Origin of the sequence: Marivita cryptomonadis, assembly GCF_002115725.1 — a bacterium.
Taxonomy (GTDB): Bacteria; Pseudomonadota; Alphaproteobacteria; order Rhodobacterales; family Rhodobacteraceae; genus Marivita; species Marivita cryptomonadis.
Window position 1 is genome coordinate 1 of the sequence record NZ_JFKD01000013.1, and the last position, 109,076, is coordinate 109,076.

The window sequence follows — 109,076 nt, forward strand, 5'->3', positions numbered from 1 at the left end:
CCGGCTCGTTGGGATCATCGGGTTCGAAGATGATCGCGGTCTGGTCACCGCGGGTCGCCAGATGCCGGTCGACACAGTTGGCCGCCACGTTCAGCGTGCCATCGGCGAACCAGTTGATCTTGACCTGACCCAGCGTGAAATCCACGTCCTTGATCTGCGTCGGTGCCTTCATCCAGTCCAGACGCTGCGCCGCCTCCGCCCAAAACCCCTCAGGATCAGACACCGACCGCGCATACATCTCCTCGTAACGAGACGCATCAATATGCGCGTTTTCGACCATCTCTTTGGACGGGGGATAGGTTGTATCAGTCATGGGTGTCCTCCTCTTTGGTCAAACAAAACCGCCCCCGCCGGGAAATGGCAAGGGCGGCAAAAGTCGCAGACGGCTTGGCCTTGCTCAGATCGCGAGGTATTCGGCCCGCAGTTGGGCATTTTCCAGAACCTCTGCCGCCGAGCCATCAAACACGATAGAGCCAGTGTCGAGGATGATTGCCCGATCCGCCAATTGCAGCGCGCGTACAGCATTCTGTTCGACAAGGATCGTCGTCATCCCTTGTTCCTTGATCACGCGCAGGGTCTTTTCGATCTCGTCAACGATCACCGGCGCCAAACCTTCGTAAGGCTCGTCCAGCAGCAGCACCTTGAGGTCACGGGCGAGGGCGCGGGCAATCGATAGCATTTGCTGTTCGCCGCCCGACAGTGTCACGCCTTCTTGACTGCGGCGTTCACCCAAGCGCGGGAAGAGGTCGTAAATGCGTTCGATCGACCAGCCGACGGGCGGTGCGATTTGCGCCAGTTGCAGGTTCTCCTCAACGGTAAGGCCGGGGATGATCCGGCGGTCTTCGGGTACAAGACCCAGACCGACTGATGCGGCTTCGTACGAAGACATCTTGTGCAACGGTTGATGATCAAGCCAGATTTCACCGTGATTGACCTGCGGGCTGTCCATCCGCGCGATGGCGCGCAGCGTGGTGGTCTTGCCTGCACCGTTACGTCCCAAAAGAGCGAGAATCTCGCCTTCGTGGACGTTGAACGAGATGCCCTGCACGATATAGCTTTCGCCGTAGTAGGCGTGCATGTCCCAGACGGACAGGAAAGCCGGGGCTGTTTGTGCGTGATTGGCGTTTTTCGAAAAGTCGGGTTTGACGTTCATAATTCTGTCCTCGCTGTGGGAGGGGTGGCGGGGAGACCCCGCCAAATGGGGTTACGCGGCTTCGCCGAGATAGGCTTCCTTGACTTTCGGATGCCCTTTGATGTTCTCGGGAGTGTCCTCGACCAAAGGCGTGCCCTGCGCCAGAACGGTGATCCGTTCGGCCAGTGAGAACACCACATGCATATCATGTTCGATGATCGCGATGGTGATGTTGCGTTTTTCCTTGATCTCTTTGAGCAGGTCGATCGTGTTGTTCGTGTCGGCCCGCGCCATGCCCGCTGTAGGTTCATCGAGCAGCAGCAATTTGGGATTTTGAACAAGGCACATTGCCATTTCGAGACGGCGTTTGTCCCCGCGTGACATCGAGGCGGAGTGCATGTTCCGCTTGTCGAGCATGTTGACCTCTTCCAGCATCTGTTCGGCTTGGTCGCGCAGTTCGCCTTCGCTAAAGACCGACCGGATGCCGTGCAGGGCGAAAGAGCCGTCACGCCGCGCAAAGCACGGGATCAGCATGTTTTCCATCACCGTCAGATCGCCGAAGATCTCGGGCGTCTGGAAAACACGGGAAATGCCCATCTGGTTGATTTCAAACGGGGTACGGCCCAGCACGCTCTGTCCGTCGAACATGACCGACCCGGTATCCGGGATCAGCTTGCCCACCAGACAGTTGAGCAAGGTAGACTTGCCCGCACCGTTGGGTCCGATGATCGCGTGGCAGGTGTTCTCCGCCACGCTGAGGTTCACATTGCCAAGTGCTTGCAGGCCACCGAACCGTTTGTTCACGTCTTTGACTTCGAGAATTCCCATCTGTCCGTCTCCTTATTCCGCAGGTTCGGTGGTTGCGTTCTTAGGTTCTTTGGCCTTTTTGCGACCAAAGAGTGCAGCGATCTTTTGGCCCCCCTGAACAAGGCCACCGGGCAGGAAGATCACGACCAGCATGAACACGATCCCCAGTGTCAGGTGCCAGCCCTTGCCGATGAACGGGTAGATCAGGGTGACGACCACATCTTCGAGCCCGTCGGGCAGGAAGGCGAACCAGCTGTGCAGGATGTCCGAGTTGATCTTGGAAATGATGTTTTCCATGTACTTGATCAGGCCAGCCCCCAGAACCGGGCCGATGAGCGTGCCGACACCACCAAGAATGGTCATCAGGACAACCTCGCCCGACGCGGTCCAGAACATACGTTCGGCACCTGCCAGAGGGTCCATCGACGCCATCAGGCCACCTGCGAGACCGGCGTACATACCCGAGATCACGAAGGCCGCCAGCGTATAGGGACGCGGGTTAAGGCCGGTGTAATTCAGGCGCTGCTGGTTCGATTTGATAGCGCGTAGCATCATGCCGAACGGCGACCGGAAGATGCGGATCGACAGGTAGAACGAGATCAGCATGATAATGGCGGCAAAGTAGTAGCCGACATTGAAGGTGAACACCCAGTTGCCGAACACCAGTTCGGTGCTGTCGCGCATCTCAAGGCCGAAAAAGCCAGGAACCGGAATGTTGCCTTCTGCCGTGGTGGCCGCGCCAAAGATGCGCGGATCGTCCAACGCCAGTTGCAGGCCTGTTTCACCACCGGTGATCGGGGTCAGAACCGAGTATGCCAGGGCAAAGGACATCTGCGCAAAGGCCAGCGTCAGGATTGAGAAGTAGATGCCCGAGCGACGCAGGCTGACATAGCCGATGATCAGGGCGAACACGCCTGCGGTGATGACCGCAAGGACGATTGCGGGGACGACGTTCATGCTGAGCAGCTTGAACATCCAGACCGCGGCGTAGGACCCCACTCCGAGGAAGGCGGCGTGACCGAAGCTCAGGTATCCGGTCAGGCCGAATAGGATGTTGAAGCCGATGGCAAAGATGCCGAAGATCACGAAGCGCTGCATCAAATCAGGGTAGCCCGCGTTGAATTGTGCCATCGCCGACCCCTCGGGGAAGGGGTTCAGGAAGAAGGGGGCAAAGGCCACCAACACTGCCACGATCAGCAGGAGGGATGCGTCTTTTTTGTCCAGTCCGAACATGGATCAGTCCTCCATCACGCCCTTGCGACCCATCAGGCCACGCGGACGCGTCAGTAGAATAATGATGGCGACAAGGTAGATGATCACCTGGTTGATGCCGGGAATGATGGCGATGACTTCGCGCATCGAGGCAAAGCTTTCGAGGATACCCAGCAGGAAGCCAGCAAGCACCGCACCTGGAAGCGATCCCATGCCGCCGACAACCACCACGACAAAGCTCAGGACAAGGAAGTCCATCCCCATGTGGTAGTTGGGTGAATTGATTGGGGTGTACATCACGCCGGCAAGGCCCGCGACCGCAGCGGCCAGCCCGAACATGATGGTGAACCGCTTGTCGATATTGATGCCCAGCAAACCCACGGTTTCACGATCTGCCATCCCTGCACGTACGACCATGCCGAAGGTGGTAAACTGCAGAAAGGCAAACACGGCGCCGATGATGACGGCTGCAAACGCAAAGTAGACCAGTCGCCAGTAGGGGTAGATGATCGTTCCGGGTTCGAACCCGACAAGCGCGCCAAAGTCGAATGATCCAACAAAGGCAGAAGGGGCCGGGGTCGGAATCGGGTTTGCCCCGTAGTAGTACTTGATGATCTCTTGAAGCACGATCGCAAGACCAAAGGTCACAAGGATCTGGTCCGCATGGGGGCGCTTGTAGAAGTGTTTGATCAGCCCGCGTTCCATGATCACACCGATCAGGATCATCACTGGGATGGCGAACAGGATCGACAAAGGCACCGCCCAGTCGATGATCCCCGCGCCAAGGCTTTCGCCAAAAATGTCGTAGATATATGGCACATCGCGCATCTGCGGATTGCCAAGGAAGTCGACGGCTCCGGGAACCTCGACCTTGTGGCTCAGGCTGAGCAGGCGCGACAGCGTGACGGCGCAGAACGCACCGATCATGAACAGCGCACCATGCGCGAAGTTCACCACGCCCAGCGTGCCGAAGATGAGTGTCAGGCCCAACGCGATCAGCGCGTAGGCCGAGCCCTTGTCGAGCCCGTTGAGAATTTGCAGGATTATGGCGTCCATTGCCCCACCCTTTGCGGTCAGAAGTGTGGAAGTGCAGGCAGCCCGTAACAGCAACGGGCTGAAGAAGAGATGAGGCGGGCCGTTTGGCCCACCTCAAGAAACAAGGGCTTACGCGCCGTTGTTGCAGGTACCCAGCGCGCCGCCGGCGAACTGCGGGTGATCGGGTGCGTACGTAACCTGATCGACCGGTGTGACTTCCACGATTTCGAGGAGGTCGAACTCGGAGGACGGGTTTTCTTTACCCTTCACAACCAGAACGTCCTTGAAGCACTGGTGGTCTTCCGCACGGTAGAGGGTCGGGCCGTTGCCCATTCCGTCGAATTCGAAGCCTTCGAGCGCTTCGACAACCGCGCAAGGTGCAAACGAGCCTGCACGCTGAACAGCGTCTGCATAGAGCAGGGCCTGAACATAGCAGGTGTGTGCGGCCTGCGACGGCGGGAAGCCGTACTTGGTGCCGAAGGACTGAACGAATGCCTTGGAGCCTTCGTCCTGCAGCGACCAGTGCCAGTTTGTCGAACCGAAGATGCCCTTGACGTTGGCACCAGCACCCTTCGCCATGAGGCGCGAGTAGAGCGGAACAACGATCTCGAACTGCTTGCCGTTCACGATCCGGTCACGCAGACCGAACTGAACCGCGTTGGTCAGCGAGTTCACCATGTTTCCGCCGTAGTGGTTCAGAACCAGAACGTCTGCGTCAGATTGCAGAACCGGCGTGATGTAGGACGAGAAGTCGGTCTGTGTCAGCGGTGTCAGAACCGTGCCGACAGTTTCCCAGCCCATCGCTTCGGTCGAGGACTTCACCGCTTCTTCTGTGGTGTAACCCCAGTTGTAGTCGGCTGTCAGGTGGTATGCCTTACGGTCGGTGCCGTAGTTGGCTGCAAGCACGGGAGCCAGAGCTGCACCGGACATGTACGAGTTGAAGAAGTGGCGGAAGCCGTTGGCCCGCTTGTCTTTACCCGTGGTGTCGTTGGAGTGCGTGAGGCCCGCCATGAAGATGACGCCAGCTTCTTGGCAAAGTGCCTGAACGGCAACAGCCACACCCGAGGACGAGCCGCCAGTGATCATCACGGCGCCGTCTTTTTCGATCATCGACTTTGCCGATGCGCGCGCTGCGTCAGACTTTGTCTGCGTGTCGCCCGTGACGTATTCGACTTTCTTGCCAAGAATACCGGTGCCGTCCAATGCCTTCGACGAGAAGGTGTTCAGCATACCGCCGTCGCCTTCACCGTTCAGGTGTTCGACAGCGAGTTCGTAGGCGCGGAGTTCGTCTGCACCCTCGTCTGCGTAAGGACCGGACTGGGGTACGTTGAAACCCAGCGTGACGGTCGAGCCTGTCGGTGCGTTTGTAAAGCCTTCATGGCCGGCTGCGGACAGATACGTGGGCAGAGCGAGACCCGCACCTGCTACAGCACCTGTCTTGAGCACGCCGCGACGTGTCAGGTTGCCTTTGGACATATAATCCTCCCAATGTCTTTAAGGGTCTGGCGGCGTTCCTCCATCCGCCAGCACCGCACATATGTGCAAATTGATTATCGGCTATGCATGGAAAACATAGCAATAAGCGCTTTGCTTCAAACAGTTTTTCTGTCAAAAAATCTACAGCGCATTGCAGAAACCTGTAAATTTCTTTCTTCTGCAGTGCAGAAACGGATTGATTCATCACGGGAATTTGAGATGCCCCGCGACACTCTGACAGGAAGCCGCATTCGCGAGCGGCGCGTGATGGCCGGGTTGAAGCAGTCCGAATTGGCCAAACGCGCGGACATCTCGCCATCCTACCTGAATCTGATCGAACACAACCGGCGCAGAATCGGCGGTAAATTGCTTGTCGATATCGCCCATGCGCTGGGGGTTGAGCCGGGGTCTTTGACCGAAGGTGCCGAGACGACGCTGTTGGCCACCTTGCGCGAGGCGGCCAGCGGTATCGACATGTCCGAGGCCGAGTTCGTTCGGGTAGAGGAATTCGCCGGGCGGTTTCCCGGCTGGGCGGCTCTTTTGGCTGACAACCAGCGCAAGGTCGAAACGCTCCAACGCAGCGTCGAGGCGCTCACCGACCGTTTGACTCATGACCCGCATCTGGCGGCATCCCTGCACGAGATGTTGTCGACCGTGACCGCGATCCGCTCTGCGGCGTCGATCCTTGCCGAACCGGGCGATATCGAACCGGAATGGCAACGCCGCTTCAATCGCAACATCTATGAAGACAGTGCCCGGCTAGCCGACACGAGCCGCAGCTTGGCGCAATATCTTGAAGAGGCGGATTCCGAGGCGTCTGAAACCAATGCTCCGCAGGATGAACTTGACGGGGTGTTTCAGAAATTCGGGTTCCATTTTCCGGCGCTGGAAACATCGGACGTGGATGTCGATGCGGTGGCTACAGAGTTGGGACAGGGTGTTTCGCAAGCCGCGCGATGGCTTTTGCGGCGTGCCATTACGCGGTATCGTGCAGACGCTGAACGGATGCCGCTGGGCGAGAGTGCCGATACGGTGGCGGTATCAGGCAACGATCCGTTTGCCTTTGCAGCGCGGTTCGGTTGCGATCTGGCCAGTGCCATGCGCCGTCTGGCGCATCTGCCCGAAGACATCTTGCCCGAACCTGTGGGTTTGGCGATTTGCGACGGGTCTGGTGTGACGACCTTCCGTAAGCCACTGCCGGAATTTCCCTTGCCGCGACTCGGCGCTGGTTGTGCGCTTTGGCCGTTATACAGGGCGCTGGCGCGGCCGATGATGGTGCATGTCGAAGTGATGGAGCAATCTGCCCGCGCCGCAGCCCGTCATCGCGGCTACGCCATTTCCCAACCCACCGGTCCGGCCCGATCGGGCGAGGACGTTCTGTTCGAGAGCCACATGCTGATTGTGCCGGAACCCAAGCGCGACGTATCGGAACAAACCCGCCATGTTGGCCTTACGTGCCGGATCTGCCCCCACCCAACCTGCGAAGCACGACGTGAACCGTCGATCATGGTCGCGTCGGCACCGCGGAAGCTTTGACACATTGCCTGCACTTCGTAATAGTTTATGCAAGCTGGCCCAAAATAACGGCAAAAAGCCGACCAGCAGCTTGCGGCACGGGGGAGGGCGCGCATGTCCAAACAGGTTCTGTTGATTGAAGACGAACCCAACATCATTGAGGCGATAAGCTTCATCCTGTCTAGGGATGGATGGACGGTCAAAACCCACTCCAACGGGGCGGATGCTGTCGAAATGGTGAAAGAGAGGAGACCGGACGTGGTGATCCTCGATGTGATGCTGCCAGGAAAAAGCGGCTATGACATCCTGCGCGAATTGCGGGACGACCCCGAGATCAATGGCCTGCCGGTGCTTATGCTGACCGCGCGGGGCCAGACCAAGGATCGCGAGATCGCGGAACGTGCTGGCTGTGACGCCTTCATGACAAAACCATTCTCGAATGCGGATGTGCTCGAAACCGTGAGAGCCCTTGCTGCCAAATGAAACGCGAGACGGACAGGCCCGGATCGCCGACTGTCTTTCACGAAAGACGCACCTATCGCAGACGTCGGGTCATGGACGCCGCGCGTGTCGCCCCCATTCTTGCACTGATCCTCTGGAGCGTGCCGTTGATCTGGCCGCAAACAGGTGATGGCACCGTCAGCAGCGCCACAGCACTGATCTACATCTTTGCGGTCTGGGGCGGGGTGATCCTTTTGACTTGGGGGTTGTCACGCCTGTTGGCCGATGAGGTGGACGAACCGCCGGACACCGAGACATGAGCACGCTCAACCTGCTGGTCGCAGTCTGTACGGCCTATGTGTTTTTCCTGTTCTTCGTCGCCTTCGCCGCCGACAGGCTGGCGCTGCAGGGCAAAAAGGCGTGGTTGCGTTCGCCATTGATCTACACGCTATCGCTGTCGATCTATTGTACAGCTTGGACGTTCTACGGCGCGGTCGGGTCTGCGGCGCGCAACGGCTTCGAATACCTGACCATCTACCTTGGACCGACGATCGTGATGGTCAGCTGGTGGTGGCTGTTGCGCAAATTGATCCGGATCGGTCGGACGCAGAAAATCACCTCCATCGCTGACCTGATCTCATCCCGCTATGGCAAATCCAGCCTGCTGGCTGCCGGTGTCACGATCCTCGCGGTGATTGGCACGACGCCCTACATCGCGCTGCAATTGCAGTCCGTGACGTTGTCCTTTTCGGTTTTCGCCGCGCAGTCCGATGGGCTGGCGGCACAGGATCAGGCCCGTGTGGCGTTGTGGCTGTCATTGGGATTGGCGGTGTTCACAGTGCTGTTCGGCACGCGCAACCTTGACGCCAAAGAGCGGCATGACGGGGTGGTCATGGCCATTGCGGTGGAAGCTGTCGTCAAGCTTGTGGCATTGCTGTCTGTTGGCATTTTCGTGGTCTGGGGGGTGTCGGGCGGATTGACCGAGGCGCTCAACCGGATCGACGCGTCCGAGTTCGGCGAATGGCACACCGATCGCAGCCGTTGGGCCGGGCTGATCTTTCTGTCTGCGGCGGCTTTCCTGTGCCTGCCCCGAACCTTTCAGGTACTGGTGGTGGAGAACGACGACGAAAGCCACCTGCGGACCGCAAGCTGGGCGTTTCCGCTCTATCTTTGCCTTATCAGCTTGTTTGTTGTGCCTATCGCGGTGGTGGGACTCGACATCATGCCCGACGGATCCAACCCCGACCTGTTCGTTCTGACTATCCCGCTTGCGCTGGGCGAAAACGGGTTGGCGATGCTGTCCTTCCTTGGTGGGTTCAGCTCCGCCACTTCGATGGTGATCGTCGCGGCAATTGCATTGTCGACCATGGTGTCGAACCACATCGTGATGCCCATCTGGCTGCAACTGCGCCCAAGCGGGGCCAGCGTATCAGGCGACGTCCGGGCTGCCGTTCTCATGGCGCGACGGATCTCCATCGTTGGCGTGGTGATGTTGGGCTATCTGTATTTCCGACTGTCCAGTGGAGGCGAAGCGCTGGCCTCCATTGGCCTTGTGGCGTTTTGTGGTCTCGCGCAGGTCTTGCCCGCGATGCTGGGTGGCATGTTCTGGCGTGGAGCCACACGGATGGGGGCGTTTGCCGGACTCACCGCGGGCTTTGCGATCTGGCTCTATACGCTCTACCTGCCCAGCTTTGGTGTCGGAACAATCCTGCCGGTGGCGATCATCGACAACGGGCTGTTTGGTTTGGCTTGGCTGAAGCCTGACGCATTGTTTGGCATCGAGGGTATGGACCAACTCATGCATGCGCTGCTTTGGAGCATGTTGTTCAACGTTGTGGCCTTTGTCGGTGTCTCGCTTGTCACCTTCCCGTCACCGTTGGAGCGGCTTCAGGCGGCACAATTCGTCAACATTTTCGAGCATTCAACCAATGCTCGAAGCTGGTCTGGTGGAACGGCACAAACCGAAGACCTGATGGTGATGGCGCAACGCATTCTGGGTGCGGGAGAGGCGCAAGCGCTGTTCTTGCGGCACGCACGGCGCCAGGGCGCGCGTGGGAATTTGCCGGCGCCGACACCTGATTTTCTTGAGGCTTTGGAGCGCGAATTGGGAAGCTCTGTCGGGGCGGCAACCGCCCATGCGATGGTTGGGCAGATCACGGGTGGCATGGCGATTTCCGTCGAAGATTTGATGGCGGTGGCGGATGAAACGGCGCAGATGCTGGAATACTCGGCACGGCTCAAGGAACAGTCCGAAGAACTCAGCCGCACCGCTTTGGAATTGCGCAATGCCAACCAAAAGCTCACCCGCCTTTCGATCCAGAAAGACGCCTTCCTGAGCCAAATCAGCCACGAATTGCGCACACCGATGACCTCGATCCGGGCATTTTCCGAGATCCTGCGTGACACTGACCAGATGACTCCGAACGACCAGTCGCGCTATGCGTCGATCATCCATGACGAAGCGCAGCGCTTGACCCGACTGCTCGACGATTTGCTGGACCTGAGTGTGGTCGAGAACGGGCAGGTGAACCTGAATCTGCGCGAAGGAAGCTTGCGCGATGCGCTTGACCGGGCCGTATCTGCGGCGGCTATCGGTGAAGACGGTGTCCAAATGGCCATCGAACGCGACATGGGTCGGGAATACATCGTGCTGCACACCGATCTGGACAGGCTTAGTCAGGTTTTCATCAACCTGATCGCCAATGCGCGCAAATATTGTGATGCTCAAACGCCTCGTCTGGTGATCCGTGTGATGCAGGAAACCGACCGCGTGGTGATTGATTTTCACGACAACGGCTCCGGCATTGCACCCGACGCTGTGGACATGATCTTTGAAAAATTCGCCCGCGTCAGCGACCAAAAAGCAGGTGGCGCAGGTCTTGGGCTGGCCATCTGCCGCCAAGTCATGACGCGCTTGGGGGGATCGGTCGATTATGTGCCCTCTTCGCGTGGTGCGACGTTCCGCGTTGTCTTGCCCTACCGCATCGCATTGGCCGCCCAATAGGTGCTCTGTGCAGATTTGCTAAGCCCTTGGTAACCAATTCCGGCGATAACCGGACAAAAGGCCAAGGGGGCAGACGGCACTAATATGAACGACACCGTCACAGACACGGTTTTGCAGCGCAAGGCGCAGGCACAACGCAAGGCGCTGGGCGGCGGTGCATGGTCGGTATCGCGTGCCTTGGGCCGCGCGCTGTCGATTGCGGCGGATGCGCTTTGGGGGCTTGGTCTGGTTCCCCGCATCACCTGTGATGATATTATGCCTGTCGATCTGGCAATGTCGCGGTTGGGCCCTGATCACTTGATTGTCGTGCTCGAAAACGATTCTGGTGCGCGTGGGCTTGCCACCTTTGATCGCGATATCGTCACTGGGTTCATCGATGTGCAGACCTTGGGCAGGGTGACACGTTTTCCAGCCGATGCGCGCGCCTACACGCCAACCGATGCGGCGATGACTGCCCCGGTGATTGATGCGGCGCTGCCCCGGTTTGCATCCATGTTGTCAACCCAGCCCGAAATGGCACATCTGCAGGACTATCGCTTTGGCGCCTTGGTCGAAGATGCGCAAACGGCGGGGCTGGTGCTGGATGCGGACATGTATCATGTGATCGAATTCGACACCGCACTTGCACAGGACACGCGCAGCGGCGGGGTTGTCTTTATGTTCCCCGAACCCAAGAAGGCGGCGGAATCGGGTGGTGTACCCGGTCCGGGAAAACATGAAGCTGTGCTCAAGCTGGCGCCTGTCCGCATGCAGGCGGTGTTGACCCGTATCCATATTTCTCTCGACAAGGCGCAGGCGTTGCGGCCGGGGGACAGGCTGCCGCTCGCGGCGGGTGCAACGACATCCGCGGCTCTGGTTCTGGCCGGGGGACACGAGGTGGCACGCGGAAAGCTGGGGCAAATGAATGGCTTTCGCGCCATTCGTATCGGAACCCAAACGACCGCTATGCACTCACGCGACCCGCAGGTTTCGTTGTCTGTTCATTCTGTGAACGAAACCCCAGCACCCACGGGGTCTCTTCCTGCCACACTGGGCGCTGCCTCGCTCGAGATGACGGGATCGCTTGCGATTGACGGTAAGGACGGTGCCTTGGACAGCTCCGCGACACCGAACCTCGACGCGCTTTAACGCTGTGCGTCTGCCGCAGCGTCAAGCGTGGGGCGCAGCATCGACAGGTCGTAACCTGCTTGTGCCACTGCGCCCAAAATCTCATCGGCACTTTTCTGACCAGCTTGGCTGAGCGCCCAAAGGATCGAACAGCGTGTGCCCGATGCGCAGTAGGCCAGAACCGGGCCGTCCGACGCATCGACCATCGCAAATTGCTGGGCCACCCGGTCGGGGGTCATGGTTTGGTGCGTGATCGGCAACACTTCGAACCGGAGCCCGGCAGCCTCGATCGCCATACGCATCGCGTCTGATTGATGCGACGGTGGTACTTCGGCATCCGGGCGGTTGCAGATCACGGTGGTGATCCCCGCCGCCTTGATGGCGGCGGCATCTTCCGGGTCGATCTGCGGCGACACAGCATAGCGGTCTGTAATGGGGCGTATATCCATGGCTAAGACCTACTGCGCTGTCGCGGGCCTGTCCAGCCATGCCCGTAGGCTTGGCATGGCGCTCATCCCGGCGACCATCGCTCCAAGAAATACCAGCCCTTCGATCCCGCCATAACTGAGCGAAGCAATCGCCGGACCGGGGCACAGGCCAACAAGACCCCAACCCATCCCGAACAGAACCGACCCCATCACAAGGTTACGGCCCAGTTTCGGTTCGGGTGGTGGCGGCATGGCGTCGCCAGTTAGGGCAAAGCGCCGCTTTGCGGCAACCCGCCACGCAATCGCCATCGGGATAATCGCGCCGCCCATCACAAAGGCCAGTGTCGGATCCCAATTGCCGAAAATATCCAGCCATCCCTGCACCTTGCGGGTGTCAGTCATGCCCGAAATGAACAGCCCGGCCCCAAACAGACCACCGGCCAGAAAAGCGAAATAGTTGCGCATCAGATGATCCCCAGCAAATGGCGGAACAAAACGACGGTCAGACCGCCGGCAAGGATGTAGAAGACCGTCGCAACCATGCCGCGCAGGGACATCCGCGAGATCCCGCAGACGCCATGGCCCGAGGTGCAACCATTGGCCAGACGTGTGCCAACGCCCACCAAAAGCCCGGCGGCGATCAGCAGCGCGAAGTTGCTTGTGGCGTGGGTTTCCTTCGGGCCAAGAAAGTACAACAGGACCACGGGGATCAGTGCCAACCCCGCAAGAAAGCTGATGCGTTCCAACATCGTGCTGCGCCCACTGCCATCGACCAGACCGCCGATAATGCCGCTTGCGCCCATGATGCGCCCATTGGCGAGCAGGTATACCGCGCCGCCAGTGCCGATCAGCATTCCGCCGACCAGCCCGTAAATCCAATCCGGGTTCATTTCTTTACAATCCGTTTACAGGAATCTTGAGGAAGACTTTGCCGTCCTTGTCCGCAGGCGGCATTTGCCCGGCGCGCATGTTCACTTGCAGCGACGGGATGATCAGTTTCGGCATGGCCAACGTCGCATCGCGGGCGTTGCGCATCTCGACAAAGCTGTCTTTGGTGGCATCGCCACCGACATGCACGTTCTTGGCCTTTTGTTCACCTACTGTGGTTTCCCACGCATAGTCATCTCGGCCCGGAGCCTTGTAGTCGTGGCCCACGAAGATGCGGGTTTCGTCCGGCAAGGCGAGGATCTTTTGCACCGAGTCATAAAGCTGTTCGGACGAGCCACCCGGAAAGTCACAGCGCGCCGTGCCGAAATCCGGCATGAACAATGTGTCGCCGACAAATGCTGCATCCCCGACCACATAGGTCAGGCAAGCGGGCGTGTGACCCGGCGTGTGCAACACATCCGCACGCATCTGGCCGATGTGAAAGCTGTCGCCTTCGACAAAAAGCTTGTCGAACTGGCTGCCATCGCGCTGGAATTCGGTGCCTTCGTTGAACACCTTGCCAAAAGTGTCCTGTACGACCTGAATGCGGTCGCCAATCCCAATTTTGCCGCCAAGCGCGTCCTGAAGATAAGGTGCCGCGCTCAGGTGATCTGCGTGGACATGGCTTTCAAGCAACCATTGCACTTCAAGACCGTTTTCCTTCACGAACGCGATTACGGCATCTGCAGATTTCGTGTCGGTGCGGCCCGACGCATAGTCAAAATCCAGAACGCTATCGACAATCGCGCAGGCGCTGCCTTGCGGGTCTTGAACCACGTAGGAAATGGTGTTGGTGGCGTCGTCAAAAAAACCTGTGACCTTGGGTGTCATGTCTGAGCCCTCCTTGCTTGGATAACATATAAAGAAAGTTGAATACGTAGCAAGGGGGTGCCGCAAAAAAATGTACGGAACACACACGTTTTAAGGTGCCCTTGGGACTATGCTGAAGGTGTAGCGCCTGCACCGGTGGGATCGGACAGATAGACCAGAACATCGTTCTTGCCGATCACCCCGATCGGCGTGCCACTTTCGACAACGGACAGATCGACCTCGCTGCTGACCAGCGTGGTCATCACTTCTTGGACCCGCGCATCCGCGTCGACCGCCACCGCCTCGGCGGAAGCGGTCCCGGTGCGCATCACGTCGCGTGCGAGCAGAACACCCAATGGGTTCATATGTTTGACGAAATCAGCCACATAGGCGTTCGACGGATTGCGGAAGATTTCCTGTGGCGTCCCGCATTGTACGATCCGCCCGCCCTCCATGATGGCGATGCGATTGCCAATCTTGAACGCTTCGTCCAGATCGTGGCTGACAAAGATGATCGTGCGCTTCAGCCGTTGCTGCAATTCCAGCAGTTCATCCTGCAACTTGGTGCGGATCAGCGGATCGAGCGCCGAAAACGGTTCGTCCATGAGCAGGATCGGTGCATCCGTTGCAAAAGCACGAGCCAGTCCGACGCGCTGCTGCATTCCTCCCGACAACTCCGCGACCTTGCGGTCGGCCCAATCGGTGAGGCCCACCAAGGCCAGTTGTTTCTCGACCTGCGCGTTACGCTCGGCCTTCGGTTGTCCGCCCAGTTCCAGCCCCAGCCCGACATTCTCGCGCACCGACCGCCACGGCAAAAGACCGAACTGTTGAAACACCATCGCCACATGGCGCAACCGGATCGTTCGCAGCACCTCGGCGCTGGCGTTGGTGACATCCACCAGCCCTTGGCCGTCATGCACCCGCACACAGCCCCGCGCGACGGGGTTCAGCCCGTTCACCGCCCGCAACAGCGTTGATTTACCCGAGCCAGACAAGCCCATAAGGACAAGGATCTCGCCTTCAGTCACATCCAAGGAACAGTCATGTACGCCCAAGACCTGCCCGGTCTCACGCTGGATCTGTCCACGGTCCTGCCCTTCATCCATTAGCGGTAAGGCGGCCTGCGGTTTGTCCCCGAACACGATGGAGACATTGTCGAATTCCACGCGGGTGTTGTTCATTTCTGGCGCTCCATCCGCAGCATGCGGTCAAGGATGATCGCGACCACGACGATCACAAAGCCGCTTTCAAACCCGCGCGCCGTGTTCACCTGATTCAAGGCCCGCACAACCGGGACACCCAACCCGTCAGCACCGACCAGCGCCGCGATCACCACCATCGACAGTGAGAGCATGATCGTCTGGTTCAACCCCGCCATGATCTGTGGCAGCGCCGAAGGTAGCTCGACCTTCCACAGCAGTTGCGATTTGGTCGCCCCGAACGCCTCTGCTGCTTCGATCAGTGGGGTAGGGGTGGAGCTGACCCCAAGGTGGGTCAAGCGGATCGGTGCGGGTAGCACAAAGATCACCGTCGCGATCAGACCCGGCACCATGCCGATGCCGAAAAATACAATCGCGGGAATAAGATAGACGAAAGTCGGCAAGGTCTGCATCAGATCCAGAACCGGTCGCATCCACGCATAAAGCCGGGGCCTGTGCGCCACCGCGATGCCAATGGGCACGCCGACGCCCATGCAGACCACGCAGGCCGACAAAACCAGTGTCAGGCTTTCGGTCGTTTCCTCCCAATAGCCTTGGTTGATGATGAACAGAAACCCAAGCGCCACGAAGAGCGCGACCTTCCAACTGCGTTGCAGATAATAGGTCAACGCCACAAACAGCGCGATGATGACCAACGGATGGGGCGTTTGCAGCAGCCACAGAAAGCCGTCGATCATCGCTTCGAGCGCATCCGACAACGCGTCAAAGAAAAACGCGCCATTGCTTTCCAGCCAGTCAAAGGCTGTCCCGGCGACTTTTCCCACCGGGATCTTGTTCTCTGTCAACCAGTCCATGCAAGGGTCCTACGGTCTGAAAAGGAAGGGCGGCGTGATGCCGCCCTGTCCGGTTTATTGAAGCGCGGCCTTCACGGCTGCCACGGCATCGCCGCCATCTTTGGTGGTCACGCCATCCAGCCAGCTCATGTACGCGTCGGGGTTCGCCTGCAGCCAAGCGGTCGCCGCATCGCGCGCCTCGGCACCATCATTCAGGATCGCGCCCATGATTTCGTTTTCCATGGCGAGCGTGAATTCGAGGTTCGTCAGCAGCTTACCCACGTTCGGGCAGGCATCGACGTAACCTGCCGAGGTATTGGTATAGACGGTTGCACCGCCAAGATTCGGGCCGAACCAGTCGTCGCCACCTTCAAGATAGGTCATCTCGAAATTCGCGTTCATCGGGTGCGGTTCCCAGCCAAGAAACACAACCGGTTCGCCACGATCATCCGCGCGGGCGACCTGTGCCAGCATCCCCTGTTCCGAGCTTTCGACCACGTCGAAGCCTTCGAGGTCGAACGCGTTGGCACCAATCATGTCCATGATCAGGCGGTTACCGTCATTGCCCGGCTCGATCCCGTAGATCTCACCTTCCAGCGCATCGCGTTGAGCGGCGATGGCGGCAAAGCTGGTGATGCCCAGATCGGCGCCCGCCTTGTTTGTGGCCAGCGTGTATTTTGCACCTTCAAGGTTCGCGCGAACCGTGTCGACGGTGCCCGCGTCCCGGTAGGGGGCGATGTCGGCTTCCATCGTCGGCATCCAGTTGCCAAGGAACACGTCCACATCGCCGCCGGCCAGCGCGGTGTAGGTCACAGGCACAGACAACACTTTGATGTCGGTGTCATAGCCAAGCGCATCAAGCACGACAGTGGTTGCTGCGGTTGTCGCTGTGATGTCGGTCCAGCCCACGTCCGAGAACGTGACTGAGTCACAATCAGCAGCGACCGCGCCTGCAGCACAGATCGCGAGGATTGAGAGTGAAGATTTCATCATTTTGTTGGTCTCCCTGACAGAGGTCGGTTTTTGTTGATTGACGAGTCAATTAAAAACGCCATACGGTCCCGCACGTCAAACACTTAATTTTTCGGAGTCGAACGTGCCGAAGCTCGGGATGGAGCCTATACGCCGCGAGGCGTTGGTAAAAGCAACGATTGCCGAGATCGGGCAAGCGGGGTCTCTGGACGTGACTGTGGCCCAGATTGCGCGGCGCGCGGGCATGTCTTCGGCACTCGCGCATCACTATTTCGGTGGCAAGGATCAGATATTTCTGGCCGCTATGCGCCACACCCTCAGCCTGTATGGCGCCGAGGTGCGCGGTGCCCTCGCGATGGCCCACGGACCAAAGGCGCGCGTCGAGGCGATCATCCGCGCGGGCTTTACCCATTCGAACTTTCGACGCGAAGTTGTTGCTGCGTGGTTGAATTTCTACGTTCTGGCCCAATCCGACGATCAGGCGCGCCGCTTGCTGGCGGTGTACCAGCGCCGATTGCATTCGAACCTTGTCTTCAATCTCAGGCCACTTGTCGGCGTGCGCTCTGCTGAAGTCGCCTTACGCATCGCGGGGCTGATCGACGGTCTTTATCTGCGCGAGGCGCTCAGCAAAGAGGTGCCTTCAGGCGACGAGGCGACGCGACAGGTGCTGACTGCGCTTTCACATGAAATCACCCAAGCGGACAGGGAGCCCCTTGAATGAGCTACGACACACAGCCCAAAGCCAGCCATTTCATTGACGGTGCCTATGTCGAAGACACCAGCGGCACACCGATTCCCGTGATCTATCCGGCGACGGGCAAACAGATCGCCACCGTTTATGCGGCGACTCCGGCTATTGTCGATCAGGCGCTGGCCGCTGCGCATCGCGCGCAAAAGGCGTGGGGCGCAATGACTGGGACCGAACGGGGCCGCATCCTGCGCCGGGCCGCCGACATGATGCGCGAGCGCAACCATGACCTGTCCGTGCTCGAGACCTTTGACACCGGCAAACCCTATCAGGAAACCATCGCTGTCGATGCCACCAGTGGTGCTGATGCATTGGAGTATTTCGGCGGTCTGGCCGGTAGCCTGACTGGTGAACATATCCAGCTTGGCGAAGACTGGGTCTATACCCGCCGCGAGCCGCTGGGCGTGTGCGTTGGCATCGGCGCTTGGAACTACCCGACCCAGATCGCGTGCTGGAAAGGTGCACCCGCGCTGGCCTGCGGCAATGCAATGGTGTTCAAACCGTCCGAGATGACGCCGCTTTGCGCCTTGAAGGTGGCGGAAATTCTGCATGAGGCGGGGTTGCCTGCAGGGATTTACAACGTGATCCAAGGGTTTGGCGAAGTTGGCGCATCCTTGGTCACTGACCCTCGTGTGGCAAAGGTGTCGCTGACGGGGTCTGTACCAACTGGTAAAAAAGTTTACTCCGCCGCTGCCGCGCAAATGAAGCACGTGACCATGGAGCTTGGTGGAAAATCTCCTTTGTTGATCTTTGACGATGCGGACCTGGAAAACGCGGTGGGCGGTGCGATCCTTGGCAATTTCTATTCTTCTGGTCAGGTGTGTTCGAACGGGACACGGGTATTTGTGCAGAAAGGGATTAAAGAAGCGTTTCTGAAACGGCTTTCTGAACGTCTTTCCACTGCCGTGATCGGTGACCCGATGGACGAAGCGACCAATTTCGGTCCGATGGTTTCCGAAAAGCAGATGAAAATCGTCCTGGATTATATCGAAAAAGGCGAAAATGAAGGGGCGCGTCGGGTAACCGGTGGCAAACGCCTTGAGCGAGATGGGTTTTACCTCCAACCCACTGTTTTTGCGGATGTTACCGATGACATGACCATCGCTCGCGAAGAAATTTTCGGCCCGGTTATGGCGGTGCTTGATTTCACGACCGAAGATGAAGCGATAACCCGCGCCAATGCCACGGAATTCGGCCTCTCGGCGGGTGTATTCACCCGTGACCTGTCGCGCGCGCATCGCGTCATTGCCGCGCTCGAAGCAGGGTCTTGTTTCATCAACTCGTACAACGACGCGCCTGTTGAAGCACCTTTTGGTGGCACCAAGATGTCGGGTGTCGGACGCGAGAACTCAAAGGCTGCGATCAATCATTACAGCGAACTAAAATCCGTCTACGTCCGCATGGGCGACGTTGAGGCTCCTTTCTAAGGCACTGATATGAATGCTGATTACGTCATAGTCGGCGCAGGCTCTGCGGGCTGCGCGATGGCCTACCGTTTGTCCGAAGCCGGTCGATCGGTGATCGTTATCGAACATGGTGGGTCGGATGCCGGGCCGTTCATTCAGATGCCTGGCGCGCTGAGCTTTCCGATGAACATGAAACGCTATGATTGGGGATTTCAGACCGAACCCGAACCACATTTGGGTGGGCGGCGGCTTGTCTGTCCAAGGGGCAAGGTGATTGGTGGATCGTCGTCAATCAACGGCATGATCTATGTGCGCGGCCATGCGCGTGACTACGACCATTGGCGCGATCAGGGCGCAACAGGTTGGGGATATGCGGATGTTCTGCCGTATTTCCAGAGGCTTGAGAACTGGCATTCAGGCGGTCATGGGGGGGATCCTGACTGGCGCGGAACAGATGGTCCGCTGCATGTGACCCGTGGCGCGCGCGACAATCCTTTGACCCGTGCCTTTGTCGAAGCCGGAGCGCAAGCCGGGTACGAGGTGACCGGCGATTACAACGGGCACCGCCAGGAAGGCGTTGGTCCGTTTGATATGACGGTTTGGCAAGGCGCACGCTGGTCTGCGGCCAAGGCCTATTTGCGACCTGCGTTGAAGCGTGAGAATTGCAGTATTGTCAGAGGCTTCGCGCGTAAGGTTGTGATCGAGGACGGACGTGCTGTAGGCGTTGAGATCGAACAAGGTGGGCAGATCAAAGTGGTCCGCGCCGATGTTGAGGTGATCCTTGCAGCTTCAGCCATTAACTCACCGAAATTGCTTATGCTTTCGGGGATCGGTCCGGCCAAGCACCTTAGTGAAAACGGGATCGAAGCGATCGCGGATCGGCCGGGTGTGGGGCAGAACTTGCAGGACCATCTGGAGGTCTATGTACAAGCGGCGTCAAGTCAGCCAGTGAGCCTTTTCAAGTACTGGAACCTCTTGGGCAAAGCCTATGTAGGCGCGCGCTGGATGCTTACGAAAACCGGGCCGGGAGCGTCTAACCAGTTTGAAAGTGCTGGATTTATTCGCTCTAAGCCAGGTGTTGATTATCCTGATCTGCAAATCCATTTCCTGCCGATCGCAGTGCGGTATGACGGGCAAGCGGCTGCCGAGGGGCACGGATTTCAGGCCCATATCGGGCCGATGCGATCGCCTTCACGGGGAGAGGTCACCTTGCGGTCAGGCAACCCCAAAGATGATCCCCGAATTTTCTTTAACTATATGAGTCATAAGGAAGATTGGGAGGATTTCCGACAAGGAATCCGGCTGGTACGGGATATTTTCGGACAGGATGCGTTCAAGCCCTATTTCAAGCATGAAATCCAGCCCGGAGATGCCGCGCAAAGTGATGAAAGTATTGATGATTTCATCCGGGAGCATGCGGAAAGTGCTTATCATCCGTGTGGTACATGCAAGATGGGGTCACGTACTGATCCGATGGCGGTTGTCGATCATGAGACACGCGTAATTGGTGTGGAAAATCTGAGGGTTGCGGATAGTTCGATCTTTCCACGCATCACCAATGGTAACCTCAATGCGCCGTCAATCCTTATGGGAGAAAAGGCGTCGGATCACATTTTGGGGAAATCGCCCTTGCCATCGGACAATCGTGAGCCGTGGATTCACCCGAACTGGAAAACGGCGCAGCGCTGAACCGTACAGGAGACTGGTGCGAACCGTACGCTGGACGGTCAAGGGAGCAAGCGCGACGTTGTTCGTTAAAATAGATCGAAAAAATGGTTTGATTCTGTTTTGTGTATCTGTGGTGGCAAGCGTTTTTTAACGTCTTTCCTCCAATTTCGCGACATCGAAATTTACCGGTGACGCGAAAGGGGATTGTGGCGATGGATCATTTTTTCAGACACGGTTTGGGTCGTTTGAATTACCATCTTTCAACAAAATTTTTTGGCGCTGCCGTGTATTTTGGAGCCGAGCGCAGATCAGTAGAGAGTTTCTGTCTGGCTTGGGGGCGATGTCGAAATTGGTGAGCAACGCACGCGGTGTTTCATGATTGCTGTGCTCAAACCTTGATCAAGGCTTGGGAACCAAAGGACAAGCAGAGCGTTCGTCGTGTAACCTCCTGTAACCTACCTGATGGATGGCGTATCACACCGGTATGACCGACTCGCTCTCAGACATGATCGCCTGCCCGAAATGCGACGCGTTGCATCGCGTGCCGCAGGTTGAAATGGGTGAGCAAGCGCGGTGTGTGCGGTGCGGGACGGTCTTGATGGCCCCGCGCGAAGGAGCGATGACGCGGATCGTCATGTTGTCCATGACGGCGCTTATCCTGATGGTCGCTGCAGTGTTTTTTCCGTTTCTTGAGCTTAGTGTTCAGGGGCTGGGGCGCAAAAGTTCCGTTTTTGATGCCGTTCTTGCGTTCTCGGACGGGTTGATGTTGCCGCTTTCCTTTGCTGTGGCAGCTTTGATTGTCGTGTTACCCATCACACGATTTCTGGCGTTGATTTACGTGTTTGCACCGATGGCGTTGGGATGGGCACCCGCACAACACGCGCGATCCGTGTTCAAACTTGCGGAACATATCCGCCCTTGGGCGATGGCGGAGGTGTTCATCATTGGCGTGGCGGTTGCGCTGGTCAAGGTTGCGGGGTTGGCGCAGGTGACGCTTGGCCCGGCGTTCTGGGCATTCGTGGGGCTGGTGATCATCACGGTTCTTAAAGACAATTTCATGTGTCGGGTAACAGTATGGCAAACGCTGAACGCACGCAGCCCGTCCTGACGGCGCGTGGTGCCGGGTTGGTGGGCTGTGCGGAATGCGGCCATGTTTACCCGTTGAATACGAAGGCCTGCACGGTTTGCGGGTCACGGCTTGTCAGCCGCGATGCGGCAAGCCTGCAACGGGTTTGGGCTTGGCTGTTTGCGGGGATGGTCGTCTACATCCCGGCCAATGTGTATCCGATGCTGCGCACCACCACATTCGGCAAGACGTCCGAAAGCACCATCGTCGGTGGTGTGTTCGAATTGATGGAGCATGGATCCTACGGCATTGCCTTTATCGTCTTTTTTGCCTCTGTCATCATCCCGGTCAGCAAATTCATCGCGATTGCGTATCTTGCTTGGCGGGTTCAACGTGGAAAACCGGGCACGTCGAGCCATTTCCATCTGTATGAGGTGGTCGAATTCATCGGCCGCTGGTCGATGATCGACGTGTTCGTCGTGGCCATCCTTTCAGCGCTGGTGCAGCTGAATTTTGTGGCGTCGATCCACCCCGGGATCGCTGCAGTTAGTTTCGCGCTTTCGGTTGCATTCACCATGGTTTCGGCCAATAGCTTCGATCCCAGACTGATCTGGGACGCACCTGAAGGACAGAAGGTTTGAGCGATCCAACCCCCGCAGACATGAATGTTTCCCAACCGCGCAAGTCGATCCTGAGAAACCTGTCGTTTGTCTGGCTCGTGCCGATCCTCGCGCTCGCGGTGTCGCTTGGGATTGCTTGGCAGAATTTCTCGGACCGTGGCACGCTGATCGAGATTTCGTTCGGCAATGCATCAGGCGTCGTCGCCGGCGAAACAACGCTGCGCTATCGCGATGTGGTGGTGGGCACGGCGGAGGATGTTCGGTTTACAGACGATCTGGGCCGCGTTCTTGTCGACGTGCGGGTGGACAACGATGTTGCACCGTTCATCGATGATGAGGCGGTGTTCTGGGTGGTGCGCCCCGAAGTGTCGGCACGCGGGATCAGCGGCCTGTCGACGGTGCTGTCTGGGGTCTATATCGAGGGCGCGTGGGACAATGCACCGGGCGCCGTGACGCAGCAGTTCGAGGGTGCCGACACGCCTCCGTTGAACCAGCCGGGGCGGCCGGGGCGGCGGATCACGTTGGCCACGGATGACGGAACAACGATCTCTTACGGCTCGCCGGTGCTGTTCCGCGGAGTTGAAGTGGGGCGGTTGGAAACACCGCGCCTTTCGGCTGATGGCCGGACCGTTCTCGTGGACGCGTTTATCGACGCTCCACATGACCAACGGCTGAGCCAAGCGACGCGGTTCTGGGACACATCGGGGTTCGAGCTTTCGTTTGGGGCGTCGGGATTTTCAGTGGATTTTGACAGCCTTGCGTCGCTGGTCACCGGTGGGGTGGTTTTCGACAACCTCTATGATGACGGCGAACCTCTGACGCCGGGCTATGTTTTTACGCTTTATGAAGACGAGGACGAAGCGCGGCGCAATCGGCTGGTGCGGGGGCCTGCACGGGGCGTGGCGTTTTCCATTCTGTTCGACGAGTCGGTCAACGGGCTCGAGGCGGGGGACGATGTGACCTATCAGGGCCTTGATGTTGGGGTTGTGACAGGGTTGCGGTCTCAGGTGCTTGAGGGCGCGTTTGGGCCTGAGCTGTCGCTGATCGTCGATGTGGCGATCGATCCGCAGCGCATGGGGCTTCCGCCCGAGGCGGCTGGCCCGGAAACCATCGATTTCTTCCGCTTTGCTGTGGATACGGGCATGCGCGCGCGGTTGGCGACAGAAAGCCTTTTGAGCAGCGATCTGCGGGTTGAGTTGGTGGTGCTGGACAGCGCTCCAACTGCGCGATTGCGCGAGATCGACGGCGAAGCGCCGCGTTTGCCCAGTGTCGAATCAAACCTTTCGGATTTCACAGCCACCGCAGAGGGAGTGCTGGAGCGGATCAATGCGCTGCCGATTGAAGAAGTGATGCAGCAGGCGATCAGTCTGATGGAGGCGTTCGAGCAATTGGCGCGCAATGAGGATTTGCAACGTGTGCCGGGATCTGCGGTGGCGCTGCTGGATGACACCCGTGCCTTGGTTGGCAACGAGGCGATTCAGGCGATCCCGTCGCAGATCGAAGCGGCGGTCAATGACCTGACGGCGCTGGTGGCCGAGATACGCGAAGGCGGCGCGGTTGCGTCGCTTAACAGCGCCTTGGCCAACCTTGATGATGCGATGGTCGGGATCAACACGGCGTCGCAATCAGCCCCGGCTTTGGCCGAGAACCTTGCCAAGCTGACCGAGGAAGACATCCCGGCGGTGCTGGCTGAGTTGCAGGGCGTTGCGCAGACCGCACAAGAGCTGAAGCTGGACGAATTGGTGGCCAGCGCCACGGCGACGTTGAACCGGGTCGACGCATTGATCGCGCAAGAGGCAGTGCAAGGCATTCCTGCAGCGGTGACAGCGGCGATCGAAGACGTGCGGACCATCGTGGCGGATGTGCAGGCCGAGGGCGCGGTGCAGGCGCTTGGGTCGTCGATGCGCAATCTGGACAGGGCGATGGCGGATATCAGCGTGGCGTCGCAGGATGCACCTGCGTTGACGGCGAACCTGCGGCAGATCACCGAGAGCGACATTCCCGAATTGCTGACCGAACTTGAGGCTGTGGCGACCACGGCGAAAGAGTTGGAATTGCAGGCGCTTGTTGACAGCGCGACGAGCACGCTTAACCGGGTGGACGCGCTGGTGGGGTCGCAGGACACGCTGGAATTGCCCGGCACGATCAACGATGCGCTGACCGAGATGCGGCTGGCGCTGGCGGAGCTGCGTGACGGTGGTGTGGTCGAAAACCTGAACGCGACGCTGCAATCGGCGTCGGATGCCGCCGGATCAGTGGCGGAATCGGTGGAAGACCTGCCGCAGTTGACAGCGCGGCTGGAGCGGCTGGTGGCCGAGACCGAGGCGGTGGTTTCGTCCTACGGCGCGCGGTCGGATTTCAATACGCAGACGCTTTCGGCGCTGCGCGAGGTGCAGAATGCAGCGAAGTCAATTTCGGAACTGGCGCGCGCGATTGAGCGCAGTCCCAATTCGCTGATCTTCGGGCGCTGAGGAAGGACGAGTAGGATGATCCATATGAACATGCGCGCTTTGGCCGTTGTTATGGCGCTGCCCTTGGCGGCCTGCGGGTCGGCGGACAGCGCACGCTATCTGATCGACGCGCCTGCGCCGACGGGTGCGGAAACGCGCGTATCGGTGCGCAGCGTCGAATTGCGCGACGTGTCGCTGCCCAGCCACGCGTCGGGTGCGGAGATTCTTGTGCGCGAAGAGGGTGGCGCGTTGCGGCCCTTGGGTGATGCGGTTTGGGCGGATGACCCCGAACGCGCAGTCACGGGAACGCTGGCGCAACTGCTGGATGATCGCAGCACCGCGACCGTTTCGGCAGAGCCGTGGCCGTTGCTGGATGGTCCATCAGCGCGATTGGATGTGCGGATCGACAAGATGCTGGCCAGCGTTTCAGGTGTGTTCGAGATCACCGGGCAAGCCGCCGTCAGCGCTGTGGACGGTCGCCCGCGCGAACGGGTCGAACGCTTTGCCATCTCGGTGCCGATTGCCGAGATTTCGGCAGCCGCTGTGACCGAAGCGCAGGGTCGGGCGTTGGTGGCGTTGTCGGACGAGTTGATCGGGCTGTTGCGCTAGAGTTCATGCCGCTGATCTCGTCCAGCCTGACTGAATTGCTCGACCACGGCTTCGATACCGTGATCGATGTGCGCAGCCCTGCCGAATTTGCCGAGGATCATGTGCCCGGTGCCATCAACCTGCCCGTTCTCGACAACGAGGAACGGGCGCGGGTGGGCACGATCTATAAGCAGGTCAGCCCGTTTGATGCGCGCAAGATCGGGGCGGCTTTGGTGTTTCGCAATGCCGCTAACCATATCGAAACGTCTTTGTTTCACCATGACGGAGCGTGGCGACCCCTTGTCTATTGCTGGCGCGGCGGGCAACGGTCGGGGTCGTTTGCGTGGCTGCTTCGGGAAATCGGCTGGCGGTCTGATGTGGTTCAGGGCGGGTACAAGACGTATCGACGGTTGGTTGTGGACATGCTGCATAACCGGGCGTTGCCTTATCGGTTCGTGCAGTTGGGCGGCTACACGGGCACGGCCAAGACAGAGCTTTTGCCGCTTTTGGCGGCACAAGGCGTGCAGGTGATCGACCTTGAACAGCTGGCGAACCATCGTGGGTCGCTTTTGGGGACGATGGGGGATCAGCCCTCACAAAAGGCGTTTGAGAGCGCCTTGGCAGGGGAATTATGCCGCCTTGATCCGGCGCGACCCGTGCTGGTGGAGGCTGAGAGCAGCAAGATCGGGCAGATCCTTCTGCCGGCGTCCTTATGGGACGCTATGAAGGTAGCGCCCTGGATCGAAGTGACTGCGCCCTTGGAGGCGCGGACTGAGTATTTGTTGCGGGCCTATGACGATATCCTGTCGGACAAGGCTACCCTGCATGCACAGTTGGCGCCGCTCAAGGCGCATCGGGGCGAGGCTTTGGTTGCGCGGTGGGTCGGGTTGAGCGTGGCGGGCGATAAGCGGGCGCTGACGCGGTCGCTTATGGAAGACCATTATGATCTGGCCTACGCCAAGTCTATGAAGGCGATGGCCCCCAACGTGATCGCGCAGGTTGCGGCAGAGGGTCTGACGCCCGCGCATCTGGAGCAAGTGACGGCACAGATTGCTGCGGCGCTTCAGGCGATGGAGACCTGAGCTGTAGGGCCTTTGTGCAAGTGGCCAATGATGGCGCTGTCGGGGTGTCCGTTTTGGTGAAGTTTTTCGATCAAGGTTTTTGCCTGATCCGCTGGGACTGCGGCGAGCAGTCCGCCGCCTGTTTGCGGATCGAACAGAAGGCGGGTGTGCCGGGTGTCGGGAATGTTTGAAAATCCAGCGCGATTGTTTGCATAAAGCGAAGAATGTTCGCCCCGTTCGGAGAGGTCCAGCGCGCCGGACAGAAGCGGGATCGTGTCTGGTGTCAGGGTGGCGGCTAAGCCAGAAGCAATGCAGATGTTCTGCGTGTGCCCGGCAAGCCCGAACCCGGTAAGATCGGTCATCGCCTGTGCCACATCACGCAGAATTTGGGCTGCGGTTTTCTGGCCCTGTTGCATGGCATCCAACGCGCCCGCGACGTCGGCACCGCGCGCCTTGCCCGACATCAACGCCGCCATGATTACGCCGGTGCCGATGGGTTTGGTCAGGATCAGGGCCGCCCCGTCCTGTGCGCCGCCCAAGGTGATGGCTTCGCGGTCGAGCAGGCCCGTGACAGCGAGGCCGATGCTGAGGTCATCGCCAAACGTGCTGTGACCGCCGACAATGTCTGCGCCTGCGTCCTGCAGGATGGTTTGCGCCGAGGTCAGAACCTCGGTCAGGGTGCGTTCAGCCAGCGTTTCCGACAGGCGCGGCAGGGTGATAGACAGGGTTGCCGCCTGTGGATTGGCACCCATCGCCCAGATATCGCCCAAGGCGTGATGGGCGGCGATACGAGCCATGACCGCGGGATCGGGCCAGAAGCTGCGCAGATGGTCGGTGGTGAAGACCTGCCGCGCACCGCCCGTATTCAGGAGCGCTGCATCGTCGCCGGGCAGGGGCGTGATGTCGGCGCGCTGTGTCGGTTTCAGCGTGGCAAGGGATTTTGACAGCGCATCACGGCCCAGTTTTGCACCGCAGCCGCCACAGAGTGGTTTGGGGCCCATAGCCTGCTGCACGCCTTTGGCGCGAGGATAGGGCAAGGGAGGTGTGGGCATCTTGGGCAGTTGGTCGAACTGGTTCATGAATTTGCGGTCGATGCGGTCTTTCCAATCCCAGACCCAGGGCCCGGTGAAAGTGACGCCGAAGCGATCACCAAGTGCCGACTTTTTCCCGAGCGAGATAAGCTTCAGGTAATCTTTCTGTGGCACATAGGTTTTGAGCGGACCACCTGAGAGTGAGGAGGCGAGATTATGGAATAGAACAGGGGCTTGCCGCACGGCATAGACGCCCGCCTTGGGCCGGGGGGCATGGGCCATGTGTGCACAGTCGCCCACGGCAAAAATACGCGGATCGCTGGTTTGCAGGCGGTCGTTGACCGTTAGAAAGCCGTCATGCGTGGTCAGGCCGGTCTGGGCCATCCACGGATAGGGGCGTGCACCTGCGGCACCGGTGATGAACTGGGCGGTGATGCTGCTTCCGTCGTCAAGGGAGATCGTGTGTTTGCCAAGATGCGTGATCTGGACGTTTTCGTGCAGGACGATGTTGAGAGCTTTGATCGCTGCGCGCAGTTGAGTTGCGCTTTTTGCTGGCAAGGCCGACAGTGCGGTTGCGTTGTCGATCAGGTGGATCGTGGCAGGGCGTTTGCGCAGTTTCAAAGCGTGGGCCATTGCCATGGCCAGTTCCGCACCTGCCACGCCGCCACCGATGATTGCAACTGTGGCCGGGCCGGTGCCTTTGCGGAAACTGTCCCATTTGGCGGCGAACGGGCCAAGTGGTTTTGCGGGCACGGCGTGATCGGTGAAACCGGGTAGGGTGGGCATGTCAGAGGTAATGCCGACATCGACCGCTACAACGTCGAATCCAACGGGCGGGTGCGTGTCGATCTGGATCGTGCCGCTGTCGGGGTCGATGCCAGTGACCGAGCCAAGGATGAGCCGCGCATTCGCGGCCTGCGCAAGGCGGACGAGGTCGATGTCAAGCTGATCGCGGGTGTAGTGTCCGGCAACGAAGCCCGGTAGCATACCGGAATAGGGCGCGGTCGGCCCCGGGTTGATCAGCGTGAGGCGCGCTCCGGGAAGCGGTTTCATCGCCCATTTTCGCAGCACCAGCGCATGGGTGTGTCCGCCGCCGATGAGAACGAGGTCCTGAGTGAGCGGCAGGGGCGGCTGGTGCATGGGGGTGGTCCTTTGATGATCAGGCACGGCTTACCACGGTGGTGTCGCCGCGCCTATGCGACGGGTGATCAACTTTCGTAACGTGTTTGTCCGCGCAGGTTTTTTACCGCCTACAGTTGCAAGATGGGTGCGTTTCAGAGTGGTGGTGCTAGGGGCAGAAACGGTAGCTTGTCCCGATCGGGGTAAAGAGTGTTTTGTCCATCATGTCGACGTATTGCGCGTGGTCGATTTGGCGCGCCAATTCGATGACGCAGTTGATTGCAACGACACGACGGCATTTCTGTCGGCGCGCGCCGACCGGGGGCCTGTCCAAGAAGTGCGACACGGTGCAAGAGCCGTGGACATCGGACATTTCGATGAATGGCGCGAGCCTTTGGGCGGGTCCGTAAGTCGCGCTTTTGGTTCGTGGTACACGTCAAGTTGCCCAATGTGCGGGCATGGACGTTGATACGGACCTGAGATTTTGAGCTTTGTTTTGCGCGATTCGGCCTGTGGATCAGTGTCGGCCTGCCTGTTCCGGGCTCGGGTCGCGAGGCTCAGACCCTCGAAATGCGCAGTATACCTTGGGATACAGAAAAATATTTAATTAACAAAGGCTTAAAAACTTGGGAAAAACCGCTGAGTAAGTAAATTTCAAAACCTTAACGCTTGACGAAACAATCCTGCGCCTAGATGAACACCCAAGAATTGCGAGGAGCGCTGGCTCGGATGGCGGCCTTCGCTCGGGAGGGACGCGACATTGCGACCACGCTAAAGGGCAGGAGAGATCGTCGCCAATGTTGAAATCCATTTTGGTCCCAGTGCGTGGCGACGGCATGGTCGCAACCGTGCTTGCCCATGCAGCCGAACTTGCCAAGCAACACCAAGCGCAGGTCAATGTCGTGCACTGTCGGGCTCAGGCCAATGATCTGCTGCCGCAGGGCATCGTCATGAATGACTTTGCCCGCAAGGTGATGATGGAACAGGCGGTTGAGCTTGCGAACCGTCAGGAAGATCACTTGCGCAAGATCTTGCACCGTCTGGCGGGCGACTTCGGACTCGAGGAAAATGCGAGCACACCCGATGTTGCGGTTTGTACCTTTGCAGAAGAGCCGGGCCGTATGGCCGATGTCGTCAAGCATGCGGGCAGACTTTCTGATCTCATCGTGCTTCCAAAGCCTCAGCGGGAACGCAACCTTGGTCAAAGCTCTTTGAAAGCGGCGCTGTATGGCGCTGGGCGGCCAGTGTTGATCTGTCCGGGACAATTGCAGCCCGATGCAACATTCGCCCAGCACGTGGCGATCGGCTGGAATGGATCATTGCCTGCCGCGCGCGCCGTCGCATCGTCTTTGGACATCGTCCATGCAGCCAAGCGCGTCAGCATTCTGACGGGTGGGAAGGTGCAATCTCATGGGCCCAGTGTTGATGAGTTGGTGGACTATTACGCGCTGCGGGGCATCACGGCCGAAGTGGTGCGCTTCGCCGGGAAAGACGCAGCCACCGAACTCCTGAAGACAAGCAAGAGCGTGGGGGCCAGCCTGCTTGTTATCGGAGCCTATAGCCACAGCCACGAGACCGAGATGCTGTTTGGAGGCAACACCGAGCGTATCGTGGACAAAACAGAGATGCCCATCCTGATGGCGCATTGAACCACTTCTTTGGCCGAACCAAGGCCGACGACGGGGCACGCCCCAAATCTGAAGCCCGCACATGACGCGGAAACGACTGGTCCGGGAAACCGGGCATTTTAGGGAGGAATACACTATGAAACTGACCAAAAGACTTTTCCTGGGACTGGCCGCAGGCACCGCCCTGGCAACTTTGCCGATTGCAGCTTTGGCCCAAGACTGGCAGCCGAAGCGTCCGATCGATTTCACCATCATGGCCGGTCCGGGTGGCGGCGCAGACCAGATCGCGCGGTTCGTGCAATCCGTGGTCGAGGCGAATGACATGACCAACCGCCCTTTGATCCCCACAAACCGGGGTGGCGGGTCTGGTGCGGAATCCCTTTTGCATCTCAAGGATGCTCGTGACCCGGATCATACGCTGATGGTCACACTCAATTCGTTCTACACAACGCCGATCCGCCAAGAGGGTCTGGGCGTCGATATCGAGACCTTCACCCCGATCACCATGATGGGCGTCGATCCTTTTGTGCTTTGGGTCCACAAGGATTCCGGCATCACGACCTTTGAAGACTACATCGCGAAGGTCAAAGAAATGGACGGTGAGTACGTCATGGGTGGCACCGGGACTGGTCAGGAAGATTCGATCGTGATCGCCTACATGGCCGGGGCCTATGATCTGAAGATCAAGTATATCCCGTATGACGGTGGCGGCGCCGTGGCCAAGGACCTTGCTGGTCAACAGATCATGGCGACAGTCAACAACCCCGCCGAAGCCAAGGGCTTTTACGAAGCGGGCGACTTCGTGCCGCTTCTGGCCTTCTCGGACGAGCGTATGGATGCCTATCCGGACGTGCCGACCATGAAGGAAAAAGGTCACGATTTCTCGTACTACAACCAGCGTGCCATCGTCGGTGCGCCCGGCATGTCGGACGAAGCCGCAGCCTACTACCGCGAGGTGTTCGGCAAGGTCTATGAGGGAGAGGATTGGCAGAACTACCTGGCCTCGGAAAGCCTGTCCCCTCTGCCGATGGATGAAGCGCAAACGCGTGCATATTGGGCAACGCAGGTTGCAACGCACCGCAAGCTTCTGTCCGAAATCGGCGGCTAAGCCATAAATCAGGAAAGGGGGCAGAGATGCGCCAAGGTGAAATATCACTTGCAGGGCTCCTTGCCCTCTTTTCCCTGTATCTGATGTGGAAGAGCACCGAGCTTCCCATCGGGTACATTCGCGGCCAGGGACCGGGTGGTGGCTTTTGGCCATTCTGGCTGTCGGTCGGCATGCTGCTGAGCTGTGTTGCCATCGCCTGGAATTGGTGGCGCGGCAAGACACCGGCATCGGTGTCGGATGAACCGCTTATGGATTCATTTGGCTGGCGCACGGTGCTGCATGTTGGCGGTGGGGTTACTGCGTTCGTCGCATTGATTTCGGTGGTTTCGATGTATGGCGCAGTTGCGCTGTTCTTCGTCTATTACCTGCGGTTTCTGGGCAGACATTCCTGGGCGCTGACACTGGCCATTGCGATTATCCTGCCCATCGGCCTGTTCTTCTTTTTCGAAGGGGCAATGCAGATTTCGATGCCGCAAGGCCTGCCATTCACGCAGCCCTTCTTCGATGTGATGTACGACATCATTTACTGACGCAGCCAGGATCCAAGGACCATCATGGAAGCTTTATCTTTTCTGGCCGATGGCGTGCTTGTTGCGCTTGAGCCGCTCAATCTCGTTCTCATTCTGATTGGTGTCACGGTTGGCCTGTTCATTGGGGCTATGCCGGGCTTGGGGTCTGTGAACGGTGTGGCGATCCTTTTGCCGATCACGTTTCTGGTGCCTCCGGGCTCTGCCATCATCTTTCTGGCCGCCATTTACTATGGAGCCATGTATGGAGGGGCGATTTCATCGGTCACCATGGGGATACCCGGCGCCTCGACCGCTGTGGCCACGACGTTTGATGGGCGACCATTGGCGCTTCAGGGGCGGGCCAGTCTGGCCTTGGTGACAGCGGCGCTGGCGTCGTTTGTGGGCGGCACCGTTGCCAATATTCTGTTTACGCTCTTTGCGCCGCTGCTCGCGACAATGGCGCTTTCGTTTGGGCCGCCCGAGATTTTTGCGCTGATGCTGCTGGCCTTCGCGACCTTTGTGGGACTTGGCGGGGATGATATCCCGAAGACGATCTTTTCGATCTGCCTTGGTCTGGTGCTTGCGACTGTTGGTTTTGACACGATCTCTGGCGAACCGCGCCTCGTGCTTTTCGACATTGACGGTTTCTTGCGTGGGATCGGCTTTATCGTTCTTGCCATCGGGGTTTACGGCATCGGTGAGATGCTTTGGACCATCGAGCAAACGCGCGGCGAAGTGACGACGACAAACCCCAAGATGACCTTCAAAGGCATGGTGGCTGATACCAAGGAAGCGGTACGCAGAGGCTGGAAAGGGACCTGGATCGGTTCGATCCTGGGGTTTTTCGTCGGTGTTTTGCCAGCCGCAGGTGCCACGCCGGGGTCACTGATGTCCTACGGTGTTGCCAAAATGGTTTCAAAGAACCCCGAGGAATACGGGAAAGGGACACCCGATGGGGTCGCGGCCCCGGAGGCGGCCAACAATTCTGCGTCCACCGGGTCTATGTTGCCGATGCTGACACTTGGTATACCGGGGTCACCGACCACAGCGATCCTGTTGGGGGGCATGGTCATCTGGGGGCTGACACCGGGTCCACGCCTTTTTGTCGATCAAAGCGAGTTTGTCTGGGGTCTTATCGGATCTTTCTACATCTCGAACATCGCGGCGCTTTTCATCAATCTCGCGTTCATCCCGCTGTTTGTCTGGATGCTGCGGATGCCGTTCACCATCCTTGCGCCGCTGATCTTCGTGCTGTCCATCGTCGGTGGCTTTGCCGCGTCGCGCAGCATGCACGACCTCTGGCTGATCGTTATTTTCGGGCTTTCGGCGTTTTTCTTGCGCAAGTTCGACTACCCGCTGGCACCGGCTGTCCTGGCGATCGTGCTTGGTCCGATTGCCGAACCGACCATGCGCCAATCCCTGCTGTTGTCCTCGGGTGATCCGATGATCTTTTTCACCCGGCCGATCGCAGGGCCCATCACCGTGGTCGCCATCATCTTGATCCTGTTGCCTGCAATCAAGCTGCTGCGCCGCAAACGCTCGGAAAAAACGGCCTGACCGATGGGCTAGCCGTCGACAGCGAACCGGTGTCGCAGATGTAAATTGCCATAGAAGTGCTTTTCTTTGCGCTCTGCCCCGTTAAATAGGGGGCAAGTGTGGATCACTGGGCGCAGCCCGGACGGAATAATGAAACAAGACCGACTGACTAAAAGGGGACAGGACTATGGCTACCAACGTCAAAGCACTGCTGGAGGGACATGACGCCGGATCGAAGGCATTGGGCGCACCGGGGCGGGACTGGCTCAGCTATGGTGGGCTGCGGGATTTGTCGGCAGAAGTGAGCGCAAGCTTGCGCGGCTTCGGGATCGGACCAAGCGATCGTGTTGCGATCGTGCTGCCGAACGGACCGGAAATGGCTTCGGCGTTTGTCACCATTGCACAGGCGGCGACCACGGCTCCGCTGAACCCGGCCTATCGCGAGGACGAGTACAAGTTCTACATCGAAGACCTTGCGGCCAAGGCGATTGTCCTGGCCGACGGCTATGACGGCCCGGCCTTGGGTGCGGCCCAGTCCTTGGGTCTGATGGTGCTGCGTACGGTTGTGGCAGAAGGCTCGCCTGCTGGGTCGTTCACCTTGGCGGCCGATGGAGCCACCGGGGATGCGTTGCCAGCCAGCAATCCTACGGATGATGATGTGGCGCTCATCCTGCACACCTCGGGCACCACGTCGCGGCCGAAGATCGTGCCGCTGCTGCAATCGAATGTGGCGGCATCGGCGCACAACATCGCGGCGTCGCTCAAGCTGTCGTCGGATGACCGCTGCCTGAACGTGATGCCGTTGTTCCACATCCATGGCCTTTTGGCGGCGGTGTCGGCCTCGCTGTCGGTTGGTGCGTCGATCTGGTGCGCGCCGGGCTTTGACGCGCTGCGCTTCTTTGGCTGGATGCGGGATGCGACGCCGACATGGTACACCGCCGTGCCGACCATGCATCAGGCGATCCTGAGCCGTGTTGGGCGCAATGCGGATGTGATCGAAGAGGTGCCGCTGCGGTTCCTGCGCTCGTCCTCGGCCAGCCTGCCCGGGCAGGTGATGGAGGCGCTGCGCGAGACGTTCAATGCGCCGGTGATCGAAGCTTACGGCATGACAGAAGCGGCGCACCAGATGTGCTGCAACCCGTTTGACCGGCAGAAACCCGGTGCGGTGGGTGTGGCCGCTGGCCCCGAAGTGCGCGTGGCGCATGAGACCGAGAACCGCCTTGTCGACGGCACCGGTGAGGTGGTGATTTCCGGCCCGAACGTGACACCGGGTTACGAGAGCAACCCGGACGCCAATGCCAAGAATTTCTTTGAGGCAGACGGCAAGCGCTGGTTCCGCACCGGCGACCAAGGGGCGTTCGATGCGGACGGGTTCCTGCATCTGACAGGACGATTGAAGGAAATCATCAATCGCGGCGGCGAGAAAGTTTCGCCGCTCGAGGTGGATGGCGTGCTTCTGGATCACCCGGCGATTGCGCAGGTAGTGACCTTTGCTTTGCCGCATCCCAAGTTGGGAGAAGAGGTGGCCGCAGCCGTTGTTCTGAAAGACGGGGTTGAGGCGACCGAGCGGGAGATCCGCGACTTCGCAGCTAGCCGCATGGCCGATTTCAAAGTGCCGCGTAAGGTGATCATTCTTGACGAGATCCCGAAAGGGGCCACCGGCAAGATGCAGCGGATCGGTCTGGCGGAGAAGCTTGGGCTGGTTGAGACGGCGTGAGCTGAAGCTGTGAGAATGCGCCGGGTGGCCCCTGTGGGAGCCTCCGGCGGGAGTTTACTTGGCAAGATGAAGGAGGAGCGGTTCGCGGAAAACCAGCGGATCGCTTCTGGGTGAGCGATGAAGATTTGCGTATTCGGAGCGGGCGCCATTGGCGGCTACATGGGTGTGAAACTGGCGCAGGCCGGGGCGGATGTGAGCCTTGTGGCGCGCGGCCCGCATTTGGCGGCGATGAAGTCCAATGGGTTGAAGCTGATCGAAGAGGGTGGTGAGGAAACGGTTGTGTCCGTGACCGCGTCGGACAACCCGGCCGATCTCGGCGTTCAGGATTACATCATCGTCACGCTCAAGGCGCATTCGGTGCCGCCGATTGTCGACAAGATGAAGCCGCTGATCGGGCCGAACACCACAATCGTGTCTGGCGTGAATGGCGTGCCGTGGTGGTATTTCCACAAGATCGGCGGCGAACACGAGGGCACACGGCTAGAGAGCGTGGATCCTGGCAATGCGCAATGGGACGGGTTCGGGCCCGACCGGGTGCTGGGTTGCGTTGTCTATCCGGCGGCGGAGGTGATCGAGCCGGGTGTCGTCAAGCATATCGAGGGCAACCGTTTTTCGCTGGGCGAGCCGGACGGGTCGAAGTCGGAGCGAGCTGTAGCGCTGTCGCAGGCGCTGTCTTCGGCGGGGCTCAAGGCGCCGGTGCGGCCGCGGCTGCGGGATGAGATCTGGGTGAAGCTTTGGGGGAACCTGTCCTTCAATCCGATTTCGGCGTTGACCCATGCGACGCTGGACGTTCTTTGTACCGATCCCGGCACGCGGGCGGTGGCCAAGGGCATGATGCTCGAGGCGCAAGAGATTGCCGAGGCGCTGGGTGTGAAGTTCCCGATTGATGTGGAACGGCGCATTGATGGCGGTGCGGCTGTCGGCGCGCACCGCACGTCGATGTTGCAGGATCTGGATCAGGGCCGCCCGATGGAGATCGACGCGCTGGTGGGATCGGTGCAGGAGCTGGGCCGCGTGGTTGGGGTGCCAACACCGACGATTGATACGGTGCTGGCGCTGGTTCAGTTGCGGGCGCGGACGGCCGGGCTTTATTCGTAAGCGGCGGTCACGATCACTTCGACCTTGAGCTCGGGGCGGGCCAGTTTGGCCTCCCCACAGGCGCGGGCTGGGGCGTGGCCTTCGGGCACCCAAGCATCCCAGACGGCGTTCATTTCAGCGAAATCGGCCATGTCGGCCACCCAGATGATGGCCTGCAGGATCTGTTCACGGGACGATCCGGCTTTTTCCAGCAGCGCATCGACGCGGGCAAGGCAATCCTGCGTCTGCTCGGTGACGCTGTCGCCTGCACCCACCTGACCGCAGAGATAGACGGTGCCGTTGTGTTTGACGATCTTGCTCATCCGTTGGCCGATCTCTTGGCGTTCGATCATGGGTATTCTCCTGTTTGATGTTTGCGCTGACACTTGCTGTTGGCGCGCGGATTGTCCAGAACGCTTGGGACAGATGAGGGGAGAGATCAGATGTCCGACACGCGTGCGCGCAAACGGTTCCGGTCGCAGGAATGGTTCGACAATCCCAACAATCCGGGCATGACCGCGCTTTATCTGGAGCGCTATCAGAACCAGAGCTTTACCCAAGGCGAGTTGCAGGCGGAAAAGCCGATCATTGGGATTGCCAATACCGGGTCTGATCTCGCGCCCTGCAACAAGATCCACGTGTTCCTGATGGACCGGATCAAGGCGGGGATTCGCGATGGTGGGGGGATTCCAATGGAGTTTCCGGTGCATCCGATTCAGGAGACCGGCAAGCGGCCTACCGCGGCGTTGGACCGGAACCTGGCCTATCTGAGCCTTGTCGAGGTGCTGCATGGCTATCCCATCGACGGGGTGGTGCTGACCACGGGTTGCGACAAGACCACGCCGGCGCAGCTCATGGGGGCGGCGACGGTGGATATTCCGGCGATTGCGCTGAATGGCGGGCCGATGCTGGATGGCTGGTACAAGGGCAAGCGCGCAGGCTCCGGCACGACGATCTGGGAAGGGCGGCGTCTGATGGCGCGGGGCGAGATCGGATATGATGAGTTCATGGAGCTGGCCTGTGCGTCCTCTCCATCTTTGGGCCATTGCAATACGATGGGTACGGCGTCGACGATGAACGCGATGGCTGAGGCGCTGGGCATGTCGCTGCCCGGCAATTCTGCCATCCCGGCCCCGTTCCGGGAACGCATGGCGATGGCGTATGAGACCGGCAAGCGCTGTGTGCAGATGGTGCTGGATGATCTCAAACCGTCGGACATTCTGACGCGCGAGGCATTTGAGAACGCGATTGTGGTCAATGCGGCCATTGGTGGATCGACCAACGCGCCGCCGCATCTGCAGGCGATTGCGCGTCATGCCGGGGTCGAATTGAACGTGACCGATTGGGAGACAATCGGCTTTGACGTGCCGCTGATGGTGAACATGCAGCCTGCGGGAGAATATCTGGGTGAGAGTTTCTATCGTGCGGGCGGGGTGCCTGCGGTGATGGGCGAATTGCGAAAAGCCGGGCGATTGCATGAGGGGGTGATGACTGCCTCTGGGCAGCGGTTGGGGGATGTGCTGGCGTCTTGGGAGAGTTTGGATCGGGATGTGATCACCACCTATGACGCGCCACTGCGCGACAAGGCGGGGTTCAAGGTGTTGTCCGGGAACCTGTTTGAGTCAGCTTTGATGAAAACTTCGGTGATCTCGCCGGATTTCCGCAAGCGGTTCCTGTCGACGCCCGGTGAGGAGGGGGTGTTCGAGGCGCGGGCCATCGTTTTTGAGGGACCGGAGGATTATCACGACCGGATCAATGATCCGGGTTTGGCGATTGATGAAGAGTGCATTTTGTTCATCCGCAATGTCGGCTGCGTCGGATATCCCGGGTCTGCCGAAGTGGTGAATATGCAGCCGCCAGATGCGCTGGTGCGGGCAGGGGTGAACCATTTGCCCACCGTAGGCGACGGGCGGCAGTCGGGGACGTCGGAAAGCCCGTCTATTTTGAACGCATCGCCGGAAGCGGTGGTGGGCGGAGGCCTGGCCTATTTGCAGACAGGGGACCGGGTGCGGCTGGATCTGAATGCCTCGACCCTGAACGCACTGGTGGATGAGGCCGAGTGGGAGGCGCGCAAAGCGGTGTGGGAGGCGCCGGAAATCGTCAACCAGACGCCGTGGCAAGAGATCTATCGCCGTCATGTCGGGCAATTGGCGGACGGTGGGTGCCTTGAATTGGCGACGGCGTATCAGCGGATCGCCAAGGATTTGCCACGCGACAATCACTGAGGGGGGTATGGGGGCGCTGCCCCCGTCGCCCGATGGGCGACTCCCCCGGAGTTTATGGGCAAGATGAAGCAGGGGCTGTGACATGGGACAGACGATCATCATCACGGGCGCAGGCAGCGGGATTGGCCGCGCCTGCGCTGAGGCATTTCTTGAGGCGGGTTGGCAGGTCGGGTTGATCGGACGGCGGGCGGCGCCGCTGGAGGAAATCGCGGCGGGGTCTGAGGCGGCGCTGGCGCTGCCCTGCGACGTGACCGATGAGGCGGCGGTGGATGCCGCCTTTACCATGGTGATGGAGCGTTGGGGGCGGCTTGATGCGCTGTTCAACAATGCAGGCACGGGTGTGTTCGGCGCGACCATCGACGAGATCCCGCTGGAGGATTGGAAACGCTGCATCGACGTGAACCTGACGGGCAGTTTCCTGTGCGCGCGGGCGGCGTTTGCGCGGATGCGGATGCAGGACCCGCAAGGGGGGCGGATCATCAACAATGGGTCGATCTCGGCCCATGTGCCGCGCTGGGGATCGGTGCCTTACACGGCGACGAAACATGCCATTACGGGGCTCACGCGGACGCTGTCGTTGGACGGGCGAGCGTTCAACATTGCCTGCGGGCAGATCGACATTGGCAATGCGGAGACCGAGATTGTGCACGGGTTGCGGGCGCAGGCCGAAGCGGCCGGAACTCCGGTGGAGCCGGTGATGGATGTGGCGCATGTGGCGTCGTCGGTGCTGCATATGGCCAGCCTGCCGCTGGATGCCAATGTGCAGTTCATGACGGTGATGGCGACCACCATGCCCTATATCGGTCGCGGCTAGATTTCCCTTGGAATCTGCGTGAGCTTCGTGCGTTTATGCCCTCAGAGAAAAGGGAGGAGATTACCATGATCAAGCGCGCATTTCTCAAGCTCGCTGGGACAACGGCACTGGCGCTGACGCTGGGAACCGGGGCGTTTGCCCAAGAGGTCACGTTGCGGATGCACCAGTTCTTGCCGGCGCAGGCCAATGTGCCGAAGAACGTGTTGGTGCCGTGGGCAGACCGGGTGATGGAAGCATCAGGTGGACGGATCGAGATCCAGCATTTCCCGTCGATGCAGTTGGGCGGCACGCCGCCGCAGCTGATCGACCAGGCGATTGACGGTGTGGCCGATATCATCTGGACAGTGGCGGGTTACACGCCGGGGCGTTTCCCGCGGGCCGAAGTGTTCGAGTTGCCGTTCACCATGACGGACGCAGGCGACATGTCGGCGGCCTATTGGGAACTCGTCGAAGAGCAGATGATGGATCAGGACTTTGCCGATTTCAAAGTTCTGGGCGTGTGGGTACATGGCCCCGGTGTGATCCATTCTGCCGATCCGATTGAGGTGCCGGGGGACCTGAACGGGGTGAAGCTGCGTGCGCCGACGCGGGTGACGAACAAGCTGTTCACCAATCTGGGCGCGACCACTGTGGGTATGCCGGTGCCAGCCATTCCCGAGGCGCTGTCCAAAGGGGTGGTCGATGCGACCGTGATCCCGTGGGAAGTGACCGGCGCTTTGAAGGTTGCGGAACTGGTGGAGAACCACACCGAGTTTGAAGGCAACGCGATCTATACCACCACGTTTATCTTCGCGATGAACAAGGAAAAATACGAGAGCCTGCCGGATGACCTGAAGGCGGCGATCGATTCCCAGTCGGGGGCCGACTTCAGCCGCATGGCAGGCACGCAGATGCAGTTGGATGATGGCCCGAGCCGCGAGGCGGCTTTGGATATGGGCAATAACCTGATCTCTATCTCTGAAGCGGATGCGGGTCCGTGGCGCGAAGCGGCGGCGGCAACAACCGCCGAGTGGATCGCCGAGATGGATGAGAAGGGGATCGACGGAAATGCCTTGATCGCGCGGGCGAATGAGCTTTTGCAAAAGCACAACACGCAGTAAAGCGTGCAGCGTCGCCCGGCCAAAAGGTTGGGCGGCGCGCAAGACGGCGAGGGGCAGAGCGGCATGAAGACGGCGATCGAACGCCTCGCGCGGGCCATGGCGATCCTTGGTGGTATCGTCATGGTGGCGCTTGTTCTGCTGACTTGCGTGTCCGTGTTCGGGCGTGGTCTGAACTCTATGGGACATTCCGGCTGGCTGACATCGTTGTCCCAAAGCTTTGCCGATGGCTTGATCGCCAGCGGCGTTGGGCCGGTGACCGGGGATTTCGAACTGGTCGAAGCGGGAATCGCGTTTTCGATCTTTGCCTTCCTGCCGATTTGCCAGCTTTATGCGGGCCACGCGACGGTGGATGTGTTCACGTCGCGGCTTTCCGGTAAGGCCAATGCGTGGTTGATCGCGTTCTGGGACGTGGTGCTGACCCTGGTGATCTGGCTGATCACGTGGCGGCTCTGCGCCGGGTTGCTGGACAAGATGGGCAATGGCGAGACCACTTTCCTGCTGCAATTTCCGATCTGGTGGGCCTATGGGGCCAGTTTCGTGGCCGCCGCAGTGGCGTCGGTTACTGCGCTTTACTGCTCGGTGGGGCGTGTGAGCTATGCGGCGACAGGGCGGACGATCCTGCCGGAATCGGGGGCGGACGCGACATGAGTATGCTCGAACTGGGTATCTGGTCTTTTCCGGTGCTGCTGGTGCTGATCTTTCTGCGCGCACCGATCGGGTTGGCGATGATGCTGTGCGGGATTGGCGGGTTGTGGCTGGCGTTGGGCAGTCCCGACGTGGTTCTGGCGCGGTTGAAGTCCGAGACATATTCTACGTTTTCCAGTTATTCGCTGTCGATTATTCCGATTTTCTTGTTAATGGGGCAGTTTGCGACGCTGTCGGGCATGTCGCAGGCCTTGTTCAAGGCGGCGGAGTCATGGCTGGGCCATCGCAGAGGGGGCGTTGCCATGGCCTCGGTCGGGGCCTGTGCGGGGTTTGGCGCGATCTGCGGATCGTCGCTGGCGACTGCGGCTACAATGAGCCGGGTGGCATTGCCGGAACTGCGGCGCAACGGTTATTCCGGCGGGTTCTCGACCGCGACTTTGGCGGCGGGTGGCACGCTGGGCATCCTGATCCCGCCGTCGGTGATCCTTGTGATCTATGCGATCCTGACCGAACAGAACATTGCGAAACTGTTTCTGGCGGCGTTCATTCCCGGCGTTTTGGCCGCCATCGGCTATATGATCACGATTTCGCTGTATGTGCGTCGACATCCCGAAGCTGCGGGGCATCGTGACCCTGTGCCTTATGGCGCGCGGATGCGGGCGTTGATTGACGTATGGCCTGTCTTGCTGGTATTCGGGCTGGTGGTTGGCGGGATTTATCTTGGCTGGTTCACGCCGACCGAAGGCGCGGCTGTGGGGGCTGCGGGCACCGGGCTGATTGCGCTGCTGTCCGGCAACCTGAGCTGGGACGTGTTCAAGCAGAGCATCATTCAAACGGCTGTCAGCACCGCGATGATCTTTTTCATCGTGCTGGGAGCTGCGTTTTACAACGGGTTTCTGGCGCTGACGCAGGTGCCGCAGGAATTGTCGAACTGGGTCGTTGAGATGGGCCTCAGCCCGTTCATGGTGCTGTCGCTGATCCTTCTGTTCTACCTTGTTTTTGGCTGCCTGATGGACAGCTTGTCGATGATCCTGCTGACCATCCCGATCTTCTTCCCGGTCATCTCGGTCATGGATTTCGGCTTTGTCGATCTGGCAGTGATGCAGGCGGATGCGGCGCGCGAGGTGTTGGCGGCGGGTATTCCCGATGGGATGACGCAAGATATGCTGGGGTCGATCAATGCCGCAATCGCTGGCGGGATTGAACTGACCCGCGAGCAGATGCAGGCCTTGGATATTCGCGTCACCCAAGGCATGGCGAACCGGATCGAGGCTGAATGGGTGGCGATCTGGTTTGGTATCCTCGTCCTGATCGTCGTCGAAGTGGGGCTGATCACGCCGCCGGTGGGGATGAACCTGTTCATCATCAATTCGATGGATCGCAATACCCCGATGATGGAGACCTACAAGGCGGTGATCTGGTTTGTCGCGTCGGATCTGGTGCGGGTCATCCTGCTGGTATTGTTCCCGGCGATCACGCTTTTCTGGCTGTACTGACCAGACACCTGCGCATCTGCGCACAGATGTTTCATGGATTCGCGCAGGATTAGATCTGGCAAACTGAACTGATCAGTTTAGATAGTTGCAAAGTTTTACGGGAACGTCACAGGACATAGATCGTTGCCGTGGTAGCCTCGCGCCAAATCTGGAGATCTGTCATGGGCCGTCTGTTTGTTATTCTTTTTCTGGTATTCAGCCCTGTGGCCTTGATGGCGCAGGACATGCGTTTGGCCAAGATCATCGAAGTGCAATCGGCGGATGGTGCCGTAACGCGGCAGTTCTTCGGCCATGTTGTGGCGCGGGAGACTGTCGATCTGGCGTTTCAGGTCGGCGGGCAGATCGTCGAGTTGCCGTTGATCGAAGGCGCGCGGATCGAAAAGGGCACGGTGGTGGCGCAGCTTGATCTTGAGCCATTCGAGCTGGCATTGGATCAGGCGCGGGTGCAGAAGGATCAGGCCAACCGGACGGTGGAGCGCTTGCAGAAATTGCAGGGCAGTACCGTGAGCCAAGTGTCGGTGGACGATGCCGAAACCTCGTTGCAACTGGCTGATATCGCGGTTCGCAATGCCGAGCGTGAGTTGAACAACGCGACGCTGCTGGCGCCCTTTGATGCGTTGGTCGCGGCACGGAATGTGGCGAATTATTCGACCATTGCGGCCGGGACACCGGTTGCGCGGTTGCACGACATGTCCGATCTTCGGATCGAAATCGAGGTGCCGGAAGTGCTGTTTCAGCGCGCAGGCACCGACCCCAGCATAGAGCTGTGGGCGCAGTTTCCCACGCAGGACACCCGCTATCCTGTAACGCCGCGCGAGTTCAACGCCGAGACATCGCAGGTCGGTCAGACCTATCAGATCACCTTGGGCATGACGCCGCCCGAGGGGCAGACGATCCTGCCGGGATCGTCAGTGACGGTGTATGCCACGCTGAACGGTGGATCGCCGGACATCATCATTCCTGCGTCGGCGGTCAGCACGACGAATGACGGCGGCACAACCGTGATGGTGTTTACGCCGACAGGAGCGGACGAGGGCACAGTGGCCCGGCGCCCCGTGACGGTCGAGCCGACCATTCGCGGGGATGTGCGCGTGACAGACGGGTTGGAGCCGGGGAAAGAGATCGTTGCCAGCGGGGCCAGCCAATTGACCGACGGGGATCGCGTAAAGCGGTTCACCGGGTTCTCGAACTGAGTGCTGGGCCATGAATATCGCGAAATCCTCGATTGACCGCCCGATCATCACGTGGCTCATCATGCTGGCTGCCCTGCTGGGGGGCATCTGGGGCTTTTTTGCTTTGGGCCGTTTGGAAGATCCGGCTTTTACCATCAAGACCGCCGTCGTGGTCACGGAATACCCCGGTGCCAGTGCGCAGCAGGTGGCACGAGAGGTGACGGAGCCTCTGGAATCCGAAATCCAGAAGATGTCGGAGGTCAAGGAAGTCCGGTCGGTGAACCAGCCCGGTCTGTCACGCATCAGCGTTGATATGAAAGACCAGTATGACGGCGAAGAACTGCCCGAGATCTGGACCAAGCTGCGCAACCGGGTGACTGCGGCGCGCCTTCCTTCGGGAACGGGACGGCCGTTTGTGAATGACGGATTCGGGGATGTGTTCGGCATCTATTATGCGGTGACCGCGCCGGGTTTTTCCGATGCCGAGATTTACGAGCTGTCCACCTTCCTGCGGCGCGAATTGTTGACCGTCGAGGGTGTTGCGGACGTGGCGCTGTCGGGTGTGCCGAACGAGGTGATCTATGTCGAACCGGACCTTGTTCTAAGCACCAACCTCAACATCCCGCCCACGGCCATTCAAAGCGCGCTCACAACTGCCAATTCGGTTGTGGATGGTGGGTCGATTCAAGATGTGGATGGGCGCACGCTGATCCAAGGGCCGGATGGGTATGACACGGTGCAAGAGATTGCCGGTCTAACCGTTGGCGTCGGTGGTGAGGTTCTTAACCTTTTCGACTTTGCCGATGTGCGTCGCGCCCGCGAGGACACGCCGGACCTGATCATCCGTCATAACGGGGTCGAGGCGTTTACGCTTGGGATCGCCGGAATCGGGTCCGAGAATATCGTCGATGTGGGCAAGCGCGCGGATGCCAAGCTGGCCGAGTTGGCGCCGCAAATTCCCGTGGGGGTCGCGCTGGAGCCGATCTATCAGCAACACGTGGTGGTCGAGGAAGCGTCAAACGCGTTTTTGATCAACCTTGCCATGTCGGTCACCATCGTTGTGATCGTGCTGGCTTTGTTCATGGGGTGGCGGGCTGCGGTTGTTGTCGGCGTGACTCTGCTTTTGACGGTTGTGGGCACGCTGTTCTTCATGGCGCTCTTTTCGATCGAGATGGAACGGATTTCCTTGGGTGCGTTGATCATCGCAATGGGGATGCTGGTGGACAACGCCATCGTTGTGGCCGAGGGGATGCAGATCGCCATGCGCCGGGGCAAAGACAGCCGCGCGGCGGCGGATGAAGCGGCAAGCAAGACGCAGATCCCGTTGCTTGGGGCGACCGTGATCGGGATCATGGCTTTTGCGGGCATCGGTCTCAGTCCCGACGCGACGGGGGAATTCCTGTTCTCGTTGTTCGCTGTGATCGGGATTTCCCTGCTGCTTTCATGGGTGCTGGCACTGACGGCAACACCGCTGTTGGGGCACTATTTCTTCAAACGCGGTGCTGCGGGAGATGATGATGCCTATGGCGGCCTGATGTTCCGTCTTTACGGGTCGGTCCTGCGCGGCGCGCTGCGGGCGTGGTGGCTGGTGATCGTCGGTCTGATAGGGATCACGGTTGTCTGCTTCATGCTGTTCGGCCAGATCAAGCAGCAGTTCTTTCCCGACAGCAACACGCCACTGTTCTTCGTGCATTACAAGCTGGAGCAGGGCGCGTCGATCCACGAGACCTCGCGTGATCTGATGGTATTCGAAGATTGGCTGGCCGTGCAGGACGACGTGGTGTCGGCCTCTGCCTTTGTCGGGCGCGGTGCGGATCGGTTTATGCTGACCTATCAGGCCGAAGACCCGAACCCGAGCTATGGCCACATCATCGTGCGGACCAACTCCATCGAGGAGATCGCGCCGCTGATCGAAGAGCTTGAGATGTTCGCGGCCGAAAACCTGCCGCAGGGTGAATTCCGCGCCAAGCGTTTGGCCTTTGGCCCCGGTGGTGGTGATCCAATTCAAGTGCGCTTTTCTGGGCCGGATGCGGTGGTGCTGCGCGATTTGGCGGATGACGCGATGGCGCGGTTCACGGCGGCGTCGAACAACATCGTCGCGCCGCGCATTGACTGGCGCGAACAAGAGCTGGTGCTCAAGCCGGTTTATGCCACGGACCGCGCCCAAGAGGCGGGGATTACCCGCGACGACATCACCACGATTCTGCGATTTGCAACCACGGGCATTGAGTCTGCGGTCTATCGCGAAGGCGACCGACAAATCCCCATTGTGTTGCGCGCAGATCCTGAAGCGGGACTCGCGCTGACAGATCACATTGTCTACTCGCAGAATGCGCAGAGCTTTGTGCCGCTGGAGCAGGTGACAGACGGTCTTTCATTCGAAGCGCAGAACACGCTTCTGATGCGGCGTGACCGGTTGCTCACAATCACAGTCGGCGCCGATGTCGTCAAAGGGTTGACCGCGGCACAGGTGCAGGCCGAGGTGACCGACACCATCGAGGCAATGGAGATGCCCCCCGGCTACAAGATGGAATGGGGCGGAGAGCTGGAAAGTTCGTCCGACGCACAGGCCAGCCTTGGGCGGCAATTGCCGATGAGCCTGATCATAATGGTGGTGATTTCCGTGCTCCTGTTCAACGCGCTGCGGCAACCACTGATCATCTGGCTGTTGGTGCCCATGTCCGTGAACGGCGTCAGTCTGGCGCTGTTGGGCACCGGGTTTCCGTTCACGTTCACCGCATTGCTGGGGCTGCTGTCGCTGTCTGGGATGCTGATCAAGAACGGCATTGTTCTGGTGGAAGAGATCGACATCGTGCGCGCCGAAAAGCCGGATCAGGACTTGCAAACGTCCATCGTGGAGGCCTCGACCTCGCGTCTGCGCCCCGTCGTTCTCGCAGCGGCCACGACCATTCTGGGGATGCTGCCGCTGATCTGGGACGCGTTTTTCCGGTCGATGGCGGTGACGATCATGGGCGGTCTTGCCTTTGCATCCGTGCTGACGCTGGTGGCAGCCCCGGTGTTCTACTATGCGTTCTTCAAGCGGGCAGAGGGAACGACCTCGCCCGCATCCTAAGCGCCGCGCTGCTAGTGTGGGCAGTTTGCCGTCGCGCGGTACGGATGGGGTTGGTATGTGACGGGGCATGCATAAAATTGATTGCCAAAGAGCCCTTGCAACCACAGAGTGTGGCAGTTCGAGTGTCGTCGCGCTCGGACTGTGTGACCACGCGACGGCTGGAGGTCCCTCATGCGCCAAATCCTTTATCTTGATAATACAACGATCATCGAGTTGATGCCGACCAGATGGGCTGGCATTTTGGTGGTCAAAGCGACCCGCCTTTACGTGTCAATTCAGGCTTTGAGCGAATCTGCCAACAATCCCGATGCCTCCATCATCCGCGATACGGACACCGTTTACACCATCATGGAACGGTTCGAACGGAGCGAGTTCACAAAATTTTATCGGCAATATATTGCAGATGAGTTGGTCTGGTATCGAGGATTTGCAGGGTCGCATTTCAGCTATCCGGAAATGCGCGATGGCAAATTGGTGTCGGAGGGAGAAGACGATATCCCAACCTACACCATGCAAGGCAAACCGGACACGAGTGTTTTGGGCATGGTGTCGAGTTTCTTTTCTCCACCGAAGAAAACACGCTGGCTGCCCGGATGTTTTGACGTCGATACCGCCATTACAGCCGGGCATCAAAGCTCCAGCCTTGATCCGCACACACGTCAATTGATGATGCGTCTCGACGTTCCCTTGACGTTTGTGGCGCGCAGCCCGGCTGGGCGAAACGCCGATGCAAGCATCTGTTGGTTTCACTCTGGCGAACAGGCGATCCGCGGCCCGCTTTATGGCGGCCAATTTCGGATCTGCCGTGTCATCTGGATGAAGCAGGGAACGCCTGATTACTCAACATGCGACCTGGCCCACCACCAGATCCCGCCCGTCCGACCTTTTGAGCCTTCCGCAGAACAGATCGACACATGGTGGCGCGCATGCAGCGCATGGGTTGACGCCAATTGGGTTGTTCGACGAGGCTTGACGTTCATGAAACTTGACTTGAGCAAGATCGCGTCCGCTTCGGCGAGCACGGGCTCATTGAACTCGATCTGATCAAGAACGGGCAGGCACCACACGTGACCAAGAGCGCCGCTCGCCTGATCACGTATCGGGTACTGATATCAGCATTTCCGGTGCCCTAAGCGCTGGCTATGCGATGTTGGTGAAATGGTGCCCCCACACGGACTCGAACCGCGGACCTACTGATTACAAATCAGTTGCTCTACCAGCTGAGCTATAGGGGCTCCGGAGGCGTGATTACTGAGTGTCGCGCGGCTGTGCAAGAGGCAATCTGGCGAAATTTTGCGATTTCTTTCCGAGGCCGGAACACGGTTTTCTTCGCTGTGTGGGGGCGTATACTGAGCGCGGGCAGCGAGACAAAAGAAAACTGATGCAGGTCGTCCTTCATACTGGTCTACACGCGACTGACAGCGACAGATTGTTCAAGACACTGTTGCGCAACCGCGATGGCTTCAAGGCTTCGGGTGTCGCGGTTCCCGGGCCGGGCAAGTACCGGCAGCTGATCTCGGAGATGTTGAACGCTTTGGGGGATGCGCGTCCGGCTCCGGGCAGCCGGGATATTCTTCTCGACAGTATTCTTGATGATGCGGCAGATCACGTGGACCGGATGATCCTATCGCACGAGAACCTGTTTTCAGTGCCTAAGATCGCCTTTCAGGGAGGGATGGTCTATCGCAAGGCCGAGCAGCGGTTGCGTGTTTTGCAAGAGATATTCGCCGGAGATTCGATCGAGATCTTTATTGGCTTGCGCAACCCGGCGACCTTTTTGCCGGCGCTTCTTGCGGCGACACCGCTGGGAACGCTGTCAGAGGTGTTGCACGGGCTGGACCCGATGCAAATCCGTTGGTCACGGCTGATTGCGCGCATCACCGAGGCTGTGCCGGGGGTGCCCGTCACGGTATGGTGCGATGAGGACAGCCCACTGGTTTGGGGCGAACTGGTCCGCGAATTCGCGGGATTGGAGCCGACCCACCCGATCATTGGGGCCTATTCACGGATGGCCGACATCACGTCGCAGGAAGGCATGACGCGGTTTCGAGCGTATCTGGCCGAGAAACCAGACTTGAACGAAGTGCAGATTCGCCGCGTCATGGTGGCGTTTCTCGATAAATATGCCGATGCGTCCAAGGTGGAGCATGAATGTGACATTCCCGACTGGGATGCCGATCTGGTGCAGGACTTGACCGATCAATACGAGGAAGACCTGTTCGAAATCGGTCGTATGCCGAGTGTGACCTTGATCGCGCCGTGAGCGCCATCAGCTCAGGCGTTGACTGAAATCCCAGGCGACCATAGGTTGAAAGGATTATTATTACTTCGACCATTTTTTGAGTTTTGCGGTGGGATACGCCATGCAATTTGACGCGAATAAACTCGTAACCGTTTTGGACAAGCTGCTTTCCTCTTCCATCCGATACGAAATGCGCGGAATGGTGGGAAAGGTCCGGCCTTTGACAAGAAGAGTTTCTGACATCCGACAACTCGATTGTTCCGGTTTTGTCGAATACGTCATCTATCATGGGACGACGGATAACGTGAATCTGCCATCAGGCAGCGTTACCCAGAGAAGCAAGATCGCGAGCGATGCGTCACATACTGTGGCGGATTACTTGAAAGAGGCGGAGCTGCGGGACGACATCGTCCGGATTGGCTTTCGCGACACGATTGCCAAACGTGATGAGACCGGTGCAGTGATGCGGGATTCGGCCGGTAATTCATTGAAGGACCAAGTTGGCCATGTCTGGCTGGTCATCAACGGCAGCACCTATGAGAGCACGTCTAAAGGCGGGCGTGGCAAAGGGCCTAAGTCTCTGAAATGGGACGAGCGCAAATCCGATGCGGACCACTTTTACAAACTTGGCGCGGCACCGGGTTTTGGGCGGATACAGCTTGGGCACTGGCTGGAACGTGAGCTCGAGCCTTTGACCAGTCTGTTTTAGGACATTCCCAGCGCCTCTTTGTACATCTCCATCACAGCTTCTTCTTCTGCGATGTCATCAGGTTCGCGTTTGCGCAGCGCGATCACCTTACGCATCACCTTGGTGTCGTAGCCGCGTGCTTTGGCTTCGGCCATGACCTCTTTCTGCTGGTCGGCAATGTCTTTCTTTTCCGCGTCCAGTCGTTCGATCCGTTCGATGAACTGGCGCAGCTCATCTGCGGTGACGCGGTAGTTGGCTTCGATTGCGCTGTCGTCCATGTCCGGCTCCTGTTCGGTCTGAATGGTGTCGTAGCGGTGCCGGCGCGGGCCTTCAAGGGCTTGTCAGCGGGCGGGGGATGAATTACCGCCGCGGTGGCAAAGACCAACGCGGGAGCTTATCATGGACATACTGATCTGGTCGGGCGCGGCGCTGTCTTTTGCGGGCCTGTGCGGGCTGGTCTATTGCATCCTGCGGGTCAACAGGGCGCGCAAGGCGGGCCTCGGCGACGAAGAACTGCGGGATGAGGTCAAAAAGGTGATGCCGATAAACCTCGGGTCGCTTTTTGTGTCCGTGCTGGGCCTGATGCTGGTTATCGTTGGAATCTTTCTCGGGTGATTGACGCGGTGCAGTTGCTTGGCTGAGCGATTGGCGATCAGACGACCACGTCGACGACTGCCTCTTCGCCCCTGTCCGTCATTGTAAAGGTCATCGAAACCGCGCTTGCTTGGCTGTCGGACAATCGATTGAAGATGCGGTCGCGGGTGTTGGCAGGATGCCCTTCGATATAGAATTGCGACGTGATGACTTCTGTTTCACCGTCAAAGACCTTGACGTGGATGTGTGGCGTGCGGCCAGGATACGTCACAGGTTTGATGGTGCGGAATTCGTAGCTGCCATCGGGGCCGGTGATGTCATGGCCAAAGCCCTGAAATGCGGGATCGAAGTCGATGGCCTGCCGGTCTCCAGTGTGAAGGTACTTTCCGTTCATGTCGCACTGCCAAATCTCAATCCGATGATCCACAAGGGGTTCGCCTGCGCTATTGAGAACCCGGCCCCTCAGAATAAAGACTTCGCCTCCAGCCTCTCTGACGGACCCAAGGATTTTGACAAGATCATTGTCCACATCGGGACGTCGCATGGCGGGGGTGGGATAAAACGGCCCTTCGGTCGCGCGCGGTGTCAGATCGGCGGCGAGAGCCGGTTTTGCCAAAGCCGAAAGACCGATCGCACCAAGGATTGTGTGAACAAAGCTTCGGCGTGAGTGCTGTGGTGACGTCATGTTTTGATACCTTCGAAAAATTTAACTAAGACCTACACGGCGCGGGACAGTCATTCCGTCTGAACATTTTTGTGAACGGAGCGTCCCACCTCGAAACGAGGTAATGTCTTTTTCACAAGACCCAAAAGGAAGGGATAAATAATCTGCCTTTCGGCGGAGAAACGCCACTTACAGCGTCGTGAGTCCTGCACGCCCTAAAGGCTGTCGAAGCTACGGCCGTATTTGATGAGCTCGGCAAAGACCGTATCCGGCGTCCAAAGGTCGCCGTCCGGGTGGTCCAGCGCCTCCATCGCGCGGGTGGTCCTGAGCAGCCCTTGCGCGCCAACTGCGTGCATCACGCCACCGCGCCAGTTCGGCATGAGATGGGTAAAGACCGACAGCACGTCAATCTCGGCCGCGCGCGGCACCACGCCGTCGCGCAGAGCTTTGGCCCCAGCATTGGCCAGAGCGCCGATCACCAGCCGGGTGATCTGATCGGCTGGCATGTTCGACTGTGGCGCACGGCGTTCATTGATCTTGTGCTGCACCTCTGCATCCCGCGTTGGACCGTCGGTCCCGTGGTGATAAAAGCCACGCCCGGTGGCGCGCCCTTGCCGACCGAGTTGAACAAGAAGCCCGGACCAGTTCTGTGCGCCCTCGGCACGGGGGTGGCGGGCGACCACGTCTAGGCCCGTTCTGTCGGCCAGATCATAGGGCGGATGGACCATGCCCCAATCACGTAAAGCCGCATCTATTGTAAAAGGGGATTGCCCCAGATCGACCAGCGCATCCGCTGCGCGCCAAAGCGTTTGCAGCAGCCGGTCATGCAGTCCCGCTCCCGGTGTGGTTTGGACTATGGCCAGCTTGTTCATGCGGCGCGCCAGTGCAAGGCCAAGGCGGCGGTCGTCATCGGTCGCTTCGGGGCCGAGGATCACCTCGACCAAACGTCCGCTTGAGGCGGGGGCGGCGAATTGCAGCGACAGTCGGGCATCCACGCCCGGGAGGCAATGCGCGATCACGGTGCCCTTTGGGACTGGTGCGCCGCGCTGGCCGCGGGTTGCACGCAAGACAATCTGCGCCCCTTCAAGAATGTCGGACCCGTCGCCGTGGTGCAAGTTCTGCAAGCTGCGCTGCGCACGATCGTTCGACACGCGCCCTGCCTGAACCGCCTGTTGCAAAGCGCCACGCAAATGGCCGACCGCATCGCGTTGCTGGGCTGGGTCTTTGATGAACCAGTTGACGCGAATCCCGGCTTCAAGTGCTGCCTGCGCGATCTGAATCGCAATCGCGCTGCCGCCCAGAACGCCTATCGTCGATATCTCGGGAAGGTCGTTGCGCCGAACTTGTGCCGCGACCCGTTGCTCGGCGTGGAACAGGTGCGACAGGGCTTTGGACTGCTCAGTGTCGGCACAGTCTTCGGCAGCAGCCGCTTCGAAGGCAAGGCCGGTGTCGATGGGCAAGAGCATCGCCGCTTCGACCGCCGCAAGGATTTTCTTGGGGGCCAATTCGGGCGAGGTGGATATGCCTTCCCGCGCGCGCGTAAGCGCCGCCTGATAGGCGCTTGCATCGGCGAACCCGGTCCGCAGGTCTGCGGTGGGCCTTGGAGCAGTGCTGTTGGAGCGCATGTCACGGATGAAGCTTTGGAGAGCTGCCTCTGGCGTGTCGTCAAACAGCAGGTCGGCCAGCGGGGTGAATGTGCCACCTGCCACTGGCAACAGCGCGCCACCGATCAATAGCTCAAGCGTCGCTTCGGCCCCCAAGAGCCGTGGAAGGCGCTGCGTGGCTCCGGCGCTGGGAACAAGGCCAAGCCGGGCATTTGGGAATCCGATGCGGGTTTGCTGGTGGATAAGCCGGTAATGCGCAGCCAAAGCCAGTTCCACACCGCCGCCGACAACAGCCCCTGTCAGAACGGCGATCACCGGTTTTGCACAAAGCTCTATCCGGCGGCAAACACCAGACAGCAGATTGTCCGTGTCATCGCCGCCGCCTTGGGGTGCGGTGATGCCAGAAGGAAACGTTGAACTTGAAGAGCGCAGCACGATGATCTCGACGCCGTCATCCTCGCTCAGGTGATCAATTGCCGTGTCGATTGCGGTCAGCATCGCAATGGTCAGGCGGGCGGATGGTCCGGCGGTCAGCGCAATCTGCGCCACCCCGTCTGTGACGGTGATCTCGGTCTCAGTGCCCATCTGCTGCTCCGATGGCCTCGGGTCGGCATGTTTGCCTGTGCTTTGCCAAGCATTAGAGGCCAAACGGCGTGTTCTGGCAAGAATTTCGCGTTATGTGCCGCGCTGGTGCATCATTCGCGCGACATCCAGCATACGCGCCGAGAAGCCCCATTCATTGTCATACCAGCCGAAGATACGGATCTGATCGCCTGTTTCCATCGTCTCGTTTGGCGCGATTACTAGGGACTCGGTTCGGGCGCGCAGGTCGACCGACACGCAGGGGTCTTCCACAAGGCCGATCACTGGATTGGCCTCGGCCAGTTCGCGCAGCGCGTTCGCGGGGTCTTTCGGGGGCGTGGTCAGACGCACGACAAGGTCTACCGCCGACACGCTGATCGCAGGCACGCGCACGGCTGCTCCTGTCACACGACCGGCCAAATCAGGCAACACCCGGTCAATCAGCTTGGCCGCACTGGTGGTGGTGGGCACCATGCTGACAGCGCCTGCACGGTTGCGGGCAAGGTCAGGTCCACGCGGCGCGTCCACCATCGGCTGGCTGCCGGTATAGCAATGGATCGTGGTCATATGGCCTTGGATCAGCCCAAAACGTGTGTCCAGCTCCCGCAGCAGCGGGGCCAGCGCATTGGTTGTACAAGAGGCGTTCGACACGATGCGATGATCGTCAATCTGGTTATCGTTCGCGCCTTTGACGATGGTCATGTCGGCAATATCTGAAGGACCTGAGATCAGAACCGCCCGTGCACCGGCAGTCAACGCGGCCTCTGCGGTGGCGCGGTCCTTGGTGGCCCCGGTGCAGTCGAGCAACAGGTCGACGTCTGCCAGCGGCAGGTCGGTTATCTTGACGCCGGTCAGCAACGGAATGGACCGCCCTCCGGCCTGCAAGGCGCCACCTTGCAACGTGACGCCGCCGGGAAGGGGGCCGAACACGCTGTCATATTTGAAGAGATACGCGCATGTGTCAGGCTGTGCGAGGTCATTGACCGCCACCACGTCGATATCCGCATGGGCTTTGCTGGTCAGGATTTGCCGCAGGATAACCCGGCCAATCCGTCCAAAGCCGTGGATGACGATACGCATGTGACTGTCCTTTGCCTGTTGCCGCAGAACCTGTGCGTTAACGCTTGCATTTCAACTCTGATTTTTTCACATTGTAAAAATGTTTTTTGTATCGAGACAATTCAGGGCGCAGAGGCTGGCATGAACGCAGAGACAGGGCCGGAGCGGCGCGCACGGGGGCGACCGCGCGCGTGGGGTGATACGACCGAGCAGAACAAGATCAAATCTCTGGACCGCGCGCTGGTCATCCTAGAACGGCTAAGCGAACGCGGCGGTGCGACGCTGACCGATCTTTCCGAAGATCTAGATCAATCTCCGGCTACGGTCTACCGGGTGCTGTCTACCTTCGAGGGGCGCAACATGGTGGACTTCGACCCTGTGGCACAAACCTGGCATATTGGGGCAGGGGCATTTCACATCGGTTCGCGCTTCTTGCGCCGCACCTCGCTTGTGGAACGTGCCCGCCCATTCCTGCGCGAGTTGATGCAAAAAACCGAGGAGACCGCCAATCTGGGCGTGTCACGCGATGGGTTGGTGCTGTTCCTGAGCCAAGTCGAAACCCACCACAACATCCGCGCGTTTTTCCCACCGGGCACGATGTCGCCGATGCATTCGTCGGGTATCGGCAAGGCGCTGTTGGCACAGATGGACGACAAAGAGGTCGCGGCGATCATCCGTAAGCACAAGCTGACCGCGTTCACCGAACACACGCTGGTCACACCCGAAGCGCTGGCAGCCGATCTGGAGGCCACCAAGGCGCGGGGATATGCCTTTGACGCAGAAGAGAAAAATGATGGTATGCGCTGTATCGCAGCGCCCGTGTTCGACATGCATGGCGAACCCATCGCGGGCGTGTCGATCTCGGGACCGTCTGCCCGGATTCCCGATGAGCGGATTGATAGTCTAGGGGCGTCGGTCAAGGAAACGGCGGCCAAACTGACCGCCGCTTTAGGAGGAGCGTCGAGTTAAGCGACGTTTTTGAGGGTCAATTTGGGCGTGACACCCAAAGCATGGCACACGTCGCGCGTCAGTTCCGGGCGATTGAGCGTGTAGAAATGCAGCGTGTCGACGCCGCCGTCGATCAGGTCAGAGCAGAGTTCGGCACAGATCGCGGTGGCCAGCAGGTCTTCACGTCCGTCGCGTTCCGCTTTTTCGAACGCGTCCACAACCCACGCTGGGATATGTGTGCCGCAGCGCTGGGCAAAGCGCGCAGCGCCTTTCCAGTTTTCGATCGGCAGGATGCCCGGTGTCACCGGTTTGTCGATCCCGGCCTTTTCGCAGGCATCGCGGAAGCGGAAGAAAGTGTCGGCCTCGAAGAAGAACTGAGTCAGCGCTTCGGACGCGCCCGCATCGAACTTGCGCTTGAGATAAGACACATCGGCCGTTGCATCGGCTGCTTCGGGGTGCGTGTCGGGATAGGCGCCAACGCGGATGTTGAAATCGCCCGCCTCGCGCAGCCCTTCGATCAGATCAATGCTTGAGGCAAAGCCATCGGGATGCGGAACAAACCCATTCGAGCCTTTGGGCGGATCGCCCCGCAGCGCCACAATGTCGGTCACGCCTGCTGCTGCAAAATCCTGTGCGATGGCAAGGGTCTCAGCTCGTGTGGCATTGACGCATGTCAGATGCGCAGCAACGGGCAAGCCCGAGGATTTGTGCAGGGTTGCCACCGCCTCGCGCGTCAGGTCGCGGGTCGTGCCGCCTGCACCGTAGGTTACCGACACAAAGCGCGGCTGAAGCGGGGCAAGCACCTGAACCGTATCCCAGAGGCGGAAAGACGCCTCCAGAGATTGCGGGGGGAAGAATTCGAATGAAACGGTTGGAGCTGTCATCGACGTGATCCTTGATGGCGTTGAAGCTCTTGTCGCATGTGCAGCATTGTGAGACAAACTCATAAATCTAATCTTCAACATGAGAATGGTTGATAATGCATATCGAGTTCCGGCACCTCCGCACGATCAAGGCCATCCATGAATATGGCGGTGTGGCCAAGGCCGCGGACCAGTTGAACATCACGCAATCCGCGCTGAGCCATCAGATCAAGGCGCTGGAAGATCAGGCCGGGGTGGAGCTGTTTGTACGCCGCTCCAAACCAATGAAGCTTTCTGCGGCGGGGATGCGACTGTTGCGGCTGGCCAATCAGGTCTTGCCGCAGGTCGAGGCGCTGGCTGCGGAATTCGAAGGTCTGCGCGGCGGATCAACTGGTCGGATGCATATTGCCATCGAATGCCATGCCTGTTTTGAATGGCTTTTCCCGGTGTTGGAAGCATTCCGCAAAAGCTGGCCGGATGTGGATGTCGACATCCGGCCCGGCCTTGCCTTCGATGCGCTGCCTGCCCTGCAGAAGGAAGAAGTTGATCTGGTCGTGTCATCCGATCCGGAGGATATTCCCGGCGTCACCTTCACGGAACTCTTTGATTACAATGCCGTTTTCGTGGCGTCAGCCGCGCATCCTCTCGCTAAAAAACCTTATGTTGATGCCGAGGACTTCCGCGGGCAGACTTTGATCACTTACCCGGTAGAACGATCGCGCCTTGATGTGTTCAGCCAGTTGCTGATTCCCGCAAAAGTGGAACCGGCTGCTGTCCGTCAGGTGGAATTGACGGCCGTGATTCTGCTGTTGGTCGCCTCAAACCGGGGCGTGTCCGTGCTGCCTGATTGGGTGGTGCGCGAGGTCAAGTACAGTTCAGACTATGTTACGCGACCTTTGACGGAAAATGGCGTCACGCGCAGGCTTTATGCAGCCACCCGAACAGTGGACACGGACAAACCCTTTGTCGCTGAATTGATCCGTCTGGCCCGGCAGGAGGCGCAGCGGTTGCAATCGGCCTGAGGGTCTAGAGGGACGTGATGTTCGACGCCATCAAGCGGCCGTCGCGCCCTTCGGTCACATCGAAACTGACCTTCTGGTTGTCGCTCAGACCTTCCATCCCGGATTGCTGCACTGCGGAAATGTGAACAAACACATCCTTGCCGCCGTCCTCCGGGGAAATAAAGCCGTAGCCTTTGGTGGCGTTAAACCACTTCACGGTACCGTTCGGCATGATCCCGTGTCTCCTTCTGTCGTCACGTTAGACCTCTATGGGCCGCTTCAGTTGCGACCGGGTTCACATTCTGCGACACCCCGTCACAATAATTGAAATTGACCGAAACCACCCAAAAACAAGTCCCACGCACATTTTTCCACAAGGGGTGCAGAGTGGTCTTGGGCAAGACGCAGGAGCGAGAAATGATCCTATACGGGCTGAAGAATTGTGACACGTGCCGTAAGGCATTGAAGGCATTGCCAAACGCAGAATTGGTAGATGTTTCAATGAGTTCGGTACCCGAAGGTATACTGGATCAGGCAATGAATCAGTTTGGTGAAAAAATTCTCAATACAAAGTCGACAACGTGGCGTGGACTGGACGCTGCAGAGCGGGAAACCGATCCCAAGGCCTTGCTGATTGCGCATCCAAAGCTGATGAAACGCCCGCTGATCGTCGATGGCGATGTGCTTTATCTTGGGTGGGACAAGGACACCCAAGCGGCTCTTTTGGGTTAATCCCGCATCTGCATCTGGTGAAGTGCGGCATAGGTGCCGGATTGCGCCAGCAAATCGTCATGCGTGCCCTGTTCGATCACGCGGCCCTGATCCATGACCACGATCTTGTGCGCATCACGGATGGTCGACAGCCGGTGCGCGATCACCAATGTGGTGCGCCCCTTGGACAATTCGTCCAGCGCGTCCTGGACCTTGGCCTCGGACCCGGTGTCCAGCGCCGACGTCGCCTCGTCCAACAGAAGGATGGGGCGGTTGCGCAGCAGGGCCCGGGCAATTGCCACCCGTTGCCGCTGACCACCCGACAAGGCAGACCCGCGGGGGCCAACCGGGGTGTTCAAGCCGTCTGACAACTGCGGCAGAAAGTCGGACACATGCGCCGCATCCAGCGCGCGTTTCAGATCGGCCTCGGGTACGTTCTGTTGACCCAGCAGGATGTTTTCCAGAACCGTATCGTCAAAGAGCAACGCTTCTTGAGACACAACAGAAAAGAGCGCGCGCAAGTCTACCAGCGCCATTTCCGAGACAGGCACGCCACCTATGGTCACTTGGCCATGTGACGGATCAACAATCCGGGTCAGAACATTGAAAATAGTTGATTTTCCAGCGCCAGATGGCCCAACCAGAGCAGTTGTCTGTCCTGCCTCTGCGGTAAAGCTGCATCCGTTCAGAACGCTTGTTTCACCGTAGTTTAGCGACACATCTTCAAGCGCAATGGCGGGTACGCCCGCCGGCACTGGCTTTGGCGCTGCCGGGCTGCGCAGAGTTGGTTCAGTGTCGAGGATTTGCCGGATGCGTTCGATCCCGGCTGCCGCGACCTGCCAGACGCCAGCCACGTTGCCCAACCGCCGCAAGGGTTCAAACGCCAAACCAATTGCGGTGAAGAAGGCCATGAAATCGCCCACGGTTTTCTCACCCGACAGGATCTCACTGCCGCCATAAAACAGCACCCCCATGAAACCAAGGCCTGCCATGATGTCGATGAGCCCCGGAATCGTGGCTTGCCCCAGCGCGCTGCGGGTCTCGACCTTGACCCGTTGCTCGGTCAGGACGCGATAGCGCTCGGATTGGTAGCGCTCCAACGCGTTGAGCTTGACTGGAATGATTCCGTGGAATGCTTCGTTCAGGCGAACAGACAGGTTTGCGGCCACATCGCGCGCCAGCCGCGCCTTTTTGCGCACGTAACGTTGCAACACCATCGACGGAGCGATGAGCACCGGAACGCCCAGAAGCGCCACCAGTGTCCAGCGCCAATCCACCGAAATCGCAACGGCGAACAAAGAGATAAGGGCAATCACGTCGCGCCCGGCGCCGGTTATGATGGTGCGCCAAACCTTGCTGATCGCATCCACATCGCCCTCGACCCGCTGCATCAGGTAGCCGGGGGAATGGGTCTGGTGATAGGACGCGTCCAGCACCATCAGATGTGCCAACAGGTCTTGCCGGATATCTGCGACCGAGAGCTGCGAAATCTGCGTCAACAGCACCTTCTGAATGATGCTCGCCACCGCGCGAACCACGAAGATGCCCAGAAACAACAGACCGATCCACATGATCGCGTCCGCCTCTCCGCCCACAAAGACGCGGTCGAACATCGGCTTCATCATGTAGGACAGCGCGCCGAACATGCCGCCCTCCAAGGCCATGAAGACCATCGCGACGATCAGCAGTCGCCAATGTTTGGCAAGATAGCCACGCCAGACCCAAAGCAGCAGTCCGCGCGGGTTGACGGCCGCTTCGGTCACGTCACCATGGCCGCAGGCAGGGTCAGTTTGTCGGCAGGTGTCTTGCCGTTAAAGCCCGCTTGAATCGCGGTGGCGTCATATTCGGTGCGAATCCAGTCCTCAAACCCGATGGGTTGCCTTGCGTTACGCGCGGCGTAGACCTCAAGAATGTAGTCCTGCACGCCGGTCGCTGTGAAATCGAGGTGTATGTACTTCAACGAAAGCTGCTTGCGCGCGACTTCGACAGGTTGGTTTTCGAACACCATCAGATAAAGCGCCGACACAAACCCGGCGCGGTCCGCACCGGACTTGCAGTGAAACACAAACGGCTTCTCTGCGATCCGCAATGTGTCGATCACATGCACGATCTTCTTGCGGCTGACCGCATTGCGCGCTTGCAGCTTGGCGTTCAGAAGCCGCAGGCCCAACGCCTCGCAGGTTTCCTTCTCAAACAGGTAATGGGCGTATTTGTCTTCGCCGCGCAGGTTCACGACGGTCTTGATGCCCATCGCCTTGTATTTCTCGAACCGCGCATGGGTTGGCTGGTTCGACCGATACACGCCCGGCGCGATCTCATAGAAATTGGTCCAGAAGGTGCGCAAGAAGGCGTGATCGAACACGTGGTAGTGAAACGTGGACCAGCGCCGCGCACGGGGATCGGTGATGTCCTTGCCAAAGGACCGACGCAGTTTGCGTTCTGCATCTTCGATCTTTGTCCAAAGTCGTCCCAGCATTCGGTCCCTTTCGCGTCAGGCGCGGATGTAGAGACTGCAACGCGCGCTGGCAAGCACCGCGCGTTATTGACGGCGCGGCTGGGCGGGGTAGGGTGCGCCCGAACCTGCCTTTCTGCAGGACACCCCCATCCGTTCGAGGTTGCTCATGTCACTTGCCAATGGTCGCACGTATCTTGCCATTCCCGGTCCCTCTGTTGTGCCGGATGCTGTTCTGAGGTCAATGCACCGTGCCTCTCCCAATATTTACGAGGGCGAGCTGCCCGATATGATGCCCAACCTCGTGCGCGACCTGAAACGCGTGGCGCGCACCGACGGGCATGTGGCGATCTATATCAGCAACGGGCATGGCGCGTGGGAAGCGGCATTGGCGAACACGGTCGGCGTCGGGGAAAAGGTGCTGGTGTTGGCCACCGGGTTCTTTGCGATGGCGTGGAGCCGCATTGCCGAGGCGCGCGGGATCGAGGTCGACGTGCTGGATTTCGGCAATGGCGGCACCTTTGATCTGGCGCGGGTCGAGGAGGCGCTGAAGGCCGATAGCGCCCATGCCTACAAAGCAGTGATGGCTGTGCATGTGGACACGTCCAGCTCCAACCGCAATGAATTTGCCCCGCTGCGCGCAATCCTTGACGAACTGGGGCATCCCGCGTTGCTGATCGCTGATTGCATCGCCGCGATGGGCTGCGATCGGTTCGAGATGGACGCCTGGGGCGTCGATGTCGCGCTCACCGGATCACAAAAGGGGCTGATGTGTCCGCCGGGACTGGGCTTTGTGTTCTTCAATGACAAGGCGGCCGAGGGGCGTCGTCGGCTCAAGCATGTGAGCACCTACTGGGATTGGACAGCACGCGCCGCGCCCGAGGCGTTCTACCAATATTTCAGTGGCACAGCGCCGACGCATCACCTCTACGGTCTGCGCACCGCGCTCGACATGATCCACACCGAAGGGCTTGAGGCGATCTGGGCCCGCCACGCAACGCTCGCGCGTGCGATCTGGGCGGCGGTCGAACATTGGGGGCAAGATGGCCCTTTGCGGCTCAATATCTCTGATCCGGCGCTTCGCAGCCACGCGGTTACTGCAATGGCCATTGGCAAACCGCATGGCAAGGAACTGCGTCGCTGGTGTTCGGATCAGGCTGGTGTCACGTTGGGGATCGGGTTGGGCATGGGGACCGATGAAGACCCGATGAGCGACGGTTTCTTCCGCTTTGGACATATGGGCCATGTCAATGCGCACATGATCCTCGGTCTCTTGGGATCGGTCGAGGCGGGACTTGGCACTTTGAATATTCCGCACCGGCCGGGCGGGGTGACCGAGGCGGCAAAGGTTATTTCAGGCGTCTGATTTCCGCGGCCACTGGATTGCGCGGCTGGCCTTGTATTGGGCCAGCCGGGTGACGCCATAGTTCAAGACCCATCCAGAAAGGATGACGGCCATCAATCCGAATTGGGCCCAGATCACGCCAAAAATCCACAAAAGGTTGATGAAAATCAAAACGAGATTGGCGGTCGTATAATCCTCGACCCGCTTAGGATGGCGATGATCCATCTACATCTCCACTCATGGTGCTTACACAGTTCTGCGACAGAATAGCGCAGAACCCTGCTCCGTCAGTGGGAATCTGAAGCAAACCAGCAAATTTTTCGTGAAGATCAGTGGCCGCGCCTATCTGCGCGCCGATTCAAGCGCTTTCGGCAGGGCCGTTTCAAAGATGTCGAGATCGGCAGGGCGCCCCGCGCTGATCCGAATCGCGCGATCTCCGGGTGACACGAACGGCATGCGCACGAACACCCCCTGTTCGATCAGCGCTGTCAGCACAGCCTTGGCAAACGCGCCGTCCTGCCCACAATCCACGGTGACGAAATTTGTGGCAGAGGGCAGCGGTGACAGTCCGTTGGCCTTGGCAATTGACGCGATCCGGTCGCGTGCCTCGGCCACAAGTGCGATGACCTCATCCAGCCAGGCGGTGTCTTCATAGGCGGCCAACGCGCCGGCCTGCGAAATACGGGACATTCCGAAATGGTTGCGGACCTTGTCGAAGCTCTTGATCAACTCAGGTGCGCCAATGCCATATCCAACCCGCGCACCGGCCATGCCGAAAGCTTTGGAAAAGGTGCGCATGCGGATCACACGCGGATCGTCCGCGTCGATCGTCGGAGCGGTGCCGTCCGGGGCGAATTCGATATAGGCCTCGTCCAGAAGCAACAGGGTGCCATCGGGCAACGCGTCCAGCGCCTTTTCGATCTTGGCACCGCTGTGCCAGCTGCCCATCGGATTGTCCGGGTTCGACAGGTAGACGATCTTTGCTTCGACCTCGGCCGCTTTGGCCATGAGCGCGTCGATGTCTTCGTGATCATTGTGGAATGGCACTTTGTGCAGCGTCCCGCCAAAGCCCACAACGTGGTAATTGAACGTTGGGTAGGCGCCGTCCGAAGTGACCACCGGGTCACCGGGCGCGACCAGCAACCGCACAAGATATCCCAGTAACCCGTCGATACCTTCCCCGATGATGATGTTGTCGGGACGCACACCCATATGCTCCGAGATGGCGCGGATCAGATCGTAATTCGTGGCATCCGCGTATTGCCAGCATTGCCCTGCCGCGTCCTGCATGGCGGCAACGGCAAAGGGCGATGGGCCAAAGACGCTTTCATTCGCACCAAGCCGCGCAAGGAACGGCGCACCGCGTTGACGCTCCTGCACTTCGGGGCCGACGAACGGCACAGAGGAGGGCAGTTTGGCGATCAGGTCGGGATATCTGGGTCCAGTCATGCCCCTGTCTATGCCAAGCGGGCGGGGTCAGAACAAGCACTGTTGAAAATCACCATGCAGAAACCTCGAGACCGCGCTCTGAATTTTTATTGCGTCTCATGGGAGAAATCGCCGTCTGCGGCATTTGTGGCCGTTTTTCGCCGCAAGACGCAGGCGTTGGCGGGATGATGCCAGGAAAATGTATAGATACCGTTCGCAATCTGCACGATTTAGAAGGACATTGTGGAACGCCCTACACGTCCTGCAATGTCGGGTCAGCACCTCTGACCCAATGTTTCGCGCGCGAAACAATAGGTCCAGACCGGACCTAACCCGTGCGCCTTGACCCGCCGGGGCCAAGCAGCCACTTATCGCTCAGAGCAGCAAGAGACCGACATGGCCCAGACACCTCCCCCCTTTGCCCCGTTCGAATGGATGATCGCGTGGCGTTACCTGCGCGCCCGCCGTGCCGAGGGCGGGGTGAGTGTGATGACATGGATCAGCCTGATCGGCATCACGCTGGCCGTCTTTGCATTGATTGCGACCTTGGCGGTGCGTTCTGGGTTTCGGGCTGAATTCGTCGATACGATCCTCGGGTCCAACGCACATGTGACGGTTTACTATAAGCAGCAGGCCGATGAGTTTGGCCGTTCGAGCCGCACAATTCAGGACTACGAGACCTTGGCGCAATCCGTGGCCGCAGTCCCCGGCGTCACCCGCGCAGCGCCTCTGGTCAAAGGGCAGGTGATGGCCACCGCCAACAGCCGAAACGCCGGGGTCGAGGTGTTCGGCATCTCGCCAGACGACCTTCTCACGATTCCGCGGATTGCTGATCCCGAGACCGCACGCGGTGATCTGGTGCGCTTTGGCGAAGGCATCGCCATCGGCTCGGGTGTGGCGCGGGAACTTGGTGTTTCGCTGGGCGACAAGGTCAAGCTGATCTCGCCCGACGGGGTGCGCACCGCCTTCGGGACCAGCCCGCGTGTCAAGGCCTATGAGGTGGTCTATGTCTTCACCGCCGGGCGCTACGACATTGACCGAACCCGTGTCTACATGCCCTTTGGCGAGGCGCAGCTCTACTTCAACCGCGAAGGCGTTGCGGATGAAATCGAGGTGATGGTTGCCGATCCCGACCGGGTCGAAAGCGTGACGCTGCCGATTGTGCAGGCCGCCGGACAAAGGGCGCTTGTCTGGACATGGCAGGACGCCAGCGGCGGGTTCCTTCGCGCGTTGGAGATCGAGGACAATGTGATGTTCATCATCCTGTCGATCCTCGTTCTGATCGCAGCGATGAACATCGTGTCGGGCCTGATCATGCTGGTCAAGAACAAGGGCCGTGACATCGGCATCCTGCGCACCATGGGCCTGACCGAAGGCGCCGTGCTGCGGGTGTTCTTCATTTGTGGTGCGTTCACCGGCATCTTGGGCACTGTCGCCGGGGTGATCCTTGGCTGTCTCTTCGCGCTTTATATCGACCCGATCTTTTCGTTTGTGAACTATGTGGCAGGCGGCGGGGTCTGGGATCCGGCGGTGCGCGGGATTTACGAATTGCCCGCGCAATTGCGCCTGCCGGATGTGCTCAGCGCGGTAGCCCTGTCATTGGGCCTCAGTTTTATCGTGACGATCTTTCCCGCCCGTCGCGCCGCGCGGATGAACCCGGTCGAGGCGTTGCGCTATGAATGATGTTGCGCTGCGATTGACCGGGGTCACCAAGACCTACAACGCGGGTAGCCCGGCAGCGGTCGAGGTGCTGCGCGGGGTGGATGTGTCGCTTGCCAAGGGCGAGATCGTGGCGCTGGTGGCACCGTCGGGTGCGGGAAAATCGACGTTGTTGCATATCGCCGGTCTGCTGGACACACCCGATGACGGCACAGTTGAAATCGCTGGGACGGATCTAACCGGTGCGCCCGATCGCAGGCGCACTTTGGTGCGGCGGGACGAGGTGGGGTTTGTCTACCAGTTCCATCACCTTCTTCCCGAATTCAGCGCGCAAGAGAACATTGTCCTGCCACAGCTGGCCGCCGGAATTGCGCGCAGCGATGCAGATGCGCGCGCGCGTGAATTGCTTGAGATTGTGGGCATTGGCACGCGAGCGCATCATCGGCCGGCAGCCCTGTCTGGCGGCGAACAGCAACGCGTCGCGTTCTGCAGGGCTTTGGCCAATCGGCCCTCGGTGCTCTTGGCGGATGAGCCGACAGGAAATCTTGATCCGGCGACATCCGATACGGTGTTCGACGCGTTGATGGCGCTGGTTCGGGAAACAGGTCTGTCTGCGTTGATCGCAACGCATAACATGGACCTTGCAGCGCGCATGGACCGCCGCATTCGGTTGGATCAGGGCAAACTGACCGCCCTGTAACACCGCCACGAGAGGGTGACATAACTCTCACGCGAACGTTTGATGCCAGTGATCGCACCGGGCTGTTAGACCAGAGGCAACCACGAAAGGGTGTGCCCATGTTCCGTTTGCTTACCGCTGCTGCTGTCTGTCTTTCCGCGTTGCCTGCCATGGCCGCGCCTGTGTCTTTTGACGGATCGTGGAAAACTCAGAAGTTCTCGCTTTTCTCGTCCAACACATACGGGTTCAACGGCAGCTCTGTGAGTGTCGCTTCGAACGGTTCGGTATCGCTGGCGTATCGTCCGCTGCCGGAAAGCTATTGGGAGGCGTCGACGGCCAAATGGTCGTGGAGCGTGCAAGAAGGTGTGCCTGCCACCGACTTACGCAAGAAGGGCGGCGATGACCGCAATCTGGCGCTCTATTTCGTATTCCTGCCGGATGCCGAAGCACAGGCCCTCAAGGGGGCCAGTGTGCGCCAATTGCTGACCAATGATGCCGCACGGGTGCTGGTTTATGTCTGGGGCGGGGCGCACAACAGAGGGGCAGTGTTAAGCAGCCCCTATCTTGGCAATCGGGGCAAGACGATCGTGTTGCGCGGGTCGGGCACCGGCAGCGCAAATGAAAGCGTCAACCTGTCCCGCGATTATGCCAACGCCTTTGGGGGCGGTGATGCTGCGCTTGTGGGCTTGGCGCTGTCCGGTGACAGTGACGATACCGACACCCGCATTCGAGCGTCGATCAGCAGCCTGACGGTTAACTGACCTCTGCTCAGGCGCGTTGGGTGATCCAGACGCCAAATGCCATGACAGCGATCCCGGTGGCGCGGGTGAGGTTCAGCGGACTGACCCGTGCACCGAAAAGACCGAAATGGTCGATCAACGCGGCTGAGATAAGCTGGCCCAACAGCACGAAGAACACCGCATTCCCAACACCGAAATGCGGTGCGATATAGGTGATCGACAATACGTAAAACGCCACGAATAACCCGCCCAACAGCAGATGCCGGGGGGCAAGCGGCACATTGACCAGCGCCCGTGGGCCGGTGATCAGCGTGGCCGCGGTGGCAGCCAGAAGAGCCACGCAGAAAAGCACCATCGCCGCAGCTGCGGGGGATCCGATCCTCACCCCCAAAGCGGCATTCAGCGCGGCCAGAAGTGGGATGCCGATCCCGGCGGCCAGCATGGTGAGGGCGTAGATCGGCATGGGCGGTCTCCGTGTGTCGCGATTCCGGTGCAGACTGCGCCGGGGTCCGCCGATTGTCACTCACCTTTGCACAGATGCACTGGGCAGATGGTTGCGTGAACGGTCAAAGACAGGCACTCTGAGCACAATCGAGCAAGGAGGCCGAAATGCGCCCAACCCTCATCAGTCTGACATTGGGAAGCTGTGCGGCAGCGCTTGTCGCCGCCTGCACGCCGGAGGAAATGCCCGCCGCCAGCGATGGCCGCGCGTTGTTCATGGAAAACTGCGCAGTGTGTCACGGGGTAGACGCCAAAGGCGATGGCCCGATGGCACGCGCGATGGCCAAAGCGCCGCCGGATCTGACGCTGCTTTCGGTGCGAAACGGCGGCACGTTCCCATCGGTCAAGGTGCTGTCGACCATCGACGGGTACACCAAAACAACGCTTTCCGGGCCGGACATGCCAGAATTCGGGGCGTTGCTTGAGGGGGATTTGGTGCCACTGGACACGGGTGATGGCGTTCTTACGCCGACCCCGCGCAAGCTGGTCGCGCTGCTGGAATATATCGAGAGCGTTCAGGCCGCGCGGTGAGCCGGCTGCGTGCCATTGAAAAAGCCCCGCCAGTCAGCGGGGCTTGATAGCGTCAGGCGCGCGCCGAGTCGGAGCGAGGCCCGGCGATCAGCCAGATGATAAACCCCAGCAGCGGCAGGATCAGCACCAGCAAACACCACAGCACCTTTGATCCGGTGGAGTTGTGCGACCCGATGATCGACACAAACGCCCAGATATTGAGAACAAGGAGGATCAAGCCTCCAATGCCAGTGATTTCGATACCCATAAGTTTCTCCTTGATGCGCCTCATGCGGCGCTGGCTTTGCTTTCCAGAGATTCACCATCTGCGCAGGTCAAACACGCAGGATCAGCGGTCCCGGAGGGCGGCGATAAGCTCGGCCTTGGTCATGTCGGACCTGCCTTCGATCTCGAGCTCTTGCGCGCGGTCGTACAAATCGTCTTTGGTCCAGTCTTCATAGCTGGACGCTTTGCCACCTGTCTTGGAAGGTGACTGGTCGGGGTTCGCCTGCGCGTTGGCGATGCGCGCGGCGGCTTCCTTGCTGTGGCCGTCTTCGCGCAGCGCTTCGTAAGTTTCGTCATTCTTGATAGACGATCCGTGGTCTTTGACCATGACGCTTACCCGTCCGTTGTTGCCGCTGCGGCGGGTGCGGATGTGTCTTCACCCGGCTCATTGCCTTGGGCTGCCAGGTTGGCAAGATAGGCCAGGAACAGCACGACTGCGAAAACACCTGCCGCGATAATGCCCCAGATGGCCGGGCGATGGCGTTTCGATTGCTTTTCGATATTCGTGGATGGAGCGGACATGACGTACCTCTCTGAATGTGACGTTCAGTGTCTCAACGCCACTCCGGGGCGGGCGGTTCCGTCGGGATGCCAGGATTCCCGCGCTCTGGGGGATTTCCTGTGCGTGCCAAGGGGGGACTGCCTTCAGGTCATCCCGTGCCCCCCCACCGCCGCTGCAGGCAATGGCCGAGCATCAGGCCAGGTCTTGGCGCATGGCGTGGGTTTGGCTGCGGTCGGCGCGATAGGCGCGGGCCGCGCTCACGAGTGCGCGGAAGATGGCGCGTTGGCGGTGGGCGTAGAACAGGTGTTCCGGGTGCCATTGCACACCAAGTGCAAACGGGTCGCGTATTCTTTCGATGGCCTGAACCATGCCACCTGTATCACGAGCGGACACGCGCAACCCTTGGCCAAGCCGATCCACTGACTGGCTGTGCAAAGCATTGACTTGCATGGGTTTTTCGCCGCTGATCAGCGACAGGTGGGTGTCACTCTCAACACAGACCTCGCGCTTGGGCAGGATCGTGGTGATCTTGCGGTCGGCACCATAGGTTGTCCAAGCGTCCTGATCCAACGTCCCTCCAAGGGCGACGTTCAGCATCTGTGATCCCCGGCAGATACCCAGCACCGGGATATTGCGCTCCAGTGCCGCTTCGGCAAGGCAACGCTCCAGTTCGTCGCGCTCGGGGTCGAGTTTGGCCGAAATGCCAAGCTTGCCACCATACATTTCGGGGCCGATGTCATCGCCGCCGCCGATGATCAGCCCGTCCACATGTTCAAGGTCGACAATCCGGCCCACGCCCCACCGCAGGCCGCGCCCGCCGGTGATCCAGAGGTTCAGATTGATCAGGGGGTACACCCGCCAGCCGGTGCGGGCCGAGGTGGTCACGGCAATCAGTGGGCGACTCATAAATCGGCCTTTGCGTCGTGATCCTGAAGCAGCGTGTCGATGGTTTTGACCCAGACGGATTTTCGCTCAAACCACGCAGCGTCATGTGTTTTCCATGCATCGCGCAGCGCCGCCAGCAGGGTGTCATTGGCGGCCACGAGTTCGACCTGCCGCCACAACTGCCAGGGCTGGCGCAGGGACCAATCCGCCTCGTCGATGCGGCTGTCGGGCAGGCGGAAGTGAAAGGTGGGGCGCGCGGCGGTTTTGTCGTCGATGTCATAGCATTCGGCGAACAGATCCGGCTCGGCATGTTTGAAGAGTGGCAGCAGATCAAGGCTGAGGTTGCGACTCTGAATGTGCTCGGCGGCCATGCGCATGAGGTTGGCAAGGCTGTTATAATCGTTGTTCGCCAGATCCGAGATCAACCCCTGTGGCCATGCTCCGATGAACGGCATCATGCGTCGGGTCGTATCGACCTGTTCCTTGTCGCGCAGCCAAGGTTCAAGCAGCGCGTAAGCGGTGATCGTGTCAAGTGTGAAGCGGTGATCGGGGGCCACCACTTCGGGGTTCACATGTACGCCGAACCCCAACAGTACACCGCTGCGCGATCCCATCGCCCCGATGCGGCGCAGGCCGGCGCAGATCGTGTTGAACTCTTCCAATTGCGTGCGGCTGAGCGGAGGCGTCACCACCTCGACCGGGATCAGCCCGCGAAATGCGTCCAGCCCTTCTTTGAGAAACGGCAGGTCGTCGCGTTTGCGCAGCGTGATGTCCAGTTCCACCTCGATGTCACCAAAGCGGGTGTCGGACACAGTGACGCTGTGATCGCCGCCATCCACCAAGGAGCCGCCGAAGTCCTTTGCGATAAGAGCGCCGGTCTCGTGCTCGGTTGGACCGGCGAATTCGATCTCGATCCCACAAAGGCGCTCATTGCCGTCTGCGGTCTGTTCCATCGGCAGGGCGGGGAAGGTCGGTTTGGTCTGGATCATATCACGCCTGTGTTGGTGCAAGGTCTGCGTCGGTCGCCGGGTCGGGCTGAGGTTGGTGCGCCATGAACGCCGTCGCCCAAACCAGAAGAGGCAGCGACACGATGCCTCCGATCGGTCCCCAGAGCCATAGGCCGAAGAGGATCGCAAGAAAGACAACAAGCGGGTTCAACTGAAGGCGTTGGCCGACAAGGGTCGGGGTCACGAACTGTGCTTCGGTCATATTCAGCATGAGATAGGCCAAAGCGGGCAGCAGCGCGTAAGCCCCGTTGAATTCGGTGAACCCAACAACCGCAAGTGCCACCAGCAACATGACGGGGCCAAGATATAGAACGAAGTTGAGGATAAAGGCGGCAGCCCCCCAGAGGATGGGGTTCGGCACGCCGATCACCGTCATCGCGGCAAAGACCGCAGCACCAAGGCCCGCGTTGATGGCGGCCACGGTCACGAAATAGTGCGATACGGCCTTGTCGGCTTGCCGCAGCGAGGCTGCCTTGCCTTTGACCGTGGCGTAGATTTCGTTCTGCGTCAGCGTGAAGAAAAAGAACGTGCCTGCAAAGGTCAGCAATTGCGCGGCAAAGTTCGGCGCCATCGACAGGGCGTCCAGCAAGCTTGGCATCGCGGCCTCAACTTCCTTGCCGTCTTCTGCGAGGCTTTGCTCAAGTTCGATCTGTACAGATTCAAGTCCGCGAATGGCGCGGCTGGCGTCGATCACCCACCAGCGAATTTCGTCTTCGATGCGGGGCACCTGTCCGATCAGGTCCATCACGATGGGGCCAAGGCCCGCGATCAGCAAAACGGTCGCAGCGCCGACAAACAAAAGGCTGATGCTTGCGCTGACGGCACGGGGAATGCCCAAACGGGCCAGCAGGCGCATGCCGGGGGCGGCCACGATGCCCACGATCAGTCCAAGCGTGACCGGCGCCAGCAAGCCCTTGGCCAGCTTCATCGCGGTCACCACCACCACCATCGCCACCAGAACGATACAGATTGTCTGGAGGCGGGTGCGAAGTTCGGTATGTGCCAGCATCATGCGCTTTGGGGTGTCCCGGAAAATTCGGCGCGGGCTTCGCGAAGGCCGGTGTCGACAGCCGCTTTGCCCTGCCGTTCAAGCTGGGCCATTTCGTTGCGCAGCACAGCCTCGGCGTCGCGCATCATTTTGTCCCGTGCCGCGCCCATCAGGTCTGCTTCGGCCTTGGTCGATGGCAGCAACGCCCCGATCAATGCCCCGATCCCGGCGACGATGGCGCCTGTCAGAAAGGGCTGGCTCTCATGGGCCTCTTGCGCGTGGCGTGCGCTGCGACGTGCCTGACGGTCGAGTTTTTCTTGTGCGTCGATCACTTTAAGGCGTGCTTCGGTGACACGGGCACGGGCGTCGGGTGGCAAACGGTCCAGTCCTTTGTCCAGCGACCTGCGCAAAGTCGATGCCGAAGGGGACTGTGCGAGGCGGCCGGTTTCGACCTGCGCACGCGTTTTCATGTTTCGGTCTGCACGCGCGATCCGGTCGTCGATATTCTCTGTCGGATCAGGCTGGCGTGACGCCGCAGGGCGCTGGCCTGCATTCAGCGCGATCACAGCCGCACCGATCCCGACAAGCGCCAGTCCCGAAGGCGATCGTTTTACGCCCTCCATCAAAGCTTTGGTAACGCTTTGGCCGATATCCGCAGTCTGACCAACCGCCCGCTTGGCGGTTGCTTCCGGGTTGACCGATGTGGCCAGAGCGCTGATCTGGTCTGTCAGGTGCGCCCGGTGGGTTTCTGCATTCCGTTCAAGCTGATCTGTATTAGGCACGGGCCATCTCCTTTACTGCGTCGATGTCTGATTTGACTTGTTTCAGGGTCCGCCGCGGTGCGAGCGCTGCCGAGGACAGGCGCGACTTGCCCATAAAGACGAACAGCAGGGCGAGTGTCAGGCACGCGATTGCGACGATCAGGGCGGCCCAGTGATAGGCAACGCCCAACGCCGCCACACCCAGTATGGCAGCGACCGCAAGGGCCGTGAGCCCCACAAGCGCGATCAACGCGGCCAGACCAAATAGCACAAGTCCGGTGCCTGCCCGGGCTGCGCTGTTGGACAGCTCGCGCCGAGCGAGTTGAACCTCGGCGCGCAGCAGCAGGCGTGCTTCGGCAAGGATACTGCCGATCAGGCTGCGCAGATCAGTTGGACGTGGGGTGGTCTGGGTCATGCGGCATCCGCCGTCTGGTTGAGGTGGCCCGCCCACGGGTCATTGGCATCGTCCGCCATGCCGCGTGAACCCTCACCGGATTTCAGAAACCGTGCCGCAGCAAAGCCGGCCAGTGCCGCACCGCCAAGAAACAGCAATGGGTTTTTGCGGGCAAAAACAGCAACATCGTCGACCATTTCATCAACCGGTGTGTTGCGCAAATGTGCGGCCACTGCGTTGATCTGGGCGCCCACCTGTTCAAGCGCTGCGGCCTGAAGCGTGTCGCGGTCGAATTCATGGCTTGCAGCATGCGTCGCACTTGCCGCCTGCTCGGCGGTTTCAGCCGTTTGATCGCGTGTGTGTTCGGCTTGTGTATGGGCAGTCTGCGCCATCTGTGACTTTGCGTCTTCTGCCATGTCTGCCGCGCGGTCCTTTGCGGTGTCGAATGCTTGGGATGGGGTGCTCATGTCGTCCTCCTTGGAAAGGTCTGGATCACGCTGTTTCGGGCAGGGTTGCGATCCGGGTGCGCAGTGCGTTTCGCTGCTCGGTCAGGATTGTGTGCAGCGTGTCTTCGCGGCTGAGGCTTTTGATGGCGTCGTCGTAGCGTTTGACCACGTTTTCTTCGCCATCGGCCACAGCTTGCAGTGCGCCGTTGTCGATATCTGAAAAGAGGTCGCGAAGTTTGACAGCTGTCTTGTGGACGTCGCCCATGACAGTGCCGGACCGATCAAGTTCAAACCCCTCTTCCGAGGCAATGCGTTCAATCTCGCGGATGTCGCGGTCATGTTGTTGGGAGAAGTCTGTCACATACGCCCTGACAGACGGCTCTGCCCGTTCAATCATGGTCTCATAGCCTTGGCTGATGTCGATCAGAGTGTCGAACAGGGATTGCAGACAATTGTGTCGAGTGTGGTTGGTCGTGGTGGACATTCTTATCTCCTGCGTTGAACAAAGAACGCGCTGTGGGCGGCAGAGTTCCCGAAGGTCGCGACGTAATGTCAGATCAAAGGACGCCGTATGGCAGGCACGCCTGCGGATAAGCCAAGCTCGGCCAATGCGTTGGGGCGATGTACGGTCAGCATCTCGCTTGACCATGTAACCACCCCCTGAGATCGCAACTTTGCCAGCGTTTTGTTCGTGTGCACCAAAGACAACCCCATGGCATCCGCGATATCCTGCTGGCGGTAAGGCAAGGGGACTTGGTCATTCTCGTTCAGACCCAAAGCGGTGAGGCGTTTGTAAAACCGGTTCAGAACCCATGCGATCTTGGTCATTGCGTTCATCTGGCCAACGGCGGCCAGCATTTCGCCCAAGAGGAATTCCTCGGTCGCCGCGACATGGGTCAGATCAAAGGCCCGGCGAGGCTGGTACTTGAAGAGATCCCAAAGTTCAGAGCGGTTGAACACACACAGTGTCATCCGGGTCGCGGCCTCGACCGTGTGTTTCATTTCTCCCATGACACCGCTTTGCAAGCCGATGAAATCGCCCGGAAGAATGAAGCCGACAACCTGACGGCTGCCGTCTTCGAGTGTCTTGTAGCGCATGCCCATGCCATCAAGGACCGTGTAAAGCTGGGAGGAAGATGCGCCTTCGGCCAGAATTTCGGTGCCCGGTTGGGCGATGAATTCCCCGGTTTTGAAGCGCGACATAAACTGAAGCTCATCTTTTGACATGTCCTCGAACAAATCGAGCTGTCGCAGCGGGCAGTTTTCGCAATTCGTTTTCATGATGCCTCGCTATGTCATAGTTTAATGCGCAAATGCTTCCGGGGTGTCATGCGTGACGAAACTCCAAAGGAATTTGAGACATGCCCGAGTTGACCACATCAGCTCCGAGAACACTGATTATTTCGAACAACATGGTCGAAGCCGACGATTTGACCGAGATCCTGACCGGGCAAGGGTTGGGGCCCGTCGTGCACGCGCGCGGCGTTGCAGATGCACATGACGCGCTGACCCAATCGGGAAAGCATCTCAGATTGATGCTGTTCGGATTGTCGATGCATCGGCACGATGTCGCAGATTTTCTTGCAACATATGATGCCAGCACCTGTCCGCTGATCGTGATTGACGGTCCGTCCGAATTTTCGGATCGGGCAGGGGCGGGCGTTTTGTTACGCCCCTACTCGACCGACGATGTGCTTGCCGCGTTGGCGCGGCTGGGGTTTGGCACTTAGGCACGTTTGTTCAGCGCAAGGCCCAGAACAACGCCGACGCCCATGGCACCCAGAACGGCCAGCGTCGGGTTGCGTCGCACCGCGCTGTCGAACTCGCCCTGAATGGTCTGCGCTTGATCGACACCCCGTTCTGCAGTCTCCAGCGCTGTGTCGCGCAGTTTGGCGCTTGCGTCCTGAACGCCCTCTTGTGCGTGTGAAACCGCGGCCTTGATCCTGTCCGATTTTGGCAGCGTTTGTGCCCCCGTGTCTTCGTGCAGGTCCGAGCTGTTTGTCTGTGTCTGTGCCATTTTAAATCTCCTTTCATTTCCACACCAACGTCTGTGGCGCCGCCAAAGTTCCTCGGAACCATCGCTGTCGAACAAGGGTTGAGAGGCCAGTTGCTGAATGGAAAAAGGAAAGGACTTCCCCATGCTGTATTGGGCTGCAATATTCTTTGTGATCGCTCTGATTGCCGCAGTGTTCGGATTTGGCGGCATTGCATCCGCCTCGGCCGGGATCGCGCAAATCCTGTTTGTGGTATTTGTGGTGCTCTTCGTGGCAACCCTTATCGTGCGGGCCGTGCGATCGTAAAAAAAACCGGAGCGGGTGCGCTCCGGTTTTTTTGTTGGTGTCAAGCTTTCAATGTTTCCGTGGAGGAGAAGAACATCGCCTGGCTGACCGCAGAGCGGACTTGCTCTTCGGTATAAGGCTTGGAAATCAGGAATGCGGGTTCCGGGCCTTCACCTGTCAACAGACGTTCCGGGAAGGCGGTGATGAAGATCACTGGAGTGTCCGGATTGTCGGCCACAATCTTGTTCACCGCGTCGATGCCGCTTGATCCGTCGGCAAGTTGAATGTCCGACATGATCAGATGCGGCTTTTCCGAGTTGAACAGTTTGACGGCCGCGTCGGCGGTGCGGGCGATTCCGGTCACCGCATGACCCATATCCGCAACGATGGCTTCAAGGTCCATGGCGATAATGGCTTCGTCTTCGATGATCATCACGCGACCAGCCAACGATTTTGCCATTTCGATATAGGCGATATCGACAAGCTTTTCCGACTCTCCGGAAGTGATGTCCAACACGCTGGCCACATCGTCAAAGGACATTTCCTCGATTGTGTGCAGCAGCAACGCTTCTCGCGTGCCCGTCGTCAGGCGGGCCAGATGTTTCTGGGCCTTTGCGGCGACGCCCGTTTCGGAATCGCTGAATGTTGCGCCCGAAGTGGACCAGATCGAATGGAAGACCTTGAACAGGGCGACCTTGTTAGACGCTTCGTGATCAAAGATGGATGTATCGCTCAGGATCGCTTCAAGAGCCGCGACAGCGTATTTGTCACCCTCGACCTGTGAACCGGTGAGAGCTCTCGCATATCGGCGCAGGAACGGAAGGTTCGCTCCGATCTTGGAGGTCAGGTCCTGGGGTTGTTCGGTCGACATAGAGAAAAGCTCCCACTTTTTTTGAATGTTACGGGAACCAAACGCCCTAGATAGCGTTAAGTTCCCGCTGACGCGCGACAAAAGTGCATAATTCTGAAGGGCTACATGAAACAGGATCGGAAATTATCAAGCCTTGAGCAAGAGATCGAGGCAAACCTTAAGCGGGTCTATGAGGACGTTGCCAAACAAGAGGTGCCGGATCGGTTCACCCAGTTGCTCGAGCAGCTTCGGCAAGCGGACAAACCGTCAACGGAGTCGTCAAATGACTGACCCCAAAGACGAAATCGTAGAGCATCTGAGTGCGATGCGCGCCTTCGCCATGAGTTTGACGCGCAATTCAGCGTTGGCGGATGACATGGTGCAGGACGCTTTGGTCAAGGCGTGGACGAAAATCGATTCCTACAAACCAGGCACGAACATGCGGGCGTGGTTGTTCACGATTCTGCGCAACACCTATTACTCGCATCACCGCAAAGCGCGTCGCGAAGTGGCTGATGTCGATGGTGAAATGGCGGCATCGCTGGCGCAAAAGCCGGATCACGACGGACGGCTTCAGATGCGCGACTTCAACCGGGCCTTTGACCAGTTGAACGATGAACAGCGCGAAGCGTTGGTGTTGGTCGGCGCGGGCGGCTTTTCCTACGAGGAAGCGGCAGAGACCTGTGGCGTCGCCGTTGGCACGATCAAAAGCCGCGTGAACCGCGCACGAAAACAATTGGTTGAAATCCTTCAGATGAGCGATGACGAGGTAATGGAGGCGACCGATATCGTGACCACCGGGATCGTGACCAACCAAAAGAACGTCGCCTGATCTGGCGCAAGAATGCCGGTCATGAAGAGGGGAAGCTTGTGTCTGATCCCGTGCGCGCCATGCACCCCGACTCTGCACCGGAGTTGGAAGTCCTAATCACCGCAGAAGAGGCGTGGCCCGCATTCGAGCGGGCTGTGCTGCAAGCGCGCTCATCGTTACATGGGTCGTTTCGGGTCTTTGATTTGCGCACACGGTTGCGCAGCCGCGAGGCGCAGGCCGTTGGAAAAGACTGGTTCGACCTCTTGGCGCATGTGATCCGGCGCGGTGTGTCGGTCACTTTGGTGGTCAGCGATTTCGACCCAGTCATGGCAACGCCTCTTCACGAGCTGACATGGCAGACCGTGCGGCAGGGCGCGGCTTTGGCCGAGATCGCAAATGCCGCGCCGGGGCAGGTCTCCATCACCGCAGCACTACATGACGCGCGTGCGGGCATTCTACCTTGGGGGATATTGCTGCCTGCCGTGCTCAAACGCAAATGGGATCAGTTGGCTGGCTTGTCCCAGGACCGTCTGACACGACAGGCCGTGTTGTTGAACAAGCAACCCTTGCCCGAATTGCGCACGGTCACCCATCACCAAAAGCTGGCGGTGGTCGATGATGATACGCTGTTCATCGGTGGTCTTGATCTGAATGAAAGGCGTTTCGACACGCTGGACCATAACCGTCCAGCACGCGAAACATGGTCTGACATCCATCTGTTGATGCGCAACGGGCCAGAGGTAGCCGAAGCCAAGAGCCATCTTGACACGTTTCTGGATGTGACATCGGGCAAATGCGCAGCCCCGCAGCTTGATACGATCAAGCGCACCATGTCGGCGCCGCGACGTATGCAGTTTCCCTATCTGTCGCCACGCACGGTGGTGAATGAGATCGAGGCGACGCATATCCAGAGTTTCCGCTCTGCCCGCCACCTGATCCATATTGAAACGCAATTTCTTCGCTCCCGACCGATTTCGGCGGCCTTGGCCGAGTCTGCGCGTCGCAACCCGGGGCTTCATCTCGTGGCGATCCTGCCGGCCTTGCCGGAAAGCCTTGCATTCTACGACGAAGACGGGCTGGACACGCAGTTTGGCCTTAGTCTGCAACAAGAGGCAGTTGGTCTTGTCCAAGACGCCTTTGGCGACCGTGCGCTGTTCGCGTCGCCGGTGCGACCGGTCATGGCCTCGCGGGATTGCAGGTCTGCGCTTGCAGGGTCACCAATGATCTATGTGCACAACAAGGTTCTTGTGAAAGATGACGATTTCGCGCTGATCGGGTCCGGAAATCTGAATGGTCGGTCCATGCGGTGGGATACTGAAGCGGCGGTTGCCATTTCAGAGCCCGAAAAGATGCGCGTCCTGCGAGACCGATTGCTGTCGCATTGGTGGTTTGACGCGCTTCCGGCCGAGGCTGTGCGGGCCGAGACCTTGTTTCCATGGTGGGCGCGGGCCGTTGCGGAAAACGGAGTGTGCTTGCCGGAAAACAGAACGGGTTTCTTGGTGCCCTATGATCCCGAAAACCATGCGCATTTGGCACAAGCCCTGCCGGGGATCACCGAAAACATTGTCTGACGGAACTTGACACTGCTGCCCGCGGTTCCTTTTGTGACCTGCAAGGAGACATGCCTATGAGCCGTGGACGTTTCGCCCACCGCCCGACCCACATCCCAACCAAGGGGATTTTGGATGTCCTCGTCCGAATGTGGAACAAACAAACGCATTTGAACCTGGGATTGATCGCCGCCGGGATCGCGTTTTACGGCTTGCTGTCCTTGTTTCCGGGCATCACCGCCATCGTGGCTTTTGCCGGGACGTTCCTCAATCCCGAGATGTTGGTCGAGAACAGCGAAGACATCGCGGCCCTGTTGCCCGAAGCGGCACAGACCATCGTGCTGGGACAGTTGCGGGATGTGGCGAATGCCGACAGCTCGACACTCAGCTTTGCCGCGTTGTTCAGCTTGGCCATTGCGCTTTATTCCGCATCGAAGGCTGTGGCGAATTTTATCGCCGGGCTGAATGTCATCTACGAAGAACGCGAAACCCGGAACTTCTTTGTGGTCAAGGCGCTTACGATCCTGCTCACGATTTTCCTGATTGTCGGTTTGCTTGTCGCCATCATCGTTGTGGCTGCCATCCCAGTGATCGCAGCGATTTTCGGGGATTACGGCATCATTGACGACGTGGTGATGTTCCTGCGTTGGCCTTTCCTGTTTCTCATGGGGGCGTTCGGGATCGCGGTGCTGTACCGATTGGGGCCAAACCGCAGGTCTGCGAAATGGCGCTGGCTGACACCAGGAGCGTTCGTGGCTTGTGCGCTTTGGGTGGGGGGCAGTTACGGGTTCAGCCTCTATGTCCAGTCATTCGGATCTTACAACGAAACGTTCGGCGCTTTGGGTGGGGTCATCATCCTTCTAACCTGGCTGTGGCTTTCGGCGTTCATTGTGCTTTTAGGGGCATTGTTGGATGCCGAGCTTGAAGCGCAGACCAAACGCGACAGCACCGTGGGCGAGGATCGCCCGATGGGGGAGCGTGGCGCGGTAAAAGCAGACACTCTGGGTGCATCGATCGGTGAGGAAATAACGGAACCCTCAAGCTGATCACACGTTGACCTTCCGAGCATTTTGGGAGGGATCACCATGGTCCAGACATCGTTGTCGTCCGCCGATACAGCAGACCGTCTGGCGCGCATTGCGCGCGTCGCAGCCCTGCTGGACAGCCGATTCCGCGTGCCGGTCATCGGTGTTCGCGTTGGGTGGGATTCCATTCTTGGCGTGATCCCCGGTATTGGTGACGCGGTGACCACGGTTCCCGCCGGATGGATGATCTGGCAGGGCTACCAGATGGGCGCGCGCAAACGCACGTTGGCCCGTATGGGGCTTAACGCTGGTATCGATCTGATCGTGGGCGGTGTTCCGATCATCGGTGATCTCTTCGACGTTGCTTTCAAATCCCACAAGAAAAACCTCGCGCTGCTGCAAAGCGACATGCAGCGCAGGGTAATTCACGCAAGCTCCGAGGAGGTGGCACATGGCTGAACGGCAAAGATCCAAAGACGGTCGTCGCGAGACAGAAGAAGTGTTCGGCGTCGACGCAGACATTGACCAGCAGGGTCGCAGCGGCGGCCGTCTGGCACGCACCATCGGTTCGAAAGACGAACAGAAACGCAGCACGGAGCGTCCTGCAGGCGCGACGCGTGTGACCAAGGGTCTCGAAGACGAGGAGGACAACAGTGATGCGTAAGTCAGGTGTACCGCAAAACGCATGGGTGCTTATCGCAGATGGTGAAAAGGCACTCTACCTTGTCAACAAAGGTGACGACATGGACATGAACCTTGTCGTTCGCGACAAGGAAGAACAGGACAATCCGAAGGCGCAGGATTGGGCCGAAAACCGTCCGGGCCGCTTTAACGACGGCCCGTCCGTACAGCGCTCGGCCGTCGACGACACCGACTGGCACCAACTGGAAAAAGAGCGTTTCGCCAAGGATGTCGCGGAGCAGCTTTACCGGGATGTGCACAAGGGACGGTTCAAGGACCTGATCATCATTGCAAGTCGCCCGGCCTTGGCCGAGCTGCGCAAGGAAATGCACCCTGAAGTGGCGGCACGTGTGCGGTTGGATGTGGCCAAAGTACTGACCAACCACCCAATCGACGAGATTGAAGCGCTGTTGAGCCGCGAAATGGAAAATACCTGAAAATCTGTGGAACTTTCTTGGCGGTATCTTCGTTAACTTACTGAAAAAAGGAGATATTGTTATGAAAATCGGAGCAATTCTTGCAGGTGTCGTGCTGGTCGCGGCTGTGGCATTCGGCGTTTACATGGTCGACATCGACCAAACCGAAGACGGTGCGTTGCCGACCGTGTCTATCGAAGGCGGCAATCTGCCCGAATACGATGCCGAGGTCGGCGATGTCGACGTCGGAGAACGCGATATCACCGTGACCGTCCCGACGGTCGACGTGGAATCGCCTGAAGAAGACGCTGTTGCGTCTAACTGAATTTAACGAAAGGAGAGTCTCATGGATCGCGACGTGATCGAAGGCAAATGGACTGAAATCAAAGGTCAACTGCGCGAGGCGTATGGAGACCTGACAGAGGACGACGTTGAGGAAGCCAAGGGTGATCGGGAACAGATGGAAGGTGTGCTCCAGCAGAAGCTGGGCAAGTCGAAAGACGAAGTGCGCCAGACCGTTGACCGGATTCTGAACAACGTCTGAACCCTGTCTCAACATGACCCAAAGCGCGCGGCTGTTTCCCTCCAGCCGCGCGTTTTTGTTTGCCCGTTTGAAAGGCGGGGCGATGCCGCATCTGCCTGAGTGCCGGGGCGCAGTGTCTTCGGGAATTGCGATATACGCGTATGGGTCGTAGCTTATTGGTACACACCACCGGAGCACCCATGTCGACAGACGTTCGCACCCCGATCACCCAAGCCATGCAGGAAGGCGCGTTGACGCGCCGCGAGTTGAAAGCACTGATGGTTCGGTCTGACGGTCCCGCTTTGTGGCGGGTGCTGGTTTTTTCGCTGGCGCTTGTTGCCACCTCTGGTCTGATTGCGCTTACCTATGACAGTTGGTGGATCTGGCCAGCGATGTTTGTGCATGGCGTGGTGATCGTACATCTGTTCGCGCTTCAGCATGAATGTGTGCACTATACCGTGTTCAAGACACGGAAACTCAACGACATTTTCGGTAATATTTGCGGCTATGCGATCATCCTGCCATTTCAGCAGTTTCGCTACGAGCATTGCAATCACCACACTTACACCCAGCTCAAGGGGCAGGATCCCGAACTGATCGAACTGCCGATCTCGGTCTGGAAATACCTGTGGTACATTTCCTCGGTGCCCTATTGGCGCAACAAGTTTTCGCAAATTCTGCGCAATGGCGCTGGGCGGTTGAACGACGAAGACCGTACGTTCCTGACCAAGTACGAAGCGCCGATCATTATCCGCGAGGCCCGACTGATGCTGGCCTTCTATGCTTTGATCGCCGTTGTATCTGTTTTCATGGGGTGGACTTGGCCGCTGTGGTACTGGCTTGTTCCGCTGTTTCTGGGTGAACCGGTGATGCGGGCGATCCGTTTGACCGAACATGTGGGGCGGCCCAACGTGGACGACATGAAAGAAAACACCCGCACATCGCTTGTCTCGGGTCCGATGCGATTTCTGTGCTGGAACATGAACTACCACGCAGAACACCACTATGCTGCGTCCGTGCCGTTTCACGCGTTGCCCAAGCTGCACGAGAAACTGCAGGGCTATGTTTATGTCGAGGAACGGGGATATCTTGGCGCGCATGTGGACATCATCCGCCAATTGTTAGGTCGGAAACCCCGCAGTGACAGTGAGGCCCGCAAGGCGTGACAGCGCGGGACAAGGCTTGGACGGATGTGATCGCGGTCAGTGATCTTGAGCCCGGTGACGCGACACCCGTGACGCTTGGGGCGCGGGAATTGGCGGTCTTCGATGCATCAGAGGGGATTTTTGTCAGCCTTGCCCGCTGCACGCATGGCGCGGCCAATCTGTGCGATGGGCATTTCGACGGCACACATATCGAATGCCCTCTACATCAAGGCCTGTTCGACGTACGCAGCGGCGCACCCAAGGCGGCCCCTGCACGGCTGCCGCTGCGGATGTTTGAGACGCGTGTGGTCGATGGGGTTGTGCAGATCCTGATCTGACCTTAACCGGTTTGTTCCGCGTCGATGGTGCGTGTCACCATCTGACGGAACAGCTTGGCCCCGGCATCCAGCCCAAGGTCGATATAGGGCGTGGCCGGGTTCTTCATGCCCTGGTGGACCTGTTCCAGAACGACGCGATCCTCTTCGAATGCCATGCGCGCGCCTGCGTTCATCCGCTCGGACACCTCTTTGTCGTGCGGATCGGTGTTGCGGTGCTGGAACCAGAAATACCGGGTCTTGTCTTCGGTAATCGGGGTCATGAAGTTGTAGGAGATGTTGATCAGCGTGTTTTCGACCGGCGCACTGCCCGGTCCGCCGGTGCCCGGAGGGGTGTAGATCGACTTGTTCAAACCAATGCCCGGCAGGCACATTTCATAATGCTGAAGCCGGTCGCAAACGCCCTCGAACTTAACCAGCTTGGCATAATAGGGCGACGGCGGTTGACCATAGATCCACCGCGCCACGATCACGCCGCGGTCGGTCTTGCTCACGTCCAACGCGCCGTCATCCGTACCCGCCCCTGCGAAAGACGTCACATGCACCCAAGCGACATGGCTGGGGTCCAGCAGGTTGTCGCAGACCCAAAGGTAGTGGCAGTCTATGTCCATCGCTCCGCCATCGGTACAACCCCAATCGGGATTGTCGTAGTTTTCAATCGGGAAGATCAGGTCGGGATCGGCCTTTTCAGGATCGCCCATCCAGATCCAGAGCAGGCGATAGCGGTCGACAACAGGATAGGATTTCACCACAGCTCGGCGTGGGATCTGGCCGCGCTGGGTCGGGGCATCGACGCAACTGCCGGAGCAGTCAAAGGTCAGGCCGTGATAACCGCATTCGACTGTGTCGCCTTTCAGGTTGCCTTGCGACAAGGGCAGCTTGCGATGCGGGCAGGCGTCTTCCAGCGCCACTGGTGCGCCTGCTTCGGTACGGTAGATCACCACCCGTTCGCCCAGATAGGTTTCCGCCTTGAGCGACCGCCCGAACTCTGAGGACCAACCTGCCACGTACCACGTATTCCTGATAAACATGGGCTGTCCTTCCTGCATCGCGCCTGATGATCCCAGACTGCCCCGGAACACTTCTTTGCACCAGTCTCTACAACTGATTTTCGAGATTACCCTGACTAATCAGAACCTGATGCCGTTTGCACATGCGCGTGGTGTTGTGCCTGTTCTTTGGCTTCGGTGATGATCCAGTCCAGAAACAAGGCGATCTTGCGGGCGCGCCTTTGGTCTTCGGGGTAGACCAGCCAGTAATTGAGCGGCGATGCGGCGGTTTGCGGAAAGGGTTGGATCAAACGCCCGTCCCGCAGCGCATCCATGACAAGCGGGCTGCGCCCCATCGCAACACCATCGCCCTGAATGGCAGACTGAACCACCATGTTCGACTGGCCAAAGCTGCGGATGCGGGCAGGGGTCGGAAGGCTGTGCCCGGTTTCGCGGGCCCAGTATTCCCATGTCGGCAATTCCGTTGTCGTGGGCGCGAATTCGTCACGGATTTGGGTATGAAACGCGAGGTCTGTGATACTGCGCAATGGTTTTGCACCATTCAGAAGGCTGGGCGCGCAAACCGGCGACAGCGTTTCACGGATCAGCGGAACAACGCCATACCCGGGGAAATCCCCCGTTCCATAGCGGATCGCAATGTCCGCCTCGGCCCGCGCGACGCCGCGCAATCCAGTGTCGGTGGTGATCGAAATGGCAAAATCCGGGTGCGCCCGATCAAAGCTCATGAGGCGTGGAAACAGCCAGATAAATGCAAATCCGGGATGACAGCTGATGACGATGGTCTTGTCGTCCCGCCGTTTGTCCCGGATATCCTCACAGACTTCCGAGATCTGCCCAAGCCCGTCTGCGATGCTCAGAGCCAGCCGCGCCCCGTCGCGTGTGGGCAGGGACCGTTTTGGGCCTCGGGTGATCAGGTCATGCCCCAGCCATTCTTCCAACGCTTTGACATGCTGGCTGACTGCGCTCTGGCCGACACCAAGTTCATCGGCTGCCTCGGAAAAACTGCCGTGACGGGCGACGGCCTCGAACGCCCTTAGCGCAGCAAATGGCAAATTCAATAACATATTAGCCAGACTAATGTGTTTCATTCGGCCTTTCAATTAGAGACCGACGCAGGATGATCTTAGCGTTTCCCTGACAGGAGGCGCGGTCATGGCGGCATTGGCAGGGGCTTGGAACATGTTGGCGAATTGCGCCAAGGCGCAGCGCGGCGAGCGTGTTTTGATAGCCTATGAGCCTGCCGAACATGGATATTTCGACGCGCATGTCCTGAACGCTGTTGTGCGGATGGCCCGTGAGATGGGCCTGATCGTCAAGACCGCCAATGTCGGCTTTGACCCTAACGCGACACGTCTGCCTGACGCGCTGCGGGTGCAGATCGACAAGGCGGATATCGTTCTCTTTCTGGCCCGCTTGGGTGACCAACTGCGGTTCTCTGACATGCCGCCCGGCAAACGCATCGTTGTGAGCTTTGCACTTGATGAAGGGTTGCTGGGGTCCGGCTTTGGCACCACGTCCTACGCGGCATTCGTCGCGCTGAAATCGCTGATCAGCGACAGCCTGAACCACGCCGCAACCGTACGGGTCACCTGTCCCAACGGTACGGATGTGGTCGGAATTCCGGAAATGCCCCCCGACGAAGAGGGGGACACGACGGTGATGCGCTTTCCGATGTCGGTCTTCAAACCCGTCCCGGCGCACAGCTTTTCCGGGCGTGTTGCCCTGTGTGGCTTCCTGACGGGTACAGGGTCACATTACTATGACAACTACACGGTGGAATTCGACGGTCCGGTGATGGCCTATCTTGGTCGCGGGCGGTTGCTGGGGTTTGACGGCAGCGCGCGCGATGTGGCTGCGGCCAATGCACATTACGATCGGGTGGCGGACAAGCTAGGCATCGACCGCAACTTTGTTCACTCGTGGCACGCTGGTATTCATCCCGGCTGCGGGTATTTGCAAGACGCGCGGGTGAATTACGAACGCTGGGGCGGTGCCGCGTTCGGCAATCCCCGTATCCTGCATTTCCACACCTGCGGCGCCTATGCACCGGGTGAAATTTCGTGGAACGTACTGGACCCAAGTATCTGGATCGACGGTATTCCGGTCTGGGACAAGGGGGTGTTTCATCCGGCGCGTCTTGCCGGGGGGCAGGCCATTCTAGACGCATACCCCGATGCGGCGGCAATCTTTGCGCATCCCGACGCCCATGTCGGCCTGACTGCATGGAATGACGTTGCCGGTGTGGCCCCGGCGCTGGTGGCTGTGTCCTAAGACTTGCGCCGTTCCAGCCTGCGGAACAGCATCGACAAGCCAAAACAGATCACAAAGTAGAACGCGGCCGTGGTGATCCACGCCTCAAAGATCAGGCGGGTCGAGGCCACAAGTTCGACTGTCTTGAACGTCAGCTCCTGAACCGAAATCAGCGAGATGATCGCGCTGTCCTTGATCAGGGTGATAAACTGGTTGGCCATCGGCGGCATCACTTTGTGCAACGCTTGCGGCAGCACGATATAGCGCATTTCCTGCGTGCGGCTCATGCCGATGGACCGTGCCGCCTCGCGCTGGCCCCGGTCGATGGACTGAATGCCGGCGCGGACGATTTCCCCGACAAAGGCGCTTTCGAACAGGGCCAGAACAATCACGCCCGAAATGAGCGACGGAAAGCGGCGCATGTCGCCAAAGAAGAACTCCCACACCGCGCGATTATCCGACCGGGCAATCTCGCGCGCCCAGCTTTCGATATTGAGCGCTGTGATAAGTTGCTGCGACAGGAAGAAGAAGAAGATGAAGATCACCACCACCGGTGGGATATTGCGCAGGAATTCCAAATAGGTGCGCGCCAGCATGCGGATGGTGAGGTTCTTGGCGCAGCGCGCGATGCCAAGGATCGTCCCCAGAATGACGGCCAGGATACTTGCGTAGATCGAGATGCGGATGGTGGCGATCAGACCTTGCAGCAGTACATTGGCGAACCATTCCTCGCGTTCGGTGTGAAAGCGCAGGATGTAATTGGGGATCAGGTGCCAGCGCCAATTATAGTTCAGCGTGCCTTCGATCTTCCACCAGATATAGCCAAAGAACGCCAGCACGACGGCCAGGACAAGCCAGTCGAGCCAGTGCAGTTTCTTCAGTCTATTCAACACATCATGGGCCTTTGCAAAGGTGCCCCCCAGCGCGGGGCCGGGGGGCAAAGCACTGATTATTCCGGAACCTGATCGGCCCAGTCATTGCCACGGAACCAGTAGTCGTGACGTTCCTTCAGCCAGCCTGTGTTGGTCTTGGCGGTGATCCAGCTGTTGAAATAGGCCAGCGCGTCGGGGTCACCCTTGCGGATCGCAAAGCCTTCGCCACCTGCCTGGAACGCCTGATTGAACGGCACGCTCAGCACGTCGGGATAGCGGCGCGCTTCGCTGGATGGTGTCGGTTCGGACGCCATTGTCGCGTGGGCGTTGCCGTTCAGGACTTCCTGTGTCGCGGCACCGTCTTCGTCAAAAAGCAGCAGCGTTGCTTCGGGGAACATGTCCGCGATCACGGTAGCCGGTGTGGCCCCGCGACGGGCGGCAAAGGTCACTTCCGAGCTGTTGTAGTCTTCCAGCGTAAAGCCTTCGGTCATCGCTGTGTTGGCAAGGATGGTCATGCCGGAATAAGCGTAAGGAACAGTAAAGTTGACCGTGAGGTTTCGCTGAGGCGTTACCGTCATGCCGCTGATGATGGTGTCGAAATTGCCCGACACGAGGGCCGGGATGATGCCGTCCCACGAGGTCGGCACGAATTCCACCTCAACGCCCATGTCCTCGGCCAATTGGCGACCCACGTCGAGTTCAAAGCCGATCAGTTCGCCGTTCAGGTCACGCATCGACCACGGCTTGAACAGCGACAGACCGATCTTGATGACACCGCGTTCCTTGATGGTTTCGATCACGCTCGCGCTGGCCACGTCTTGTGCCGTGTTCTGCGCAAGCGCCGGCAGGGCTGCCGTTGCGGCCAGCGTGGCACCAAGTGCGGCGCCTAGAAATCTTCTGGTGATATTCATGTTTGAACTCCCTGTTCAGTAGAATGCGCCTTTGGGCGCGGGTTAGGTGTCGACAGCGTAGCGTTTTTCGACGAACGACACGCCAACGGACAGGATCAGCGTCACCGCCATGTAGACGGCGGCGATGGTGAACCAGATTTCGAAACTCATGTAGGTTTCCGAGATGATGTTCCGCCCAATGGTCGTAAGTTCGGCCACGGCAATCACGCTGACGATCGCCGATGACTTGACCATATGGACCACTTCGCCGGTCATAGGCGGCAGCATGAAGCGGATGGATTGGGGCAGGATGATGTAGCGATAGGCCTGTCCCTTCGACATCCCGATCGAGGTTGCGGCTTCCCACTGGCCCTTGGCCACCGCGTTGATCCCGGCGCGAAAAATCTCGGAGATCAGGACAGAATGAAACACCGCAAGGCACAGGATGCTGGCCCAGTAACGGTCGAAGCCGAAAATCGGACCCAGCACGTAGTAGAAAAGGTAGAGCAGCACCAAGAGTGGAATGTTGCGGATCAGTTCGAGGAAGCCGACCGACACCGCCGTGCAGACGACCAGTCCAGACAGGCGCAGCAAAGCAACGATCAGGCCCATGGCCACAGCAAGGGCAAAGGCAATGCTCGATAGTGTCAGGGTCTTGACCAGACCGACACTGATCTCGCCCCATTGAAAGCCGTCTTCGGTGAAGGAATAGAAATACTGCGGAATGCGATACCACTGCCAATTGTACCCCATCGCCTGAGCGCCGCTATAGGCCAGCCACACGATGCCGCCGACGATAAAAGCATAGGCGATGATCGAGAACGTGACTGAATCAATCGCCTTGGCAATCGGTTGGCGCTGCGGCAACGCGCGGCCTTTGGGGGTGTATGTCGGCTCTGCGATGCTCATCAGTGATCCAGAATTTGGTCAAGGAACGCGCGGCATCGGGCGCTGGCGGGGTTGGTGAAGAACACCTCTGGCGGAGCAGTTTCCACGATCTCGCCCGCATCCATGAACACCATCGTGTCCGCAACCTTTCGGGCAAAGCCCATCTCGTGGGTGACGACGACCATCGTCATGCCGGTGTCGGCCAGTTCGACCATCACATCCAGCACCTCGTTGATCATCTCGGGATCAAGCGCCGAGGTTGGTTCGTCAAACAGCATGATCCGGCTTTCCATACACAACGACCGGGCAATCGCCACGCGCTGCTGCTGGCCTCCGGACAAGGCAGATGGGTATTTGTCGGCCTGTTCGGGAATGCGCACGCGCTCAAGGTATTTGCGCGCGGTCCGTTCCGCTTCGGACGGCGACACCTTGCGCACCTTGATCGGACCGATGGTCAGGTTTTCCAGAACGGTCAGGTGCGGAAACAGGTTGAACTGCTGGAACACCATCCCGACTTCCTGCCGCAGCCGGTAGATATGTTTGGAGTCCTCAAACACCTCGACCCCGTCGACAGTCAGAACTCCGGAATTGTGGAACTCCAGCCCGTTGATGCAGCGGATGAGGGTCGACTTGCCCGACCCGGACGGGCCGCACACCACCATCCGCTCGCCTTCGCGGACGCTGATCGAGATGTCCTTTAGGGCGTGGAAGTCGCCATAGAACTTGTCGACATGGTCAAACGTAATGATCGGCGCATTATCCGGCATTCAAAGCAGACATTGATAGACCTTCCCCAGTGGCTGCGTCCATCAAACCAAGGAAGTCCTTGCAGGTGCAAGGTAAACTTTTGGCTGATCAAGGTGTGGGTGGTCCAGTTTTCGCGGATGCTGCAATTCTGATCGCTCCCATTCACGGTCTGGCAGTTGATGTTTTCTCTCGATCAGCGTCAGGTAATGTGAGGATCGCAGGAGGCAACCGACGACCATGAAAACTCCCAGCCGCATCGCGTTGACGATTGATCTGTCTCAGCAGGGCAAACACACCGGTGACGCCATGCTGCGCTGGTCAGACAACAGCAATCCGCTGGGCTATCACCCGATCCCGGTTGTGTCGGTCAAAGGGGCAGGCGGGCCTGTGCTGCTCTTGCTCGGGGGCACACATGGGGACGAATTCGAAGGTCCGTCCGCGATTATGCGGGTGCTGCAGTCGGTTGATCCGTCGCACCTGCGCGGCCAGATCATCGCTTTTCCAACGCTCAACATGCCCGCAGTCGCGGCGTCATCGCGGGTGTCGCCGCTGGACGGGGCCAATCTGAACCGCGCTTTTCCGGGCACCCGAGACGGGGGGCCGACCGCGATGATCGCACATTTTTTGGAAACCGAGATTCTGCCGCTTTGTGATGCGGCGATTGATCTGCATTCAGGCGGCAAGGCGTCGTTCTTCGAGCCCTGCGCGTTGCCAACACTGACGGACGACCCGGCGCTTGCGACGAAGAACATGCAGCTTGCCCATCTCTTCGGCTTGCCCTTGGTCTGGCGTCTGGGCGGGCATAATGACAACCGTTCGGTGAACTCTGCCGCAGACCGCGCAGGTGTTCCAATGATCGCAACCGAACTTGGCGGCGGTGGCGGGGTCGATCCGGGTATCACCGATCAGGCAGAGGCCGGGATCTGGAATATCCTGCGTCATCTGAACATGGTCGATGGAGAGGTGCATCACCCGCCCAAGCCGCGCGTGGTGGAGATCCGCGACCCCGGCGCGTCGCTTTACGCCAGATCCGAAGGGCTGTTCGACCGCGCGCTGAGCGCTGGGCAGGATGTGACCGCCGGTGATTTCGCCGGGTGGTTCCACCATGTGACGGAACCCGAACGGCCTTCGGTGCGGCTCACTGTGCCGCAGGACGGGATGATCCTCGCCCACACCAATCGCGGGCTGGTCACGCGGGGCGAGATGTTGCTCTTGGTGGTGCAGGACGTGGATCAGGCTTTGTAATAGCCCACGATATCACCTTCAGTTGTTGCACCAAGACCGTTCAGCAAGCGGTTGGAATAATTGAAATAAGCGCAGACCTGATTGACCTCGAGTATCTCTCCGTCGTCGCATCCTGCGATCTTCAGCGCCTCGAAATCCGACTTGACCATTTTGCCCACCGACACCGTCAGTTTCGCCGCGTAGCGCAGCAGCGCCAGTTCCTTGCCGTCGAACTCATCTTCGGGGCGGTGCGCCTTGAGCGCGGTGAAAATCCGGTCTGACCGCGGCTGATCCTTGAGCAGATTGCGGACGTTCATGAAGTGGTGCGTCAGCGAATAGGTGCAATCGTTCAGGATCGACGTATAGCTGGCCACCACTTCCAGAAACCAGAACGGCAGCCTGTTGTCGTCGGAATGCAGCACCGACCGATAGAGCGCCACATGCCCGTGCATGGTCTCGGGGCGCAGCGAATGCACGCGCATCACGGTGTCGACGGTGCCATGTGGCGTGCGGGCCTGATCCAGCAGTTCCTTCAGACGCGGCGATGCGTCGTCGTCCGAGATCATGTCGATCCATGCGGTCATTGTGAAGCTCCTTGGGGCTGTGTGGTGCCGCGAGTATCGGCAGTCTGACGACGACAAAGCAAGGGGCTATGGCGCCGCTAGACCTCGCTGATCTGATAGCTGGACCGTGCAAGCCATTCAGGGCTGATCTCGACTCCCCAACCGGGGGCGTCGGTGACGCAGGCATGGCCGTCTTCGATGCCGTAAGGCGATTGTACGAACAGCCCCTCCTGCCATGGGTAATAGTCCGGTCCTTCGATGGAGAACTCCAGATACTTGCCCGCATTCGGGATCGCCCGCAGCAGGTGCATGGTGAACAGCGTCACCATCGACCAGTTGGCGCAGTGGGGTGTCACAGGTAGTTTCGCAGCCTCGGCCATCCGAACAACGCGCAGCGTGCGGCAGATGCCACCAAGATAAAGGATGTCGGGCTGCACGATATCCACCGCCCGCATGTCGATCATGCGTTTCCAAGTGGGCAGGTCGCAATCCTGCTCGCCGCCCGTGACGTCGATCAGCAGCGCATCGGTCACGCGCTTGGTCTGCTCCAATTCCCAGTAGGGGCAGGGTTCCTCGAAATGGCTGAAACCGTGATCCTGTAGCATGTGGCCGACTTCGATGGCGCGATCCGGGGAATAACAGCTATTGGCGTCGATCAGCAGCGCCACATCTGGTCCCAGTTCGCGGCGCATGGTCGGGATGATTTCCTCGGTGCGACCGGGCCATTCGTCCTGATTGCGCCCAACTTCCGCTCCGGCACGGACCTTGAAGGCGTCAAAGCCCTGCGTGTCGCGCAGATGCTTGAGCCGTGCTGCCTCGTCCGCCGGGGTGATGTCGCGCTTCATTGAAGATGCATAAGCGCGGATTTTGCCGGGCGTGCCGCCCAAGAGTTCGACCACGGGCTTGCCCTGCTGCTTGCCGCGCCAGTCCCAGATCGCGGTATCCAGCCCCGCCATCGCACGGCGCAGGTATGAGCCGGGGAATTTGTGTTCGCGTTCGGTCACGATATCCAGCAGATCGTCCAGATCGGTCGTGTCCTGTCCCAACGTCCATGGTGCCACCTGCCGGTGTAGCACCTGACAGGTGATGTCTGAATGATAGGTCGACACCTGACCCCAGCCCTGAGAGCCGTCTTCAGCAGTGACACGGACAAAGCCCACATCTGCGGTGGTGAAGGTCTCGATGGATTTCAGCTTCATGGCGTGTCCTTTCAGCCAAGCGCATCTTGCAGGATGAGGTCTGATGCTTTTTCACCCACCATGATAGCGGGGGCGTTGGTGTTGCCGGTGGGGATGGACGGAAAGATCGACGCATCCGCCACCCGCAGCCCGTCGATGCCACGCACCCGCAGGCGCGGGTCTACAACCGAACTGGCCGGATCGCTGCCCATGCGACAGGTCGAGCATTGGTGAAAGACGGTCCACGAGGTTTTGCGGATATAGGCTTCGATGGCGGCGTCATCGTCGACCTGCGCACCGGGCAACAGTTCACTGTCGATCACGGCGCTCATGGCTTGGGTCTCTGCGATCCGGCGCATCAGTTTCGTGCCCTCGACCATCAACGTGCGATCATAGTCAGTGGACATGTAGTTCGGGTGCATTTCAGGTGCTACGAACGGGTCAGGTGATCGTATTTGCAGGTGCCCGACGCTCGTTGGCTTGCAGGGGTTGAACCCAATCAGGAAACCGGGGAACGGGTCGGGGCTCATCAGGGGCCGCACGCCGACAGGCGCTCGGGTGTAGCTGACCGGCGAAAAGTAGAGCTGCATATCGGGTCCGGGGGAGTCGTCCAACACACGGACAAATCCACCCCCCTGATTGAGGCTGAGCGACAATGGACCTTTGCGCGTCAGCGCATAATGCAGCGCCGCTTTGACCTTGCCCATCAACGGACGGAGTTCCTGATTGAGGCTGGCCACCTTGGACACAAACAGATTGTCGCTGCCCAGATGGTCCTGAAGGTTCCGCCCCACCTGCGCCGCATCCAGCAACACGTCGATTCCGTGGTCCTGCAAAACCTGCCCCGGTCCGATTCCGGACAGCTGCAAGAGCTGCGGTGAATTGATGGCCCCGCCAGAGAGGATCACCTCGGCCCGCGCTCGGGCGGTTTTGATCTGACCCTTGTGCCGATATTCGACGCCGATGGCGCGGGTGCCGTCGAACAAGACCCGGGTCGCATGCGCGCGAGTGCGGACCTCGAGGTTTGGCCGCTTGCCGGCGGGGTCGAGGTAACAGCGCGCCGCCGAGGCACGGAACCCGTTGCGCGTGGTGATCTGGTAAGTTGTGGCGCCTTCCATATCGGGGCCGTTGTAATCAGGGTTGGTCGGGAACCCGGCCTGTGCGGCAGCTTCAAGGTAGACGCGGGTCAGGGGATGCACTTCGGGTCGGACGTCATGCACCGCAAGTGGCCCGCCCTTGCCACGCGCCGAGCTGGGCGCGCCGTCCCAGTTTTCCATCCTACGGAACAGGGGTTCAACATCGCTCCAGCCCCAGCCGGGGGCGGCGGCGTTCCATTCCGCGTAATCGTTTTGATGCCCGCGCACATAGACCATCGCGTTGATCGAACTTGATCCGCCCAGCACCTTGCCACGCGGCCAGTAGATCGGGCGATTGTCCAGATTTGGGTCCGGTTCCGTGATGTATTTCCAATTGACCGCGGCGTCGTAGAAGATCTTGCCGTAGCCGATGGGGATTTGAACCAAGGGGGTTTTATCGGACCCGCCCGCTTCGAGCAGAAGCACTGTGTACTTGCCTGAAGCCGTCAAACGATTGGCAAGGACCGATCCAGCGGACCCCGCTCCGACGATCACGAAATCAAATGCGTCCAAGCCTGTCCTCCGATGGGTGGCGTGCCAGTTTTGTGCAACGATCGCGGGTGTTGCGAAATCGCCAGTGGCACAGCGTTAAATGGATCGTTCCGGTCGCGCAAGCCATCGCATTTGGCTGTGATCATTTCACCAATTGCTCAAGGAACCACGCCCTGAACTGCGACGCTGCGTTGCTGGGTTCGGCAATCGACAGGAAGTAGCCTTCTTGGCTTGGAATGGATGCCGAGTGTGCCCGTTCGACCACGCCGGTCTGTATCGCATGGCCAGCCAGCACCGCACTGACCAGCGCCACGCCATTGCCATGTGCCGCCAGTTGCAACGCCATGCCGTAGGTGTCGGCAAAAAGCGATGGTTTCCGATGGCCGCCCACCTTGTCCGACCATGCGCGCCAACCGCCTGAGGTGCCCACCGCTTCGATCAAGGGCAGCGTATCGAGCGTGCCTGTGATGGCAGGGGATTTCAGCGCGATCAGGTTGTTGGGGTGCAACGGCTCGGCGTTCTGGCCTGCCTGTTTCGACGATCCAAACCGGATTTCGACATCGGCACGGGCTGAGTGGAAATCATCGGGCCAGATCGCGCTGAGAAGGCGCAGCCGGATATTCGGATGGCGCGCGGTGAAATCGGGCAGGCGCGGGGCAATGACCCATTGCGCCACGCTGACCGAGGTTGCGACAGTCAGCAGGTTTTCCACCGGCCCGGCCTCAAAACGGCTTGCCGCGCCCGCCAGTGCATCAAGCGCCGCGCTGATCTCGGGCAAGAGCCTGCGCCCGTCATCGGTGAGCATCAATCCCCGCGCTTGCCGGACGAAGAGAGGCACTCGCAGGCGCAACTCCAGCGACTTCACCTGTTGGCTCACGGCGGATTGGGTGAGGCCGATTTCTTCGGCAGCAGCGGTAAAACTCAAGTGCCGGGCTGCGGCCTCGAACGAGCGGAACCACGTCAGGGGTGGGAGGGATTTCGCCATGGGTCAAACCAGCCATTACTGTTATTAATACCTAGCCCTGCAATTCATTCGTTTGTCAAAGAATTTGCCGGTTTCTAGTGTCGCCGTCAGCGAACAGGAGACTGACATGACCCCAGAGATCCGCAAGATTGTGACCTATGACGAAGAGGTGTTGATCGAAGGGTTCAAACCGGCTGATACTCCGTGGCGCATGTTTGCAGTCGCGGCGGTTGTGCGGAACCCATGGGCGGGGCGTTATGTCGAAGACCTGACACCGGAAATCCGCGCCTACGGCCCAGTGCTGGGCGATATGCTGACCGACCGGATGCTGCGGCTGGCTGGCGGCGGCGATGCCATCGAAGCCTACGGCAAGGCGGCTGTGGTGGGTCTGGATGGCGAGGTCGAACATGCCTCGGGCTTGATTCACACGCTGCGGTTCGGCAACCACTATCGGCAGGCGGTGGGGGCCAAGTCCTATCTTGCGTTCACCAACACGCGCGGTCCCGCGAATGCGCCGATCATGGTGCCGCTGATGGACAAGAACGATGCCGGGCGCAGGTCACATTACCTGACCATCCAGTTTTCCATTCCCGATGCGCCACGTGCGGATGAGATCGTTGTGGTGCTGGGTGCTGCGACGTCGGGTCGGCCGCATCACCGTATTGGTGACCGCTATCAGGACCTTAAGGATTTGGGACATGATCTGGACAACCCGGCAGCGGTCTGACCGATCTGGCCTTGCCGCGATAGTGGCGGGTGAGGGGGCGCAGATCGTGCTGTTGCACGGTGTTGGCTTGCGTGCTGAGGCATGGAACCGACAGATCGACGCTTTTTCAGAGCGGTATCACGTGACCGCGCTGGACATGCCCGGCCATGGGGACAGCGCGGTGCGGCCCAACCTGACCCGTGTGTCCGACTATGCCGATGCGGTGCTTGGCGCCTTTGACGGCCCTGCGCTGATCGTGGGGCATTCGATGGGTGCGATGATCGCGCTTGATCTCGCGGTGCGTGCGCCGGAACGGGTCAAGGGTGTTGTCGCGCTGAACGCGATCTTCGAGCGCAGTCCTGAGGCAGCGGCGGCTGTACAGGCTCGCGCGGCAGAGTTGGACGGTGTCACCGTGGCAGATCCGACAGGCGCGTTGAACCGCTGGTTTGGTGCCAACGATTCTTCCGAATGCGCGGCCTGTCACGACTGGCTCTGTTCAGCGTCGCCCGAAGGCTACAAGGCAGCCTACACCGCCTTTGCGCACAATCCCGGCCCACGCCGTTCAAACTTGGAGCGACTGTCTTGCCCCGCGCTGTTCATGACGGGGGCTCTGGAGCCGAACTCGACACCTGCGATGTCGGAGGCGATGGCGGCGCTCACTCCGAAAGGGCGCGCGATCATCGTGCCGGATGCGGCGCATATGATGCCCATGACCCATCCCGAAGTGGTCAACGCGGCGCTCTTGGATTTTGCGGCTGAGGTGTTGTTGTGACCCCGGCTGGTGTTGCTTTCATCTTGGAAAGGATCTGAGGCATGGAGTTCTCGCTTTTCGTGCACATGGAACGGCTGACGCCGGACCAGCCCCATGACCAGTTGAACGAAGAGTTCATCGCGCTGTGCAAGATGGCTGACGACGCAGGGATGCGGGCGGTCTGGACAGGCGAACACCACGGGATGGAGTTTACCATCGCGCCCAATCCTCTGATGTCCTTGGTGAATGTTGCACATCATACAAAGAACGTGCGTCTGGGCACTGGGACAATCATCGCGCCGTTCTGGCATCCGATTAAGCTTGCCGGTGAAGCGGCGTCGGCGGACCTGCTGACCGGGGGGCGGATCGAACTGGGCATTGCGCGTGGCGCGTATTCCTACGAATACGAACGGCTCCGGCCCGGAATGGACGCGTGGGAGGCCGGGCAGCGGATGCGGGAAATCACGCCGCTTCTTCGCAAGCTTTGGGTGGGTGATTGCGCCCATGAGGGGGAGTTCTTCCAGTTCCCGGCCACCACATCAGCCCCGAAACCTGTGCAACCCGATGGTCCACCGATCTGGATCGCCGCGCGTGACCCGAACAGCCATGAATTTGGTGTCCATAACGGGTTCAACATTCAGGTCACGCCGCTCTGGATGGGGATGGAGGAGATCACGACTCTGATGGGCCGGTTTAACGATGCTTGCACCAGTTACGATGGACCGCGCCCCAAGATCATGCTGTTGCATCACACCTATGTCGGTGCGGACGAGGCGGATGTGGCTGTTGCGGCCAAGGAATTGTCGCGCTTTTATTGCTATTTCGGGGCATGGTTCCAGAACAAGCGCCCGGTCAGCCAAGGTTTGATCGCGCCGCTGAGCGAGGATGAGATGAACGCAAACGCGATGATGTCCCCCGAGAACATGGCGCGCGACCTGACCATTGGTACGGCAGATCAGGTGATAGACCAGATCAAGGCTTATGAGGATTTGGGCTATGACGAATATTCGTTCTGGATCGACAGCGGTATGAGTTTCGAGCGTAAGCGCGCATCACTTGCGCGGTTCATCGACGATGTCATGCCAGCTTTTCAGTGAGGGATTCCATGACCCAGCTTCCGCATTACCAGCTTTTCATCGACGGTGCCTGGACCGACGGGGGGAGCGGGCAGGTGTTGACGTCGCAGAACCCGGCGACGGGCGCGGATTGGGCGACGTTTGCCTGTGCGGATGCGGGGGATGTGGACCGCGCGATTGGGGCTGCGCGGCGGGTGCTGAACGATCCGGCATGGCGCGACATGACCCAAACGCAGCGGGGCAAGCTGCTGTATCGTCTGGCGGATTTGATAGCGGAGCATGCCCAAGAGATTGGTCGGATCGAGACCACGGACAGCGGCAAGCTTTTGGCGGAAACCGCGAGCCAGACCGGGTATATCGCGGATTACTATCGCTATTATGCAGGTCTGGCCGACAAGATCGAAGGTGCGGTTTTGCCGATCGACAAGCCCGACATGCATGTCTTCACCCGCCGTGAACCGATTGGCGTCGTGGTGGCCATCGTGCCTTGGAACGCCCAGATGTTCCTGACCGCGACCAAGCTGGGGCCAGCTTTGGCGGCGGGCTGTACAGTGGTGCTCAAGGCGTCGGAGATCGCGCCTGCGCCGATGCTGGAATTCGCACGTCTGATAGAACAGGCAGGCTTTCCGCCAGGGGTGGTGTCGGTGATCACGGGCGATGCCGAGAACTGCGCTATCCCGCTCACCCGCCATAGGGACGTGGACCGGATTGCCTTTACCGGCGGGCCGGAAACAGCGCGGCATGTGGTGCGCAATTCGGCCGAGAATTTCGCGGTGACGACGCTGGAACTGGGCGGGAAATCCCCGATCCTTGTGTTCGAGGATGCGGATCTGGATGGCGCGGCCAATGGGTTGATCGCCGGCAATTTCGGCGCGTCGGGGCAAAGCTGTGTCGCGGGCAGCCGGGGATTGGTGCATCGGTCGGTGATGGACGACCTGATCGCCCGGATCAAAGCCAAGATGGCTGATGTGGTGATAGGAGACCCGCTTGAGGCCGTCACGCATATCGGTCCGCTTTGCACAGAGGCGCAGGTCATGCGGATTGAGGCCACTTTGGCTGCTGCGGTTGAAGGCGGCGCGCAAATCCAGTTCGGCGGCGCCCGTTTGGATCGCCCCGGGAATTACATGGCGCCCACTTTGGTCAAATGTGCTGATGCAGACACCGAAACGCTCAAGGTCGAGATGTTCGGCCCGGTCATGTCGCTGTTGCCGTTCGATACGGAAGAAGAGGCCATCGTATTGGCCAACGCGACCCCGTTTGGTTTGGGATCGGGCGTCTTTACCCAGAATGTCGCCCGCGCACATCGCGTGTCGGCGCGGATCAAGGCGGGGATTTGCTGGGTGAACACTTACCGTGCCGTGTCGCCGATCGCGCCGTTTGGCGGGTTCAATCAGTCAGGATATGGGCGCGAAGCGGGGATCGAGGCGATCCACGATTACACCCGCACCAAGACGGTTTGGATCAGCACGTCCGAGGCGCCAATGGCCAACCCGTTTGTGATGCGGTGACCCTGTGCCGCGTCGCTTGGGCTGAAACAAACAGCAAAGAAGTATTTTTGTTGCAACTTTAAAAATCGCCCCCACATACACCACAGTTCCGAGAGGATTGTGTGATGTTGGGTGACTCCAAATTACTGACCCTGCCGTGTGGCAAACCCTTTCGCTTGGATCGCTCGCGGTCGGATGGCATCCTGAGCCAGGACGAGCTTGCTTTCTGCACGTCTGAGGGCATTTCGGTCGCTTACGACCCGGCGCAATGCGGATGGGTGTTGGCGCAAAGCGTGGACGATCTGTTTACCAACGAAGTGACCGATCCGGCGCATCCAAGGGCCGGGCGCGTACGCCGCAGCGTTGGTTTGCACCTGCATCTGCGCCCGTGGGAAATGGGGGATGCCCCAAGGCTTGCCGATTTACTGAACGATCCCGTTCTGTGGGCCACGCTTCCAGAGCCGTTTCCCAATCCTGTCACGGTTGAGTTGGCGCAGTCGCTCATCGAGATTTCGATGCACGGGACCCATCATCAGGTGCATGCCGTGATCTACGACGATGTTCCCATCGGGCAGGTGCGGCTGCAATACGACACGGACGCGACCGGGCCACGATTGGCAGAACTCAGCTATTGGATTGGCCGTGCGTATTGGCGGCAGGGGTTCGCCAGTGCCGTCGTGCCGCCGTTTGTGCGTCAGTGCTTTGCTGAAGACGTGGCGCTGATGTCACTCTGCGCGCGGGTCAAAACTGGCAATGTGGCATCACTGCGGGTTCTCGGGAAAGCAGGGTTTCAAGATGAAAGCCCAGCAAAGCGGTCTTGGAGACTGCTCCGCCGGGATCGCTGAAGGCGTATCGCCCTGCCAACCTGATCAAAAATCTGCGCAATGCGGCTGTCCACGGTGTCAAAAGCGAAAACCTGCGTGTGGACCACCGTCAGGCCAGATGCGAGCGCAACATCCAAGCGAATTTTTCATGCGTCTGCCCGCGTGCAATGCACAGATCTTCGGTCAACGTATCGCCGTGCTGTGCTGCAAGTTCGCCTGCGCCCGCCAAGGTTTCAGCAAGGGTTTCCTGCGCTTCTTTCATCAGGCGGATCATGTCTTCTGCCGCAGGTGCACCTTCGGTTTCGGACACTTTGGACCGCTTCAGCATGCCGGCCAATGTACCCTCGGCATGTGCGTCCAAGGCCTTGATCCGTTCCGCCAGATCGTCTTGGGCGACAAAGTGATCTTCGTATATTTTCTGGAACAGGTCATGAAGGGGGCCAAAGGCCATGCCGGTGACATTCCAGTGGAAACTCTGCGCCAGCATGGTGGTGACGGCGGTTTCGGCCACGCATTGGTTCAGTGCGTCTGCAAGCTGGGTTGTGGCGTCGGTGGAAAGGGATTGTGCGGTCTGTGTCATCTGCAGCTCCTGTGAAATGGAAAGGGGCGCTGGCTGGCGACGGGCTGGCTTGCAGGGTCAAGTTAGAGTGCGCGTTGCCTGACGACAAGCATGTTTAGAATCTTTCTAAATCCTGTCGAAAGTGTCGACCACATTGCGCAACAGCGACACCAATGTGCGACGTACGTGTTTTGGCACCCGCGAATGCAACAGGAAGGTCGCGCTTGCCACGTCATCGGTTTTCAAACTGCGCGCGAGGGCCAGCAGCCAGTCTTCGTCAAAGCTTGTTTCTGTCTCGCCGGGACGAAACAGAACTGGGCGTTGGCCAAGTGCTTGTGACAGGCCGCGCACCAGAAGATCCGTGGCCGCCAGAGACGCGATCCGGGGGTCACGTGACAGCAGGGCGCAGGCTCCGAACAGGTCGACATAGCTTTTGCACCGCGCTGCCCGCGCAGACTGGCGAAGATGATCGATAAACCGACCATTCGCATCATCGTCGCGCGGTACTTCGAACCTTGACGTGGATGTCTGTCGTTGTGCGGCTGTCATGTCCTGCCAGTCCCGTCTTGTCGTGTTGCCAAGGGCGTGTCAGGCGGCCTTGCCGCCATTGAGGATTTCCAGTTTGACCTTCTTCTTTCCGCACCGTTTTGCATAGGCGGTTTCCCAGTGTTTGTATCGTCCCATACAGCTTTGCTGCGCGACGACCAATTCGACAAAGGCTTCGCGATGCGCGTTTTTCTTGAAGGATTTGAAGGCGGATTTCTGGTCCTTGGTCATGGAACAACCAATGCAATGTCCCTCACGCTTGAATTTGCAGACGCCGATGCAGGGGCTGGGAACTTTCGGCATTTTGGCCTCGCTTGAAGGAAGATCTGGTGTCGCTGTCTGGCTCAGGCAGGGCCATTGCACCCTGTATCGGGGCTGTGTCCCTATTTTGTCAGGATCAGCTTGCCCGCGCGCGTGATGCGGAGGGTGTATGTCTGCCCGTCGAGAACAATCGCGGCCTTGAGCCCGTTCAAGATCAGATCGCGCGCATCATAGACGGCTGTCCCGTCTGCGTCGTCAATGTTGCGCGGGGTTGGGAGGTTCTGCATCAGGCTCATTGCGCCTCTCCGGAATGGCGAACGCGGTCGCGTTGCATGTCGATGATCTGTTCGAGGGCAAATCCTTCGATGGCGCTGTGTTCGCTGTTCGATTGGATCAGGTCGCGCCAGCCCAAAGAGCTTGGCGGCGTCGGTCTTTGAGTCAGTTTCGGCACGGGTGTCGTCATGGGTCTCTCTCCTTTCCTGTGACATCCGGGCTGCCATTGCGGTGGCTGGGATGGGGCACGATCATCGCGCGATGAAACCCGATAGATTCAGTCGGGAATGACCTAAGCTATCTGTATCTGACTTTTTTAGTCAAGTAAGAATCTGGCTTTAAATGGTCTGACAGCCGCGTCAATCCGCCCGTCGGGCAGACGGTTGGCGGCGATGCGCCGGTCTGCGTAGATCGAGTGCGATGTCAGGTTAACTGCAGAGCGTCGATCGACTGGATTGAGGTGAAGCCTTCAAAGCGCGGTGCGCCGTCGTAAAGCGTGCGCGTGTCGCCCGCACGAGCATGTGATGCGCGGAATTCGGCACTGGTGGTCCAGGCCCGAAAATGGTCTTCGTTTTCCCACACCGTGTGCGACGCATAAAGCACGCTGCCAGACTCCTCAGGACCTCTGAGCATATGAAACGACACGAAACCGGCCATGTCCTGCAACCGGCTTTCGCGCGACAGCCACAGCTCTTCGAACTCTGCAGCGTTTTCCAGTGGGACGGTAAAGCGGTTCATGGCGAGATACATGGGATGTGTCCTTTGATCGGTCTGTATTGAGTCGGATGGTAACAGGTCAGCGCCGCCTGTGTCAGGGTGAAGGGGACCCCCGACATCCCTTCTTAGCCGACAGTCCCCATCACCCAGAGTCCGAGGCGCGTAGCAAAACGCGCCCAACAAGCAGAAACCACAGGATCGCGCCCAAGCCAAAGACTGCTCCAGCGCTGTCTGCAACGGATGGAACCAGCGTGGCGAGTCCTGCAAGTCCGGTGATCATTCCGGGGTAAGTGACCCGGCGCGGGAGGGCGGCTTTTGCGGCCCCCAAGCTGCTGACGCACAGGATCCATGCGGCTCCGGCGATCTCGTTACCACCGCCCAATCCCAATTCGACGCTGTGCAATATCTCCCACAGCGCTGCGGCATCCTGCGGAGAGGTGACGTAGATCGCGACCACGCGCTCGGTGGCGACATTGGCGATCATGCCAGCGCCCAGCACCAGCGTTGCCCAAACCACTCCCATCGCTTGCGCAAGCTGCGCCCATGGTCCGGATCCGGGCCGCAGGTGGTCCGACAGCGCCACCACGAGTACCAGAAGGGCAAGGCCATTGACGATGTAAATCGCCGTGTTCCAGACCGTTATGATGCCCGGAGAGCGATAGATGAACGCCGCAACCGCGTCGATGTCGATCTCTTTTGTGCCATAGCCCATCGGCGCCAATACCGTGACCAGCAATGTGAAACCGAAAAGATACGTGGCAGCGCATGTAAAGGCCGCATACCCGCCTGTACGGATGAGTGTCATCTGATCACCTCCAAACCCTGTGCGTCCCGAAGCGCCTTGAAGTGCTCAGACAGCCGGTGTGTGCCCTGTGGCGGAGCCACCATGTCAATCGCGCAAGCGGACAGGAAGAACGTCGCCGGTCCATGGACCCGACGCGGTGTGACCCACGGAAGCAGGCTCAACGCGCAGCGTCGCAGGGCATCCGGTAGGTGCGTGATCCGGATCGGCGCACCGATACTGGCGAATGCCAATTCGGCGAGTTCGACCTGTGTAAAGGTCTCGGGACCTCCGACATCCTGCCATGCTGTGCCGGCATCGGTTGCGTCTGCCACGACATGTGCCAAATCCGCGCCATGGATCGGGTTCATCCGGGTCAGACCTGACCCGAACAGCCAGACGCGCCCCGACCGCGCCATGCTCAGAACGTCCTCTATGTCAGAAAAATAGCCAGACGGGGCAACCACCGTCGACGCGATCCGAGACGATCGCAGTGCAGCCACGAAATCGGCTTTTGCGGCCACCAGTGGGAGATCGCGCAAGGCCGCTGCGTTCAGAACATGCAGGTAGGCAAAGCGGCCGACGCGCGCGCGTTCCGCCTCGTGCAGCAGGTTGAGATTGGCCTGATAGTCAACGTCGCGGTAGCCAACCCCATCGGCTTGTTGTGTGATCCCCAGTGCGGACACCACAAGGTCCACCCCGTCCATAAGCCCTGTCAGGCTTTCGGGCTGCGTCGCCTCGGCTTCGACCACGCTGCTGGCAGCCAGCGCAACGGCAGTTTTTGCACTGCGCACCAAGGCAATGACGTACCATCCGCGTCGGCTGTATTCGGCGCAAAGATAGCGCCCAAGATAGCCCGTGGCCCCTGCGATAAAGACTGTTTTCATGTGGGCCCCCATCATGTCATGGCCAAGCCGATCAGGGCGACACAAGCCGCCAGACCGACAGCGATGCAAAGCCGCGCCTCGATGGACCGTGATCCGGCGGATTGTCGGACCCGAGCGGGATGCTGTCCGGTCAGAAAATCGTGCATGGCGTCGAAGCGATGACGCCGAAGTTCAAGTAGAGTGTGCATGGAAACGTCCCTTCGAAACCGTCAGCCGACAACCGGGTGGCCGCGGCCCTTCAGGCACGCGATGACGATGGCCTTTCGCCGCTCCGACACGTCAGCGGCACTTGCGATACCTCCGGCAAGAGCGCCCGCAACAGCACCCCCCAGCGCGTCGCCGTCTTCGTCCAAGTCGCCCAGCACAGCGCCCGCGCCTGCGCCCATTGCGGCGGCACCAAGGGTTTCCTGATCGAACTGGCGTTGGTTCCGCGCCAGAGCCCGGCACGCGGCCAGATCGGCGTCGAAAGCCGCGTTGGCGGGACCATCAAGGATCGGCGTGTGGTTTGTGCCGCTATCGGTACAGGCTGCGATCAAGAAAACGGTGCCGAACGCGGCAGAGGTCAATCGTTTCATGTGGAGTGTCCTTTTGCATCCAAAGTGATGGGTGCGGACATATCCACGCGGGCGAATTTCGGGGATGACCTCAGGTATCAATCAATTGACACCTCGACCCAATCTGGGTGTCCGGGTCAGGTGACGGTGTCTCGAAAGGCGGTTGGGCTTTGGCCGGTCCAGCGGCGGAACGCGCGTACAAAGGACGATGCTTCCGAAAAGCCAAGGAGATAGGCGGTTTCGTTTACCGACACTTTGCGTGCAGCCAGATAGTCGCGGGCCATGCGGTGACGCAGGTCGTCGTGGATGTCCGCAAAGGTCACGCCCTCTTCCTTGAGCCGCCGGTACAGTGTTTGACGGCTCATGCCCAAATCTCGGGCCACCTTGTCCATCGACAGGGAGCCTTCGTGCAGATCCGGCAGGATATGCGCCTCTATGCGGTCGCGAAACGTGTCGCTTTGCCCAAGATCATGCAGCAACTGGTCGGCATGGCGGGTGAACACCCCGAAGACATAGGTGTTGCCCGGTTCGAATTCCGTATCGCCGGAAATCCAGACAGGATCGATCCGCATGGCGTTGCGTTTGGCATGGAACTGCACCGGCACCCGGAACAGTTCGGGATACTCGTCCACATGTGGCGGCGGCGCATAGGTCACCTCCAGCTTGAGCGCGAAGGGTCTGTCGGGAAAGGACCGCCGAAATTCACTGATGAAGCGCGCGAACGAGGCTTCGATCCCAACATAGTCCGATGTTTGGATCGGCAGATGGTCGATGATCCAAACCTCGTTGCCGTCCTCCAGCAACTCGAACCTGTCGTGATCGCCGGGAATATTGGCGTCGGCCATAAGTCTGAGATATCGGTTCAACTGTTCAATCGAATGGGGCAGGGACGCGGCGTGGTGCACGATCTGCCCAACCACCGAGATCATCTCAAGCCGCGACTCAAGCGTGTGTCGCAGCAAAAGCGCTGTATCGCCCGTGGTCGCAATGGCTGCCGCAATCATGGACTGATACGCCAAAACCGGTACGCGCTGGTCCTGATCCGTCAGATCAGCAGGCGCCAACCCGGCCGACTGCAACAGCGCTTGCCTGTCTGCACCGCGCGACACCGCGTAGTCGAGAAGCGCCGACACAAATCCCGCGGCCATCATCGCCTGTGCCATGATCCCAAAACATCCCTTGGTCCAGGGCCAGCATAGGCCATCGGATCAAACCGACGGAACCCCCAAATCCGGCATGATGGCCGGTCAGGGGGGCTTTAGAAAAAGATGTCGTCGAACGGATCGTCGCTGGCCGCCGGAGCAGGGGCTGTTTCGGCAACGACAGTCGGCATCTCGGTGTCTTCGGAGACCGGGGGCAGAATGACTTTGCGATGAATGTCGCGTTCTCGTTCCATTGTGTAGATGGCGAACACCTCGGTCGCGACGCTGTCTTCCTTGCCGGGATAGCCATCCTGTTCGCAATCGTGGCTGAACATCCGCGCCGTTTTCTCGATCAGGTGCGCGTGGTCTGTGACTGGTGTCAGCCATCCGCGCGATTCATCCAGCGTTTCCCGGATCTCAGAGACGATTTCGCCACTGCGATATGCCGCTTCGCCGATGTCGTTGACGCCGTCCGACAATTGCCGCACGGTGCCTTGCGGCAGGGCGTTGGCGCGTTCGCTGGCGGTTTCCAGCAAGACGATGGTTTCGCCAGCGAGTTCGATCATTTCGGCCAATTCGGTTTTCACCACAGGCAACCGTGCAGAGGCGTCGCGCGCCAGCTGCTGCAATTGACCCGCGATTTCCCGCAGCGCCAGACCCCGACGCCCAAGTCGGGCGCAAGCGATCACTGCGTTGATCCCGATCATGCGCATCCGCGCCTCAAAGGATTCCCCGGCGGCAATAATGCTGGTGAGGGCTTCGAACTCTTGCGAAAGCGTGCGCGCAAAGGCCATGAGCTGGTCTTGGGTCGTGACGGCTTGCGCGATCCGGGTTTCGATTTCCTCAAGCCCGGTCTTCAACTTCCGCGATCCGTTGCGCTGTTCGAAGACCTGCAAATGGTCACGGACAAGGTTCAGAATGCCCTGTTGCAGCGCTGCCGATCCTTCGCGGATATTGTCGACGCCATCGGCGTGCGCCTGTGCGATGTCCTCCATCTGGTGTGCGGCCAACGCCGTCAAAGCCTCGGTTTCGTCCCAGGCTCCGGGAATCCGTTCCAGTATGGTCAGCACATGCTCCAAGCGCTGGCGGGTCGTGTCGCCGATTTGCAATCCGGCCACGGCGGTCGCTGACGCGCCCATCAGGGCTTTGGATTGGTCGGCAATTTCGGCACTGGCCGAGCCGAGCGTTTTGATATGCTCTTCAAAACTCGCCAATTCGCGGTTCAGGGCGGCAACCGGACCGGACAGGCTGGATGTCAGCAGGTCCCCGAGAAAGCGTGCACGGGTCAGCGCGTCGTCGCTGCCTTTCTTGATGCGTTGCATCGCCTCGTCCAGACCGGACAGGATGGTTCCCAATTCGGCCACGAGGCGTGTTGCATCCTCGGTGAAACCGGTCAGGTTCGATCCATTGTCTTCGGGGCCGACCCGGATGGCTGCGACCGTAATCCGCGCGTTCAGAACTACGATGTTCATCATCTTGAGTATGTCGCGCAATTCGCGCACCTGTCCGTCGACACCGCGCGCACGGGTCATCAGCGCTGTGACGTTGTCGAGAACCTTGAGCACTTCGTCGGACAGGGATCGCATCTCGGTGTCATGCCATTGCCCGTGCTGACGCAGCTCTGACAAGGTGCCCTTTGCGTTCATCTCGTCAAAGACCGCCAGCACATTACGCGTCTTGCCCAAGGCATCCGACGTCGCAGACAGATGATCGCCCGCCACAAGGAAAACCGCTTCCGTCTTCCGGCAGAGGTTCGAGATTGCGCGTTCCCGCGCTAAAAGGTCGTTGGGTTGTCCAGACGATGAGGCAGGAGCGTAAACCGCGTCGGTCAAGTAATCTTTCATAGTATCACCCAGCTTTGCGGGACTTGCCGCTGTACCAGCTCATGATTTCGGCGGACATTTGTGACAGAGGGGCGAGCTTGTCGACAACACCGGCTTCCACGGCCGAGCGCGGCATGCCGTACACCACACAGCTTTCCTCGGTCTGTGCCACGGTGTAGCCGCCACAGGTTTGGATCTCGCCCATACAAGTCGCGCCATCATCGCCCATGCCGGTCAGGATAACGCCCATCGCGTTTTCGCCAGCAGCTTGCGCCGCGGAGCGAAACAGCACATCGACCGAAGGACGGTGTCGGGACACATAAGGGCCATTCGCCACTTCAACGACATAGCCACGGCCTTCGCGGTGGATCAGCAGATGCTGGTCGCCCGGAGCGATCAGGGCACAGCCTGGGGTGAGCCTGTCGCCATTCGACGCCTCGATGACCTCGATCTTGCAGCGTTCGTTCAAACGTCGGGCCAGCGGTCCTGTGAATTCGGCGGGCATATGCTGGACGATTGCGATCGGGGGCGCGTTCTCGGGCAATCCAGTAAGAACCTGACGCAAAGCATCCGGGCCGCCAGTCGACGATCCAATCACGACAAGAGGTGTCGGACCGGCGCGTCGGACAGCCGGGCGTTTTGCAAGGATCTTGTCAGGGGACAGGCGTGCATCAGAGCGGCCTTCTTCCGTATTGACGCCGCGTGATGGGACATTCGGACGTTCGCCAACCGCCGCCCGAACCGCTTGGCCGATCCGCAGGGCTGCCCGGGTGCGGGCGTCCACGGTCGTAAGGTCGGGTTTGGCAAGAACCTCGGCCGCGCCCAAATCCAGTGCCGTCATCGCGGCCATGGAGCCTTTTTGCGAATGGCTGGAGCAAACAATGACCGGAACTGGGCATTGCGTCATGATCTTCTTGAGAAAGGTCAGGCCATCCATGCGGGGCATTTCGATGTCCAGCAGGATCGCATCGGGCAGTTCGTGCTTCATCCGCTCAACCGCGACAAACGGGTCTTGCGCCGTGCCGAACAGTGTCAGGCCGGGATCGGCGTTGATGATCGCCGAGAAGGCTGTTCTAACGGCAACGCTATCATCTACGATCAACACACTGATAAGATTTGTCATTTTAGACTTCCTTGCGATAGATCGCGGGTGCGACCTGACGGAAATGCGGCATACGCACGATCATGCTTTCTGAATGGCCGACAAACAGATGCCCACCTGGTGCAAGATGTCGGCCAACTCTGTGAAGAACCGCCAATTGCATATCCGGGTCGAAATAGATCAGGACATTGCGCAGGAAGATGATGTCGAGATCGCGGTCGACATTGTAGTCCTCTTGGATGAGGTTCATCTTCTTGAAGTGAACACGATTGCGCAGGGCGGGCGACATCCGCCATTTGCCCTGCCATTCGTTCTGGCCTGCGTAAAGATATCTGCTGCGCAGCGCTTCGGGCACCGGCGCGATGACCGTATCGGAATAGATACCCCGGCGCGCATGTTCGAGCACACGACCGGAAATATCCGTGCCAAGGATGCCCCAGTTGAACCCGGGATAGGCCAATGCATGTTCGGCCAGCAGCAGGGCTATGCTGTAGGATTCAGCGCCGGTCGAGGCAGCCGCACTCCAGGCTTTGAACACGCCTGAACCAGCACGGGTCTGATTGCTTCCGAGAATGACATTCCGAAGGTAGTGGAAGTGGTCGATTTCGCGGAAAAAGTCGGTCTTGTTGGTGGTAACCGTTTCTTCGATGTGCCGCATCTCAGAGGTAAGACCGTCATTTTCGAACAGGTGCCTGAAATATTCCTGAATATTGTTCAGGCCCAAGGCGCGCACCCGGCTGGCAAGGCGGGTTTCGATCATCCCGCGTTTGGTCTGCGGGATGCAAACACCAATAGAGTCCTGCACCATGCGGGCGAATGCCTCGAAGCCCAGCTGCGCGTCACCGAGGGGAGCTTGGTTCATCACAAGGGTCATGCCGCACTGAGTTCCGAGGTAAGACCGTCGAACATGCGGTCGACATCTAGAACGGTGACGAGTTTTCCGTTCCTGCGACCGATGCCTGCAATCATACGATCTCGCCAGTTGAAAAGGCCCGCCTCGGGCAAGGGTTCCATGTCGTCATTGTCCAAAGCGGCAACTTCGATCACGCGATCTGCACGGAAGCCGACAACCGTCTGCCGACCACCGCTGCGCACCCAGAACACCACGATCCGCGACATCTCGGTATCGGCCGTGGGGACCATGCCGAGCAACGCCCGCAAATCCGCAACCGCCACACCCATGCCGCGGACATCAATCATGCCCAGAAGCTGCGCTGGCGCATTCGGCATCCGGGTGATTGGTCGCAGGTCCAGGATTTCCTGGACCCGCTCCACGGGCAAAGCGAAGACTTCGTCGTCGCAGGCCAAAGTCAGAACGGCACCGACTGAGGACATTATCCGGCACTCCGCGGACGAAAGCTGCTGTCGAGATCGTCGGCGCTGTCACGCAGATCGAAGTCGAAACCGCCAGACGACTTGGCTTCCTTGCCGCCCACCAACCGGATCGCCTTTTTGGCCAGGTTCGTGTTGCGGACGAAGACGGCGGGTTCGGACTGCGCATCGT

At 59.5% G+C, this 109,076-nt stretch carries 124 protein-coding genes and 1 tRNA gene (1 of these 125 running past the window's edge); 58 read left to right on the forward strand and 67 right to left on the reverse strand.

What is annotated here, in order from left to right; genetic code table 11:
• The 6 genes from MCRY_RS14525 to MCRY_RS14550 form a co-directional block, all read right to left on the reverse strand.
• Positions 1-313: acetyl-coenzyme A synthetase N-terminal domain-containing protein (locus MCRY_RS14525; RefSeq protein ID WP_280523429.1), on the reverse strand; the 313-nt coding region annotated here is incomplete at its 3' end.
• Between the two features lie 84 nt (positions 314-397).
• Positions 398-1,153 carry an ABC transporter ATP-binding protein gene (locus tag MCRY_RS14530; protein WP_085631143.1) on the reverse strand — a complete coding sequence of 252 codons (756 nt, stop codon included), beginning with the start codon at positions 1,151-1,153 and terminating at the stop codon, positions 398-400.
• Between the two features lie 51 nt (positions 1,154-1,204).
• On the reverse strand, positions 1,205-1,960 hold the full coding sequence (locus tag MCRY_RS14535) for an ABC transporter ATP-binding protein (RefSeq protein ID WP_085631145.1): 756 nt from the start codon (positions 1,958-1,960) through the stop codon (positions 1,205-1,207).
• Between the two features lie 12 nt (positions 1,961-1,972).
• Positions 1,973-3,172: a branched-chain amino acid ABC transporter permease gene (locus tag MCRY_RS14540; protein WP_085631147.1), complete on the reverse strand. Its 1,200-nt coding sequence runs from the start codon at positions 3,170-3,172 to the stop codon at positions 1,973-1,975.
• Between the two features lie 3 nt (positions 3,173-3,175).
• Entirely contained in the window at positions 3,176-4,207 is a 1,032-nt protein-coding gene (locus MCRY_RS14545) for a branched-chain amino acid ABC transporter permease (protein ID WP_085631149.1), read from the reverse strand.
• A 108-nt stretch (positions 4,208-4,315) separates the two neighbouring features.
• Positions 4,316-5,662, reverse strand: a complete 1,347-nt coding sequence (locus MCRY_RS14550) for a substrate-binding protein (protein WP_085631151.1) — start codon at positions 5,660-5,662, stop codon at positions 4,316-4,318.
• Positions 5,663-5,881: 219 nt separating this feature from the next.
• Here MCRY_RS14550 and MCRY_RS14555 point away from each other — a divergent pair, with 219 nt between their 5' ends.
• The 5 genes from MCRY_RS14555 (at position 5,882) to MCRY_RS14575 (ending at position 11,750) form a co-directional block, all read left to right on the forward strand.
• The gene (locus MCRY_RS14555; RefSeq protein ID WP_085631401.1) at positions 5,882-7,198 is read left to right on the forward strand and encodes a helix-turn-helix domain-containing protein; all 1,317 of its coding nucleotides are present in this window, start codon (positions 5,882-5,884) and stop codon (positions 7,196-7,198) included.
• Between the two features lie 93 nt (positions 7,199-7,291).
• Positions 7,292-7,660: a response regulator transcription factor gene (locus MCRY_RS14560; protein WP_085631153.1), complete on the forward strand. Its 369-nt coding sequence runs from the start codon at positions 7,292-7,294 to the stop codon at positions 7,658-7,660.
• Positions 7,657-7,938, forward strand: coding sequence for a hypothetical protein (locus MCRY_RS14565; RefSeq protein WP_085631155.1), 282 nt, complete (start codon positions 7,657-7,659; stop codon positions 7,936-7,938). The genes MCRY_RS14560 and MCRY_RS14565 overlap by 4 nt, the downstream gene beginning before the upstream one ends.
• Complete coding sequence (locus MCRY_RS14570; protein WP_085631157.1) at positions 7,935-10,622, forward strand: sensor histidine kinase; 2,688 nt, start codon at positions 7,935-7,937, stop codon at positions 10,620-10,622. The genes MCRY_RS14565 and MCRY_RS14570 overlap by 4 nt, the downstream gene beginning before the upstream one ends.
• Positions 10,623-10,706: 84 nt before the next feature.
• The gene (locus MCRY_RS14575; RefSeq protein WP_085631159.1) at positions 10,707-11,750 is read left to right on the forward strand and encodes a FliM/FliN family flagellar motor switch protein; all 1,044 of its coding nucleotides are present in this window, start codon (positions 10,707-10,709) and stop codon (positions 11,748-11,750) included.
• Here the strand turns inward: MCRY_RS14575 and MCRY_RS14580 are convergent.
• The 7 genes from MCRY_RS14580 to choX all read right to left on the reverse strand — a co-directional run bounded on the left by MCRY_RS14580 (position 11,747) and on the right by choX (position 16,877).
• Positions 11,747-12,178, reverse strand: a complete 432-nt coding sequence (locus tag MCRY_RS14580) for a protein tyrosine phosphatase family protein (protein ID WP_085631161.1) — start codon at positions 12,176-12,178, stop codon at positions 11,747-11,749. The two genes, MCRY_RS14575 and MCRY_RS14580, sit on opposite strands and share 4 nt — an antisense overlap.
• Positions 12,179-12,187: 9 nt before the next feature.
• On the reverse strand, positions 12,188-12,622 hold the full coding sequence (locus MCRY_RS14585) for a DUF6691 family protein (RefSeq protein ID WP_085631163.1): 435 nt from the start codon (positions 12,620-12,622) through the stop codon (positions 12,188-12,190).
• Positions 12,622-13,047, reverse strand: a complete 426-nt coding sequence (locus tag MCRY_RS14590) for a YeeE/YedE family protein (protein WP_085631165.1) — start codon at positions 13,045-13,047, stop codon at positions 12,622-12,624. Before MCRY_RS14590 ends, MCRY_RS14585 begins: the two co-directional genes overlap by 1 nt.
• 4 nt (positions 13,048-13,051) lie before the next feature.
• Entirely contained in the window at positions 13,052-13,915 is an 864-nt protein-coding gene (locus MCRY_RS14595) for an MBL fold metallo-hydrolase (protein WP_085631167.1), read from the reverse strand.
• Between the two features lie 107 nt (positions 13,916-14,022).
• On the reverse strand, positions 14,023-15,075 hold the full coding sequence (choV, locus tag MCRY_RS14600) for a choline ABC transporter ATP-binding protein (protein WP_085631169.1): 1,053 nt from the start codon (positions 15,073-15,075) through the stop codon (positions 14,023-14,025).
• Positions 15,072-15,908, reverse strand: coding sequence for a choline ABC transporter permease subunit (choW, locus tag MCRY_RS14605; RefSeq protein WP_085631171.1), 837 nt, complete (start codon positions 15,906-15,908; stop codon positions 15,072-15,074). The genes choV and choW overlap by 4 nt, the downstream gene beginning before the upstream one ends.
• Positions 15,909-15,962: 54 nt before the next feature.
• Positions 15,963-16,877, reverse strand: a complete 915-nt coding sequence (gene choX / locus MCRY_RS14610; protein ID WP_085631403.1) for a choline ABC transporter substrate-binding protein — start codon at positions 16,875-16,877, stop codon at positions 15,963-15,965.
• 121 nt (positions 16,878-16,998) lie between these two features.
• Here choX and betI point away from each other — a divergent pair, with 121 nt between their 5' ends.
• The 8 genes from betI to mnmH all read left to right on the forward strand — a co-directional run bounded on the left by betI (position 16,999) and on the right by mnmH (position 26,487).
• Complete coding sequence (gene betI, locus MCRY_RS14615; protein ID WP_085631173.1) at positions 16,999-17,580, forward strand: choline-binding transcriptional repressor BetI; 582 nt, start codon at positions 16,999-17,001, stop codon at positions 17,578-17,580.
• Complete coding sequence (gene betB, locus MCRY_RS14620) at positions 17,577-19,034, forward strand: betaine-aldehyde dehydrogenase (RefSeq protein WP_085631175.1); 1,458 nt, start codon at positions 17,577-17,579, stop codon at positions 19,032-19,034. Before betI ends, betB begins: the two co-directional genes overlap by 4 nt.
• 9 nt (positions 19,035-19,043) lie before the next feature.
• Positions 19,044-20,702, forward strand: a complete 1,659-nt coding sequence (gene betA, locus MCRY_RS14625; RefSeq protein WP_085631177.1) for a choline dehydrogenase — start codon at positions 19,044-19,046, stop codon at positions 20,700-20,702.
• A gap of 463 nt (positions 20,703-21,165) precedes the next feature.
• On the forward strand, positions 21,166-21,789 hold the full coding sequence (locus MCRY_RS14630) for a paraquat-inducible protein A (protein WP_238939461.1): 624 nt from the start codon (positions 21,166-21,168) through the stop codon (positions 21,787-21,789).
• Positions 21,756-22,388 carry a paraquat-inducible protein A gene (locus MCRY_RS14635; RefSeq protein ID WP_085631182.1) on the forward strand — a complete coding sequence of 211 codons (633 nt, stop codon included), beginning with the start codon at positions 21,756-21,758 and terminating at the stop codon, positions 22,386-22,388. The genes MCRY_RS14630 and MCRY_RS14635 overlap by 34 nt, the downstream gene beginning before the upstream one ends.
• Complete coding sequence (locus tag MCRY_RS14640) at positions 22,385-24,838, forward strand: MlaD family protein (RefSeq protein ID WP_138488079.1); 2,454 nt, start codon at positions 22,385-22,387, stop codon at positions 24,836-24,838. The genes MCRY_RS14635 and MCRY_RS14640 overlap by 4 nt, the downstream gene beginning before the upstream one ends.
• A gap of 15 nt (positions 24,839-24,853) precedes the next feature.
• The gene (locus MCRY_RS14645) at positions 24,854-25,426 is read left to right on the forward strand and encodes a PqiC family protein (protein ID WP_085631186.1); all 573 of its coding nucleotides are present in this window, start codon (positions 24,854-24,856) and stop codon (positions 25,424-25,426) included.
• Between the two features lie 5 nt (positions 25,427-25,431).
• The gene (mnmH, locus tag MCRY_RS14650; protein WP_085631188.1) at positions 25,432-26,487 is read left to right on the forward strand and encodes a tRNA 2-selenouridine(34) synthase MnmH; all 1,056 of its coding nucleotides are present in this window, start codon (positions 25,432-25,434) and stop codon (positions 26,485-26,487) included.
• On the opposite strand, the gene selD is transcribed toward mnmH, so the two are convergent.
• Both selD and MCRY_RS23620 read right to left on the reverse strand, forming a co-directional pair.
• Positions 26,469-28,637, reverse strand: coding sequence for a selenide, water dikinase SelD (gene selD / locus MCRY_RS14655; protein ID WP_085631190.1), 2,169 nt, complete (start codon positions 28,635-28,637; stop codon positions 26,469-26,471). The two genes, mnmH and selD, sit on opposite strands and share 19 nt — an antisense overlap.
• Before the next feature lie 148 nt (positions 28,638-28,785).
• Complete coding sequence (locus tag MCRY_RS23620) at positions 28,786-28,989, reverse strand: short-chain fatty acyl-CoA regulator family protein (protein WP_085631192.1); 204 nt, start codon at positions 28,987-28,989, stop codon at positions 28,786-28,788.
• Positions 28,990-29,413: 424 nt separating this feature from the next.
• On the opposite strand from MCRY_RS23620, the gene MCRY_RS14665 reads away from it, so the two are divergent.
• From MCRY_RS14665 to MCRY_RS14690, 6 genes are all read left to right on the forward strand, one after another.
• The gene (locus tag MCRY_RS14665; protein WP_085631194.1) at positions 29,414-30,265 is read left to right on the forward strand and encodes a universal stress protein; all 852 of its coding nucleotides are present in this window, start codon (positions 29,414-29,416) and stop codon (positions 30,263-30,265) included.
• 115 nt (positions 30,266-30,380) lie between these two features.
• Positions 30,381-31,352: a Bug family tripartite tricarboxylate transporter substrate binding protein gene (locus MCRY_RS14670; protein ID WP_085631196.1), complete on the forward strand. Its 972-nt coding sequence runs from the start codon at positions 30,381-30,383 to the stop codon at positions 31,350-31,352.
• Between the two features lie 26 nt (positions 31,353-31,378).
• Positions 31,379-31,882 carry a tripartite tricarboxylate transporter TctB family protein gene (locus tag MCRY_RS14675; RefSeq protein ID WP_085631198.1) on the forward strand — a complete coding sequence of 168 codons (504 nt, stop codon included), beginning with the start codon at positions 31,379-31,381 and terminating at the stop codon, positions 31,880-31,882.
• 24 nt (positions 31,883-31,906) lie between these two features.
• Positions 31,907-33,418: a tripartite tricarboxylate transporter permease gene (locus MCRY_RS14680; protein ID WP_085631200.1), complete on the forward strand. Its 1,512-nt coding sequence runs from the start codon at positions 31,907-31,909 to the stop codon at positions 33,416-33,418.
• Between the two features lie 166 nt (positions 33,419-33,584).
• Positions 33,585-35,114, forward strand: coding sequence for an acyl--CoA ligase (locus MCRY_RS14685; protein WP_085631202.1), 1,530 nt, complete (start codon positions 33,585-33,587; stop codon positions 35,112-35,114).
• 117 nt (positions 35,115-35,231) lie between these two features.
• Positions 35,232-36,212 carry a 2-dehydropantoate 2-reductase gene (locus MCRY_RS14690; RefSeq protein WP_085631204.1) on the forward strand — a complete coding sequence of 327 codons (981 nt, stop codon included), beginning with the start codon at positions 35,232-35,234 and terminating at the stop codon, positions 36,210-36,212.
• Here the strand turns inward: MCRY_RS14690 and MCRY_RS14695 are convergent.
• On the reverse strand, positions 36,203-36,544 hold the full coding sequence (locus tag MCRY_RS14695; RefSeq protein ID WP_085631206.1) for a RidA family protein: 342 nt from the start codon (positions 36,542-36,544) through the stop codon (positions 36,203-36,205). The genes MCRY_RS14690 and MCRY_RS14695 overlap by 10 nt on opposite strands.
• Before the next feature lie 90 nt (positions 36,545-36,634).
• Between MCRY_RS14695 and MCRY_RS14700 the strand changes: the two genes are divergently transcribed.
• The 8 genes from MCRY_RS14700 to MCRY_RS14735 all read left to right on the forward strand — a co-directional run bounded on the left by MCRY_RS14700 (position 36,635) and on the right by MCRY_RS14735 (position 47,760).
• Complete coding sequence (locus MCRY_RS14700) at positions 36,635-38,416, forward strand: IlvD/Edd family dehydratase (protein ID WP_085631208.1); 1,782 nt, start codon at positions 36,635-36,637, stop codon at positions 38,414-38,416.
• Positions 38,417-38,498: 82 nt separating this feature from the next.
• Entirely contained in the window at positions 38,499-39,230 is a 732-nt protein-coding gene (locus tag MCRY_RS14705) for an SDR family oxidoreductase (RefSeq protein WP_085631210.1), read from the forward strand.
• Positions 39,231-39,295: 65 nt separating this feature from the next.
• The gene (locus tag MCRY_RS14710; RefSeq protein ID WP_085631212.1) at positions 39,296-40,330 is read left to right on the forward strand and encodes a TRAP transporter substrate-binding protein; all 1,035 of its coding nucleotides are present in this window, start codon (positions 39,296-39,298) and stop codon (positions 40,328-40,330) included.
• Between the two features lie 63 nt (positions 40,331-40,393).
• Complete coding sequence (locus MCRY_RS14715; RefSeq protein WP_085631214.1) at positions 40,394-40,978, forward strand: TRAP transporter small permease; 585 nt, start codon at positions 40,394-40,396, stop codon at positions 40,976-40,978.
• Positions 40,975-42,471, forward strand: coding sequence for a TRAP transporter large permease (locus MCRY_RS14720; protein ID WP_085631215.1), 1,497 nt, complete (start codon positions 40,975-40,977; stop codon positions 42,469-42,471). Before MCRY_RS14715 ends, MCRY_RS14720 begins: the two co-directional genes overlap by 4 nt.
• A 161-nt stretch (positions 42,472-42,632) precedes the next feature.
• Entirely contained in the window at positions 42,633-43,664 is a 1,032-nt protein-coding gene (locus tag MCRY_RS14725; protein ID WP_085631217.1) for an efflux RND transporter periplasmic adaptor subunit, read from the forward strand.
• Positions 43,665-43,674: 10 nt separating this feature from the next.
• The gene (locus MCRY_RS14730; protein ID WP_085631219.1) at positions 43,675-46,716 is read left to right on the forward strand and encodes an efflux RND transporter permease subunit; all 3,042 of its coding nucleotides are present in this window, start codon (positions 43,675-43,677) and stop codon (positions 46,714-46,716) included.
• 171 nt (positions 46,717-46,887) lie between these two features.
• On the forward strand, positions 46,888-47,760 hold the full coding sequence (locus MCRY_RS14735; protein WP_085631221.1) for a hypothetical protein: 873 nt from the start codon (positions 46,888-46,890) through the stop codon (positions 47,758-47,760).
• A gap of 115 nt (positions 47,761-47,875) precedes the next feature.
• Here the strand turns inward: MCRY_RS14735 and MCRY_RS14740 are convergent.
• Positions 47,876-47,951, reverse strand: a tRNA-Thr gene (locus tag MCRY_RS14740).
• A gap of 146 nt (positions 47,952-48,097) precedes the next feature.
• Here MCRY_RS14740 and MCRY_RS14745 point away from each other — a divergent pair.
• Positions 48,098-48,979, forward strand: a complete 882-nt coding sequence (locus MCRY_RS14745; protein WP_085631223.1) for a hypothetical protein — start codon at positions 48,098-48,100, stop codon at positions 48,977-48,979.
• 100 nt (positions 48,980-49,079) lie between these two features.
• The gene (locus tag MCRY_RS14750; protein WP_138488082.1) at positions 49,080-49,667 is read left to right on the forward strand and encodes a hypothetical protein; all 588 of its coding nucleotides are present in this window, start codon (positions 49,080-49,082) and stop codon (positions 49,665-49,667) included.
• Here MCRY_RS14750 and MCRY_RS14755 read toward each other — a convergent pair.
• Positions 49,664-49,924 (reverse strand): DUF2312 domain-containing protein, encoded by a 261-nt coding sequence (locus MCRY_RS14755; RefSeq protein WP_085631227.1) that lies wholly within the window; start codon positions 49,922-49,924, stop codon positions 49,664-49,666. The two genes, MCRY_RS14750 and MCRY_RS14755, sit on opposite strands and share 4 nt — an antisense overlap.
• A gap of 121 nt (positions 49,925-50,045) precedes the next feature.
• Between MCRY_RS14755 and MCRY_RS14760 the strand changes: the two genes are divergently transcribed.
• The gene (locus MCRY_RS14760; protein WP_085631229.1) at positions 50,046-50,261 is read left to right on the forward strand and encodes a hypothetical protein; all 216 of its coding nucleotides are present in this window, start codon (positions 50,046-50,048) and stop codon (positions 50,259-50,261) included.
• A 37-nt stretch (positions 50,262-50,298) separates the two neighbouring features.
• Here MCRY_RS14760 and MCRY_RS14765 read toward each other — a convergent pair whose 3' ends face one another.
• From MCRY_RS14765 to MCRY_RS14775, 3 genes are all read right to left on the reverse strand, one after another.
• Positions 50,299-50,925 (reverse strand): dioxygenase family protein, encoded by a 627-nt coding sequence (locus tag MCRY_RS14765; RefSeq protein WP_085631231.1) that lies wholly within the window; start codon positions 50,923-50,925, stop codon positions 50,299-50,301.
• 194 nt (positions 50,926-51,119) lie between these two features.
• On the reverse strand, positions 51,120-53,093 hold the full coding sequence (locus MCRY_RS23530) for an enoyl-CoA hydratase-related protein (RefSeq protein WP_085631233.1): 1,974 nt from the start codon (positions 53,091-53,093) through the stop codon (positions 51,120-51,122).
• A gap of 90 nt (positions 53,094-53,183) precedes the next feature.
• Positions 53,184-54,170, reverse strand: a complete 987-nt coding sequence (locus tag MCRY_RS14775; protein WP_085631235.1) for a type I glyceraldehyde-3-phosphate dehydrogenase — start codon at positions 54,168-54,170, stop codon at positions 53,184-53,186.
• 120 nt (positions 54,171-54,290) lie between these two features.
• Between MCRY_RS14775 and bhcR the strand changes: the two genes are divergently transcribed.
• Complete coding sequence (bhcR, locus tag MCRY_RS14780) at positions 54,291-55,118, forward strand: HTH-type transcriptional regulator BhcR (RefSeq protein WP_085631237.1); 828 nt, start codon at positions 54,291-54,293, stop codon at positions 55,116-55,118.
• Here bhcR and metF read toward each other — a convergent pair.
• The gene (gene metF, locus MCRY_RS14785; RefSeq protein WP_085631239.1) at positions 55,115-55,981 is read right to left on the reverse strand and encodes a methylenetetrahydrofolate reductase [NAD(P)H]; all 867 of its coding nucleotides are present in this window, start codon (positions 55,979-55,981) and stop codon (positions 55,115-55,117) included. The genes bhcR and metF overlap by 4 nt on opposite strands.
• A 95-nt stretch (positions 55,982-56,076) precedes the next feature.
• Between metF and MCRY_RS14790 the strand changes: the two genes are divergently transcribed.
• Positions 56,077-56,982 carry a LysR family transcriptional regulator gene (locus MCRY_RS14790; protein WP_085631241.1) on the forward strand — a complete coding sequence of 302 codons (906 nt, stop codon included), beginning with the start codon at positions 56,077-56,079 and terminating at the stop codon, positions 56,980-56,982.
• A 4-nt stretch (positions 56,983-56,986) separates the two neighbouring features.
• Here MCRY_RS14790 and MCRY_RS14795 read toward each other — a convergent pair whose 3' ends face one another.
• Positions 56,987-57,193 carry a cold-shock protein gene (locus MCRY_RS14795; protein ID WP_085631243.1) on the reverse strand — a complete coding sequence of 69 codons (207 nt, stop codon included), beginning with the start codon at positions 57,191-57,193 and terminating at the stop codon, positions 56,987-56,989.
• A gap of 185 nt (positions 57,194-57,378) precedes the next feature.
• Between MCRY_RS14795 and MCRY_RS14800 the strand changes: the two genes are divergently transcribed.
• Positions 57,379-57,693: an arsenate reductase family protein gene (locus tag MCRY_RS14800; protein WP_085631245.1), complete on the forward strand. Its 315-nt coding sequence runs from the start codon at positions 57,379-57,381 to the stop codon at positions 57,691-57,693.
• On the opposite strand, the gene MCRY_RS14805 is transcribed toward MCRY_RS14800, so the two are convergent.
• Positions 57,690-59,435, reverse strand: a complete 1,746-nt coding sequence (locus MCRY_RS14805; RefSeq protein ID WP_244897919.1) for an ABC transporter ATP-binding protein — start codon at positions 59,433-59,435, stop codon at positions 57,690-57,692. The two genes, MCRY_RS14800 and MCRY_RS14805, sit on opposite strands and share 4 nt — an antisense overlap.
• Positions 59,432-60,148, reverse strand: a complete 717-nt coding sequence (locus MCRY_RS14810; protein ID WP_085631247.1) for a phosphatase domain-containing protein — start codon at positions 60,146-60,148, stop codon at positions 59,432-59,434. Before MCRY_RS14810 ends, MCRY_RS14805 begins: the two co-directional genes overlap by 4 nt.
• Before the next feature lie 145 nt (positions 60,149-60,293).
• Between MCRY_RS14810 and MCRY_RS14815 the strand changes: the two genes are divergently transcribed.
• Entirely contained in the window at positions 60,294-61,490 is a 1,197-nt protein-coding gene (locus tag MCRY_RS14815) for a pyridoxal-phosphate-dependent aminotransferase family protein (RefSeq protein ID WP_085631249.1), read from the forward strand.
• Here the strand turns inward: MCRY_RS14815 and MCRY_RS14820 are convergent.
• Positions 61,479-61,694: a hypothetical protein gene (locus tag MCRY_RS14820; protein ID WP_085631251.1), complete on the reverse strand. Its 216-nt coding sequence runs from the start codon at positions 61,692-61,694 to the stop codon at positions 61,479-61,481. The genes MCRY_RS14815 and MCRY_RS14820 overlap by 12 nt on opposite strands.
• A gap of 117 nt (positions 61,695-61,811) precedes the next feature.
• Entirely contained in the window at positions 61,812-62,918 is a 1,107-nt protein-coding gene (locus tag MCRY_RS14825; protein ID WP_085631252.1) for a pyridoxal phosphate-dependent aminotransferase, read from the reverse strand.
• 375 nt (positions 62,919-63,293) lie between these two features.
• Here MCRY_RS14825 and MCRY_RS14830 point away from each other — a divergent pair, with 375 nt between their 5' ends.
• The 3 genes from MCRY_RS14830 (at position 63,294) to MCRY_RS14840 (ending at position 65,996) form a co-directional block, all read left to right on the forward strand.
• Positions 63,294-64,580, forward strand: a complete 1,287-nt coding sequence (locus MCRY_RS14830) for a lipoprotein-releasing ABC transporter permease subunit (protein WP_085631254.1) — start codon at positions 63,294-63,296, stop codon at positions 64,578-64,580.
• On the forward strand, positions 64,573-65,256 hold the full coding sequence (locus tag MCRY_RS14835) for an ABC transporter ATP-binding protein (protein WP_085631256.1): 684 nt from the start codon (positions 64,573-64,575) through the stop codon (positions 65,254-65,256). The genes MCRY_RS14830 and MCRY_RS14835 overlap by 8 nt, the downstream gene beginning before the upstream one ends.
• Positions 65,257-65,354: 98 nt before the next feature.
• Positions 65,355-65,996 carry a DUF3047 domain-containing protein gene (locus tag MCRY_RS14840; protein ID WP_085631258.1) on the forward strand — a complete coding sequence of 214 codons (642 nt, stop codon included), beginning with the start codon at positions 65,355-65,357 and terminating at the stop codon, positions 65,994-65,996.
• 7 nt (positions 65,997-66,003) lie between these two features.
• Here the strand turns inward: MCRY_RS14840 and MCRY_RS14845 are convergent, their stop codons facing one another.
• A complete protein-coding gene (locus tag MCRY_RS14845) occupies positions 66,004-66,438 on the reverse strand; it encodes a DMT family transporter (RefSeq protein ID WP_085631260.1) in 435 nt (144 codons plus the stop codon).
• Positions 66,439-66,584: 146 nt separating this feature from the next.
• Between MCRY_RS14845 and MCRY_RS14850 the strand changes: the two genes are divergently transcribed.
• Entirely contained in the window at positions 66,585-67,007 is a 423-nt protein-coding gene (locus tag MCRY_RS14850) for a c-type cytochrome (RefSeq protein ID WP_085631262.1), read from the forward strand.
• A 52-nt stretch (positions 67,008-67,059) separates the two neighbouring features.
• On the opposite strand, the gene MCRY_RS14855 is transcribed toward MCRY_RS14850, so the two are convergent.
• The 11 genes from MCRY_RS14855 to MCRY_RS14905 form a co-directional block, all read right to left on the reverse strand.
• Complete coding sequence (locus MCRY_RS14855) at positions 67,060-67,254, reverse strand: PLDc N-terminal domain-containing protein (RefSeq protein WP_171046141.1); 195 nt, start codon at positions 67,252-67,254, stop codon at positions 67,060-67,062.
• Between the two features lie 81 nt (positions 67,255-67,335).
• Positions 67,336-67,599, reverse strand: coding sequence for a DUF7218 family protein (locus MCRY_RS14860; protein WP_085631264.1), 264 nt, complete (start codon positions 67,597-67,599; stop codon positions 67,336-67,338).
• Positions 67,600-67,604: 5 nt separating this feature from the next.
• Positions 67,605-67,793 (reverse strand): hypothetical protein, encoded by a 189-nt coding sequence (locus MCRY_RS14865; RefSeq protein ID WP_085631266.1) that lies wholly within the window; start codon positions 67,791-67,793, stop codon positions 67,605-67,607.
• Between the two features lie 172 nt (positions 67,794-67,965).
• Positions 67,966-68,679 (reverse strand): gamma-glutamyl-gamma-aminobutyrate hydrolase family protein, encoded by a 714-nt coding sequence (locus MCRY_RS14870; RefSeq protein ID WP_085631268.1) that lies wholly within the window; start codon positions 68,677-68,679, stop codon positions 67,966-67,968.
• Complete coding sequence (locus MCRY_RS14875; protein WP_085631270.1) at positions 68,676-69,647, reverse strand: amidoligase family protein; 972 nt, start codon at positions 69,645-69,647, stop codon at positions 68,676-68,678. The genes MCRY_RS14870 and MCRY_RS14875 overlap by 4 nt, the downstream gene beginning before the upstream one ends.
• A gap of 1 nt (position 69,648) precedes the next feature.
• A complete protein-coding gene (locus tag MCRY_RS14880) occupies positions 69,649-70,677 on the reverse strand; it encodes an AI-2E family transporter (RefSeq protein ID WP_085631272.1) in 1,029 nt (342 codons plus the stop codon).
• Positions 70,674-71,435 (reverse strand): DUF3618 domain-containing protein, encoded by a 762-nt coding sequence (locus tag MCRY_RS14885; RefSeq protein WP_085631274.1) that lies wholly within the window; start codon positions 71,433-71,435, stop codon positions 70,674-70,676. Before MCRY_RS14885 ends, MCRY_RS14880 begins: the two co-directional genes overlap by 4 nt.
• A complete protein-coding gene (locus MCRY_RS14890) occupies positions 71,428-71,829 on the reverse strand; it encodes a phage holin family protein (RefSeq protein WP_085631275.1) in 402 nt (133 codons plus the stop codon). Before MCRY_RS14890 ends, MCRY_RS14885 begins: the two co-directional genes overlap by 8 nt.
• Positions 71,826-72,275 (reverse strand): hypothetical protein, encoded by a 450-nt coding sequence (locus MCRY_RS14895; protein WP_085631277.1) that lies wholly within the window; start codon positions 72,273-72,275, stop codon positions 71,826-71,828. Before MCRY_RS14895 ends, MCRY_RS14890 begins: the two co-directional genes overlap by 4 nt.
• A gap of 25 nt (positions 72,276-72,300) precedes the next feature.
• Positions 72,301-72,738 (reverse strand): DUF2383 domain-containing protein, encoded by a 438-nt coding sequence (locus MCRY_RS14900; RefSeq protein ID WP_171046142.1) that lies wholly within the window; start codon positions 72,736-72,738, stop codon positions 72,301-72,303.
• A gap of 68 nt (positions 72,739-72,806) precedes the next feature.
• Positions 72,807-73,535, reverse strand: coding sequence for a Crp/Fnr family transcriptional regulator (locus MCRY_RS14905; RefSeq protein ID WP_085631281.1), 729 nt, complete (start codon positions 73,533-73,535; stop codon positions 72,807-72,809).
• Positions 73,536-73,615: 80 nt separating this feature from the next.
• On the opposite strand from MCRY_RS14905, the gene MCRY_RS14910 reads away from it, so the two are divergent.
• Positions 73,616-73,984, forward strand: coding sequence for a hypothetical protein (locus MCRY_RS14910; protein WP_085631283.1), 369 nt, complete (start codon positions 73,616-73,618; stop codon positions 73,982-73,984).
• Here MCRY_RS14910 and MCRY_RS14915 read toward each other — a convergent pair.
• Entirely contained in the window at positions 73,981-74,271 is a 291-nt protein-coding gene (locus MCRY_RS14915; RefSeq protein ID WP_085631285.1) for a hypothetical protein, read from the reverse strand. The two genes, MCRY_RS14910 and MCRY_RS14915, sit on opposite strands and share 4 nt — an antisense overlap.
• A gap of 121 nt (positions 74,272-74,392) precedes the next feature.
• On the opposite strand from MCRY_RS14915, the gene MCRY_RS14920 reads away from it, so the two are divergent.
• Positions 74,393-74,554 carry a DUF1328 domain-containing protein gene (locus tag MCRY_RS14920; RefSeq protein ID WP_085631287.1) on the forward strand — a complete coding sequence of 54 codons (162 nt, stop codon included), beginning with the start codon at positions 74,393-74,395 and terminating at the stop codon, positions 74,552-74,554.
• Between the two features lie 40 nt (positions 74,555-74,594).
• Here the strand turns inward: MCRY_RS14920 and MCRY_RS14925 are convergent, their stop codons facing one another.
• The gene (locus tag MCRY_RS14925) at positions 74,595-75,404 is read right to left on the reverse strand and encodes a response regulator (RefSeq protein ID WP_085631289.1); all 810 of its coding nucleotides are present in this window, start codon (positions 75,402-75,404) and stop codon (positions 74,595-74,597) included.
• A 105-nt stretch (positions 75,405-75,509) separates the two neighbouring features.
• Between MCRY_RS14925 and MCRY_RS22620 the strand changes: the two genes are divergently transcribed.
• The 11 genes from MCRY_RS22620 (at position 75,510) to MCRY_RS14975 (ending at position 81,872) form a co-directional block, all read left to right on the forward strand.
• On the forward strand, positions 75,510-75,674 hold the full coding sequence (locus MCRY_RS22620; RefSeq protein WP_138488084.1) for a NepR family anti-sigma factor: 165 nt from the start codon (positions 75,510-75,512) through the stop codon (positions 75,672-75,674).
• Entirely contained in the window at positions 75,667-76,215 is a 549-nt protein-coding gene (locus tag MCRY_RS14930; protein WP_085631291.1) for an RNA polymerase sigma factor, read from the forward strand. Before MCRY_RS22620 ends, MCRY_RS14930 begins: the two co-directional genes overlap by 8 nt.
• A 38-nt stretch (positions 76,216-76,253) precedes the next feature.
• Entirely contained in the window at positions 76,254-77,765 is a 1,512-nt protein-coding gene (locus MCRY_RS14935; protein WP_338087037.1) for a phospholipase D family protein, read from the forward strand.
• Positions 77,766-77,821: 56 nt separating this feature from the next.
• On the forward strand, positions 77,822-78,790 hold the full coding sequence (locus MCRY_RS14940) for a YihY/virulence factor BrkB family protein (RefSeq protein WP_085631293.1): 969 nt from the start codon (positions 77,822-77,824) through the stop codon (positions 78,788-78,790).
• Positions 78,791-78,829: 39 nt separating this feature from the next.
• Complete coding sequence (locus MCRY_RS14945) at positions 78,830-79,228, forward strand: DUF4112 domain-containing protein (protein WP_085631294.1); 399 nt, start codon at positions 78,830-78,832, stop codon at positions 79,226-79,228.
• Positions 79,221-79,433 (forward strand): hypothetical protein, encoded by a 213-nt coding sequence (locus tag MCRY_RS14950; protein ID WP_085631296.1) that lies wholly within the window; start codon positions 79,221-79,223, stop codon positions 79,431-79,433. Before MCRY_RS14945 ends, MCRY_RS14950 begins: the two co-directional genes overlap by 8 nt.
• Positions 79,426-79,887 (forward strand): baeRF12 domain-containing protein, encoded by a 462-nt coding sequence (locus MCRY_RS14955; protein WP_085631298.1) that lies wholly within the window; start codon positions 79,426-79,428, stop codon positions 79,885-79,887. Before MCRY_RS14950 ends, MCRY_RS14955 begins: the two co-directional genes overlap by 8 nt.
• Positions 79,888-79,948: 61 nt before the next feature.
• Positions 79,949-80,191, forward strand: coding sequence for a hypothetical protein (locus MCRY_RS14960; RefSeq protein WP_085631300.1), 243 nt, complete (start codon positions 79,949-79,951; stop codon positions 80,189-80,191).
• A 21-nt stretch (positions 80,192-80,212) separates the two neighbouring features.
• Positions 80,213-80,410, forward strand: coding sequence for a CsbD family protein (locus MCRY_RS14965; RefSeq protein ID WP_085631303.1), 198 nt, complete (start codon positions 80,213-80,215; stop codon positions 80,408-80,410).
• Positions 80,411-80,589: 179 nt separating this feature from the next.
• Entirely contained in the window at positions 80,590-81,555 is a 966-nt protein-coding gene (locus MCRY_RS14970) for a fatty acid desaturase family protein (RefSeq protein WP_085631305.1), read from the forward strand.
• Positions 81,552-81,872: a non-heme iron oxygenase ferredoxin subunit gene (locus MCRY_RS14975; protein WP_085631308.1), complete on the forward strand. Its 321-nt coding sequence runs from the start codon at positions 81,552-81,554 to the stop codon at positions 81,870-81,872. Before MCRY_RS14970 ends, MCRY_RS14975 begins: the two co-directional genes overlap by 4 nt.
• A gap of 2 nt (positions 81,873-81,874) precedes the next feature.
• On the opposite strand, the gene MCRY_RS14980 is transcribed toward MCRY_RS14975, so the two are convergent.
• Both MCRY_RS14980 and MCRY_RS14985 read right to left on the reverse strand, forming a co-directional pair.
• Entirely contained in the window at positions 81,875-82,900 is a 1,026-nt protein-coding gene (locus MCRY_RS14980; RefSeq protein WP_085631310.1) for an aromatic ring-hydroxylating dioxygenase subunit alpha, read from the reverse strand.
• A 95-nt stretch (positions 82,901-82,995) separates the two neighbouring features.
• Positions 82,996-83,967: a LysR substrate-binding domain-containing protein gene (locus MCRY_RS14985; RefSeq protein WP_238939838.1), complete on the reverse strand. Its 972-nt coding sequence runs from the start codon at positions 83,965-83,967 to the stop codon at positions 82,996-82,998.
• A 64-nt stretch (positions 83,968-84,031) separates the two neighbouring features.
• Here MCRY_RS14985 and MCRY_RS14990 point away from each other — a divergent pair, with 64 nt between their 5' ends.
• Complete coding sequence (locus MCRY_RS14990; RefSeq protein ID WP_085631315.1) at positions 84,032-85,150, forward strand: hypothetical protein; 1,119 nt, start codon at positions 84,032-84,034, stop codon at positions 85,148-85,150.
• Here MCRY_RS14990 and MCRY_RS14995 read toward each other — a convergent pair.
• From MCRY_RS14995 to MCRY_RS15010, 4 genes are read right to left on the reverse strand one after another with little or no spacing between them, the layout of a single operon-like run.
• Positions 85,147-86,022 (reverse strand): amino acid ABC transporter permease, encoded by an 876-nt coding sequence (locus tag MCRY_RS14995; RefSeq protein ID WP_085631411.1) that lies wholly within the window; start codon positions 86,020-86,022, stop codon positions 85,147-85,149. The genes MCRY_RS14990 and MCRY_RS14995 overlap by 4 nt on opposite strands.
• Before the next feature lie 56 nt (positions 86,023-86,078).
• On the reverse strand, positions 86,079-86,912 hold the full coding sequence (locus tag MCRY_RS15000; protein WP_085631318.1) for a transporter substrate-binding domain-containing protein: 834 nt from the start codon (positions 86,910-86,912) through the stop codon (positions 86,079-86,081).
• 42 nt (positions 86,913-86,954) lie between these two features.
• Positions 86,955-87,800: an amino acid ABC transporter permease gene (locus MCRY_RS15005; protein ID WP_085631320.1), complete on the reverse strand. Its 846-nt coding sequence runs from the start codon at positions 87,798-87,800 to the stop codon at positions 86,955-86,957.
• Positions 87,800-88,546 (reverse strand): amino acid ABC transporter ATP-binding protein, encoded by a 747-nt coding sequence (locus tag MCRY_RS15010; protein WP_171046143.1) that lies wholly within the window; start codon positions 88,544-88,546, stop codon positions 87,800-87,802. Before MCRY_RS15010 ends, MCRY_RS15005 begins: the two co-directional genes overlap by 1 nt.
• 217 nt (positions 88,547-88,763) lie before the next feature.
• Here MCRY_RS15010 and MCRY_RS15015 point away from each other — a divergent pair, with 217 nt between their 5' ends.
• A complete protein-coding gene (locus MCRY_RS15015; RefSeq protein ID WP_085631321.1) occupies positions 88,764-89,771 on the forward strand; it encodes a succinylglutamate desuccinylase/aspartoacylase family protein in 1,008 nt (335 codons plus the stop codon).
• On the opposite strand, the gene MCRY_RS15020 is transcribed toward MCRY_RS15015, so the two are convergent.
• The 4 genes from MCRY_RS15020 to MCRY_RS15035 form a co-directional block, all read right to left on the reverse strand.
• On the reverse strand, positions 89,759-90,334 hold the full coding sequence (locus MCRY_RS15020; RefSeq protein ID WP_085631323.1) for a carboxymuconolactone decarboxylase family protein: 576 nt from the start codon (positions 90,332-90,334) through the stop codon (positions 89,759-89,761). The genes MCRY_RS15015 and MCRY_RS15020 overlap by 13 nt on opposite strands.
• 77 nt (positions 90,335-90,411) lie before the next feature.
• The gene (locus tag MCRY_RS15025; protein WP_085631325.1) at positions 90,412-91,512 is read right to left on the reverse strand and encodes a mandelate racemase/muconate lactonizing enzyme family protein; all 1,101 of its coding nucleotides are present in this window, start codon (positions 91,510-91,512) and stop codon (positions 90,412-90,414) included.
• Between the two features lie 11 nt (positions 91,513-91,523).
• Entirely contained in the window at positions 91,524-93,140 is a 1,617-nt protein-coding gene (locus MCRY_RS15030) for a GMC family oxidoreductase (protein ID WP_085631327.1), read from the reverse strand.
• 121 nt (positions 93,141-93,261) lie between these two features.
• A complete protein-coding gene (locus tag MCRY_RS15035; RefSeq protein ID WP_085631329.1) occupies positions 93,262-94,104 on the reverse strand; it encodes a LysR family transcriptional regulator in 843 nt (280 codons plus the stop codon).
• A 106-nt stretch (positions 94,105-94,210) separates the two neighbouring features.
• On the opposite strand from MCRY_RS15035, the gene MCRY_RS15040 reads away from it, so the two are divergent.
• The 5 genes from MCRY_RS15040 to MCRY_RS15060 all read left to right on the forward strand — a co-directional run bounded on the left by MCRY_RS15040 (position 94,211) and on the right by MCRY_RS15060 (position 98,948).
• Positions 94,211-94,810: an amino acid synthesis family protein gene (locus MCRY_RS15040; protein ID WP_085631331.1), complete on the forward strand. Its 600-nt coding sequence runs from the start codon at positions 94,211-94,213 to the stop codon at positions 94,808-94,810.
• Positions 94,782-95,561 carry an alpha/beta fold hydrolase gene (locus tag MCRY_RS15045; protein ID WP_085631333.1) on the forward strand — a complete coding sequence of 260 codons (780 nt, stop codon included), beginning with the start codon at positions 94,782-94,784 and terminating at the stop codon, positions 95,559-95,561. Before MCRY_RS15040 ends, MCRY_RS15045 begins: the two co-directional genes overlap by 29 nt.
• Positions 95,562-95,602: 41 nt before the next feature.
• The gene (locus MCRY_RS15050) at positions 95,603-96,637 is read left to right on the forward strand and encodes an LLM class flavin-dependent oxidoreductase (protein WP_085631335.1); all 1,035 of its coding nucleotides are present in this window, start codon (positions 95,603-95,605) and stop codon (positions 96,635-96,637) included.
• Positions 96,638-96,645: 8 nt separating this feature from the next.
• Positions 96,646-98,124: an aldehyde dehydrogenase gene (locus MCRY_RS15055; RefSeq protein WP_085631337.1), complete on the forward strand. Its 1,479-nt coding sequence runs from the start codon at positions 96,646-96,648 to the stop codon at positions 98,122-98,124.
• Between the two features lie 104 nt (positions 98,125-98,228).
• Entirely contained in the window at positions 98,229-98,948 is a 720-nt protein-coding gene (locus MCRY_RS15060) for a GNAT family N-acetyltransferase (protein WP_085631339.1), read from the forward strand.
• 88 nt (positions 98,949-99,036) lie between these two features.
• Here the strand turns inward: MCRY_RS15060 and MCRY_RS15065 are convergent, their stop codons facing one another.
• The 16 genes from MCRY_RS15065 to MCRY_RS15130 form a co-directional block, all read right to left on the reverse strand.
• Positions 99,037-99,507 (reverse strand): Dps family protein, encoded by a 471-nt coding sequence (locus tag MCRY_RS15065; RefSeq protein ID WP_085631341.1) that lies wholly within the window; start codon positions 99,505-99,507, stop codon positions 99,037-99,039.
• Between the two features lie 105 nt (positions 99,508-99,612).
• Entirely contained in the window at positions 99,613-100,035 is a 423-nt protein-coding gene (locus MCRY_RS15070) for a hypothetical protein (RefSeq protein ID WP_085631343.1), read from the reverse strand.
• A 39-nt stretch (positions 100,036-100,074) separates the two neighbouring features.
• Positions 100,075-100,335: a DUF1289 domain-containing protein gene (locus tag MCRY_RS15075; RefSeq protein ID WP_085631345.1), complete on the reverse strand. Its 261-nt coding sequence runs from the start codon at positions 100,333-100,335 to the stop codon at positions 100,075-100,077.
• 80 nt (positions 100,336-100,415) lie between these two features.
• Positions 100,416-100,580, reverse strand: coding sequence for a hemin uptake protein HemP (hemP, locus tag MCRY_RS15080; protein WP_138488113.1), 165 nt, complete (start codon positions 100,578-100,580; stop codon positions 100,416-100,418).
• A 5-nt stretch (positions 100,581-100,585) separates the two neighbouring features.
• On the reverse strand, positions 100,586-100,756 hold the full coding sequence (locus MCRY_RS22940; protein ID WP_171046144.1) for a hypothetical protein: 171 nt from the start codon (positions 100,754-100,756) through the stop codon (positions 100,586-100,588).
• A gap of 233 nt (positions 100,757-100,989) precedes the next feature.
• Entirely contained in the window at positions 100,990-101,316 is a 327-nt protein-coding gene (hmuQ, locus tag MCRY_RS15085) for a heme-degrading protein HmuQ (protein WP_085631350.1), read from the reverse strand.
• 109 nt (positions 101,317-101,425) lie between these two features.
• The gene (locus tag MCRY_RS15090) at positions 101,426-102,088 is read right to left on the reverse strand and encodes a DUF4386 family protein (RefSeq protein WP_085631352.1); all 663 of its coding nucleotides are present in this window, start codon (positions 102,086-102,088) and stop codon (positions 101,426-101,428) included.
• Positions 102,085-102,951: an SDR family oxidoreductase gene (locus tag MCRY_RS15095; RefSeq protein WP_085631354.1), complete on the reverse strand. Its 867-nt coding sequence runs from the start codon at positions 102,949-102,951 to the stop codon at positions 102,085-102,087. The genes MCRY_RS15090 and MCRY_RS15095 overlap by 4 nt, the downstream gene beginning before the upstream one ends.
• An 11-nt stretch (positions 102,952-102,962) precedes the next feature.
• Positions 102,963-103,139 carry a hypothetical protein gene (locus tag MCRY_RS22945; protein ID WP_171046145.1) on the reverse strand — a complete coding sequence of 59 codons (177 nt, stop codon included), beginning with the start codon at positions 103,137-103,139 and terminating at the stop codon, positions 102,963-102,965.
• Positions 103,140-103,160: 21 nt separating this feature from the next.
• On the reverse strand, positions 103,161-103,526 hold the full coding sequence (locus MCRY_RS15100; protein WP_085631356.1) for a glycine zipper family protein: 366 nt from the start codon (positions 103,524-103,526) through the stop codon (positions 103,161-103,163).
• Between the two features lie 116 nt (positions 103,527-103,642).
• Complete coding sequence (locus tag MCRY_RS15105; protein WP_085631358.1) at positions 103,643-104,668, reverse strand: AraC family transcriptional regulator; 1,026 nt, start codon at positions 104,666-104,668, stop codon at positions 103,643-103,645.
• 95 nt (positions 104,669-104,763) lie between these two features.
• Positions 104,764-106,491, reverse strand: coding sequence for a hypothetical protein (locus tag MCRY_RS15110; RefSeq protein ID WP_085631360.1), 1,728 nt, complete (start codon positions 106,489-106,491; stop codon positions 104,764-104,766).
• Positions 106,492-106,495: 4 nt separating this feature from the next.
• A complete protein-coding gene (locus MCRY_RS15115; RefSeq protein ID WP_085631362.1) occupies positions 106,496-107,593 on the reverse strand; it encodes a protein-glutamate methylesterase/protein-glutamine glutaminase in 1,098 nt (365 codons plus the stop codon).
• A gap of 1 nt (position 107,594) precedes the next feature.
• Positions 107,595-108,434: a CheR family methyltransferase gene (locus MCRY_RS15120; protein WP_238939458.1), complete on the reverse strand. Its 840-nt coding sequence runs from the start codon at positions 108,432-108,434 to the stop codon at positions 107,595-107,597.
• An 8-nt stretch (positions 108,435-108,442) separates the two neighbouring features.
• Entirely contained in the window at positions 108,443-108,907 is a 465-nt protein-coding gene (locus MCRY_RS15125; RefSeq protein WP_085631366.1) for a chemotaxis protein CheW, read from the reverse strand.
• Positions 108,907-109,076: the end of a methyl-accepting chemotaxis protein gene (locus MCRY_RS15130; protein ID WP_138488085.1), read on the reverse strand. It continues 1,519 nt past the right edge of the window; only the last 170 of its 1,689 coding nucleotides appear in the window; its start codon lies off the right edge, out of view; its stop codon occupies positions 108,907-108,909. The genes MCRY_RS15125 and MCRY_RS15130 overlap by 1 nt, the downstream gene beginning before the upstream one ends.

What these genes read in the sequence shown, in the direction of transcription:
- MCRY_RS14630 (WP_238939461.1), top strand. Translation starts at nt 21,166, where the DNA reads ATGACCGACTCGCTCTCAGACATGATCGCCTGCCCGAAATGCGACGCG.
- MCRY_RS15090 (WP_085631352.1), bottom strand. Translation starts at nt 102,088, where the DNA reads ATGACACTCATCCGTACAGGCGGGTATGCGGCCTTTACATGCGCTGCC.
- MCRY_RS14725 (WP_085631217.1), top strand. Translation starts at nt 42,633, where the DNA reads ATGGGCCGTCTGTTTGTTATTCTTTTTCTGGTATTCAGCCCTGTGGCC.
- MCRY_RS15000 (WP_085631318.1), bottom strand. Translation starts at nt 86,912, where the DNA reads ATGAATATCACCAGAAGATTTCTAGGCGCCGCACTTGGTGCCACGCTG.
- MCRY_RS14830 (WP_085631254.1), top strand. Translation starts at nt 63,294, where the DNA reads ATGGCCCAGACACCTCCCCCCTTTGCCCCGTTCGAATGGATGATCGCG.
- MCRY_RS15015 (WP_085631321.1), top strand. Translation starts at nt 88,764, where the DNA reads ATGAAAACTCCCAGCCGCATCGCGTTGACGATTGATCTGTCTCAGCAG.
- selD (WP_085631190.1), bottom strand. Translation starts at nt 28,637, where the DNA reads ATGCACCAGCCGCCCCTGCCGCTCACTCAGGACCTCGTTCTCATCGGC.
- MCRY_RS15040 (WP_085631331.1), top strand. Translation starts at nt 94,211, where the DNA reads ATGACCCCAGAGATCCGCAAGATTGTGACCTATGACGAAGAGGTGTTG.
- MCRY_RS14585 (WP_085631163.1), bottom strand. Translation starts at nt 12,622, where the DNA reads ATGCGCAACTATTTCGCTTTTCTGGCCGGTGGTCTGTTTGGGGCCGGG.
- MCRY_RS14745 (WP_085631223.1), top strand. Translation starts at nt 48,098, where the DNA reads ATGCAGGTCGTCCTTCATACTGGTCTACACGCGACTGACAGCGACAGA.
- MCRY_RS14875 (WP_085631270.1), bottom strand. Translation starts at nt 69,647, where the DNA reads ATGATCCAGACCAAACCGACCTTCCCCGCCCTGCCGATGGAACAGACC.
- MCRY_RS14555 (WP_085631401.1), top strand. Translation starts at nt 5,882, where the DNA reads ATGCCCCGCGACACTCTGACAGGAAGCCGCATTCGCGAGCGGCGCGTG.
- MCRY_RS14930 (WP_085631291.1), top strand. Translation starts at nt 75,667, where the DNA reads ATGACTGACCCCAAAGACGAAATCGTAGAGCATCTGAGTGCGATGCGC.
- MCRY_RS14990 (WP_085631315.1), top strand. Translation starts at nt 84,032, where the DNA reads ATGGCGGCATTGGCAGGGGCTTGGAACATGTTGGCGAATTGCGCCAAG.
- MCRY_RS15025 (WP_085631325.1), bottom strand. Translation starts at nt 91,512, where the DNA reads ATGAAGCTGAAATCCATCGAGACCTTCACCACCGCAGATGTGGGCTTT.
- MCRY_RS14550 (WP_085631151.1), bottom strand. Translation starts at nt 5,662, where the DNA reads ATGTCCAAAGGCAACCTGACACGTCGCGGCGTGCTCAAGACAGGTGCT.
- MCRY_RS15005 (WP_085631320.1), bottom strand. Translation starts at nt 87,800, where the DNA reads ATGAGCATCGCAGAGCCGACATACACCCCCAAAGGCCGCGCGTTGCCG.
- MCRY_RS14970 (WP_085631305.1), top strand. Translation starts at nt 80,590, where the DNA reads ATGTCGACAGACGTTCGCACCCCGATCACCCAAGCCATGCAGGAAGGC.
- MCRY_RS14955 (WP_085631298.1), top strand. Translation starts at nt 79,426, where the DNA reads ATGCGTAAGTCAGGTGTACCGCAAAACGCATGGGTGCTTATCGCAGAT.
- MCRY_RS14760 (WP_085631229.1), top strand. Translation starts at nt 50,046, where the DNA reads ATGGACATACTGATCTGGTCGGGCGCGGCGCTGTCTTTTGCGGGCCTG.
- MCRY_RS23620 (WP_085631192.1), bottom strand. Translation starts at nt 28,989, where the DNA reads ATGTCCGATGTCCACGGCTCTTGCACCGTGTCGCACTTCTTGGACAGG.
- MCRY_RS14590 (WP_085631165.1), bottom strand. Translation starts at nt 13,047, where the DNA reads ATGAACCCGGATTGGATTTACGGGCTGGTCGGCGGAATGCTGATCGGC.
- MCRY_RS15100 (WP_085631356.1), bottom strand. Translation starts at nt 103,526, where the DNA reads ATGAAACGATTGACCTCTGCCGCGTTCGGCACCGTTTTCTTGATCGCA.
- MCRY_RS14665 (WP_085631194.1), top strand. Translation starts at nt 29,414, where the DNA reads ATGTTGAAATCCATTTTGGTCCCAGTGCGTGGCGACGGCATGGTCGCA.
- MCRY_RS14865 (WP_085631266.1), bottom strand. Translation starts at nt 67,793, where the DNA reads ATGTCCGCTCCATCCACGAATATCGAAAAGCAATCGAAACGCCATCGC.
- MCRY_RS22945 (WP_171046145.1), bottom strand. Translation starts at nt 103,139, where the DNA reads ATGCACACTCTACTTGAACTTCGGCGTCATCGCTTCGACGCCATGCAC.
- MCRY_RS14735 (WP_085631221.1), top strand. Translation starts at nt 46,888, where the DNA reads ATGCGCCAAATCCTTTATCTTGATAATACAACGATCATCGAGTTGATG.
- MCRY_RS14675 (WP_085631198.1), top strand. Translation starts at nt 31,379, where the DNA reads ATGCGCCAAGGTGAAATATCACTTGCAGGGCTCCTTGCCCTCTTTTCC.
- MCRY_RS14980 (WP_085631310.1), bottom strand. Translation starts at nt 82,900, where the DNA reads ATGTTTATCAGGAATACGTGGTACGTGGCAGGTTGGTCCTCAGAGTTC.
- MCRY_RS14775 (WP_085631235.1), bottom strand. Translation starts at nt 54,170, where the DNA reads ATGCGTATCGTCATCCACGGCTTTGGACGGATTGGCCGGGTTATCCTG.
- MCRY_RS14635 (WP_085631182.1), top strand. Translation starts at nt 21,756, where the DNA reads ATGGCAAACGCTGAACGCACGCAGCCCGTCCTGACGGCGCGTGGTGCC.
- MCRY_RS15075 (WP_085631345.1), bottom strand. Translation starts at nt 100,335, where the DNA reads ATGCCGAAAGTTCCCAGCCCCTGCATCGGCGTCTGCAAATTCAAGCGT.
- MCRY_RS14825 (WP_085631252.1), bottom strand. Translation starts at nt 62,918, where the DNA reads ATGACTGGACCCAGATATCCCGACCTGATCGCCAAACTGCCCTCCTCT.
- MCRY_RS14695 (WP_085631206.1), bottom strand. Translation starts at nt 36,544, where the DNA reads ATGATCGAACGCCAAGAGATCGGCCAACGGATGAGCAAGATCGTCAAA.
- MCRY_RS14835 (WP_085631256.1), top strand. Translation starts at nt 64,573, where the DNA reads ATGAATGATGTTGCGCTGCGATTGACCGGGGTCACCAAGACCTACAAC.
- MCRY_RS22620 (WP_138488084.1), top strand. Translation starts at nt 75,510, where the DNA reads ATGAAACAGGATCGGAAATTATCAAGCCTTGAGCAAGAGATCGAGGCA.
- betB (WP_085631175.1), top strand. Translation starts at nt 17,577, where the DNA reads ATGAGCTACGACACACAGCCCAAAGCCAGCCATTTCATTGACGGTGCC.
- MCRY_RS14565 (WP_085631155.1), top strand. Translation starts at nt 7,657, where the DNA reads ATGAAACGCGAGACGGACAGGCCCGGATCGCCGACTGTCTTTCACGAA.
- MCRY_RS14895 (WP_085631277.1), bottom strand. Translation starts at nt 72,275, where the DNA reads ATGAGCACCCCATCCCAAGCATTCGACACCGCAAAGGACCGCGCGGCA.
- MCRY_RS14545 (WP_085631149.1), bottom strand. Translation starts at nt 4,207, where the DNA reads ATGGACGCCATAATCCTGCAAATTCTCAACGGGCTCGACAAGGGCTCG.
- MCRY_RS14705 (WP_085631210.1), top strand. Translation starts at nt 38,499, where the DNA reads ATGGGACAGACGATCATCATCACGGGCGCAGGCAGCGGGATTGGCCGC.
- metF (WP_085631239.1), bottom strand. Translation starts at nt 55,981, where the DNA reads ATGACAGCTCCAACCGTTTCATTCGAATTCTTCCCCCCGCAATCTCTG.
- MCRY_RS14680 (WP_085631200.1), top strand. Translation starts at nt 31,907, where the DNA reads ATGGAAGCTTTATCTTTTCTGGCCGATGGCGTGCTTGTTGCGCTTGAG.
- MCRY_RS14915 (WP_085631285.1), bottom strand. Translation starts at nt 74,271, where the DNA reads ATGGCACAGACACAGACAAACAGCTCGGACCTGCACGAAGACACGGGG.
- MCRY_RS14845 (WP_085631260.1), bottom strand. Translation starts at nt 66,438, where the DNA reads ATGCCGATCTACGCCCTCACCATGCTGGCCGCCGGGATCGGCATCCCA.
- MCRY_RS14795 (WP_085631243.1), bottom strand. Translation starts at nt 57,193, where the DNA reads ATGCCGAACGGTACCGTGAAGTGGTTTAACGCCACCAAAGGCTACGGC.
- MCRY_RS14790 (WP_085631241.1), top strand. Translation starts at nt 56,077, where the DNA reads ATGCATATCGAGTTCCGGCACCTCCGCACGATCAAGGCCATCCATGAA.
- MCRY_RS15055 (WP_085631337.1), top strand. Translation starts at nt 96,646, where the DNA reads ATGACCCAGCTTCCGCATTACCAGCTTTTCATCGACGGTGCCTGGACC.
- MCRY_RS14715 (WP_085631214.1), top strand. Translation starts at nt 40,394, where the DNA reads ATGAAGACGGCGATCGAACGCCTCGCGCGGGCCATGGCGATCCTTGGT.
- MCRY_RS14820 (WP_085631251.1), bottom strand. Translation starts at nt 61,694, where the DNA reads ATGGATCATCGCCATCCTAAGCGGGTCGAGGATTATACGACCGCCAAT.
- MCRY_RS14920 (WP_085631287.1), top strand. Translation starts at nt 74,393, where the DNA reads ATGCTGTATTGGGCTGCAATATTCTTTGTGATCGCTCTGATTGCCGCA.
- MCRY_RS15105 (WP_085631358.1), bottom strand. Translation starts at nt 104,668, where the DNA reads ATGGCACAGGCGATGATGGCCGCGGGATTTGTGTCGGCGCTTCTCGAC.
- MCRY_RS14710 (WP_085631212.1), top strand. Translation starts at nt 39,296, where the DNA reads ATGATCAAGCGCGCATTTCTCAAGCTCGCTGGGACAACGGCACTGGCG.
- MCRY_RS23530 (WP_085631233.1), bottom strand. Translation starts at nt 53,093, where the DNA reads ATGGGCACTGAGACCGAGATCACCGTCACAGACGGGGTGGCGCAGATT.
- MCRY_RS14945 (WP_085631294.1), top strand. Translation starts at nt 78,830, where the DNA reads ATGGTCCAGACATCGTTGTCGTCCGCCGATACAGCAGACCGTCTGGCG.
- MCRY_RS14810 (WP_085631247.1), bottom strand. Translation starts at nt 60,148, where the DNA reads ATGCTGGGACGACTTTGGACAAAGATCGAAGATGCAGAACGCAAACTG.
- choV (WP_085631169.1), bottom strand. Translation starts at nt 15,075, where the DNA reads ATGAACAACACCCGCGTGGAATTCGACAATGTCTCCATCGTGTTCGGG.
- MCRY_RS15070 (WP_085631343.1), bottom strand. Translation starts at nt 100,035, where the DNA reads ATGACAGCCGCACAACGACAGACATCCACGTCAAGGTTCGAAGTACCG.
- MCRY_RS14855 (WP_171046141.1), bottom strand. Translation starts at nt 67,254, where the DNA reads ATGGGTATCGAAATCACTGGCATTGGAGGCTTGATCCTCCTTGTTCTC.
- mnmH (WP_085631188.1), top strand. Translation starts at nt 25,432, where the DNA reads ATGCCGCTGATCTCGTCCAGCCTGACTGAATTGCTCGACCACGGCTTC.
- hmuQ (WP_085631350.1), bottom strand. Translation starts at nt 101,316, where the DNA reads ATGTATCTCGCCATGAACCGCTTTACCGTCCCACTGGAAAACGCTGCA.
- hemP (WP_138488113.1), bottom strand. Translation starts at nt 100,580, where the DNA reads ATGCAGAACCTCCCAACCCCGCGCAACATTGACGACGCAGACGGGACA.
- betI (WP_085631173.1), top strand. Translation starts at nt 16,999, where the DNA reads ATGGAGCCTATACGCCGCGAGGCGTTGGTAAAAGCAACGATTGCCGAG.
- MCRY_RS14840 (WP_085631258.1), top strand. Translation starts at nt 65,355, where the DNA reads ATGTTCCGTTTGCTTACCGCTGCTGCTGTCTGTCTTTCCGCGTTGCCT.
- MCRY_RS15050 (WP_085631335.1), top strand. Translation starts at nt 95,603, where the DNA reads ATGGAGTTCTCGCTTTTCGTGCACATGGAACGGCTGACGCCGGACCAG.
- MCRY_RS14960 (WP_085631300.1), top strand. Translation starts at nt 79,949, where the DNA reads ATGAAAATCGGAGCAATTCTTGCAGGTGTCGTGCTGGTCGCGGCTGTG.
- MCRY_RS14535 (WP_085631145.1), bottom strand. Translation starts at nt 1,960, where the DNA reads ATGGGAATTCTCGAAGTCAAAGACGTGAACAAACGGTTCGGTGGCCTG.
- MCRY_RS15115 (WP_085631362.1), bottom strand. Translation starts at nt 107,593, where the DNA reads ATGACAAATCTTATCAGTGTGTTGATCGTAGATGATAGCGTTGCCGTT.
- MCRY_RS14850 (WP_085631262.1), top strand. Translation starts at nt 66,585, where the DNA reads ATGCGCCCAACCCTCATCAGTCTGACATTGGGAAGCTGTGCGGCAGCG.
- MCRY_RS14530 (WP_085631143.1), bottom strand. Translation starts at nt 1,153, where the DNA reads ATGAACGTCAAACCCGACTTTTCGAAAAACGCCAATCACGCACAAACA.
- MCRY_RS14765 (WP_085631231.1), bottom strand. Translation starts at nt 50,925, where the DNA reads ATGACGTCACCACAGCACTCACGCCGAAGCTTTGTTCACACAATCCTT.
- MCRY_RS14750 (WP_138488082.1), top strand. Translation starts at nt 49,080, where the DNA reads ATGCAATTTGACGCGAATAAACTCGTAACCGTTTTGGACAAGCTGCTT.
- MCRY_RS14905 (WP_085631281.1), bottom strand. Translation starts at nt 73,535, where the DNA reads ATGAAAACGAATTGCGAAAACTGCCCGCTGCGACAGCTCGATTTGTTC.
- MCRY_RS15010 (WP_171046143.1), bottom strand. Translation starts at nt 88,546, where the DNA reads ATGCCGGATAATGCGCCGATCATTACGTTTGACCATGTCGACAAGTTC.
- MCRY_RS14890 (WP_085631275.1), bottom strand. Translation starts at nt 71,829, where the DNA reads ATGACCCAGACCACCCCACGTCCAACTGATCTGCGCAGCCTGATCGGC.
- MCRY_RS15020 (WP_085631323.1), bottom strand. Translation starts at nt 90,334, where the DNA reads ATGACCGCATGGATCGACATGATCTCGGACGACGACGCATCGCCGCGT.
- MCRY_RS22940 (WP_171046144.1), bottom strand. Translation starts at nt 100,756, where the DNA reads ATGACGACACCCGTGCCGAAACTGACTCAAAGACCGACGCCGCCAAGC.
- MCRY_RS15035 (WP_085631329.1), bottom strand. Translation starts at nt 94,104, where the DNA reads ATGGCGAAATCCCTCCCACCCCTGACGTGGTTCCGCTCGTTCGAGGCC.
- MCRY_RS14580 (WP_085631161.1), bottom strand. Translation starts at nt 12,178, where the DNA reads ATGGATATACGCCCCATTACAGACCGCTATGCTGTGTCGCCGCAGATC.
- MCRY_RS14965 (WP_085631303.1), top strand. Translation starts at nt 80,213, where the DNA reads ATGGATCGCGACGTGATCGAAGGCAAATGGACTGAAATCAAAGGTCAA.
- MCRY_RS14900 (WP_171046142.1), bottom strand. Translation starts at nt 72,738, where the DNA reads ATGTCCACCACGACCAACCACACTCGACACAATTGTCTGCAATCCCTG.
- MCRY_RS14815 (WP_085631249.1), top strand. Translation starts at nt 60,294, where the DNA reads ATGTCACTTGCCAATGGTCGCACGTATCTTGCCATTCCCGGTCCCTCT.
- MCRY_RS14910 (WP_085631283.1), top strand. Translation starts at nt 73,616, where the DNA reads ATGCCCGAGTTGACCACATCAGCTCCGAGAACACTGATTATTTCGAAC.
- MCRY_RS14540 (WP_085631147.1), bottom strand. Translation starts at nt 3,172, where the DNA reads ATGTTCGGACTGGACAAAAAAGACGCATCCCTCCTGCTGATCGTGGCA.
- bhcR (WP_085631237.1), top strand. Translation starts at nt 54,291, where the DNA reads ATGAACGCAGAGACAGGGCCGGAGCGGCGCGCACGGGGGCGACCGCGC.
- MCRY_RS15065 (WP_085631341.1), bottom strand. Translation starts at nt 99,507, where the DNA reads ATGACACAGACCGCACAATCCCTTTCCACCGACGCCACAACCCAGCTT.
- betA (WP_085631177.1), top strand. Translation starts at nt 19,044, where the DNA reads ATGAATGCTGATTACGTCATAGTCGGCGCAGGCTCTGCGGGCTGCGCG.
- MCRY_RS14575 (WP_085631159.1), top strand. Translation starts at nt 10,707, where the DNA reads ATGAACGACACCGTCACAGACACGGTTTTGCAGCGCAAGGCGCAGGCA.
- MCRY_RS14670 (WP_085631196.1), top strand. Translation starts at nt 30,381, where the DNA reads ATGAAACTGACCAAAAGACTTTTCCTGGGACTGGCCGCAGGCACCGCC.
- MCRY_RS14940 (WP_085631293.1), top strand. Translation starts at nt 77,822, where the DNA reads ATGAGCCGTGGACGTTTCGCCCACCGCCCGACCCACATCCCAACCAAG.
- MCRY_RS14645 (WP_085631186.1), top strand. Translation starts at nt 24,854, where the DNA reads ATGATCCATATGAACATGCGCGCTTTGGCCGTTGTTATGGCGCTGCCC.
- MCRY_RS15045 (WP_085631333.1), top strand. Translation starts at nt 94,782, where the DNA reads ATGATCTGGACAACCCGGCAGCGGTCTGACCGATCTGGCCTTGCCGCG.
- choX (WP_085631403.1), bottom strand. Translation starts at nt 16,877, where the DNA reads ATGAAATCTTCACTCTCAATCCTCGCGATCTGTGCTGCAGGCGCGGTC.
- MCRY_RS15110 (WP_085631360.1), bottom strand. Translation starts at nt 106,491, where the DNA reads ATGAAAGATTACTTGACCGACGCGGTTTACGCTCCTGCCTCATCGTCT.
- MCRY_RS14730 (WP_085631219.1), top strand. Translation starts at nt 43,675, where the DNA reads ATGAATATCGCGAAATCCTCGATTGACCGCCCGATCATCACGTGGCTC.
- MCRY_RS14595 (WP_085631167.1), bottom strand. Translation starts at nt 13,915, where the DNA reads ATGACACCCAAGGTCACAGGTTTTTTTGACGACGCCACCAACACCATT.
- choW (WP_085631171.1), bottom strand. Translation starts at nt 15,908, where the DNA reads ATGGACTGGTTGACAGAGAACAAGATCCCGGTGGGAAAAGTCGCCGGG.
- MCRY_RS14925 (WP_085631289.1), bottom strand. Translation starts at nt 75,404, where the DNA reads ATGTCGACCGAACAACCCCAGGACCTGACCTCCAAGATCGGAGCGAAC.
- MCRY_RS14880 (WP_085631272.1), bottom strand. Translation starts at nt 70,677, where the DNA reads ATGATGCTGGCACATACCGAACTTCGCACCCGCCTCCAGACAATCTGT.
- MCRY_RS14700 (WP_085631208.1), top strand. Translation starts at nt 36,635, where the DNA reads ATGTCCGACACGCGTGCGCGCAAACGGTTCCGGTCGCAGGAATGGTTC.
- MCRY_RS14720 (WP_085631215.1), top strand. Translation starts at nt 40,975, where the DNA reads ATGAGTATGCTCGAACTGGGTATCTGGTCTTTTCCGGTGCTGCTGGTG.
- MCRY_RS15095 (WP_085631354.1), bottom strand. Translation starts at nt 102,951, where the DNA reads ATGAAAACAGTCTTTATCGCAGGGGCCACGGGCTATCTTGGGCGCTAT.
- MCRY_RS14860 (WP_085631264.1), bottom strand. Translation starts at nt 67,599, where the DNA reads ATGGTCAAAGACCACGGATCGTCTATCAAGAATGACGAAACTTACGAA.
- MCRY_RS15125 (WP_085631366.1), bottom strand. Translation starts at nt 108,907, where the DNA reads ATGTCCTCAGTCGGTGCCGTTCTGACTTTGGCCTGCGACGACGAAGTC.
- MCRY_RS14685 (WP_085631202.1), top strand. Translation starts at nt 33,585, where the DNA reads ATGGCTACCAACGTCAAAGCACTGCTGGAGGGACATGACGCCGGATCG.
- MCRY_RS14560 (WP_085631153.1), top strand. Translation starts at nt 7,292, where the DNA reads ATGTCCAAACAGGTTCTGTTGATTGAAGACGAACCCAACATCATTGAG.
- MCRY_RS14800 (WP_085631245.1), top strand. Translation starts at nt 57,379, where the DNA reads ATGATCCTATACGGGCTGAAGAATTGTGACACGTGCCGTAAGGCATTG.
- MCRY_RS14870 (WP_085631268.1), bottom strand. Translation starts at nt 68,679, where the DNA reads ATGAGTCGCCCACTGATTGCCGTGACCACCTCGGCCCGCACCGGCTGG.
- MCRY_RS14755 (WP_085631227.1), bottom strand. Translation starts at nt 49,924, where the DNA reads ATGGACGACAGCGCAATCGAAGCCAACTACCGCGTCACCGCAGATGAG.
- MCRY_RS14570 (WP_085631157.1), top strand. Translation starts at nt 7,935, where the DNA reads ATGAGCACGCTCAACCTGCTGGTCGCAGTCTGTACGGCCTATGTGTTT.
- MCRY_RS14950 (WP_085631296.1), top strand. Translation starts at nt 79,221, where the DNA reads ATGGCTGAACGGCAAAGATCCAAAGACGGTCGTCGCGAGACAGAAGAA.
- MCRY_RS15060 (WP_085631339.1), top strand. Translation starts at nt 98,229, where the DNA reads ATGTTGGGTGACTCCAAATTACTGACCCTGCCGTGTGGCAAACCCTTT.
- MCRY_RS15120 (WP_238939458.1), bottom strand. Translation starts at nt 108,434, where the DNA reads ATGAACCAAGCTCCCCTCGGTGACGCGCAGCTGGGCTTCGAGGCATTC.
- MCRY_RS14985 (WP_238939838.1), bottom strand. Translation starts at nt 83,967, where the DNA reads ATGAAACACATTAGTCTGGCTAATATGTTATTGAATTTGCCATTTGCT.
- MCRY_RS14690 (WP_085631204.1), top strand. Translation starts at nt 35,232, where the DNA reads ATGAAGATTTGCGTATTCGGAGCGGGCGCCATTGGCGGCTACATGGGT.